Source organism: Nocardia sp. NPDC060255, assembly GCF_042727395.1.
GTDB lineage: Bacteria > Actinomycetota > Actinomycetes > Mycobacteriales > Mycobacteriaceae > Nocardia.
This window is the reverse complement of sequence record NZ_JBHXAU010000032.1, coordinates 1-110352: the sequence shown is the minus strand read 5'-3', so window position 1 is coordinate 110352 and position 110352 is coordinate 1. Positions and strand designations below refer to the sequence as shown.

Annotated in this window: 105 protein-coding genes, 2 tRNA genes and 1 pseudogene; 61 read left to right on the top strand and 47 right to left on the bottom strand. The window is 67.2% G+C overall.

Translation table 11 applies throughout. From position 1 onward, the window contains the following. Positions 1–156: 156 nt before the first annotated feature. The gene (locus tag ACFWF1_RS38775) at positions 157–1563 is read right to left on the bottom strand and encodes a peptidoglycan DD-metalloendopeptidase family protein (protein ID WP_379281041.1); all 1407 of its coding nucleotides are present in this window, start codon (positions 1561–1563) and stop codon (positions 157–159) included. Positions 1564–2041: 478 nt separating this feature from the next. Then, positions 2042–2560: a DUF3237 domain-containing protein gene (locus tag ACFWF1_RS38770; RefSeq protein WP_379281040.1), complete on the bottom strand. Its 519-nt coding sequence runs from the start codon at positions 2558–2560 to the stop codon at positions 2042–2044. A 117-nt stretch (positions 2561–2677) separates the two neighbouring features. Here ACFWF1_RS38770 and ACFWF1_RS38765 point away from each other — a divergent pair, with 117 nt between their 5' ends. Beyond that, positions 2678–3268, top strand: coding sequence for a hypothetical protein (locus ACFWF1_RS38765; RefSeq protein WP_379281039.1), 591 nt, complete (start codon positions 2678–2680; stop codon positions 3266–3268). An 85-nt stretch (positions 3269–3353) separates the two neighbouring features. Here ACFWF1_RS38765 and ACFWF1_RS38760 read toward each other — a convergent pair whose 3' ends face one another. Both ACFWF1_RS38760 and ACFWF1_RS38755 read right to left on the bottom strand, forming a co-directional pair. Beyond that, entirely contained in the window at positions 3354–3893 is a 540-nt protein-coding gene (locus ACFWF1_RS38760) for a hypothetical protein (protein WP_379281038.1), read from the bottom strand. Positions 3894–4076: 183 nt separating this feature from the next. Then, the gene (locus ACFWF1_RS38755) at positions 4077–5021 is read right to left on the bottom strand and encodes an esterase/lipase family protein (protein WP_379281037.1); all 945 of its coding nucleotides are present in this window, start codon (positions 5019–5021) and stop codon (positions 4077–4079) included. A 320-nt stretch (positions 5022–5341) separates the two neighbouring features. On the opposite strand from ACFWF1_RS38755, the gene ACFWF1_RS38750 reads away from it, so the two are divergent. After that, the gene (locus ACFWF1_RS38750) at positions 5342–5935 is read left to right on the top strand and encodes a hypothetical protein (RefSeq protein ID WP_379281036.1); all 594 of its coding nucleotides are present in this window, start codon (positions 5342–5344) and stop codon (positions 5933–5935) included. A gap of 150 nt (positions 5936–6085) precedes the next feature. Here the strand turns inward: ACFWF1_RS38750 and ACFWF1_RS38745 are convergent, their stop codons facing one another. Beyond that, positions 6086–7489 carry an FAD-binding oxidoreductase gene (locus tag ACFWF1_RS38745; RefSeq protein ID WP_379281035.1) on the bottom strand — a complete coding sequence of 468 codons (1404 nt, stop codon included), beginning with the start codon at positions 7487–7489 and terminating at the stop codon, positions 6086–6088. A gap of 259 nt (positions 7490–7748) precedes the next feature. Here ACFWF1_RS38745 and ACFWF1_RS38740 point away from each other — a divergent pair, with 259 nt between their 5' ends. Continuing rightward, positions 7749–9317 (top strand): glycoside hydrolase family 172 protein, encoded by a 1569-nt coding sequence (locus tag ACFWF1_RS38740; RefSeq protein WP_379281034.1) that lies wholly within the window; start codon positions 7749–7751, stop codon positions 9315–9317. 172 nt (positions 9318–9489) lie between these two features. Continuing rightward, a complete protein-coding gene (locus ACFWF1_RS38735) occupies positions 9490–9921 on the top strand; it encodes a hypothetical protein (RefSeq protein WP_379281033.1) in 432 nt (143 codons plus the stop codon). A 10-nt stretch (positions 9922–9931) separates the two neighbouring features. Here ACFWF1_RS38735 and ACFWF1_RS38730 read toward each other — a convergent pair whose 3' ends face one another. Both ACFWF1_RS38730 and ACFWF1_RS38725 read right to left on the bottom strand, forming a co-directional pair. Continuing rightward, the gene (locus ACFWF1_RS38730; protein ID WP_379281032.1) at positions 9932–10906 is read right to left on the bottom strand and encodes a GlxA family transcriptional regulator; all 975 of its coding nucleotides are present in this window, start codon (positions 10904–10906) and stop codon (positions 9932–9934) included. Beyond that, positions 10903–11541 (bottom strand): HD domain-containing protein, encoded by a 639-nt coding sequence (locus ACFWF1_RS38725; RefSeq protein ID WP_379281031.1) that lies wholly within the window; start codon positions 11539–11541, stop codon positions 10903–10905. The genes ACFWF1_RS38730 and ACFWF1_RS38725 overlap by 4 nt, the downstream gene beginning before the upstream one ends. Positions 11542–11744: 203 nt before the next feature. On the opposite strand from ACFWF1_RS38725, the gene ACFWF1_RS38720 reads away from it, so the two are divergent. After that, entirely contained in the window at positions 11745–12914 is a 1170-nt protein-coding gene (locus ACFWF1_RS38720) for an alpha/beta hydrolase fold domain-containing protein (protein ID WP_379281030.1), read from the top strand. Here the strand turns inward: ACFWF1_RS38720 and ACFWF1_RS38715 are convergent. Further along, positions 12864–13964: an ABC transporter permease gene (locus ACFWF1_RS38715; protein ID WP_379281029.1), complete on the bottom strand. Its 1101-nt coding sequence runs from the start codon at positions 13962–13964 to the stop codon at positions 12864–12866. The genes ACFWF1_RS38720 and ACFWF1_RS38715 overlap by 51 nt on opposite strands. A gap of 134 nt (positions 13965–14098) precedes the next feature. Between ACFWF1_RS38715 and ACFWF1_RS38710 the strand changes: the two genes are divergently transcribed. Next, entirely contained in the window at positions 14099–14272 is a 174-nt protein-coding gene (locus ACFWF1_RS38710) for a hypothetical protein (protein ID WP_379281028.1), read from the top strand. Next, the gene (locus tag ACFWF1_RS38705; protein ID WP_379281027.1) at positions 14269–15489 is read left to right on the top strand and encodes an epoxide hydrolase family protein; all 1221 of its coding nucleotides are present in this window, start codon (positions 14269–14271) and stop codon (positions 15487–15489) included. The genes ACFWF1_RS38710 and ACFWF1_RS38705 overlap by 4 nt, the downstream gene beginning before the upstream one ends. On the opposite strand, the gene ACFWF1_RS38700 is transcribed toward ACFWF1_RS38705, so the two are convergent. Both ACFWF1_RS38700 and ACFWF1_RS38695 read right to left on the bottom strand, forming a co-directional pair. Next, positions 15466–16719, bottom strand: coding sequence for a cation:proton antiporter (locus ACFWF1_RS38700; protein ID WP_379281026.1), 1254 nt, complete (start codon positions 16717–16719; stop codon positions 15466–15468). The genes ACFWF1_RS38705 and ACFWF1_RS38700 overlap by 24 nt on opposite strands. 142 nt (positions 16720–16861) lie before the next feature. Next, positions 16862–17587, bottom strand: coding sequence for a uracil-DNA glycosylase (locus ACFWF1_RS38695; RefSeq protein ID WP_379281025.1), 726 nt, complete (start codon positions 17585–17587; stop codon positions 16862–16864). Between the two features lie 209 nt (positions 17588–17796). Between ACFWF1_RS38695 and ACFWF1_RS38690 the strand changes: the two genes are divergently transcribed. From ACFWF1_RS38690 to ACFWF1_RS38665, 6 genes are all read left to right on the top strand, one after another. Then, positions 17797–18240, top strand: a complete 444-nt coding sequence (locus tag ACFWF1_RS38690; protein ID WP_357381644.1) for a GyrI-like domain-containing protein — start codon at positions 17797–17799, stop codon at positions 18238–18240. Next, a complete protein-coding gene (locus tag ACFWF1_RS38685; protein ID WP_357381642.1) occupies positions 18237–18671 on the top strand; it encodes an effector binding domain-containing protein in 435 nt (144 codons plus the stop codon). The genes ACFWF1_RS38690 and ACFWF1_RS38685 overlap by 4 nt, the downstream gene beginning before the upstream one ends. Before the next feature lie 253 nt (positions 18672–18924). Beyond that, positions 18925–19161 carry a hypothetical protein gene (locus ACFWF1_RS38680; protein ID WP_379281024.1) on the top strand — a complete coding sequence of 79 codons (237 nt, stop codon included), beginning with the start codon at positions 18925–18927 and terminating at the stop codon, positions 19159–19161. Positions 19162–19461: 300 nt separating this feature from the next. Further along, positions 19462–21279 (top strand): putative bifunctional diguanylate cyclase/phosphodiesterase, encoded by a 1818-nt coding sequence (locus tag ACFWF1_RS38675; RefSeq protein ID WP_379281217.1) that lies wholly within the window; start codon positions 19462–19464, stop codon positions 21277–21279. Between the two features lie 166 nt (positions 21280–21445). Next, positions 21446–22573 (top strand): glycosyltransferase, encoded by a 1128-nt coding sequence (locus ACFWF1_RS38670; protein ID WP_379281023.1) that lies wholly within the window; start codon positions 21446–21448, stop codon positions 22571–22573. A gap of 106 nt (positions 22574–22679) precedes the next feature. Further along, positions 22680–23504 carry an SDR family oxidoreductase gene (locus tag ACFWF1_RS38665; RefSeq protein WP_379281022.1) on the top strand — a complete coding sequence of 275 codons (825 nt, stop codon included), beginning with the start codon at positions 22680–22682 and terminating at the stop codon, positions 23502–23504. Here the strand turns inward: ACFWF1_RS38665 and soxR are convergent. After that, positions 23473–23958, bottom strand: coding sequence for a redox-sensitive transcriptional activator SoxR (soxR, locus tag ACFWF1_RS38660; protein ID WP_150402090.1), 486 nt, complete (start codon positions 23956–23958; stop codon positions 23473–23475). The genes ACFWF1_RS38665 and soxR overlap by 32 nt on opposite strands. A 173-nt stretch (positions 23959–24131) precedes the next feature. Between soxR and arcA the strand changes: the two genes are divergently transcribed. Both arcA and ACFWF1_RS38650 read left to right on the top strand, forming a co-directional pair. Beyond that, the gene (gene arcA, locus ACFWF1_RS38655) at positions 24132–25430 is read left to right on the top strand and encodes an arginine deiminase (RefSeq protein ID WP_379281021.1); all 1299 of its coding nucleotides are present in this window, start codon (positions 24132–24134) and stop codon (positions 25428–25430) included. Between the two features lie 7 nt (positions 25431–25437). Beyond that, positions 25438–25797, top strand: a complete 360-nt coding sequence (locus ACFWF1_RS38650) for a GntR family transcriptional regulator (protein ID WP_135237604.1) — start codon at positions 25438–25440, stop codon at positions 25795–25797. Here ACFWF1_RS38650 and ACFWF1_RS38645 read toward each other — a convergent pair. Beyond that, positions 25794–27416 (bottom strand): dolichyl-phosphate-mannose--protein mannosyltransferase, encoded by a 1623-nt coding sequence (locus ACFWF1_RS38645; protein ID WP_379281020.1) that lies wholly within the window; start codon positions 27414–27416, stop codon positions 25794–25796. The two genes, ACFWF1_RS38650 and ACFWF1_RS38645, sit on opposite strands and share 4 nt — an antisense overlap. Before the next feature lie 321 nt (positions 27417–27737). Here ACFWF1_RS38645 and rsmI point away from each other — a divergent pair, with 321 nt between their 5' ends. Both rsmI and ACFWF1_RS38635 read left to right on the top strand, forming a co-directional pair. Then, entirely contained in the window at positions 27738–28598 is an 861-nt protein-coding gene (gene rsmI, locus ACFWF1_RS38640; RefSeq protein ID WP_379281019.1) for a 16S rRNA (cytidine(1402)-2'-O)-methyltransferase, read from the top strand. A 63-nt stretch (positions 28599–28661) separates the two neighbouring features. Beyond that, positions 28662–29414: an isocitrate lyase/phosphoenolpyruvate mutase family protein gene (locus tag ACFWF1_RS38635; RefSeq protein ID WP_379281018.1), complete on the top strand. Its 753-nt coding sequence runs from the start codon at positions 28662–28664 to the stop codon at positions 29412–29414. Between the two features lie 29 nt (positions 29415–29443). Here ACFWF1_RS38635 and ACFWF1_RS38630 read toward each other — a convergent pair whose 3' ends face one another. Both ACFWF1_RS38630 and metG read right to left on the bottom strand, forming a co-directional pair. Continuing rightward, a complete protein-coding gene (locus tag ACFWF1_RS38630) occupies positions 29444–30112 on the bottom strand; it encodes a TetR/AcrR family transcriptional regulator (protein ID WP_379281017.1) in 669 nt (222 codons plus the stop codon). A 209-nt stretch (positions 30113–30321) separates the two neighbouring features. After that, positions 30322–31920, bottom strand: coding sequence for a methionine--tRNA ligase (gene metG / locus ACFWF1_RS38625; RefSeq protein WP_379281016.1), 1599 nt, complete (start codon positions 31918–31920; stop codon positions 30322–30324). A gap of 80 nt (positions 31921–32000) precedes the next feature. Here metG and ACFWF1_RS38620 point away from each other — a divergent pair, with 80 nt between their 5' ends. From ACFWF1_RS38620 to ACFWF1_RS38600, 5 genes are all read left to right on the top strand, one after another. After that, entirely contained in the window at positions 32001–32828 is an 828-nt protein-coding gene (locus tag ACFWF1_RS38620; RefSeq protein WP_379281015.1) for a TatD family hydrolase, read from the top strand. A gap of 191 nt (positions 32829–33019) precedes the next feature. Then, entirely contained in the window at positions 33020–34147 is a 1128-nt protein-coding gene (locus tag ACFWF1_RS38615) for a transglycosylase family protein (RefSeq protein WP_379281014.1), read from the top strand. 226 nt (positions 34148–34373) lie between these two features. Beyond that, positions 34374–35537: an alpha/beta fold hydrolase gene (locus ACFWF1_RS38610; protein WP_379281013.1), complete on the top strand. Its 1164-nt coding sequence runs from the start codon at positions 34374–34376 to the stop codon at positions 35535–35537. Between the two features lie 34 nt (positions 35538–35571). Continuing rightward, the gene (gene rsmA / locus ACFWF1_RS38605; protein ID WP_379281012.1) at positions 35572–36453 is read left to right on the top strand and encodes a 16S rRNA (adenine(1518)-N(6)/adenine(1519)-N(6))-dimethyltransferase RsmA; all 882 of its coding nucleotides are present in this window, start codon (positions 35572–35574) and stop codon (positions 36451–36453) included. 17 nt (positions 36454–36470) lie between these two features. Then, positions 36471–37307, top strand: a complete 837-nt coding sequence (locus tag ACFWF1_RS38600) for a GNAT family N-acetyltransferase (protein WP_379281011.1) — start codon at positions 36471–36473, stop codon at positions 37305–37307. Between the two features lie 57 nt (positions 37308–37364). Here ACFWF1_RS38600 and ACFWF1_RS38595 read toward each other — a convergent pair whose 3' ends face one another. The 5 genes from ACFWF1_RS38595 to ACFWF1_RS38575 form a co-directional block, all read right to left on the bottom strand. After that, positions 37365–39584: a heavy metal translocating P-type ATPase gene (locus tag ACFWF1_RS38595; protein WP_379281010.1), complete on the bottom strand. Its 2220-nt coding sequence runs from the start codon at positions 39582–39584 to the stop codon at positions 37365–37367. After that, positions 39584–40483, bottom strand: a complete 900-nt coding sequence (locus ACFWF1_RS38590) for a hypothetical protein (protein WP_379281009.1) — start codon at positions 40481–40483, stop codon at positions 39584–39586. The genes ACFWF1_RS38595 and ACFWF1_RS38590 overlap by 1 nt, the downstream gene beginning before the upstream one ends. After that, the gene (locus tag ACFWF1_RS38585; RefSeq protein WP_379281008.1) at positions 40483–40689 is read right to left on the bottom strand and encodes a heavy-metal-associated domain-containing protein; all 207 of its coding nucleotides are present in this window, start codon (positions 40687–40689) and stop codon (positions 40483–40485) included. The genes ACFWF1_RS38590 and ACFWF1_RS38585 overlap by 1 nt, the downstream gene beginning before the upstream one ends. Positions 40690–40791: 102 nt before the next feature. Beyond that, the gene (locus tag ACFWF1_RS38580; protein WP_379281007.1) at positions 40792–41601 is read right to left on the bottom strand and encodes a CPBP family intramembrane glutamic endopeptidase; all 810 of its coding nucleotides are present in this window, start codon (positions 41599–41601) and stop codon (positions 40792–40794) included. A gap of 68 nt (positions 41602–41669) precedes the next feature. Then, complete coding sequence (locus tag ACFWF1_RS38575) at positions 41670–42278, bottom strand: TetR/AcrR family transcriptional regulator (RefSeq protein ID WP_379281006.1); 609 nt, start codon at positions 42276–42278, stop codon at positions 41670–41672. Positions 42279–42358: 80 nt separating this feature from the next. Here ACFWF1_RS38575 and ACFWF1_RS38570 point away from each other — a divergent pair, with 80 nt between their 5' ends. Together ACFWF1_RS38570 and ACFWF1_RS38565 are read left to right on the top strand one after the other, a co-directional pair. Further along, positions 42359–43111, top strand: a complete 753-nt coding sequence (locus tag ACFWF1_RS38570) for an SDR family oxidoreductase (RefSeq protein WP_379281005.1) — start codon at positions 42359–42361, stop codon at positions 43109–43111. Positions 43112–43187: 76 nt separating this feature from the next. After that, complete coding sequence (locus ACFWF1_RS38565) at positions 43188–44123, top strand: 4-(cytidine 5'-diphospho)-2-C-methyl-D-erythritol kinase (RefSeq protein ID WP_379281004.1); 936 nt, start codon at positions 43188–43190, stop codon at positions 44121–44123. A gap of 22 nt (positions 44124–44145) precedes the next feature. Here the strand turns inward: ACFWF1_RS38565 and ACFWF1_RS38560 are convergent, their stop codons facing one another. Beyond that, positions 44146–44994 (bottom strand): LLM class flavin-dependent oxidoreductase, encoded by an 849-nt coding sequence (locus tag ACFWF1_RS38560; protein WP_379281003.1) that lies wholly within the window; start codon positions 44992–44994, stop codon positions 44146–44148. A gap of 275 nt (positions 44995–45269) precedes the next feature. On the opposite strand from ACFWF1_RS38560, the gene ACFWF1_RS38555 reads away from it, so the two are divergent. Continuing rightward, positions 45270–47051 carry an ABC-F family ATP-binding cassette domain-containing protein gene (locus ACFWF1_RS38555; RefSeq protein ID WP_379281002.1) on the top strand — a complete coding sequence of 594 codons (1782 nt, stop codon included), beginning with the start codon at positions 45270–45272 and terminating at the stop codon, positions 47049–47051. A gap of 8 nt (positions 47052–47059) precedes the next feature. Here ACFWF1_RS38555 and ACFWF1_RS38550 read toward each other — a convergent pair whose 3' ends face one another. Together ACFWF1_RS38550 and ACFWF1_RS38545 are read right to left on the bottom strand one after the other, a co-directional pair. Then, on the bottom strand, positions 47060–47947 hold the full coding sequence (locus tag ACFWF1_RS38550) for an Abi-alpha family protein (protein WP_379281001.1): 888 nt from the start codon (positions 47945–47947) through the stop codon (positions 47060–47062). Beyond that, a complete protein-coding gene (locus ACFWF1_RS38545; protein ID WP_379281000.1) occupies positions 47938–49410 on the bottom strand; it encodes a hypothetical protein in 1473 nt (490 codons plus the stop codon). The genes ACFWF1_RS38550 and ACFWF1_RS38545 overlap by 10 nt, the downstream gene beginning before the upstream one ends. A 114-nt stretch (positions 49411–49524) precedes the next feature. Between ACFWF1_RS38545 and ACFWF1_RS38540 the strand changes: the two genes are divergently transcribed. Beyond that, positions 49525–50418 (top strand): Abi-alpha family protein, encoded by an 894-nt coding sequence (locus tag ACFWF1_RS38540; RefSeq protein ID WP_379280999.1) that lies wholly within the window; start codon positions 49525–49527, stop codon positions 50416–50418. A gap of 280 nt (positions 50419–50698) precedes the next feature. Next, entirely contained in the window at positions 50699–51220 is a 522-nt protein-coding gene (locus tag ACFWF1_RS38535; RefSeq protein WP_379281216.1) for a nuclear transport factor 2 family protein, read from the top strand. Here the strand turns inward: ACFWF1_RS38535 and ACFWF1_RS38530 are convergent, their stop codons facing one another. Next, positions 51221–52840, bottom strand: a complete 1620-nt coding sequence (locus ACFWF1_RS38530) for a peptide chain release factor 3 (protein WP_379280998.1) — start codon at positions 52838–52840, stop codon at positions 51221–51223. It abuts the gene before it with no gap. 306 nt (positions 52841–53146) lie between these two features. Between ACFWF1_RS38530 and ACFWF1_RS38525 the strand changes: the two genes are divergently transcribed. Further along, the gene (locus ACFWF1_RS38525; RefSeq protein WP_379280997.1) at positions 53147–53761 is read left to right on the top strand and encodes a 50S ribosomal protein L25/general stress protein Ctc; all 615 of its coding nucleotides are present in this window, start codon (positions 53147–53149) and stop codon (positions 53759–53761) included. A gap of 22 nt (positions 53762–53783) precedes the next feature. Further along, entirely contained in the window at positions 53784–54365 is a 582-nt protein-coding gene (gene pth, locus ACFWF1_RS38520; protein WP_364722684.1) for an aminoacyl-tRNA hydrolase, read from the top strand. Positions 54366–54375: 10 nt separating this feature from the next. Here pth and ACFWF1_RS38515 read toward each other — a convergent pair. From ACFWF1_RS38515 to ACFWF1_RS38505, 3 genes and pseudogenes are all read right to left on the bottom strand, one after another. Beyond that, a pseudogene (locus ACFWF1_RS38515) lies at positions 54376–54453 on the bottom strand (DivIVA domain-containing protein); the annotation flags it as partial. 10 nt (positions 54454–54463) lie between these two features. Continuing rightward, positions 54464–56110: a fatty acyl-AMP ligase gene (locus ACFWF1_RS38510; RefSeq protein WP_379280996.1), complete on the bottom strand. Its 1647-nt coding sequence runs from the start codon at positions 56108–56110 to the stop codon at positions 54464–54466. A 172-nt stretch (positions 56111–56282) separates the two neighbouring features. Beyond that, positions 56283–56936, bottom strand: coding sequence for a lysophospholipid acyltransferase family protein (locus tag ACFWF1_RS38505; protein WP_379281215.1), 654 nt, complete (start codon positions 56934–56936; stop codon positions 56283–56285). A gap of 104 nt (positions 56937–57040) precedes the next feature. Between ACFWF1_RS38505 and ACFWF1_RS38500 the strand changes: the two genes are divergently transcribed. Next, positions 57041–57607 carry a TetR/AcrR family transcriptional regulator gene (locus ACFWF1_RS38500; RefSeq protein WP_379280995.1) on the top strand — a complete coding sequence of 189 codons (567 nt, stop codon included), beginning with the start codon at positions 57041–57043 and terminating at the stop codon, positions 57605–57607. A gap of 104 nt (positions 57608–57711) precedes the next feature. Here ACFWF1_RS38500 and ACFWF1_RS38495 read toward each other — a convergent pair whose 3' ends face one another. Further along, a complete protein-coding gene (locus ACFWF1_RS38495) occupies positions 57712–58896 on the bottom strand; it encodes an aminotransferase class V-fold PLP-dependent enzyme (RefSeq protein ID WP_379280994.1) in 1185 nt (394 codons plus the stop codon). Positions 58897–59099: 203 nt separating this feature from the next. Between ACFWF1_RS38495 and egtA the strand changes: the two genes are divergently transcribed. The 5 genes from egtA to ACFWF1_RS38470 all read left to right on the top strand — a co-directional run bounded on the left by egtA (position 59100) and on the right by ACFWF1_RS38470 (position 65402). Next, a complete protein-coding gene (egtA, locus tag ACFWF1_RS38490) occupies positions 59100–60458 on the top strand; it encodes an ergothioneine biosynthesis glutamate--cysteine ligase EgtA (protein ID WP_379280993.1) in 1359 nt (452 codons plus the stop codon). 127 nt (positions 60459–60585) lie between these two features. Beyond that, entirely contained in the window at positions 60586–61932 is a 1347-nt protein-coding gene (egtB, locus tag ACFWF1_RS38485; protein WP_379280992.1) for an ergothioneine biosynthesis protein EgtB, read from the top strand. A 67-nt stretch (positions 61933–61999) separates the two neighbouring features. Then, complete coding sequence (locus ACFWF1_RS38480) at positions 62000–62890, top strand: class II glutamine amidotransferase (RefSeq protein WP_379280991.1); 891 nt, start codon at positions 62000–62002, stop codon at positions 62888–62890. Next, on the top strand, positions 62887–63858 hold the full coding sequence (gene egtD / locus ACFWF1_RS38475; RefSeq protein ID WP_379280990.1) for an L-histidine N(alpha)-methyltransferase: 972 nt from the start codon (positions 62887–62889) through the stop codon (positions 63856–63858). Before ACFWF1_RS38480 ends, egtD begins: the two co-directional genes overlap by 4 nt. Positions 63859–64007: 149 nt before the next feature. Then, positions 64008–65402, top strand: coding sequence for an IS4 family transposase (locus ACFWF1_RS38470; RefSeq protein WP_379281214.1), 1395 nt, complete (start codon positions 64008–64010; stop codon positions 65400–65402). Between the two features lie 36 nt (positions 65403–65438). On the opposite strand, the gene ACFWF1_RS38465 is transcribed toward ACFWF1_RS38470, so the two are convergent. From ACFWF1_RS38465 to ACFWF1_RS38440, 6 genes are all read right to left on the bottom strand, one after another. After that, positions 65439–66101, bottom strand: a complete 663-nt coding sequence (locus ACFWF1_RS38465; protein ID WP_379280989.1) for a DUF2461 domain-containing protein — start codon at positions 66099–66101, stop codon at positions 65439–65441. A 27-nt stretch (positions 66102–66128) separates the two neighbouring features. Next, positions 66129–66980, bottom strand: coding sequence for a hypothetical protein (locus ACFWF1_RS38460; RefSeq protein WP_379280988.1), 852 nt, complete (start codon positions 66978–66980; stop codon positions 66129–66131). A gap of 165 nt (positions 66981–67145) precedes the next feature. Next, positions 67146–67406, bottom strand: a complete 261-nt coding sequence (locus ACFWF1_RS38455; RefSeq protein WP_379280987.1) for a hypothetical protein — start codon at positions 67404–67406, stop codon at positions 67146–67148. A gap of 99 nt (positions 67407–67505) precedes the next feature. Then, positions 67506–68486, bottom strand: a complete 981-nt coding sequence (locus ACFWF1_RS38450; RefSeq protein WP_357381568.1) for a ribose-phosphate diphosphokinase — start codon at positions 68484–68486, stop codon at positions 67506–67508. Then, the gene (glmU, locus tag ACFWF1_RS38445; protein ID WP_379280986.1) at positions 68483–69973 is read right to left on the bottom strand and encodes a bifunctional UDP-N-acetylglucosamine diphosphorylase/glucosamine-1-phosphate N-acetyltransferase GlmU; all 1491 of its coding nucleotides are present in this window, start codon (positions 69971–69973) and stop codon (positions 68483–68485) included. Before glmU ends, ACFWF1_RS38450 begins: the two co-directional genes overlap by 4 nt. Before the next feature lie 111 nt (positions 69974–70084). Continuing rightward, a tRNA-Gln gene (locus tag ACFWF1_RS38440) sits at positions 70085–70155 on the bottom strand. 262 nt (positions 70156–70417) lie between these two features. Between ACFWF1_RS38440 and ACFWF1_RS38435 the strand changes: the two genes are divergently transcribed. The 4 genes from ACFWF1_RS38435 (at position 70418) to ACFWF1_RS38420 (ending at position 76308) form a co-directional block, all read left to right on the top strand. Continuing rightward, positions 70418–71032, top strand: a complete 615-nt coding sequence (locus ACFWF1_RS38435; protein WP_051187212.1) for a TetR/AcrR family transcriptional regulator — start codon at positions 70418–70420, stop codon at positions 71030–71032. A 182-nt stretch (positions 71033–71214) separates the two neighbouring features. Continuing rightward, complete coding sequence (locus tag ACFWF1_RS38430; RefSeq protein ID WP_379280985.1) at positions 71215–71862, top strand: TetR family transcriptional regulator; 648 nt, start codon at positions 71215–71217, stop codon at positions 71860–71862. Positions 71863–71944: 82 nt separating this feature from the next. Then, positions 71945–75559: a transcription-repair coupling factor gene (mfd, locus tag ACFWF1_RS38425; RefSeq protein ID WP_379280984.1), complete on the top strand. Its 3615-nt coding sequence runs from the start codon at positions 71945–71947 to the stop codon at positions 75557–75559. A 116-nt stretch (positions 75560–75675) separates the two neighbouring features. Continuing rightward, positions 75676–76308: a MazG family protein gene (locus tag ACFWF1_RS38420; RefSeq protein WP_379281213.1), complete on the top strand. Its 633-nt coding sequence runs from the start codon at positions 75676–75678 to the stop codon at positions 76306–76308. Here the strand turns inward: ACFWF1_RS38420 and ACFWF1_RS38415 are convergent. The 7 genes from ACFWF1_RS38415 to ACFWF1_RS38385 form a co-directional block, all read right to left on the bottom strand. Beyond that, positions 76302–76916: a peptide deformylase gene (locus ACFWF1_RS38415; RefSeq protein WP_379280983.1), complete on the bottom strand. Its 615-nt coding sequence runs from the start codon at positions 76914–76916 to the stop codon at positions 76302–76304. The two genes, ACFWF1_RS38420 and ACFWF1_RS38415, sit on opposite strands and share 7 nt — an antisense overlap. A 95-nt stretch (positions 76917–77011) precedes the next feature. Beyond that, a complete protein-coding gene (locus ACFWF1_RS38410; RefSeq protein ID WP_379280982.1) occupies positions 77012–77779 on the bottom strand; it encodes an ESX secretion-associated protein EspG in 768 nt (255 codons plus the stop codon). A 63-nt stretch (positions 77780–77842) separates the two neighbouring features. Next, positions 77843–79078, bottom strand: coding sequence for a hypothetical protein (locus ACFWF1_RS38405; RefSeq protein ID WP_379280981.1), 1236 nt, complete (start codon positions 79076–79078; stop codon positions 77843–77845). Continuing rightward, a complete protein-coding gene (locus ACFWF1_RS38400; protein WP_379280980.1) occupies positions 79075–79551 on the bottom strand; it encodes a hypothetical protein in 477 nt (158 codons plus the stop codon). The genes ACFWF1_RS38405 and ACFWF1_RS38400 overlap by 4 nt, the downstream gene beginning before the upstream one ends. A 35-nt stretch (positions 79552–79586) precedes the next feature. Then, positions 79587–80156, bottom strand: a complete 570-nt coding sequence (locus tag ACFWF1_RS38395) for a DUF3558 domain-containing protein (RefSeq protein ID WP_379280979.1) — start codon at positions 80154–80156, stop codon at positions 79587–79589. Positions 80157–80276: 120 nt separating this feature from the next. After that, on the bottom strand, positions 80277–80792 hold the full coding sequence (locus tag ACFWF1_RS38390; RefSeq protein ID WP_379280978.1) for a DUF4254 domain-containing protein: 516 nt from the start codon (positions 80790–80792) through the stop codon (positions 80277–80279). Then, a complete protein-coding gene (locus ACFWF1_RS38385) occupies positions 80699–81157 on the bottom strand; it encodes a DNA-directed RNA polymerase subunit beta (RefSeq protein ID WP_379280977.1) in 459 nt (152 codons plus the stop codon). The genes ACFWF1_RS38390 and ACFWF1_RS38385 overlap by 94 nt, the downstream gene beginning before the upstream one ends. A gap of 215 nt (positions 81158–81372) precedes the next feature. On the opposite strand from ACFWF1_RS38385, the gene ACFWF1_RS38380 reads away from it, so the two are divergent. From ACFWF1_RS38380 to ACFWF1_RS38360, 5 genes are all read left to right on the top strand, one after another. After that, entirely contained in the window at positions 81373–82260 is an 888-nt protein-coding gene (locus ACFWF1_RS38380; protein WP_379280976.1) for a helix-turn-helix domain-containing protein, read from the top strand. Beyond that, positions 82257–82463: a DUF397 domain-containing protein gene (locus tag ACFWF1_RS38375; protein ID WP_379280975.1), complete on the top strand. Its 207-nt coding sequence runs from the start codon at positions 82257–82259 to the stop codon at positions 82461–82463. The genes ACFWF1_RS38380 and ACFWF1_RS38375 overlap by 4 nt, the downstream gene beginning before the upstream one ends. Before the next feature lie 36 nt (positions 82464–82499). After that, a complete protein-coding gene (locus ACFWF1_RS38370; protein WP_379280974.1) occupies positions 82500–82958 on the top strand; it encodes an NUDIX hydrolase in 459 nt (152 codons plus the stop codon). 90 nt (positions 82959–83048) lie between these two features. Next, positions 83049–84161, top strand: a complete 1113-nt coding sequence (locus ACFWF1_RS38365; protein WP_379280973.1) for a glycerol dehydrogenase — start codon at positions 83049–83051, stop codon at positions 84159–84161. Between the two features lie 258 nt (positions 84162–84419). Then, positions 84420–85373: a phosphodiesterase gene (locus ACFWF1_RS38360; RefSeq protein ID WP_379280972.1), complete on the top strand. Its 954-nt coding sequence runs from the start codon at positions 84420–84422 to the stop codon at positions 85371–85373. Here ACFWF1_RS38360 and ACFWF1_RS38355 read toward each other — a convergent pair. Then, the gene (locus ACFWF1_RS38355) at positions 85321–86784 is read right to left on the bottom strand and encodes a stealth family protein (protein ID WP_379281212.1); all 1464 of its coding nucleotides are present in this window, start codon (positions 86782–86784) and stop codon (positions 85321–85323) included. The genes ACFWF1_RS38360 and ACFWF1_RS38355 overlap by 53 nt on opposite strands. A gap of 658 nt (positions 86785–87442) precedes the next feature. On the opposite strand from ACFWF1_RS38355, the gene ACFWF1_RS38350 reads away from it, so the two are divergent. The 3 genes from ACFWF1_RS38350 (at position 87443) to ACFWF1_RS38340 (ending at position 89238) form a co-directional block, all read left to right on the top strand. After that, complete coding sequence (locus ACFWF1_RS38350) at positions 87443–87895, top strand: flavodoxin domain-containing protein (RefSeq protein ID WP_379280971.1); 453 nt, start codon at positions 87443–87445, stop codon at positions 87893–87895. 121 nt (positions 87896–88016) lie between these two features. Beyond that, a complete protein-coding gene (locus ACFWF1_RS38345; protein ID WP_379281211.1) occupies positions 88017–88508 on the top strand; it encodes a pyridoxamine 5'-phosphate oxidase family protein in 492 nt (163 codons plus the stop codon). A gap of 154 nt (positions 88509–88662) precedes the next feature. Next, complete coding sequence (locus ACFWF1_RS38340; protein WP_379280970.1) at positions 88663–89238, top strand: TerD family protein; 576 nt, start codon at positions 88663–88665, stop codon at positions 89236–89238. 66 nt (positions 89239–89304) lie between these two features. Here ACFWF1_RS38340 and ACFWF1_RS38335 read toward each other — a convergent pair whose 3' ends face one another. The 5 genes from ACFWF1_RS38335 to ACFWF1_RS38315 all read right to left on the bottom strand — a co-directional run bounded on the left by ACFWF1_RS38335 (position 89305) and on the right by ACFWF1_RS38315 (position 95441). After that, positions 89305–90717 carry an MATE family efflux transporter gene (locus tag ACFWF1_RS38335; RefSeq protein ID WP_379280969.1) on the bottom strand — a complete coding sequence of 471 codons (1413 nt, stop codon included), beginning with the start codon at positions 90715–90717 and terminating at the stop codon, positions 89305–89307. A gap of 121 nt (positions 90718–90838) precedes the next feature. Continuing rightward, positions 90839–91876: a PLP-dependent cysteine synthase family protein gene (locus ACFWF1_RS38330; RefSeq protein WP_379280968.1), complete on the bottom strand. Its 1038-nt coding sequence runs from the start codon at positions 91874–91876 to the stop codon at positions 90839–90841. A gap of 31 nt (positions 91877–91907) precedes the next feature. Then, positions 91908–93266: an alanine racemase gene (locus tag ACFWF1_RS38325; protein ID WP_379280967.1), complete on the bottom strand. Its 1359-nt coding sequence runs from the start codon at positions 93264–93266 to the stop codon at positions 91908–91910. Then, entirely contained in the window at positions 93257–94267 is a 1011-nt protein-coding gene (locus ACFWF1_RS38320) for an ornithine cyclodeaminase family protein (RefSeq protein WP_379280966.1), read from the bottom strand. Before ACFWF1_RS38320 ends, ACFWF1_RS38325 begins: the two co-directional genes overlap by 10 nt. Then, a complete protein-coding gene (locus ACFWF1_RS38315; RefSeq protein WP_379280965.1) occupies positions 94239–95441 on the bottom strand; it encodes a TauD/TfdA family dioxygenase in 1203 nt (400 codons plus the stop codon). The genes ACFWF1_RS38320 and ACFWF1_RS38315 overlap by 29 nt, the downstream gene beginning before the upstream one ends. 262 nt (positions 95442–95703) lie before the next feature. On the opposite strand from ACFWF1_RS38315, the gene ACFWF1_RS38310 reads away from it, so the two are divergent. The 9 genes from ACFWF1_RS38310 (at position 95704) to ACFWF1_RS38270 (ending at position 104998) form a co-directional block, all read left to right on the top strand. Next, positions 95704–97221: an ABC transporter substrate-binding protein gene (locus tag ACFWF1_RS38310; protein WP_379280964.1), complete on the top strand. Its 1518-nt coding sequence runs from the start codon at positions 95704–95706 to the stop codon at positions 97219–97221. Further along, positions 97218–98183, top strand: a complete 966-nt coding sequence (locus tag ACFWF1_RS38305) for an ABC transporter permease (protein WP_379280963.1) — start codon at positions 97218–97220, stop codon at positions 98181–98183. Before ACFWF1_RS38310 ends, ACFWF1_RS38305 begins: the two co-directional genes overlap by 4 nt. Continuing rightward, positions 98180–99019: an ABC transporter permease gene (locus ACFWF1_RS38300; protein ID WP_379280962.1), complete on the top strand. Its 840-nt coding sequence runs from the start codon at positions 98180–98182 to the stop codon at positions 99017–99019. The genes ACFWF1_RS38305 and ACFWF1_RS38300 overlap by 4 nt, the downstream gene beginning before the upstream one ends. After that, on the top strand, positions 99016–100683 hold the full coding sequence (locus ACFWF1_RS38295) for an ABC transporter ATP-binding protein (protein ID WP_379280961.1): 1668 nt from the start codon (positions 99016–99018) through the stop codon (positions 100681–100683). The genes ACFWF1_RS38300 and ACFWF1_RS38295 overlap by 4 nt, the downstream gene beginning before the upstream one ends. Before the next feature lie 28 nt (positions 100684–100711). After that, on the top strand, positions 100712–101449 hold the full coding sequence (locus ACFWF1_RS38290; protein ID WP_379280960.1) for a lytic transglycosylase domain-containing protein: 738 nt from the start codon (positions 100712–100714) through the stop codon (positions 101447–101449). Between the two features lie 112 nt (positions 101450–101561). After that, on the top strand, positions 101562–102848 hold the full coding sequence (gene eno / locus ACFWF1_RS38285) for a phosphopyruvate hydratase (protein ID WP_379280959.1): 1287 nt from the start codon (positions 101562–101564) through the stop codon (positions 102846–102848). A gap of 175 nt (positions 102849–103023) precedes the next feature. Continuing rightward, positions 103024–103527: a septum formation initiator family protein gene (locus tag ACFWF1_RS38280; RefSeq protein WP_379280958.1), complete on the top strand. Its 504-nt coding sequence runs from the start codon at positions 103024–103026 to the stop codon at positions 103525–103527. Beyond that, the gene (locus tag ACFWF1_RS38275; protein WP_379280957.1) at positions 103524–104048 is read left to right on the top strand and encodes a DUF501 domain-containing protein; all 525 of its coding nucleotides are present in this window, start codon (positions 103524–103526) and stop codon (positions 104046–104048) included. Before ACFWF1_RS38280 ends, ACFWF1_RS38275 begins: the two co-directional genes overlap by 4 nt. A 2-nt stretch (positions 104049–104050) precedes the next feature. Beyond that, positions 104051–104998: an exopolyphosphatase gene (locus tag ACFWF1_RS38270; RefSeq protein ID WP_379280956.1), complete on the top strand. Its 948-nt coding sequence runs from the start codon at positions 104051–104053 to the stop codon at positions 104996–104998. A gap of 7 nt (positions 104999–105005) precedes the next feature. Here ACFWF1_RS38270 and ACFWF1_RS38265 read toward each other — a convergent pair whose 3' ends face one another. Continuing rightward, positions 105006–105461, bottom strand: coding sequence for an SRPBCC family protein (locus ACFWF1_RS38265; protein ID WP_379280955.1), 456 nt, complete (start codon positions 105459–105461; stop codon positions 105006–105008). A gap of 204 nt (positions 105462–105665) precedes the next feature. On the opposite strand from ACFWF1_RS38265, the gene ACFWF1_RS38260 reads away from it, so the two are divergent. The 5 genes from ACFWF1_RS38260 to ACFWF1_RS38240 all read left to right on the top strand — a co-directional run. Continuing rightward, the gene (locus ACFWF1_RS38260) at positions 105666–107132 is read left to right on the top strand and encodes a peptide MFS transporter (RefSeq protein ID WP_379280954.1); all 1467 of its coding nucleotides are present in this window, start codon (positions 105666–105668) and stop codon (positions 107130–107132) included. 55 nt (positions 107133–107187) lie between these two features. Beyond that, complete coding sequence (locus tag ACFWF1_RS38255) at positions 107188–108687, top strand: amino acid permease (protein ID WP_379280953.1); 1500 nt, start codon at positions 107188–107190, stop codon at positions 108685–108687. Between the two features lie 85 nt (positions 108688–108772). After that, positions 108773–109690: a ribonuclease Z gene (locus tag ACFWF1_RS38250; RefSeq protein WP_379280952.1), complete on the top strand. Its 918-nt coding sequence runs from the start codon at positions 108773–108775 to the stop codon at positions 109688–109690. Positions 109691–109830: 140 nt separating this feature from the next. Beyond that, positions 109831–109904, top strand: a tRNA-Leu gene (locus tag ACFWF1_RS38245). 84 nt (positions 109905–109988) lie between these two features. Continuing rightward, the coding region (locus tag ACFWF1_RS38240; protein WP_379322267.1) for a Scr1 family TA system antitoxin-like transcriptional regulator at positions 109989–110352 on the top strand (364 nt) is incomplete at its 3' end.

The window sequence follows — 110352 nt, the reverse complement described above, 5'->3', positions numbered from 1 at the left end:
ACAACACCCCGCCGTTTTCTCCCAACCCCCCCCCCCCTTTTGGTGCTCTCCCCCTCCCCCGCCCCCGCGTTTTTTTTGCCACCCCCGGGGGTGGGGGGGGGCGCGGGCCCCCCCCCCCCCCCGGGCCGGATCAGCTGTTCGGCCGCGGTTCATTCGTCATTCTGTCCACCAGCTGTCCGTCCAATCGCCGTCGGCCCAATCGCCGGGCCATTCATCTTCGGTCCAACCGTCGTCAGGCATTTGTTCGTCCGTTTCTTCGTTGTTCGGCTTGCCGCGGGGCGGCTTCGGCTTTTCGTTCTGCTGGCAGTCCGGCGCCACCGGTCCATTGCTTCCGGTTTCGAGGAAGCCGTCGCTGACCCACTTGCCGTTGTCGAGTTTGTTCCACAGATCGGTGGCGCCCCACTTGCCGTTGAGCCGCTCACCGCGGGCCGTGCAGGTGATCGTCACGACATCACCGTTGCGGACCGTGCCGACGACCGAATTCCGCGTGCCGGGACCGGATCTCAGATTGACCTTCCGATTGCGGTCGGGAAAGGGACGCACGGTGCCCTTGGCCAGTGTCGGATTGGGTTTGGGGTCGGTCGGTTTCGGGTTCGTGGGAGGTTTCGGGTCGGTCGGCTTGGGAGTCGTCGGCGGCTTGGGGTCGGTCGGCTTGGGGGTTGTCGGCGGTTTCGGGTCCGTCGGGGTGGGCGTCGAGTTGTCCCCGCCGCCGAAGTTGGTCAACCTGCCGCCGGTGCGCACCTGCTGGCCCTCGTGCTCGGCGTATCCGCCGTAGGCCTCGGGTCCTTCGTGGAAGGTCCAGCCGCCGAGCGTCACGCCGTTGACGGGCACCGGCTGCGAGCCCTTGTAGAGCGACATGTGCACATGCGCCCCGCTGGCGAACCCGCCGCACGGCAGCTGAGTACCGGTGTGGCCCAGGTAAGTACCCGCCGCGATCTCGGTGCCGTCGGCGGCGCCGATGATGTCGGTCATGTGGTAATAGGAGGTGGTGTAACCGTTGTTGTGCACGATCTTCACCTCGGCGCTGCCATTGCGCACGCAGGTCTTGTAGATCCGGCCCGCCGCGGGGGCCATCACGCGGCCGTCACCGCCGTTGAAGTCCACCGAGTTGTACGGTCGGCTCTCGCCGCTGATGCCGTGCGGTCCGCCGCCCATGAACCAGGCTTGACCCTGTTTCCACGGCAGGGACAGTCCGGTGTTCGCCGAACGTGGTTGCGGCGCAGTCAAAGCCGCCTTCTCGCCGCCGCTCACCACCGATTCCGGGGCCTCGCTGACCATGCTGCCGAACTCGGGCGTGCCTTCCAGCGCGACCGACCAATCGCCTTCGTCGTCGAGTTTCGCGACATATAGCGTGGATTTCGGCGTTTCCTCGCTCTCCGTGTCCTGCGGCACGGTCGCGGCGCCGAAGACCCATTCGCCGTCGCTGCGGATGCGGTCGATGACCGGGGGCTTGTCGCTGGTCGCGGTCTTAGTGGCCGGTTGCGTCGCGAGGGTGTCGGTGATCGCGTCGTCCAATCCGTCCGCGGTGGGTTCCGCGCTGACCGGGCCGATGGTGACGGTCAAGCCGATGACGGTCGCGAGGACGAGCGTGCTGACTGCACTGGGGAATATCCAACGTCGGGCACGGCGTGGATTGATCGATCTCAAGATGAGGCAACTTTCTCCGTCGGTCGTGATAATCGTCTATCGAGGGCCGAAACGGCCACCGGGGGCGGGGCTTCGGCATATAACGTATCGGTCACGCTTGCCGGATCGGATTCCCGCTTCCCAGCCGAAAGTGTAGGCTAGGTTATTAGCGAAGGGCGGATAAGTTAGCCATTCTATAAATAGAGTTAAGCCGGGGATTCAATAATGCCGAATCCCCGGCTTTGATATCTTCTGTGCATAATCGAGAATTATGCGGAGATGCATGGATCGCACTGCGCTCGCCGGTAGGTCGAGACCGGTCCGCCGCCCCCGGGGGCTCCCCTCCTGCCTGCGCCCTCACGCTTGTCCTCGGCTGGCGTGGCCCGTGCGCGCGCCTATGAATTCAACACTTACTCTAGAGAACTTGGGAAACCTTATAAGCAACCCCGCCTTCGATCAGATATCCTGATCCAACGCACACGATATCGTTCAACCAAGCGTACTGTTTCGCCCCGGTCTCAAAAAGCGGTGCGGTTCGGAAATAATAGCGTGCAGGGTCGACTAGGCGACTTTTGACGGGATCGATAATATCGGAACTGAGCTCGGGTGGAACAATCCACCGTCCCCCGTATGACATATGGATCAATGCGTCATCGTGCGTGCGCAGCGTAAGTCGGACATCCACCGTCATCCCGCGGTCGGGTCGGAACAACGTCCAGTCGCCGCCACCCGGCACCACTTCGCCGCGCAGTCTCGGCCCCTCGAACGACCCGCTCGCCGCACCGTAAAGAATCCGCCGACCGTACGGGCCGACGCCCATGTCCAGTGGCGGGTTCAAGTCGACGACTACGTCGAAAAGATGCGTCGTCCGAACCTCGCCGACGTCTCGCACTCGTAGGTCTCTTGTCGTGTCTTGGCTTGTATCTATGGTCACCAGTTAAAAATACGGCCGTACGTATGTACAGTCAAGAGTGGAAGAGATGCCACCGAGATCACTCGAGTACGTGTTGGGCATTGGTCTTTTCATGGCCTCGCGCGATAACTTGATCAGGTGATCAGCAATTCGGTACCCACGACGGCGGGAGCATGGCGGGCGGGTGACGGCGCCGCGGTGTCGTTGCGGGAGGCGACGGTGGCCTGGGCGCTGGCCGCGCACGGGGAACTGTCCGAGATCGCCACGGGGTACGGACATTTCATCACGGTGGAAGAGCTGGCCGAGCGAGTGCAGGAGGTGTCCGGCGTGCACACCGGGGCGCCGACCCGCACCTGGATGGATGCCATCCTGCGCAAGATCGCGCGCCGCTGCCACAAGGCGGGGGAGCCGCCGCTCACCGCGCTCTCTGTGCGGCAGAACCACACGGTCGGCGACACTTACAAGTACGTGCTCGAACTCGCCGGACTGCCGATCCCGGACGACCTCGAACTGCACGCCGCCTACGCCCGCTGGCAGTGCTACGAGTTCCACGGTGCCGCAATGCCCGCCGACATGGCGGTCCCGCCGCTCACGCCCAAGGTGGCCGGGCGCCGCGCGCCGAGCATCGTCGCGCAGGTCGAAACCAAGCCGCAGCCGACCCGTCCGGCGGTGTGTTCCCAATGCTTTATTCAACTGCCCGCCAATGGAACCTGCGAATACTGCGTTTAGCGGTCGCGCATCAAAAGGCCCGCGCTCGGTACGAGCACGGGCCTTTCGTTTCCTTACCTCTCGTGGGGGCTACGTCGCCCGTGGATCACGAAACCGCCCCGATGAATCCGCCGATGGCGGCACCGATCGCGCAGCCGAAGATGGCGCCGACCAAGAAGAACCAGATGCCGATCACAATACCGACCAGGCAGCCGACGAACGCGCCCGCGAGGATCGCGCCGCCACCGCCGACGGTGTGCACGAACGGCAGGTCCTGCGAGCTGGTCGCGGCGACCGTCGGGCCACCCACCGGAGTGAGGGTGAGCGCGGTATCATTGGTCAATGCCGGTGTGACGGACATGGTTTGGCCCGTCTCGGCCCGCAGTGTCGTAGGGATCGCGCCGATGACGGCACCGTCGTCCGCGACCACCTGAACCGCATCCGGCGTCAGGACGAACCTGCCGGAGGCCAAGGTGACCAGGGCTTGTGAATGATCGGCCGCGAGCGTCGTCGTGTAGCCGACCGATCCGTCCATTCCGCTGACGCTGATATCGGCCAATTCCGCTTCGCCGTGTGCCGTCGCCATCGTGATTCCGGTGGCCGCTATGGCGAATATCGCGGTCGCCACCAACTTCTTGATAAACATGGTCTTTCCAATCCGTGCGGGTTTCCTTTGACGTTCCCCCGACAAACGGCACCGGACGTAAAGATCATGATGCGCTGGTGGTTCAGACCTGTCTATTGGGCGTTTCCCCTGCTCAAAGCATATTTTTGGTTTGGTTTAGACCCCTCGCGTTGGGGGTGGTCGCAGCGGCCGCCCACAGCACGGTCAGGGCGACTGATTCGGCTGTTCGGCGCTGGGCGCGGGGCATGGATCGCCGGCGAACGGCAGGCCGAGAGCTCGATGCACCAGGTAACCGACGGCGGGGGAATCCGGCAGGATGCCGTGGTGGAATGTGTCGGTGGGGCATAGGTCTTGCACCCATAGATTCTCGACGGTGGCATCGCGGCCCGCGCGCAGGAAGGTCGCCTCGGGTGGCGTGACGACGTGATCGACCCGGGTCGCGATCGCCGTGTAATGCACGCCGGGTTCGGTGTCCCCGCCCGCGTTGAGGGTGCGGATGAATTCGCTACCCGTCAGCTGTTGCGCCGCCGAAGTGCCGAGCACCCTGGCGATCACACCGTCCGAAATCCCGGACGCGCTCCCCGAAGGCAGGAAAAAACCGAGTCCATCGGCCGTGGTGCCGTGGTTGGTCCCGGCGATGGTGACCAGGTGATCGACCTTGTTGCGGCTCGGATCGCTGCGATCGGCACCCCCGTCGAACCGCAGATACTGCCGCGTCAGCGGCGCGCCCTGCGAATGCGCGACGATATCGACCTTCGCCGCACCGGTGACGCCGCGCACCCGCTCGATGAACGCCGCCAGTTCTTTGGCGGACGCGCGAATATCCGCAGTGCCGAACACCCCGGGAGCCGCACCGCGAACACTGAACGGCGCATGCCCGTAATTGAGCGAAAATACGCACACCCCAAGCGCTTTCAACTCCGGAGCCAACGTATCCCAGGAGTTCTGGTTGCCCCACGTCCCATGCACGAGCACCACCGGCTCCGGCCGTTTCGCATTCGGAACGCACGTCCAATCATTGGCCCCCGCGGGTGCGACGCTGCCGTCCTCGACGACCTCGGCGAAAGCGGGCGCGGCCGCAACCATTCCCGTGACCGCGAGCGCCACGGTCAGACTGATCCTCCAGCGATACCGACGTGCTCCACGCATCGAGACACAGCTCCCTTCGCCAGCAAACAGCTCTGCTCGGCAAATTGGATGCCAATCCCGTCACCAGGTGTCTCGGCCTCATGGAACCATTGGAGCGAATAAGTGGCAAACATATTGTCGGAGTGGCGGGAAAAGGTTTCGTCGGCTGAGCGCTGCCGTGAAAACATCGGCTGTCCGCTGCGTTCGCGCCGTCAAGCATGCTGGGCCCCGGTAATCGGGCAGCGCGGGTCGACACCCTGACGGCGTTGACCCGCGCTTTCCGCCCGAAGCCAGGGTTTTCCCGGAGGCCCCACGCCTTTCGCCCTGCCAGGCTGGGAACCGTGAAATCCCCTGGAGTGCTACTGATCTCCGCACCGCTGTGCTTCTCCGGATACGGAGTGATTCGGCTGTTCGGTCTGTCCGATGGCAGGTACGGGCCCGGCATCGATTGGCAGGCAGCGCATATCGTCGGACTTATCGGCATGGTGTTGTTCGTCCCCGCGGTGCTCGGCATGGAACGTCTACTGCCGCGCGGTAACTGGCGGACCGGCACGGTTATCGTGACCCTGATCGGGTTGGCGGCAACAATTGTTCAGTTCTGCGCGGATATCGTGTTCGCCGCGCTGGCCACGGACAAGGTCGATATGTCCAGGCTGAGCCACGAATTCTCGGCCATTCCCGGTGTCCGCCCGGCGTTCTACACGGTGGGGCCGCTGCTGTTCTTCCTCGGCCTGATCGTGCTGACGGTGCTGCTCGTCCGGGCCGGCCGGCTGCCGTGGTGGAGCCCGGTGGTGATGGCGATCAGCACCATGGTGCCGCTGCTCACCCTCGACCTGATTCCGATCGCGGGCGTCGGCATCCTCGCCTCGGTGGTCGGACTCGGCGGTGTCACCGAACTCGAGGCGACGTCGCCGGTGCATCAGGCCGAGGCCTGAGGCCGGAAAGGAGTGTCGCCCCCGCCGCGGCTGCGGGCTGTGACCTCGCCGTGGTCACCACCCTCCCCGGCTCGAGGTCGCAGCAGAACGTCCAGAAGCTCGGCTTCCAACTCCTCTACGCCCGCGCGATTCTCGTCCGTTCGGCTCAGCTCAGCTGACCAGCACCGTGTGTATTCGGTGCTGTGGGTCCACCTTTCGGCGGGTCTCGTCGAGCAGCGGGTAGTTGTGCGCGTAGTAGCGCTCCATCGGGTCGCCGGATTCGAGGTAATTGACGTACGCGCCCGCGGAGTACGGGGCGATCAGGTGATGGGCCTCGGCGATCCACGCGGCGACCTGTTCATGCGGGATCTGCTGGTAATTCCCCCATTCCACCAGGGCGGCGTGCTCGCGCCACGGGAAGGCGGTGTCGGCGGGGAGGGTGTCGCGGACCGCGCCGTCGAGGGTGTTGATCTGGACCCAGCCGGTGCCGCCCGCCCGGGAGTGCGCGGTGATCGCCTCGATGATCGCGGCGATGGCGTCGTCGGAGAGTTCGGTGACCACGTCGGAGCCGCAGGTGAAGGTGGCACGCGGCTGGGTGGCGTTGCCACCGGCGAGATACATGACGGTGTCCATGTGGCTCAGGCTCCGGTACTCCACGTTGATCGGTTTCGCGGTGGCGGCCATCAACTCGACCGCGGCCCTGATGCCCTCCTTGGCCGGGCAGACCAGCTGCATCCAGCATTTGAGCCCGCCCTTCCCGTCCGCGTCCACGCTGACGCAGGCCCATTCGGCGGGATCGGCGGTGCCGAGCCAGGCCGACCAGCCGGCGATCACCTGAGCCGCGAGCTCGCCGGGAAAGGCAAGTTGCACAACATCTTTCGGTGTAGCGGGGCAGGTGCGATAGGTGAGCGAGGTGACCACGCCGAGATGGGAGCCGCCACCGCGGACGGCCCAGAACAGATCCGGCCGCGAGGTCGGTGAAACCTCGGTCACCGTGCCGTCGGGCAGCACCATCGACGCGGCGGCAAGCCGGTCGCAGGTCAACCCGTAGCGGCGGGACTCGAACCCGAGGCCGCCACCGAGGGTGAGTCCGGCGATGCCGACCATCGGGCACATCCCCGTCGGCAGCGTCTGCCCGAACCGGTCGAGCTCGCGGTACACCGCGTTCAGCGTCATGCCCGGCGCGACAACAGCTTCGCCGTCGCGATAGGTCACCCCGGACAGCTTGCGCAGGTCGATGATCATCGCCCCGGTCGCCGACGAGGCGCCGACATAGGAATGGCCACCCGCGCGGGCCGACATGACCAGCTCGTGTTCGGCGGCGAAGGCGACCGCGGCGGCGACGTCGCCGACCGTGTCGGCGCGCACGACGGCGGTCGGCTTCTCGTCGTCGAACCGGGTGTTGAAGATCTGCTTCGCCGTCGGGTACTCCGCGTCGTCGGCCAGGAAGACGCGACCACGCACGCGCTGGTCGAGCTTGCTCCAATCCACGCCTGCCGCAATGCGGCTGGCCGGTAGCGGCGTCGGCTCGGCGCGCGCGACCCGAGCGCCGGACGGGCCGGGCAGACCGGCCAACGCCCAGCCGGTCAGGCCGATGCCGAGTGCGCTCCGCAGGAAGGTGCCGCGCGAGAAGTTGGTGTCGATCCCGTCAGCCTAGGGGTGTGACCACCTGAAACAGCGGCACGACACCGGCTGGCAACGCCCAGGCGCGCCCTTTGTCCTGTTCGCGGGCGCTGCGGCGAAACACCCATCCGGGACGGCCGCAGGTCCGAATACCGGGAGATAGCCATCCGATGAATGACCATCATTCCATCACTCGAAGGAGACGTCTGGCGTGCTGGTCGATCGCGGATTTCGGGCAAGGGCCTTGCTGGTCCGGGTGGCGATGACGCTCGGCGTGGCACTGCTGACGGTGCCCGCGGTGGCGGTCGCGCAGCCGGCCGCGGTGCTCGCGGACACGGCGGGCGTACCAGCGGCGGTGTATGGGTGGGACACCTATCGGCGGTTGGACGCTTTGCCGTATCTGAGTGGCGCGGTGCAGGCGCAGCAGTACTCCAGCTACGACCGCAGCGGCGGCAACAAGGACTGGACCGGTGGCTGCATCGACCACGACGGGCCCCGATGCGTAGTCGCCGAGGACGACGGCTCCGGCGAGATCGATTCGATCTGGTTCACCATCAACCGCGGCGACGTCACCGCACTCGGCAACATTCGGATCGAACTGGACGGCAAGGTCATTCTCGACGAGCCGCTGCAATCGGTGGTCGACGGCGCCTACGGCCCGCCGTTCGCATTCCCGCTGGTGGCCAACGCCAAGCAGTCGCCGGGCGGTGTGTACATCAAAGTGCCTATGCCGTACCGGAATTCGATGCGAGTCAGTGTGTCGAACCCGGTGGATTACTACCACGTCACCTTCCGGCACTTCCCGAACTCCGATGGCGTGCGGACTTTCGACCGCGGCGATCTGGCGCTCGACGTGCTGGCCACGCTCTTGGCCGCGGGAAAGCGGGATCCGAAGCCTGTGGCCCTCGGTGCGCGGACGCAGACCCGCACGGTGGCGGTTCCCGCGGACAACGCGGTAGCGATTGCCGAAGCGGCTGGGCCGGGCAGCATTTCGGCGCTGCGCTTGCGGCTGCCCGCCGGAACGGACACCACCGGTGTGCGCTTGCGGATTCGATTCGACGGTCACGATCTGGTCGATTCGCCGGTCGGCGAGTTCTTCGGCGCGGGACTGGGCCCGGTGGACGTGCGGTCGTTGCTGTTCGCATCGAACGCGGAACCGGGCGGCTGGCTCTCGTCGTGGTGGCCCATGCCGTTCGCCCACGACGCCGCGGTGACGCTGCGCAACAACACCGGCAGCCCGATCAGCGGCATCGACGCCGAGGTGGTTGTCGTCCCCGACGCGCAGTGGGGCCCGGCGCTGAGCGGCGGGCAGGCCGGGTATTTCAGTACCCGCTCGCATTCCGGCCCGACCACACCGGGTGTCGACTGGCCGTTCGCCACGGTGACCGGCACCGGCAAGTTCGTCGGCGTCAGCCATGCCATGAGCGGTCGCCACGTAGACACGGCGATGGGCAAAGACGCGGTGTTCATGGAGGGCGACGAGAAGGTCTACGTCGACGGGGCGACCATCCCGCAACTGCACGGCACCGGCACCGAGGACTTCTACGAGGGCGGCTGGTTCTTCGACTACGGCAAGCGCTACACCCTGCCGCTCACCGGCCAGCCCACCGTCCGGATGACCGACGACCGGTGCCCGGATTACTGCGCCACCGCCTACCGGCTCATGCTCGCCGACGCCGTCGGCTACCGCTCGAGCCTGCGATTCGGCATCGAGCACGGTCCCGTCAACGACGAACAAGCCGACTACAGTTCCACCGCGTTCCTCTACACCCAGCCGTAATCGGCGTATTCGAGTAAACGCGGCGATCCGGTGTCCTCCTCGAGGGGGAGAATAGCGTGCGGAAGTAGTTCCCAAGGGGGAGGCCGAACAGGGTCGGCGGAGCGATGTGCGAAACCGCTGATGGCAAGACAATTCTCGGTAGTGCTTGCCATTGAGCCGGGAGGATTTCGTGATGAAGGATATGGTGCGCCGGGCAAGCTATATCGCCGCCACCGTGGATGAACTGCGCCAGCACACCGCCGCCGACAGGGCGGACTGCATGGTCAGCCAGCGCGCGCTGTTCCCGCGGCGCGGTCGCATCGAACTCGGCGACCGGGGGCTGGTGCTGTCCGACTGGAACGGCGCCGGGGATCTGACCCTGTCCCGTGCGGCTATCGTCTCGCTGCGCCGCGAATTCACGCCGCTCTACGGCAGATTCATGGGCGGCCTGCTGAACGCGGGCAAGCCGCTGATCCTGCAGACCACCACGGTCGGCGAGATCTACATCCTGATCAACCGCCGCGAGATTTCCGAGTTCACCAACAATCGGCGCTGGGCGGCCGCGATCGCCACGTGGGCGGGAGTCGGCCGGCGCGCGAAATCAGCACCGGGACAGTTGAATTGATAGCGACACGCTAGTCGGGCGCGGGCTCGGTGGTGGTGAATCGGTGCTGATAGGTGCTCGGTGCGATGCCGAGGTGCTGATGGAAGGCGCGGCGCAGGGTGTCGTCGCTGCCGAAGCCGCTGCGGACGGCGGTCGTCGTGACGGAATGTCCTTGGTCCAGCAGCATTTGGGCTTGTTCGAGGCGGACCTGCTCGAGGTAGCGGGCCGGGGTGGTGCCCAATTCGCGCCGGAACAGCCGGGTGAGTTGGCGCGGACTGGTGTTGGCGAGCGCGGCGAGCACGGGAACGGTGTAATCCCGGGTCGGGTCGGTGTGGATGGTGTCGAGCAGTGCGCGCAGGGTGTTGTCGTGCGGTGCGGGCGTGCGAATCGGCACGGAGAACTGGGATTGGCCGCCCGGTCGCTGCAGGAAGACGACCAGTGCGCGCGCCACGTCGCGGGCGAGGGCCGGGCCGTGGTCCTGTTCCACCAGGTGCAGCGTGAGATCGATGCCTGCGGTGATCCCCGCCGAGGTCATGATCGGACCATCGGTGATGAAGATGGCGTCGGGCTCCACCTGGATGCCTGGGTTGCGCCGTTGCAAGGCGGTGGCGTGCCGCCAATGCGTGGTCGCCCTGCGGCCGTCGAGTAGACCCGCGGCGGCGAGCGCGAAAGCGCCAGTGCAGACCGACGCGATGCGCTGCGTGCGTTCGGCCAATCGCGTTACGGCGCAGACGAGTTCAGTCGGCACCGGCGCGGCGACGAGTTCCTCGGAGCCGGGCACCACGAGGGTGTCGAGCCTGCGGATGTCCCCGGCGGCGCGGTCGACGTCGAAACGCAGGCCGGTGGACGAGCGCACCGGTGCGCCGTCGGGGGAGATCAGCGTGATCCGGTAGTCGGCGCCGAGCCGGTTCGCCTCGGTGCACACCTCGCTCGGCCCGGCCACGTCGAGCAACGTGACGCCGGGAAACACGAGCACGCCGACCGCGTGCGGACGGGACACGCTCATTCGGGCCACGGACTGTCTTGGATGACCTCGACGAAATCGGTACGGACAAAGCCCGGCAGGAAGTGCGCGAGCACGTCGGCATTGACGGTGCCGAAGGTGCTGTCGGGGCGATCGGCGAACCCGTTGGTGAACGCGGCGAGGATCTGCCGCTTGAAGTCGGGGCGCGGATGCGCCGCGGTTACCGCCGCGATGTCGGCGTGGTCCAGATCGCGGTAACCGATTCCGAGGACGTCGGTTTCGACGCCGGCCGTCACCAGCGCGATCTCGGGTGCCATGTGCTCGGGAATGCCCGGCGTGGTGTGCAACGCGATGGCCGCCCACACTCGTTGCGCTGCCTCGGCATCGATGCCGTGCTCGGCGAGGAAGCGACGGGCCTCGTCGGCGCCGTCGACCTCGAACCGCTGGGTGGCCGTGCGGTAAGTGTCGGTGAGGCCGAGGTCGTGGAACATCGCGCCCACATACAGCAGCTCGGGATCGGGCTTCAGCCCGCGCAGCTGTCCCTGCAGCATCCCGAACAGATAGACGCGCCGGGAGTGATGGAACAGCAGCGGCGGCGCACTGGTGCGCACCAGCTCGGTGGCCTCGGCGACCAGGCGGCTGTCCGGAATGGCGATGCCTGCGATGTGCTCTGTCATGGGAACGCTCCTGTGATCGACGGTGGCTTACCTGTCCCAGAATGCGTGCCGCAGTAGCTCGGCCGCCGTGTCCGTTCAGACCGATATACCGCAGATTAGGACATTCTCCGCCGGTCGTCCGCACGTATCAACTGGGCTTCGGTGATCACCTGTGGTCGGCGTGCCACGGGTACCGGTACGGACGGTCGTGGGTTAATGAGCGAATGGTCATTCGTTGGCTGGTCGCGGCATCGGCGGCCGGGGTCGCCGGGCTGATGGTGCTGTTCATTTACGTGATCATCGCGGTGCGGATTCCCGCGCCCTTCGTGGTGCTGACGCATGTGGTGAGTGACTATGGGCTGTACCTGATTCCGCTCGGGCTGGCCGGATTCGTGTTGTCGCTGATCGCCTTCGGGAAGAAGGGCCGGGCCGGGGTGCGCCGGGTGGCGGCGGCGACCGGGCTGGTGTGCCTGCTCGGCGTGGTCGCCGCCGGCTTCCCGATGGCCGCGTCGTGGGGGACGGCCGTGCGGCAGGACGCGACCCTGTCGATCGGCGACTATCTGTCCGGCGGCACGAACACCGGCGCACCGGTCGAATCGTTGAGCACCGTGTACAACACCGTGGACGGTCAGGACCTGAAGCTCGATGTGAAGCTGCCCGAGGGCCCGGCGGAGCGGCCGCGACCCGCGGTGGTGTGGGTGCACGGTGGCGGCTGGCGCAACGGTGACCGCGGCGAGGCGCCGATGTGGCATAAGTGGTTGAACGACAAGGGATATGCCGTCTTCGCCATCGACTACCGGCTGACTCCGCCCGCGCGCTGGAATCAATCGCCCGCGGACGTGAAGTGTGCCGTCGGCTGGGTCAAGCAGCAGGCGGCGAAGTACGGCATCGATCCCGAGCGGGTGATGCTCGCGGGCGGTTCGGCGGGCGGCAATCTCGCGCTGATGGGGGCCTACGCCGACGAGCGGGTGGCGCCGAGCTGCGCGGTCACCGACACGGCGGTCAAGGCGGTCGCGGCGTTCTATCCGGTGCCCGACCTGGTCGAGGCGTGGCGCGACACCGGTTTGCCGGGGCGGATGCACACCTTTCTGCAGGACTACACCGGTGGCACCCCGGACCAGGTCCCCGATCGCTACAAGGCGGCCTCGCCGGTCACCTATGTCCGCCCGAACGTGCCGCCGACGCTGCTCATGCACGGCAATCGGGACCACGTCGCGCCGTACCGCGGCTCGGCCGAACTCGCCGAACGGTTGCGCCGGGTCGGCGTCGAAAACCAGTTGCTCGCAGTGCCTTACGGCGAACACATCTACGACTTCACCTGGGCGAGCTGGGGCACCCAGCTGTCACGGCAGGTCTTCGGCAAGTTTCTCGCCGACCACTTCCCGGCCGCGTGAGCGCGCCGCGTGCGCGTTGCCGGTAGGCCGGCCGCCGGGATGACGGCGGCGCCAGATCCAGAACACCGCACAGGCCACCAGTGCCCAGCCCGCGAGCACGAGGAACGGTAGAAGGTGTTGGTGCGTATGGAAATACACCGCTGTGTGCTGCGCGTTCACCGATGCGCCCGGCGGCAGCCAGCGGCCGATGTGGCCGAGCAGCGACGGCAGCAGCGGCCAGGACACCGCGCCGCCGGAGGACGGGTTGCCGAGCAGCACCATCAGACCCCAGGTCGGCAGGATCGCCCACCGCCCGAACAGGGTGTTGAACATGGTGAACACCATGCCGGAGGTGAACATCGTCAGCGACAGAATTCCCCACGACTCCAGATACGGCAGGCGGACCGCGCCGAGCACCCAATCCGCCACCGCCGCAATGGCAAAGCCACCGCTCACCGCGTACAGCGCGGTAAAGCCGATCCGCTCGAGGGGGTTCAATGCCGCGGCGTGCACGCTGAATTGGGTCGCGCCGACGAAACCGATGATCACCGCGGCCAGCGAGATATAGAAGATCGCGAGTCCGCGCGGATCGCCGCGTTGCAGTGGCACCACGTCGGTGACCTCGACCGGAACCGCCACCGCGGGTCCGGCCGTCGTGGCGACCTGGGTGATCAGCTGGGCCACCGATTGGCCGGAAGCGCTCGAGATGTCGAGGCCGACACCGGGCCGGCGCGCGGTGACGATCGCGAAGACCTTCTGGTCCTCGATCGCCGACCGCGCCGCCGCGGCACTGTCGTACGAGCGAACAGTCAGCGAATTATCCAGTGAGCGTTGCAACTCCGTCAGGAATCGCTGAACCGACGTTTCCTGCTCCGCCCCGATCACGGCAATCGGAATCTGGCGCGGCGTCGGATTCGCCAACGCGTAGGTGTACGACCCAGCGAACAACCCCGCCGCGGCGGTCACCAACAGCACCAGCACCGTCGCGGGCAGATACGGCGAAGCCCGCACCATCGCCCACCATTCGGCCCGTGTCCGTCGCCGCTCATGCTGACCGCGCAGGTTAGCCATCCCCGAACACTAGGTCCCACCAGCGAAGATACCCACTACCCGCGCGGCCTGTCGCCCGCGAGCCCGCTGTCACGGACCGCCGTGCTGCTCGAAACTGGGTGAACAGCTTAAATAGAGAGGCGGTCGCGCGGATCGTGCGGACCCGGCACCGGGAGCGGGTTCGTCGATTCACCGAGTTGGTCGAGGCGCGGACGCCCGAGGAGCGAGCGGCGATCAGCGCGGCGCTGCCCGCGCTGGATCGAATGGCCGCGCTGCTGGACACCGAGCGCTGGTCGATGGCCGCCGCTGTGCCGGAAGGACTTTCATGACATCGACGTTTCCACTCCAGGCCGCGCCCATCCACGTCGCCGACGACGTGCTGGACGATCTCAGGGCGCGGCTTCGGCTCACCAGATGGCCCGACGACGTCGGCAACGACGACTGGCACTACGGCATCGGCCGCCGCTATCTGCAGGAACTGGTCGACTACTGGCGCGACGAATACGACTGGCGCAAAGCCGAATCCGCGATCAACGCCTACGACCACTACCGCGTGAGCGTCGAGGGCGTGCCGATCCACTTCCTGCGCAAGCCGGGCGTCGGCCCCGATCCGACCCCGTTGATCCTCACGCACGGCTGGCCGTGGACCTTCTGGCACTGGTCCAAGGTGATCGACCAACTCGCCGACCCGGCGGCCTTCGGCGGCGACCCGGCCGACGCGTTCGACGTCATCGTCCCCTCGCTGCCCGGTTTCGGGTTCTCCACGCCGCTGCCGAAGAACCCCGACATGAACTTCTGGAAGGTCGCCGACCTCTGGCACACGCTGATGACCGAGGTCCTCGGCCATCCGAAGTACGCCGCCGCGGGATGCGATGTCGGTGCTCTCGTCACCGGGCAACTCGGCCACAAGTACGCGGACGAGCTGTACGGCATCCACATCGGCTCCGGCCTCAAACTCACCCTCTTCAACGGCGATCGTGCCTGGGATCTCAGTGGGGGACAACCGATTCCGTCGGGTCTATCCGAGCCCGCCTATCAGCAGTTTCTCTCCTTGGAGCACCGCTTCGCCGTCCATCTCGCCGCCCATGTGCTCGAACCGAGCACGCTCGCCTACGGTCTCACCGACTCACCCGTCGGCCTGCTCGCCTGGATCCTGCAGCGCTGGGTCACCTGGAGCGACAACCACGGCGATATCGAGACCGTCTTCACCAAGGACGACCTGCTCACCCACGCGATGATCTTCTGGGTCAACAACGCCATCGGCACCTCGATCCGCTACTACGCCAACGCGAATCGCTACCCGTGGACGCCCGTGCACGACCGTGTCCCCATTGTCGAGGCGCCCACCGGTATCACCTTCGTCGGCCACGAAAACCCGCCGGGCGTAACCACTCCCGAGCAACGCGTGCAGAGCTGGCTCGGCAGCGACCGCGCCGACTGGTACAACCACGTCAACCTCACCGCGCACGAGGCGGGCGGTCACTTCATCCCCTGGGAAGTTCCCGAGGCCTGGATCGCGGACCTACGCCGCACCTTCCGGCGTTGACGCCAGCCGGGGCTCCGCCGTCACCGGGATCGGCAGGCGGCCGAGCTCGGGCGTCACGTTGAGCAGCCGCAGCAACGGCGACGTCATGGCCGTGGTCACCAGGGCCATCACGACCAGGATCGAGTACAGCTGTACACCGATGAGTCCCGTGGTGAGCCCGATGTTCAGGATGATGAGTTCGGTGAGCCCCCTGGTGTTCATCAGGCTCGCCAGCGCACCCGCCTCGCGCGGCTGGATGCCGTTGGCACGCGCGGCGAGATAGGTGCCGCCGAGCTTTCCGGCCAGCGCGGTCAGCAGGATCGCCAGCATCTCGAGGACGCCCGCCCGGTCCAGCGAGGTGAGATCCACCTGGAGTCCCGCGATGACGAAGAAGGCGGGCAGAAAGACCGAACTCAGCAGTTGCGCACCGGTTTCCACCACCGGCCGGTGGGTGCGCGGGAAGATGACGCCGAACAGGAAGGCGCCGAAGATCAGGTGTAAGCCGATCCATTCGGTGGCCGCGCCGCAGATCAGCGCGCCGCAGACGGCGAGGAAGATCATCGTATTGTTGCTGGTCGCCGCCGTGGAGCGGGAAGCGCGGGTGAGCAGGGGGCGCACCAGCCACCACATCGCCGCGACCAGTGGCACGAAGAGCAGCAGCTTCCACTGGGTGCTCGCGCCCGGTCGGGCCAGGCCGATGACGAAGGCCAGCACGGTCCACGCCAAGATGTCGTCGATGGCCGCGCTGGCCATGCTGAGCTGCCCGATCCTGGTGCCCATCAGGTCGCGCTCGATCAGGATGCGGGCCAGCACCGGGAACGCGGTGACGGCGAGCGCGCAGCCGATGAACAGGGCGAAGGTCAGCCGGTTGCCCTGGTGGTATCTCGACAGCACGGCGAGGGCGACCCCGCAGCCGAGCGCGAACGGCACGAAGTAGGCCGACAGCGAAACACTGGCCACGGCACGGCGATTGCCGTTGAACGAGCCACGATCGATCTCCAGCCCGGCCAGGAACATGAAGATCATCACGCCGACATTCGCGAAGGCGCTCAGGTAGGAACGGACATCCTGCGGAAAGACGATGCCGGACAGATGTGCCCCGAGAATCGTGGGTCCCGCGATGATCCCGGCCGCGATTTCACCGATGACCGGCGGCTGGCCGAGCCGCCGGGCCAGCCTGCCCAGCAACCGCGCCGCCACCGCGATGAGCACGAGATCCACCAGCAGGAACACCATTTGGTTACTGGGCAACGTTCGCTCCGTTCGAAATGGGCGCGCCGAGACCCGCCCTGCTCCTCCATCGAAGCCGTGCCGCGAACATCTCCCGGCCAGGCTCCCGACTCCCCGGGACAACGATAACGTGCGCCGCTCGACCCCAGCGAGTCTCGACGAGCTAGCCGGGCCGGTGGACGTCGAGTCCCGCCGCCTGCGCCGCCGTGCTCAGCACCGCCTCGACCATCGCGGGGGTGAGCCGGCCGGTGAAGGTGTTCTGCTGGCTGACGTGGTAGCAGCCGAACAGATGCAACGGTGCGCGGTCCGCGTCGGCGGGGGAGAGCTGCACGTGCGCACCGTGCCCGAACTTCGGTCGCGGGCGTGGCATGGTCCAGCCCGCGTCCGCCAGCACGGGGAGCAGCGCCTGCCAGCCGAACCCGCCGAGCACCACCACCGCGCGGACAGTCGGTGCGAGCAACGCGAATTCGGTCGCCAGCCAGTGCCTGCACCGGTCGCGCTCGTCCGGTGTCGGCTTGTTGTCCGGCGGCGCGCAGTGCACCGGCGAGGTGACCCGGACGCCATGCAGGCGCAAGCCGTCGTCGCGGTGCGTCGCCGTCGGCTGGCTGGCCAGGCCGACCGCGTGCATGGCCGCGTAGAGCACGTCACCGCTGCGGTCGCCGGTGAACATGCGGCCGGTTCTGTTGCCGCCGTGCGCGGCCGGCGCCAGCCCGACGACCAGCAATCGCGCATCGTCCGGCCCGTACCCGGGAACCGGCCGTCCCCAATAGGTTTCGTCCCGGAACGCCGCGCGCTTCTCCCGCGCCACCTGTTCCCGCCAGGCGACGAGGCGCGGGCAGGCGAAGCAGTCGGCGACCGCGGCGTCCAGTTCGGCGATGGTGTGGCACACGAGAGTCACGGTAGGCGTGGTGCCGGCGCGCCGGTGGGGTGGTCGCCACTTTCGCTCTGGCAGGTCATTTGTCCAGTTCGGGACCGTCGCGAATGTGAGAAACAAGGCGGACATGTGATCGTGACCACGCGGTCTGTGTTGATAGCATGGCCTTTCTGACCGACCGGATGTGCGCTCAGCCCCCGGATTCATCTCGAAAGAGTCTTTCCATGCAGTTTGAAATCGTCGAGCGGGACGAGACGTGGGTTGCCGGGTTGCCGGTGCGCAGCCCTAAACGTGCGCTCGGAGAGCTGCGTGATCACGACCTGGAGGCGGCCTGGGCGACCGTGCTGCACCAGGAGCTCGGTGGCCCGCTCGCCAGTGCCTACACCGACTACACCGGCGAGCTCGGCACGTACAACACGCAGATCGTCGGCTACGAGTGCGCGTCCTTCGGCGACGTCACCCGCGGCCATCTGGTGGCCCGGCTGCCGCGCGGCACCTATGCGAGGTTCTCCTCGGTCGGTAACTTCCCGCAGGTGATGACCGACCTCTGGACCCAGATCGCGTACGCCGAGGAACACAACCAGATCAAGCGGACCTACACCGGCGACTTCGAGTGCTACCCGCACGCCTACAAGATCGAGCTCTACCTGGCGGTCGACGCCAAATGAGTTATGCGATCGCAGTGCGTGGTGAGGCGATTTACGGCGGCCTGGTGGTGCCGAGGGTGCGTCCGAGCTTCAAGGTCAGTAACAGTGACCTGATCGAGTTCCTGAAGGACCGGCTGCGCGACCGCAAGGGCGCCGACCGGCCGATGTTCACGGTGTACGTGCCGGACCCGGCGGGCAACTACAACGCGGTGGTCTGCTTCGAGTACCGCGAGCCCGAGTCGGTGCCGATCGGCGATGTCCTGGTGCGCGTGCCCAAGGGCGTCTATGCCCGCTTCGCACCGAACGGGGACTACCACGATCCGGTGGAGGACGTGTGGGCCCAGGTCGACGACGCGACCGCCTCGGCCGAGATCACCAGGGCCTATCGGGAAGAGATCGAGATCTGGCAGGGACCGGACTCGGTGGAGCTGTTCATCTCCATCCTCGTCTAGCTTGCTGATGGTTAGCTGCACTAGAACCGACCGGTCTCTCTGGTATTTTGCTCAACCGCAAGATGGGTTCTGACCAGGGGGAATTTGCGAGGGTCCATCCAGTTTTCGGAAGATTAACCAGACATCTGGTCAATTCCTGCTGGATGACGGATACTGCCCTAGGCAAACTCGTCCGGAAAGCAGGATTCGGGTGGGGATGTCGGCCCCGGTTCGACGACCGCGTGAGGATGCGGAGCAACGGAGTAGGAACAGTATGGCTGTCGAGGCGAGCACCGCCGCCGCGCCGATCCGGGTTGCTGGCGGCTTCGGTGGGACGGTAGCAGGTCATTTCCCGCCGGGCCCCGATTCGGAAGATCATCGTTCGACCGATCCGATCCGGTGGGATAATCGGTCCCATTGGGCAATTGCCGATGAATTGCAAGGCTCGCCGATTCGAATCGAACGGCACCGGCGCCGTGCGTCGGATACCGACCCCGGAACGGTGGGGTGACGATGCGTGACGACAGCAGCCGAAAAGCGCGACTCCGCCGCGCACCGGCCACGATTTTCCCGGTTTTCGTGGATAGACTGGCGTCGCTTCGTTTCTCGGACCTGCTCTCAGTACCTGAGCATGAGACCATGGCGTTGGTGCCATGCCTGAGCGATTCGGCCGCCGCCCGGGGTCGTAGCCGGCGGCTCCCGGGCCGACGGCGGCCGATGCCTGGCGTGGACACCCGTGGATAGCGTGATCGGAGACAAGGTGCCTCGGCGGACGCTCGACTCATTGGTGACCCAGGTCGCCTCCGAGCTGATGGGTGTCGACGCCACGACCATGGCCGAGGCGACCGAGCGGGTGCTGGCCCAGCTGGTCGAATACTTCGACGTCGACTTCAGCTACGTGCGCCACACCGACCGCGAGCGCAGAGCATCGGTGCTGATCGCGGAGTGGCCGCACCGCCCGCAGGTGCCCGATCCGGATCCGCTCGAGGTGGTCTACTTCGAGGGCGCCGATCCGGTGTTCCGCGCGTTCGAGCACGCGACCGAGCCGATGATCGCCCGGCCCACGCCGGAATTCGCCGACTATCAGGAAACGATGCGCCGGGCCTCCGGCATCCCCGTCGTCACCACCGCCGCGGTGCCGCTGCTCTCGCGCGGCGAGTCGACCGGCGTGCTCGGCTTCATCAAGACCGGCGATCGGGAGTGGAGCACCCGCGAGCTCAACGTGCTCAAGGCGATCGCCGCGCTGTTCGCCCAGCTGCAGGCGCGGGTCGTCGCCGAGGAACGGCTGCGCTACATCGCCTTGCACGACGACCTCACCGGACTCGCCAACCGCCGCGCGCTGCTCGAGCACATGGAGGAGCGGCTCGAGCCGGGCAGTCCCGGTCCGGTGGCGGCGTTCTTCCTCGACCTGGATCGGCTCAAGGCGCTCAACGACTTCCTCGGGCACACCGCGGGCGACAACTTCATCCGCACGCTGTCCTCGCGGCTGCGCGAGCACCTCGACCCGGACGACATGATCGCGCGCCTCGGCGGCGACGAGTTCGTCATCGTGCCCGCCAAGCCGATGGACGCGGTCGCGGCCGAGGAGGAGGGCACCCGGATCCAGCAGCTCATCGGACGCCGGGTCACCGTCGGCGGCGAATCGGTGAGCCGCGCGGCCAGCATCGGCGTCGCCGTCGGCATTCCCGGCGAGACCACCGTCGCCGATGTGCTGCGCCGGGCCGACCACGCGCTGCTCTCGGCGAAATCGGGCGGCGGCAACGGCGTTGCGGTGTTCACCGATGCCATGCGGGCCCAGTTCGAACTGCAGGACGACGTGGAGCTGAACCTGCGCGGCGCGGTGTCCGACGGGTCTCTGCTGTTGCACTATCAGCCCGAGGTCGACCTGCGGACCGGCCGGATCGTCGCGCTGGAGGCGCTGGTCCGCTGGCTGCATCCGACCAGGGGCCTGCTGCCGCCCGCGGCGTTCGTCACCGTGGCGGAGGCGACCAACCTGGCCGGCGAGCTCGGCCGCTGGGTGATCCGGTCGGCGTGCGCCCAGTTCGCCGAGTGGCGCAGGCGCGGCCTGGCCGCGAATGTGGTTATGCGGATCAATGTTTCGCCGGTGCAGCTGGTCAGCCTGGACTTCGTGGAGCGGATCGAGGACATCCTGCGGCTGTTCGGCATCGACGGCAGCTCGATCTGCCTGGAGATCACCGAGCATGTCGTGGTGCAGGATCTGGCGCGCACCCAGGTCACGTTGCGTGGGCTCAAGCGGATGGGCGTGCAGATCGCGATCGACGATTTCGGCACCGGCTACAGCTCGCTGTCGCATCTGAAGGCGCTGCCGGTCGACGCGGTGAAGATCGACCGCGGCTTCGTGCAGCGCCTCGGCGCCAGCACGGACGATCTCGCGATCGTGAAATCCATTATCGGACTTGCCGGTTCGTTCGGTCTCGGGGTGGTCGGCGAGGGCGTCGAGACCGCGGTGGCCGCGCGCACCCTGGTCGGGCTGGGTTGCTATCGGGCACAAGGCTTTTTGATCGCCAGGCCGATGCCCGCCGACGAGGTGGAGGCCCATCTCGCGGTCGGCCGCATCCCGCTGGATCTCGATCTGCCTCGGGCCAGCCGCGGTACCGCGGGAATCTGACCCGCGGCGGAGCCGTCGCCGATGTCTGCCGAAAGCGGGCACCGGCCCATCTCAGTGCGCCGGGAATACCGCTGACAAGCAGGTTCGCCGGGTCTTTCACGGGTGTTCATGCCGCGTTGGGCGCACCGGTCCCGAAGGTAACCCGACTGGCTGCACCATCGGCGATGTGCGCATAGTTCAGCTTGCGAACTTCTACGGCCCGCGTTCGGGTGGGCTGCGCACTGCCCTGCATCATCTCGGCGAGGGCTATGCCTCGGCCGGGCACGAAGTGGTGCTCATCGTGCCGGGTGCGCGCCGATCCGAGGAGATACTGCCAACCGGCGTGGTGCGAATAACCTTGCCCGCCTTGGCTATTCCGTGGACCGGTGGCTACCGGGCGGCCGACCCGCGGCGGGTGGCCGATGTGTTGAACGGGCTGCGGCCCGATGTGCTCGAGGTATCGGACCGGCTGACGCTGCGTGGCTTCGGCCGCTGGGCCAGGCGGCGCGATGTGGCGGGCGTGATGATCTCGCACGAACGACTCGACCGGCTGCTCGGACAGTTCATGCCAGGTCAGGCGGCTCGTCGCTGTGCCGACGTGGCCAACGGCCGCACCGCCGCCGATTACGACATCGTGGTCTGCACTACCGAATTCGCGCGCGAGGAGTTCCTGCGGATCGGCGCGCCGAACGTCGAACTGGTGCCGCTCGGGGTGGATCTGGAGCTGTTCAGCCCGCGCAGGCAGGACGACCGGTTGCGCGCCGATCTCGGCGCGCCGGGCCATCCGCTGCTCGTGCATTGCGGCAGGTTGTCGGTGGAGAAGCGGGTGGAGCGCAGTATCGAGGCGGTCGCCGCACTCCGCAAGGCGGGCACCGAGGTTCGGCTGGTCGTCGCCGGTGACGGCCCGCGCCGCGAGGCGCTGGAGCGCCGGGCACGCGCGCTGCCCACCTTGGCCAACGGGCTGGCCGCTGTGCACTTCACCGGCTTCATCTCCGAACGTGCGATGGTAGCGAAACTTCTTGCTACCGCGGATGTTTCGCTGGCTCCCGGTCCGCACGAGACCTTCGGCCTGGCCGCGCTGGAGGCGCTCGCGGCGGGCACGCCGGTGGTGGCGAGCCGGTCCTCGGCGCTCAAAGACATCGTGACCGCGGAGTGTGGCGCGGTCGCCGACGATCGCGGCTCGGCATTCGCGCAGGCGGTCACTGATGTGCTCGCGCTGCCCACGGTCGGCCGGCGGAAGGCGGCCCGCAGCCGGGCCGAGCAATACACCTGGCCACGGGCCGTGGCCGGAATGCTCGCCGTACTGGGCCGCTGAGCGTTCCCCAAGTACCCTGCGGTGAGCCGATTCGAGCAATTCGAGATGGGGATGCGCAGTGCGAGGTAATGGGCGACCAGGCCGCAGGACATTGCGGGATGCGAAGGTGCTGATCACGGGCGCGGCGAGCGGAATAGGCCGATCCACCGCGCTGGCGGCCGCCGCGGCGGGCGCCGAGCTGGTACTCACCGATATCAACGCAACCGGGCTGGACGCGACGGTGGCCGACATCCGGAGTGCCGGTGGCGTCGTGCTCATCGCCGAGGCGTTCGACATCACCGACTACGACGCCGTCACCGCGTTCGCCGAGAAGGTGCACGCCGAACACGGCAGCCTCGACATCGTGATGAACGTCGCGGGCACCTCGGCCTGGGGCACCGTGGAGAACCTCGAACACAAGCACTGGAAGCGCATGGTCGACGTCAACCTGATGGGCCCGATCCACGTGATCGAGAACTTCATGCCGCCCATGGTGCGGGCGGGCAAGGGCGGCGCACTGGTCAACGTGTCCTCGGCGGCCGGGCTGCTCGCGCTGCCCTGGCACGCGGCCTACAGCGCGAGCAAGTACGGCATCCGCGGCGTCTCCGAGGTGCTGCGGTTCGACCTGGACCAGCACGGCATCTCGGTGCACCTGGTGGTGCCCGGCGCGGTGGACACGCCGCTGGTGCACAGCGTCGAGCTGGTCGGCGTGGACCGGGAGTCGCCGCGGATTCAACGGCTCACCAAGTCGTTCACCAAGCACGCGGTGTCGCCGGATCATGTGGCGGCCTCGATCCTGCGCGGCGTCACCCGCAACCGGTTCCTGATCTACACGTCGTTCGACATCAGATTCGGCTACTGGTGGGCGCGAAAGTTCGCGCTGCCCTACGAGATCGTGATGCGTCGCGCCAGCGCCCGCTTCACCCGGTTGCTGGCCGCGCGGAGCAATTGAGCTGCACGTCGAGCACGCGCGCGCCGGGACCCTCGGTGCCGAGCCGGTCGTGTTCGTTGACGAGTTTGCAGCTGCCCAGCGACAGGCAGCCGCAGCCGATGCAGCCGGTGAGGTTGTCGCGCAACCGAATCAGCTGCGTGATGCGGTCGTCGAGGTCGGCGCGCCAGGTGGTGGACAGCGTCTCCCAGTCGCGCCGCGTGGGGTTGCGGCCTTCCGGCAGCTGATCGAGGGCGTCGCGAATTTCGCTGAGCGGGATGCCGACCCGCTGTGAGATACGGATGAAGGCGACCCGCCGTAATGTCTCTCGCGCATATCTGCGTTGATTCCCGCTGGTCCGGCGGCTGCTGATGAGTCCTTCGCGTTCGTAGAAGTGCAACGCGGAAACTGCTACTCCGCTACGCTCGGAAAGCTGCCCGGGGGTCAGCTCCTTTGCTCGCCAATCGGCTGTCGACATGCACGCTCCTCCATTCCCCTCAACAATACTTGAGGTTAGGGTGAGCTCGGGGAGGAATCGGCCAACGGCAAGTCGGCCCGATAATCCGAGAGCGAGCGACTTCACACGCGGCAAGACGGCAACGAAGGCCCGAATTACGTGCTCTTGTGGCCGCGGCGAACTACGGTCTGAGCATGGGAGCAGACGCTGTGCCCGCGCGGCACGGAGAGGACTCGGACTCCGACGGGCTGGACCCCGACAGTCCGGGCACGCGGTTGACGGTGACCTCCGAGGTCGGCACGCTGCGCACGGTGCTGCTGCATCGGCCGGGCGACGAACTGCGCAGGCTCACCCCGCGCAATAACGATCAGCTGCTGTTCGACGGCATTCCGTGGGTGGAGCGGGCCCAGCAGGAGCACGACGCGTTCACCGGTGTGCTGCGCGACCGCGGCGTCGAGGTGCTGTTGCTGGCCGACCTGCTCGCCGAGACCCTCGCGGTCAGCGGCGCCGCCCGCATCCAGGGCATTTCCGCCGCCGTCGACGCACGCAGGCTCGGGCACTCGCTGGCCGACCAGCTCGCCGCCTTCCTGCGCGGCGTCCGGGCCAGGGACCTGGCCAACATCCTGATGGCCGGGATGACCTTCGACGAACTGCCGTTCGGGCCCGACGCCACCTCGCTGGTGCGCCGGATGCATCACGGCGCCGACTTCGTCATCGATCCGCTGCCCAATCTGCTGTTCACCAGGGACTCCTCGTTCTGGATCGGGCCGCGCGTCGCGATCACCTCGCTGGCGCTGCCCGCTCGGATCAGGGAGACCTCGCTCACCGATCTGATCTATGCCTTTCACCCGCGCTTCCTCGGGGTGCGCCGGGCCTATGAGTCACACACCGCGCCCATCGAGGGCGGCGATGTGCTGCTGCTCGCGCCCGGCGTGGTCGCGGTCGGCGTCGGCGAACGCACCTCGCCCGCGGGCGCGGAAGCGTTGGCGCGCAGCCTGTTCGACGACGATCTCGCGCACACCGTGCTGGTCGTGCCGATCGCGCAGAACCGGGCGACCATGCATCTGGACACCGTCTGCACGATGGTGGACAGCGACGCGCTGGTGATGTATCCGGCGGTGCGTGACTCGTTGTGCGCGTTCACCATTCAACGCGAGGACGACTACAGCGCGCGCAACGGCGACGGCAAGGTGGCGATGAGCGGACCCGATCCGTTCCTGGTCGCCGCGGCCAAGGCGATGGGCATCGACAAGCTCCGGGTGATCGACACCGGGTTGGACGGCGTCACCGCCGAACGCGAACAGTGGGACGACGGCAACAACACCCTCGCGCTGGCGCCGGGCGTGGTCGCCGCCTACGAGCGCAACGAGATGACCAACGCGCGCCTGGAAGACGCGGGCATCGAGGTGCTGCGCATCCCCGGCTCCGAATTGGGTTCCGGTAGAGGCGGACCCCGCTGTCTGTCCTGTCCACTCTCCCGGGATGAGTTGTGATCCAATCATGTTCAACATCACCGTGTCGCATGAGTCGGCCGTCCCGCCCTACGAGCAGTTACGCATGGGCATCATCGCCAAGGTGCGTTCCGGCGAACTGACCGCGGGCACCAAGATCCCCACCGTGCGGGCGCTGGCCGCGCAACTCGGCCTCGCCCCCAACACGGTGGCCCGCGCCTACCGTGAGCTGGAGGCCGACGGCGTAGTCGAAACCCGGGGCAGACAAGGCTCTTTCATCGCCTCCTCAGGCGACCCGACCCGCGACGTCGCAGGCCGCGCCGCCACCGCCTACGTCGCCACCGTCCGCCGTCTCGGTCTGGACGACGCCGCCGCGTTGCGTTATGTCAAAGCGGCACTGGAGGGTTAGCGCCAGCTCGGCAGCCAGAGATGGTCGTGCCAGTTGCCGGGGGTGATGGGGAGTGCGGTGAGGATGGGCCAGAGCCAGATGAAGTTGGCGATCACCAGGCCGAGGTAGAGGCAGACGGCTAGGAGACCGAGGGCGTGTCGTTCGTCGGGGGAGACCGGTAGGTAGGTCCCGACGGGACTGCGCGGCACCGGTATTCGACGGGACGGGCCGAGGATGTCGCCGAGCACCAGGGCCAGGCCCATCACCAGGAACGGCGCGAGGGCGACGGCGTAGAAGTAGTACATCTGCCGGTCGAGGGTCAGGAACCAGGGCAGCAGCGCCGCGCCGTAGCCGACGAGCACCGCGGCGTACCGCCAATCGCGGCGAACCACACTGCGCCACACCATCCAGCCGATGACCGGGAAGGCGAGCCACCAGATCGCGGGGGTGCCGATCAGCATCACGGCCTTGACGCACTGGGTCTGCCCGCAGCCGCTGACGCCGTTGTCGGCGTAGTAGTAGAGCATCGGCCGCAGGCCCATCGGCCAGGTCCACGGCTTGGATTCCCACGGGTGGTGGTTGCCCGCCGAATTGGTCAGGCCTTCATGGAATTCCAGTGCTCTGGCGCTGAAATACCATAGCGAGCGCAACGCGTCGGGGACCCAGCTGAAGAAGCCGCCGGTGCCGATCGGTTCCGTCGGGGCGGACGGGTTGCCGACCATGTACCGATCGATACCGGTCTCGCTGGCGAACCAGGCCCAGTAGGTGCCGAGGTACACCCCGAGCGGGATCAGCACCAGCGCGTACAGCGCCGGCCCGACATCGCGGATCCCGGTGCCGAACCACGGACTGCGCACGCCGTAGGCGCGCCGCGCCGCCACATCGAAGCAGACGCTGAGCAGGCCGAAGGCGACGATGAAGTAGACGCCGGACCATTTTGTCCCGCAGGCCAATCCGAGCAGCACGCCGGCCCCGAACCGCCACCAGCGCACGCCGAGGCGCGGACCCCACGGGGTCTCGTCGATCCGGCCCTCGGCGTCGGCGCGCGCCATCCGGGCCCGCACCTCGTCGCGGTCGACGATCAGGCAGCCGAAGGCCGCGGTGGCGAAGAACGCCAGGAAGATGTCGAGCATGCCGATGCGCGAGGACACGAAGGTGGTGCCGTCGGCGATCAGCAGGATGCCCGCGAACGCGCCGATCAGGGTGGACCGCGCCATCCGCCGCACGATGCGGATCACCAGCAGGATCAGGATGGTGCCGACCATCGCGGAGGCGAAGCGCCAGCCCCAGCCGTTGTAGCCGAACATCGCCTCGCCGATCGCGATGAGCTGCTTGCCGACCGGCGGATGCACCACCAGCCCGTAGCCGGGATTGTCTTCTACCCCGCCACCATTGAGCATCTGCCAGCCCTGCGGCGCGTAATGCTTCTCGTCGAACACCGGGGTGCCCGCGTCGGTCGGATAGTTGAGCATGGTGAACCGCGTCACCGCGGCGATGGCCGTGAGGAACGCGGTGACCAGCCAGCCGCGCAGGGTATCGGTCGGCCCGAAATCGGGCGATGGCCGCCGCGGCGCGGGGCTCGACCAGGAGGGCACGGCCCCGAACGGAGCGGTCGCGCGCTGGTCGGTCACCTGTGTCACGCCCCGATCGTATGCTGTGCGCGCCCCTAGGTCCCGCAGCGGTGAGCCCGACACCGTGTGAATCTCATAGCACGCGCCCCCGCACCGCGTGGTCACGATCACATACCGAACAACACCCCGCTGCGCCCGACACGCCGCTGCTCGCGCGCGGAATCGAGCCGCCGCGCATGTCGTGTCCTGCCGCGCGCGAAATTGCTGGCGATTCCGTGCGCGTGGCGCGATTGTGCGCGCGTGGCCCAGTCGGGCTGTGCGTGCGCGCTGGGCGAGTCGATAGGCTGCGGAGGTTCGGCGGGCGCCGGGCGTGATCGAGACGGGAGTGCGGTGGCGGACGAGGCGACAGGGCCGGGCAGGCTGGTGCTCGCGGCGACACCGATGGGCGACATCGGTGACGCGTCGCAGCGGCTGCGCGATGCGCTCGGGTCGGCCGACATCGTGGCGGCGGAGGACACCCGGCGCACCAAGTCGCTCGCCAAGTCGCTGGGGGTGGAGATCACCGGGCGGGTGGTCAGCTTCTACGACCATGTGGAGATCGCGAAGATTCCCGCGCTGCTCGGCGATATCGAGGCCGGGCGCACGGTGCTGCTGGTGACCGACGCGGGGATGCCCTCGGTCAGCGACCCCGGCTATCGACTGGTCGCGGCCTGCGCGGAGCGGGACCTGCCGGTGACCTGCCTGCCCGGTCCGTCGGCGGTGACCACGGCGCTCGCGCTGTCCGCCCTGCCGGTGGAACGGTTCTGCTTCGACGGTTTCGCGCCACGCAAGGGCGGTCAGCGCCGAGAGTGGTTGCGTACCTTGGCCACCGAGTCGCGTGCCTGCGTCTTCTTCGAGGCGCCGCACCGCCTCGCCGACTGCCTGGCCGACGCAGTCACCGTGCTCGGCCCCGACCGCCGCGCCGCCGTCTGCCGCGAACTGACCAAGACCTACGAGGAGGTCATTCGCGGCACCCTCGCCGAGGTGGCCGCCTGGGCCGTCGACGGCGCCCGCGGCGAGATCACCGTCGTCCTCGAAGGGGCGCAACCCAAATCCGCCGACCCCAACGATCTGGTCGACGAGGTCGAGGCGCTGACCGCCGACGGCATCCGCCTCAAGGACGCCTGCGCGCAAATCGCGAGCGCGAACGGCGTCTCCCGCAACGAGCTCTACGACGCGGTGCTGATCGCCCGCCGCGAGGGCGCGGACTGACCGACTCGCAACGTCGGTCGACGCACCATGGTGCGCGGTGCGGGGAGGCGGCATGATCGTCCTATGACCTCTCTCGAAAGCAAGGCCAAGGCATTTCTCGCACTGCACCGTCCCGGTGATCCCGCTGTGCTGCCCACCGTGTGGGACGCGTGGTCGGCGACGGTCGCGGTGGAGGCCGGGTTCGCGGCGCTCACCGTGGGTAGTCATCCGGTCGCCGATTCGATCGGGCGGGCCGATGGTGAGGGCATGACCTTCGCCGAGTCGCTCACCCGGGTTCGGCAGATCACCGACGCCGTCGAGGTGCCGGTGTCGGTGGATATCGAATCGGGTTACGGCCTGGAACCGGCTCAGCTCATCGAGGGGCTGCTCGAGGCGGGTGCCGTCGGCCTGAACATCGAGGACACCGTGCACAGCGAGGGCAAGCGGCTGCGGGCACCACAGGAGCACGCCGATCTCGTGCACGGGCTGCGGCAGTTCGCCGACGCGGCCGGGGTGCACGTGGTGGTCAACGCCCGGACCGACCTGTTCCTGCGGCAGGACGGCGACGAGGCGGATCGGGTCGACCGCGCGATCGAGCGGCTGCAGCTGGCCACCGCGGCGGGTGCCGACGTGCTGTTCCCCGCGGGCGCACAGGCCGATGCCGATGTGCGTCGGCTGACCAGCGAGCTGACGCTGCCCATCAGCATGGTCGGCCTGCCCGACAAGTCCGACAAGGCGGTGCTGGCGGATCAGGGTGTCGCGCGCATCAGCTTCGGTCCCTTCCTGCAGCGCGCCCTTACCGCGGAAATCGAGCGCCTGCTCGCCCGCTGGAAGTAATCGGCAATAGCCAAGCGGGAGAAACGCTTTCAGGCACCCAGGCCGAGTGTCGCGCTGACGAATTGGACGAACAGCGGAATCAGGTCGGGGACGCGAGCGGGGCCGTCGGTCACGATGACTCGACGGGTCCGCTCGCCGATCGCGTCGGGGATCAGGGCGATCAGCTCGTCGGAAACCTCCGGCAGCGACGGATCCGCCTGGCGCGCTTGGTCATAGAAGAGGCGGTAGAGCGCGGCGAAGCGGTCCACGGCCAGGTCGCGGTAGTCGACGGCGGCCTGATTCACCTTGAACGATTCGACGAGGATCAGGCGGGCGAAATCCGGTTCGGTGGCGACGGTTTCGCAGAAGGTGGCGACAATCGACTCGATCCTGGCCGGCACATCGGCCGTCGGCGCGAGCTGGGCCAGCTCCTCGGTGATCCGGCCCGCCACGATATCGACGCCGGTGTGCACCGCCTCGACGAAGCACTCTTCCTTGTTCGCGAAGTGCTCGTAGAAGGTGCTGCGCGAAACCCGTGCTCGGGCAACGATATCGGTGAGGGTGGTACCGGAATATCCCCTGCTGTCGACGCATTCGACCATCGCTTCGATGAGGCGCCCGCGCTGCGAGACCAGGACGGCGTCGCGGGCCGCCCGGTGCCGGTCGGCGAAGGTGTTCTGCGGCATGGGTGTCGAGTCGGTCGCCTGTTGTCGGCGCATGGGTGCCCTCCCGGTTCGGCGAACATGAACATTCGTAACCCAGCATTATGCGACTGTGCGCCAGTGGGTTCCGCGCCGGTGCGCGACGAAGGCCGTTCCGGACCGCGATCAGGCCGGTGGGACCGCGGCACGGTCTGTCGCCGGAAACACGAACGCGGCACGGGCGCAGCCTGATTCGGCGCAGCCCGGCCGCGTACGTCGGGTAAGGATCAGTCCTTGGGCTCGATGTACTTGGGGTACACCGGTTCCGGGGCGGGCAGTACCACGCCCGGCACGATCGGCGTCGCGATATCGGCGAACGTGCGCTCCTGCTGACCGAGCTGATCGAGGATCTTGCTCGCCGAAGCGGGCACCACCGGCTGCACCAGGATCGCGACGATGCGCAGCACCTCGAGCGTCACGTACAGCACCGTCGCCTCGCGGGCCAGATCCTCGGGCGTGCCGGACTTGGCCAGCGCCCACGGGGCCTGCGCGGAAAAGTACTTGTTCGTCTCGCCGAGGGTGAGCCAGATCGCTTCCAGTGCGAGATGCATTTGCTGCGCGTCATATTCGGCGCGGCAGCGATCGAGCAGCCCGTTCGTCAGATCCAGCAGCGTGCGGTCGGCGTCGGTGAATTCGCCCGGCGTCGGCACCACGCCGCCGCAGTCGCGCGCGACCAGCTTGGTGCTGCGCTGCACCAGGTTGCCGAATTCGTTGGCCAGGTCGGAATTGATCCGGCCGACGATCGCGTCGTGGCTGTAGCTGCCGTCCTGCCCGTAGGAGATCTCGCGCAGCAGGAAGAAACGCACCGCGTCGACGCCGTAGGTCTCGACGAGTTCCAGCGGGTCGACCACATTGCCGACCGACTTGGACATCTTCTCGCCCTTGTTGTACAGAAACCCGTGCACGAAAACGCGTTTCGGCACCTCGACGCCCACCGACATCAGGAACGCCGGCCAGTACACGGTGTGGAACCTGGTGATGTCCTTGCCGATGATGTGCACGTCGGCGGGCCAGAACCGCTGGAACGCAGCGGATTCCGTGTTCGGGTAGCCGACACCGGTGATGTAGTTGGTGAGCGCGTCCACCCACACGTACATCACGTGATCGGGATGGTCCGGCACCGGCACACCCCAGTCGAAGGTGGTGCGCGAGATGGACAGGTCCTTCAGACCGGCCTTGACGTAGCTGACGATTTCATTGCGACGCGTTGCGGGCGCAATGAATTCGGGATGCTCCTCGTAGAGCGCGAGCAGCTTGTCCTGGTAAGCGGAGAGCTTGAAGAAGAAGTTCGACTCCTCGGTCCAGGTGACCGGCGTCTTCGACTCGGTGGAGATCCGGGTGCCGTCGTCCAGCAGCGTGGTCTCCTCCTCGGTGTAGAAGGCCTCGTCGCGCACCGAGTACCAGCCCGAGTAGTTGCCGAGGTAGATATCGCCGTTGGCGAGCATCCGCTCCCACAGCGCGACGCTGGACGCCTGGTGGTCCTCGTCGGTGGTCCGGATGAACCGGTCGTAGGAGATGTCCAGGGTCTTGTCCAGCGCCTCGAACACGTCCGAGTTGCGGCTCGCGAGCTCCTCCACCGGGACGCCCGCGGCCGCGGCCGCCTGCTGCATCTTCTGACCGTGCTCGTCGGTGCCCGTCATGAAGAAGACGTCGTATCCGTCGAGCCGCTTGAAGCGGGCGATGGCGTCGGCCGAGATGTACTCGTACGCATGGCCGATGTGCGGCGCACCGTTCGGGTAGGCGATGGCCGTAGTGATATAGAAGGCGGGGCGGTCAGCTTCGCTCATGGTGTGTCTACTGTAATGGCCGTGGTTTCCTACCTTCACGCGAATATCCGCCGAGCTGATTCGCTGGTCGCGGCGATCCTGCCTGCCGGTGCCGATTCCACTGTGTCCGGCGGTTTTCGATGAGTAACAGGCGTCCAGCGCCGGACTTGCCGGAGCCGCTCGCCCCGATCATCGACGCGCACACCCACCTGGATGCCTGTGGCGCCACCGACGCGGCCTCCACCGCCGTGATCGTGGACCGCGCCGCGTCGGTCGGCGTCGGCCAGGTGGTGACCGTCGCCGACGACCTCGCCGCCGCGCAGTGGGCTGTGCAGGCCGCCAACTGGGACCCACGTGTCTACGCTGCGGTCGCGCTGCACCCCACCCGCGCGAACGCCCTCGACGATGCCGCGAAGGCCGAACTCGAACGCCTTGCCGCCGATCCCCGCGTGGTCGCGATCGGCGAGACGGGCCTCGACTACTACTGGCCGGGCAAGCTCGACGGCTGCGCCGACATCGAGACCCAGGTCGAGGGCTTTCGCTGGCACATCGACCTGGCGAAGCGGCTGCGCAAACCGCTGATGATCCACAATCGCGAGGCCGACCACGATTTGCTGACGGTGCTGCTGGACGAGGGTGCCCCGGCCACCGTGATCTTCCATTGCTTCTCTTCGGATACCAACATGGCGCTGGCCTGCGTGGCCGAGGGGTATGTGCTGAGTTTCTCCGGCACGGTGAGTTTCAAGAATGCGCATGAGTTGCGCGAAGCCGCCAAAGTTGTGCCCGACGAGCTGATTCTGGTCGAAACGGACGCGCCGTATTTAACGCCACATCCATTCCGTGGTGCTCCCAACGAACCATATTGCCTGCCGTACACCGTGCGCGCGCTAGCGGAACTACGCGAAACGGACCCCGCTGAATTGGCGAAGATCACCACGGCGAACGCGCGCCGCGTCTACGGAATCTGACCATTCCGCTATTTTCCGGCAATGGGAGTACCCGCAAGGGGGCTGGATATACGTGGTGTGTCCTAGGTCACATCGATAGGCATATTTCGTGATCAACCTGCGGTAGCGATATCTGTTCGTGATATTGAAAGACCCAGCTGAAGCAAGTGAAGGTTGTCTACCCCCAAACCCCTCGTTATCGTACTGTGACCATGTCCCCATTCACGCGAATCAACCAGTCTCGCTCCCCGCTGCTATACGCAGCGGTCGGTGCGCTGTTGATGACGCTGATCGTCGGTGCAGGGCTGGCGATCGTGAATCGCAAGACCGTGACGGTCGTCGTCGACGGTGAGAAGCGCGTCGAGACAACGATGTCGCTCAACGTCCGCGGTGTGCTGCGGGCCGCAGGCTTTGCCGTGACCGAGCGCGACCGGGTGGCCCCGGCACTCGCAGCGAAGATCGGCGACGGTGCCACCATCACGCTCAACCGGGCGCGTGAGGTCAAGCTCATGGTCGACGGCCAAGCGCGCACGGTGTGGACCACCGGCCTGACCGCGGGCGAGGCGCTCGAGCAGCTGAGCATGCCCAAAGAGGTGTACGTATCGCCCGGGCGCAACGAGAAGCTGCCGCTGGAAGGCGCCGCGCTGAATGTCGCGACACCGCGATCGGTCTCGCTGCTCGACGGCATCGGCGCCCCGGTCGACGTCCGGCTCGCCGCGCCGACCGTCGGCGAATTCCTTGCGGTGGCGGGTATTCCGTTGATCGAGCAGGACACCGTCGAGCCCGCCGCGGCCACCCCGCTGACCGACGGCACCCGAATCACGGTGACCCGCAAGCGGATCGAGAACCGGACCGAGACGCTGCCGCTCGACCCGCCGGAGAACGTGATCGAAGACCCGACCATGAACATGAGCCGCTCGGTGGTGGAAACCCAGGGTGCGCCCGGCGTCCAGGACGTCACCTTCGCGGTCACCATGGTCAACGGCGCCGAGGTGGACCGCAAGCCGATCGCCTCGAACGTGACGATCACCGCGCAGCCGAAGACCATCCGCAAGGGCGCCAAGCCGGGCACCGAGGTGCCGCCGGTGCGTGACGGCTCCACCTGGGACGCGCTGGCCCGCTGCGAATCCACTGGCAACTGGGGTATCAACAACGGCAACGGTTACTACGGCGGCATCCAGTTCGACCAGGGCACCTGGGAACGCCAGGGTGGCCTGAAGTACGCGCCCCGCGCCGACCTGGCCACCCGCGAGGAGCAGATCGCCATCGCCGAGATCACCCGCGCCCGGCAGGGCTGGGGCGCGTGGCCCGCCTGCACCAGCCGCCTCGGCATCAGCTGACCATCGCCGCACGCCTTCTGATTCCCCGCACCTGAAATCGCATGTGATTCTCGGTGCCGGAAATCAGGGAGCGTGCGTCTGCGGTGGGGTGAGCGCGGTTACGGGCCGGACCCCGTGGTGTTGCTTTGGATTCGCCAGGTAGTCACGCTGAGCTGGCAGTATCTCGCTGATCTGTACACTCGTCCAGGTTTGTGGCGGTGTGGGTCGGGTCAGTGAGGTGTGGTCGATGAGGGTTGTTCAGGTGTGCAGGCGTGCGGTGGCCGTGGCCACGATGTCGGCCAGTGCCGCGTTGTTCGTGAATGTCGCTCCGGCGCAGGCGGAAACTCCCGGGTCGCTGATCTCGGTCGAGGCGCAGCCGGACGGCTGGCACGGGGTATCGGGTGGCTCGGTGCTCGAATACTGGATGCGCGGCTCGGACGGGACGCCGCGACAGGCCAGCGGCGCACTGTTCGTTCCGCAGGGCACGCCGCCCGCGTCCGGCTGGCCGGTCATCGCCTACGACCACGGCACCAGCGGTCTCGGCGCGGGCTGCGGCGGCCAATCCGATCCGGCGGGCCATCCGTATCAGCAGATTCGGTCCAAAGAGGATCAGTTGATCCAGGGCCTGCTCGGGCAGGGCTTAGCCGTGGTCGCGCCCGACTATCTCGGACTCGGCCGCTTCAACACCGGCCCGCACCCGTACCTGGAGGTCGCCAGCGAGGCGACGGCCACCATCGACCTACTGCGCGCCGCCCGCACCACCCACCCCGAGCTGTCGCGCACCTGGGCGGTCCTCGGCGTTTCGCAGGGTGGCCAAGCCGCGCTCGGCACCGGCCACCTGCAGGCCACCTACGCTCCCGATCTGGACTTCCGCGGCACCATCGCGATCGACCCCGAATCGGACGTGGAGAAGATATTGCCGCTGGCCGGCCCGATCATCCCGACCGTCCCCGGCAACGACGGCGCGATGAGCTTCTTCGTCAGCATCCTGGCCGGTCTGCGCGCGGCCCGCCCCGACGTCCACGTCGACGACTACCTCACCCCGCAGGGCCGCGCGGTCCTCGACAGCGTCGGCACCCTCTGCCTGGACGGCATCACCGACCGCGTGCACGGTCTCGGCGTCGGCGACCTGCTCGCCAGACCGCTCGCCGAAGAGCCCATCCGCTCCGCCCTCGACGCCTACCTCACCGTGCCCACTTCCGGCTACAACGCCCCGATCCTGTTGCTGCTCAACCTCACCGACACCACCGTCCCCTCCCCACTACACGCCGCCCTCGCCGCGCAACTCGCCGCCAACGGCGTCGACTTCCAGACGGTCACCGGCACCGGCAAGCACACCCAACTCAACCCCGCCATGCAGGCGGCGATCGACGCCTTCCTCAACCGCATCAAAACCACCCCGTCTCAGTAGTAAGGACAACCTCGCGGGTTGATAGGTTCTTCAGGTGTCCGAACCTGAAGTTGCTGCTCGTGGGAGTGCCGCGTTGCTCGGGCCCGCCGAAGTGCGGGTGCTGGCCGAGCGGCTCGGCGTGCGACCGACCAAGCAGCTCGGGCAGAACTTCGTGCACGACGGGAACACGGTGCGGCGGATCGTCGCGGCGGCGGGCGTCGGGCGCGACGATGTGGTGCTCGAGGTCGGGCCCGGGCTGGGTTCGCTGACGCTGGCGCTGCTCGACGTGGTCGATTCGGTGGTCGCCGTCGAGATCGATCCGGTGCTCGCCCGGCATCTTCCGGTGACCGTCGCGGACCGTGCGCCGGAGCTGGCCGACCGGCTGACCGTGGTCGAGGCGGACGCATTGCGAGTCGCCGCCGCGGACCTGCCGGTCGCGCCGACCGCGCTGGTGGCGAACCTGCCTTACAACGTGGCGGTACCGGTGCTGCTCCACCTGCTCGCCGAATTACCAAGCATCGCAGTCTCTTTGGTGATGGTGCAGGCGGAGGTCGCCGACCGCCTCGCCGCTGCCCCCGGCAGCCGCACCTACGGCATCCCCAGCGTGAAAGCCGGTTTCTTCGGCACCGTCCGCCGCGCGGGCGCCGTCGGCACCCAGGTCTTCTGGCCCGTCCCACGCGTCGACTCCGGCCTGGTCCGCGTCGACCGCTACCCCGAACCGCCCTGGCCGATCGACGACGACCATCGCCGCCGCGTCTGGGAGGTCGTCGACGCCGCTTTCGCCCAACGCCGCAAAACCCTGCGCGCCGCCCTGGCCGGCTGGGCCGGTTCCCCCGCCGAAGCCGAACGCCGCCTACTCGCCGCCGACATCGCGCCCACCGCCCGCGGCGAAACCCTCGACACGGCAGCTTTCGTCCGCCTCGCCGCCCAAGGCTGACCACATAGGCTGGTGCGGTGCCTGGGATCGTTGCGAAAGAAGTGCAGGTTCGTCGACTTGGTGTAGCGGATCTGGCGGCCTGTCTGGATCTCGCGGCGGACCGTTCGTGGCCACGCGAGGAAGCCAAGTGGCGGCTGCTGCTGGAACTCGGCGGCGGCTACGGGATCGATGACCCACATGGTGGTTTGGCGGGGACGGTCTTCCTGACCGAGGTGGCACCGGGGATCGGCGCGGTGGGCATGCTGCTGGTGGCCAGCCGGTATGGCGGCCGTGGTCTGGGCTACCGCTTGATGGACGAGGCGCTGAGCGCTGCGGATTGCGCGACAGTGTTCTTGTATGCGACTGAGGCGGGTCTGCCGCTGTATCAGAAGCTGGGATTTCGGGTCGTGGATGAAATCGCCAAGCACACTGGAGTTTTCGAACCAGCATCCGCACCGGCATCAGGCATGCGGCTGGGCGATACCGAGGACTTGCCGACGCTGGCCACGCTGGACCGGCAGGCGTTCGGAGCCGACCGGACCATGCTGCTGCGGCGCTTGCTCCCCATGGCCGAACGGGTAGTGATCGCGGACGGTGGTTATGCGGTTGCTTGGCGCAATCTCGGCACCGTGCATGTCGGCCCATTGGTCGCGAATTCGATGAGTACCGCGAGTGCATTGCTTGATGCCGCTCTCCCGGAAGAGAATTCGATGACGCGCGTCGATGTGTGCGCCAGCGCGGGCGCCGAGCTCAGCGGCTGGTTGGCCGAGCGTGGTCTGACCGCCCAGCCGTCGTGTCCGCTTATGGTGCGCGGCGCGGATCTGCCCGGAAATCGCGCGATGCTGCTGGCACCGTTCACACAGGCGCTCGGCTGATCGGCCGATACTGGTTGCAGTACAAGGACTGTCGTTGCACCGAGGCGACACTGGTGTTCAGCGGAATGAGCGCAGACGCAGACTGTTGGTGACGACGAAGATGCTGGAGAGGGCCATTGCGGCACCGGCGAGCATGGGGTTGAGCAGGCCGGCGGCGGCCAGCGGGATGGCGGCGATGTTGTAGCCGAAGGCCCAGCAGAGGTTTCCCTTGATGGTGCGCAGCGTGGCGCGGGAGAGGCGGATGGCGGCGGCGACGGTGCGCAGGTCGCCGCGGACGAGGGTGATGTCGCCGGCCTCGATGGCGACGTCGGTGCCGGTGCCCATGGCGAGGCCGAGGTCGGCTTGGACCAGGGCGGCGGCGTCGTTGACGCCGTCGCCGACCATCGCCACGACCTTGCCGTCGCGTTGCAGGGTGCGGATCGCGTCGAGTTTGCCGCTGGGCAGCACCTCGGCGACCACCTCATCGATGCCGACCTGTTCAGCGACGGTGTGCGCGGTGGCGGCATTGTCGCCAGTGAGCAGGATAGGCGTGAGTCCGAGGGCACGGAGTTCGGTAATCGCTTGTGCGCTGGATGGTTTGATCGCGTCGGCGACGACGAGGAGGCCGCGCGCGATGCCGTCCCAGGCGACCGCGATCACGGTGTTGCCCGCGTGTTCGGCGGCCGATTGAGCGGCGGTGAGTGGGCCGGGGAGCGGAATGGATCGACTGTCGAGCAGTTCGGCGCGGCCGATGACGATATCGCGGTTGTCGACGAGACCCTCGACACCTGTGCCGCTGTGACTGACGAACTGCCGCACCGGCTTCGGCGCGAGCCCGCGTTCGGCGGCACTCGCGACGATCGCCCGCGCGATCGGATGCTCGGACCCATGTTCCACCGAAGCGGCGAGCACGAGCAGTTCGCCCGCGTCTATACCGTCGGCGGGGACGATGTCGGACAACGTCATTCGTCCCGTGGTCACCGTCCCGGTCTTGTCCAGCACCACGGTGTCGATGCGCCGAGTGGATTCCAGGACCTGCGGGCCTTTGATGAGAATGCCCAGTTGCGCGCCGCGCCCGGTGCCGACGAGCAGTGCGGTCGGCGTCGCGAGTCCTAATGCGCACGGGCAGGCGATGATCAGCACGGCGACGGCGGTGCCGATGGCGACCGCGGCGGGCGCACCGGTGCCCAGCCAGAAGCCGAGCGTCATGGTGGCGATGGCGAACACGATCGGCACGAAGACCCCGGCCGCCCGGTCGGCGAGGCGCTGCACCGGTGCCTTGCCGTTCTGCGCGTCCTCGACCAGCGCGGCCATCTGTGCCAGCTGGGTGTCCGCGCCGATCCGGGTGGCGCGCACGGTCAGCAGGCCGCCCGCGTTCACGGTGGCGCCGACCACGGCAGCGCCGGGCCCGACCTCGGCGGGCAGTGCCTCGCCGGTCAGCAGGCTCTGATCGAACGCCGAATTCCCTTCGACCACAACGCCATCCGTGGCGACCTTCGCGCCGGGCCGGACCAGGAACAGCTCACCGACCCGCAAATCCGCTACCGGAACCAGGATTTCGACGCCGTCACGCAGCACCGGCACGTCCTTGGCGCCGAGTTCGAGCAAGGCCCGCAGCGCCGAACCCGCTCGTTCCTTGGCGCGCGTCTCGAAGTATCGACCGGCCAGGATGAAGACGATCAATCCGGCCGCCACCTCGAAATACACGGTGGCCGAGGCGTCCGAGCGTTGGATCGCCAAGCTGAACGAGTGCTTCATCCCGGGCATTCCGGCCTGCCCGAAGATCAGCGCATACAGCGACCAGCCGAACGCGGCCAGCGTGCCGACCGAAACCAGCGTGTCCATCGTCGAGGTGGCGTGCCGGGCATTCGTCCACGCCGCGTGGTGGAACCCGGCGCCACCCCATACCACCACCGGCGTGGTGAGCGCGAGCGAAACCCATTGCCAGTTATCGAATTGCAGCGCAGGCGCCATCGCCAACACGATCACCGGCACGGCAAGTACGAGACTGATCAGCAGTCTGCGACGCAGTGAACCGAGGTTGGCATACTGGTCGGTTTGTGTTGCGGCCGAACTGAATACGTGCGCCGCGTACCCCGCATCGACAACGTGTTCTACCAGCGAATCCGGCGAGACAGATTGTGGATAACGTACCTTTGCCTTTTCCGTGGCGAAGTTCACGGTCGCCGTGACACCGTCGATCCGGTTGAGCCGCTTCTCGATCCGCGCGGCACAGGAAGCGCAGGTCATCCCGCCGATCTCCAGCTCGATCGAGCGTAGGTCGGCGGGTGCGGACATCAGTGCCCGCCACCCTGATGCGGTGCGCCGCCGGATGTGGATGGGCCTGTGGATGATTCGACCATGGGCGTTTCCATGGTGAACTCGGCGGTGTGTACCGCGCCGCCGTGCGAGAAGTCTAGATACAGCCGATAGTCGCCCGCACTCGGGGCCTGTGCGTGGAACGCGACCTCGGGCCCGGCGGGGGTGCGGCCGACTTCGCCCTCCGGATGCACGTGCAGATAGGCGAGGTCGTTCGCGCGCAACGCGACGAGATGCGCGTAGGCGCCGAGATACGGTTCGAGATCGGTGACCGGCGTGCCGTCGCGGGTGACCGTGAACCGCAGCTCGCTGCCCGCGGTGCTGAGATCGCCGGTCGCGGTGACCTGGTAACCGTCCACTGCCGCGGTGCGCGCAGGCGGCGGAAGTGGTTGCAGTGCAACTATTCCCGCCACCGTGACGGTCCGGCTGAGCACCAGCCCGGTGCCGCCGGCCTCCGGCATGAAGTCGGCGAACACGCGATACGTGCCCGGCTGTGCCCAAGTCCAATCGATCGACCAGGTGCCTGCCGTGTCCATGGTCGGATGTACGTGCCGGTATTGCGTGGCATCGGATCGGACGACGATCAGGTGCAGCTTCTTGTCGTGCTGGGTCCGGAACCCGACGACCGGCGCGCCGTCCGGCCCGGTGATCCGAAAGTGCAGGGCACCGGCCTGATTCGGCTCCGTCGGCGCGGTGAGGTCGGCGAGGGTATAGCCGGATCTGGTCTCCGACAGTCCCGTGTCCGACCCGGCCGGGTGCGCCATGTCGTTCGATGCGGGCTCGGCCGGATCGCCCACCAGGGCGCCGATGCCGAGCGCGACACCGAACAACGCGACAAGCGCACCGCCGAAGGCGGCGAACTTCAGCCGGTCCTGCATCAGACCGCGACCTCGTAGCCTGCCTCGTCCACGGCGGCGACGATGTCCGCGTCGGCGATCGGCGCCGCGCTGGCCACGGTGACCGCGCCGCTCGCGAGATCGACCTCGACACCGGTGACGCCGTCGATCTTGCCGATCTCCGTCTGGACGGAGCTCACGCAGTGCCCGCAGGTCATCCCCGTGACGGTGTAGGTGGAACTGGGCATCTCCGACTCCTTCGCTCATTCTCCATCATACGGGCCGGGGGTACCCCGACCCGTATGAAGATACCCCCAGTGGGTACCGCGCGCAAGTGGCCGGATCGCCGCTCAGCGCGCGCGCAACGACCGTACTGCCGGCGTCACCGCAGCGACGAAAACCGCTCCGAGCGCGACGATCACGATCTGCGGCCGTACGAGCGTCGCGTCACCCGCCGTCAGATAGATCCCCACGTTGATCAACCAGTGCCCGACCGCCGCGACCAGCACCCGCTGCCAGAAACTGCCGGTGCCGAGCGTGCCGAGAAGTACGGCGAACGCCATTGTCGAGACGAAGAACGACACCGCGACCACCGGGCCCGCACCGAACGCCTGCACATGCCACAGCGCCCACGCCGCGCCGGTCACCGCGATCGCGGCGAATCGGCGCATCCGCGTTTCGAGCAGCGGTTGCAGGAAGCCGCGCCAGCCGATCTCCTCGCCGGTCGCACCCACGAACTGGACCAAGAAGAACACCACGAACGGCACCCCGCCGACCGCAACGGGACCGACCAGATCGTGACCCGTCAATGCCGTTGCCCCGGCGACCAATAGCCCGAGCAGCAGGCATGCCGCCAGGATGTAGCCGAGATTCTCGCGAACCTGTCGCGTGGGTACCGGTGCGGGAAGCAGCGGGCCGAGAACTGTGCGGCCGATAAGCCAGGTGGCCAGTGCGCCTAGCGCCGGGGCGAACTGCACCAGCGACAATGCCGCCCGATCGATGCCCGAAACCGGCTGCAGCGCAAGCATCGCGACCGAGCCGAGCAGGGTGGTGAGGACGTAGGTCCCGATGAGGGTCCAGAAGATTCGGCCGCTCGGCGCCGAAGTCGACTGCTCGGTCCGTGCGGCTGGACCGGTGGGAGTTTCAGGCTGAGCTATCACCTGAAAATCGTCACACCGCACCTACGCGGGGCGGCTCAGTCTTCAGGGCCATTTATCCCGCGGTGCTCTCATTCTTGCGGTGCCGTCCGTCCCCAGCCGTACATGGCCAATTCGGCAACCTTCGCCAGTTCCGCTCGGCTCGCGCCATCCCTGGAAGCGTGCGACATCCCCTGCAGCACCGTGCCGATATAGCGCGCCAGTGTCGGCGCATCGTCCGCGGCGACCAGGACGCCCGCGTCCATATCGGCCTGGATCCGTTCCGTGAACATCCCGAGATTCCGGCTGCGCAGTTCGTGCAGCATGTCGGCGATCTCACCGCTGTTGGTGTTGAGGCCCGCGCTGATCACCAGGCAGCCGCGCGGGCAGTCGGACCGGGTGTATTCCGCCGCCGCTTCCCGCAGGGTGCGCCGGATCGCCGCCTCGGCGGTCGGCTCCTCAGCGAATGCGCGCTCGATGAAATTGCCGTACTGCGCACCGAAGCTCTGCACTGCCTCCTTGAACAGCGTCGCCTTGTCGCCGAAGGCCGCGTAGAGACTCGGCGCGCCGATGCCCATCGCGGTGGTGAGGTCGCCGATCGAGGTGGCCTCGTAACCGCGCGCCCAGAACAGCCGCATCGCCTTGTTCAGTGCGGCGTCTCGGTCGAACGAACGCGGCCTGCCTCGGGTTGCGGTGCTCATAAAAGTCATTCTATAGCGATCGCTAGAGAATGTGTTAGTGTCCCAGTTCTGTAGTGATCGCTAGAGAAAGGAACCCCGCAATGGGCGCACTGACAGGCAAGACCGCACTGGTAACGGGAGCGAGCCGGGGCATCGGCCGCGGCATCGCCGAACGGCTCGGCCGCGACGGGGCGCGGGTCGCGGTGCACTACAACGGGAACGAGCAGGCGGCCAAGGAAACAGTCGCCGCGATCGAGGCCGAGGGTGGTTCGGCCTTCGCGATCGGCGCCGAACTCGGCGTACCCGGCGACGCCGCGGCCCTGTGGTCCGCCTTCGACGCACACGCCGACGGAGTAGACATCCTGGTCAACAACGCGGGCACCGACGGCATCCGCGAACCGATCGAAGGCACCGACGAGGCGGCCTACGACCACGTGTTCGCGGTCAACGCCAAGGCGCCGTTCTTCGTCACCAAGCTCGCCCTGGATCGGATGCGCGACGGCGGCCGCATCGTCAATATCTCCACCGGCCTCACCCATGGCGCGCGTATGCCGGAACTGATCGCCTACACGATGACCAAGGGTGCGCTCGATGCCTTCAGCAGCGTGCTGGCCAAGCAGGTCGGCGTGCGTGGCATCACGGTGAACGCGGTGGCCCCCGGCATCATCGACACCGACATGAACGCCGGGTTCTTGAACAATGCCGAGACGGTGGCGGCGGTCGCGGCGATGTCGCCGCTGAAGAAGCTCGGCCGATCCGCCGACGTGGCCGATATCGTCGGATTTCTCGCCTCCGACGACGCCCGCTGGGTTACCGGGCAGTGGATCGATGCCACCGGCGGGGGACTGCTGTGACCGAATGATTCACAGCGGGTGAAAGGCCGATATCGACTCGCGCGACCGCCGGGGGCACCCGTTAGGCTTGGGCACCGTGCTGTCAGTTGTCCCGAGCCCCATCACCGTGCGCGCGCCGTCGAAGGTGAACCTCCACCTCGGAGTCGGTGACCTGCGTGCCGATGGGTTTCATGACCTGACAACGGTGTTCCAGGCGCTGTCGCTGAGCGACGACGTGGAGATCGCCCCGGCGAGCTCGCTGGCCGTGCGGGTCTCCGGCGAGGGCGCCGCCGACGTGCCGACCGACCGCACCAACCTGGTGTGGCGGGCGGCGGTCCGGCTCGCGCATCTGGCGGGCCGGGCGCCGCTGGTGGAATTCGCTATCGCCAAGGGCATTCCGGTGGCGGGCGGGATGGCGGGCGGCAGCGCGGACGGCGCCGCGGCGCTGGTCGGTCTCAATGAACTGTGGGATCTCGGCCTCACCCGCGACGAACTCTCCGCCGTCGCCGCCGAACTCGGCAGCGACGTGCCGTTCGCGTTACACGGCGGCACCGCGCTCGGCACCGGACGCGGCGAACGACTGCTTCCGGTGTTGTCTCGCAACAGCTTTCACTGGGTACTCGCGCTGGCCAAGGGCGGCTTGTCCACTCCGGCGGTCTTCGCGGAACTCGATCGGTTGCGTGAGAACGGTTCTCCACCGCGGCTCGGTGAACCGCAACAGCTGATGCAGGCCTTGGCCTTCGGTGACCCGAAACAGCTTGCGCCGCTGCTGGGTAACGACTTACAAGCGGCCGCGCTGTCGTTGAAACCGGAATTGCGTCGTACGTTGCGCGCCGGCGTCAACGCGGGCGCGCTGGCGGGCTTGGTCTCCGGCTCCGGCCCCACCTGCGCATTCCTTTGCGAGAGCGAGGAATCCGCAGTGGCCGTGGCGGCAGAACTGGCCGGCGCAGGCGTCTGCCGCAGCATCCGCACCGCAACCGGCCCCGTCCCCGGCGCCCGCGTCCTCACCAGCGAGCCCCCCGCCAAACGCTGACGGCCGCCCGCCGGCCGGTAGTTCAGGCGATGGCGTCGGCCAGGCGGTCGACCTGGTCGGGGTCGGCGCCGTAGCAGTAGAGCATGACCTCGTCGGCGCCGAGATCGTCGAATTGCTTGATGGCGGAACGGATCGCGTCGGGGGTGGTGAGCATGCCCTCGAGCATGTAGTCGGCGCGGCCGCTGAATTCGTAGTAGCCACCCATCGAGGCGCGGGCCTCGTCGATCAGGTGCTGGTCGCCGAGGACGACGTTGACCTGGGCGACGATGCGCGGGGCGCCGGCGCGGCCGTTGTCGGTCCAGGACTTGCGCACGGTGTCGAACAGCCGGCCCGCCCAGGCGGCCGGGGCGGCGGCGAGAAAGCCGCCGCCCCAACGGCCTACGCGTTCGAGCGCGGCGGGCTGGAAGCCGCCGAACAGGATCTCGGGTCCTGCGGGTGTCAGGGGCGCCGGGCCGATCGGACCGCAGTCGGGGCCGTACGGCGCGCCGGACCAGATGCGCTGCATGATCTCCATCTGTTTGTCCAAGCGGCGACCTCGGGTCTTGAGGTCGGTGCCGGAGGCTATGTGATCGTCCTCGCGACCGCCGACGCCGAGGCCGAGCACGAAGCGCCCGCCGGACATCCGGTCCAGCGTCGCGGCCTGCTTGGCGAGCAGCGACGGCTCGCGCAGCGGCGCGATGAGCACCTCGGTCTGCAGCTTGATGCGGGAGGTGGCGCCCGCGGCGATGGCGAGGGCGACGAGCGGTTCGGGATTGTCGTAGACGAGCCGGTCGAGCAGGCCGAGGGTGGAGAACGGGCCCGCATCGGCGCGGCGGGCCCAGTCGAGCAGAACGGTGGGGTCGGAGATGGGCAGACCGAGACCGACGTGCATGGGAGAACCTCCTGGGAGAAGCGAACTGGATGGTGCCGCCCTCTCGCCTCGTCATCCGAGGTGGGCTCCCATTCTGCGGCTGTGTACTGGAGAGCGCCCAAACTTCGTTCGTAACGAACGTTGTTCGTTGAGATCAATCTAGACGAACATCGTTCGTTCCGCAAGGGGGTCTGCTGGGGGCTTGACGCGGGGAGGTGGCGGAGCGGGTTCGGGGAGCTCAGTACGCTGGCTGAGGGCACGCAACTCGCCCGCCGCTGCAAGAACCGGAAGGATTCATGTCCAACCTGATCAACCTCGAGCAGGTCTCCAAGAGCTTTGGGATCACGCCGCTACTGGACAACGTGTCGATGGGCGTCCATGCGGGCGAGCGGATCGGCGTCGTCGGTCTCAACGGCGGCGGTAAAACCACGCTGCTCGAGGTGCTCACCGGGCTGGAACCGCCGGACAGCGGACGGGTCAGCCGCGTCGGCGGGCTGCGCATCGCCACGGTGACGCAGCGCGGCGTGCTGCCCCCGGGTTCGACCGTCGGTGATGTCGTGCTGGCGGGTCTGGCCGACGACGCGATGACAGACGATGTCGCCGAACACGAGTGGGCCGCCAATCCGCGCATCCGTTCGGTGATGGAGGGCATCGGGATCGCCGGGCTCGGCCTGGAGACGTTGATCGACAATCTGTCCGGAGGTGAGCGCCGCCGCGTCGCCTTGGCCGCCGCCCTGGTCCGCGACCTTGATCTGCTCGTGCTCGACGAGCCGACCAACCACCTCGATGTCGAGGGCGTGCAGTGGCTGGCCGAGCATCTGCTGAACCGCCGCAGCTCGCTCGTCGTCGTGACGCACGATCGCTGGTTCCTCGACACCGTCGCCACCAACACCTGGGAGGTCGTCGGCGGCAAGGTCGAAACCTATGAAGGCGGTTACGGCGACTGGATCTTCGCCCGCGCCGAGCGCGCCAGGCAGGCCGACGCCTCCGAGGCCCGGCGCGCCAACCTGGCCCGCAAGGAACTGGCCTGGCTGCGCCGCGGCGCGAAGGCCCGCACCTCCAAGCCGCGCTATCGGGTGGAGGCCGCCGAGGCGCTGATCGCCGATGTGCCCGCGCCGCGCGACAGCGTCTCGCTGGCGGCGTTCGCGCGAAAGCGGCTGGGGCGCGTCGTCATCGAGCTCGAGGACACCACGCTCACCACCCCGGACGGCCGGGAGTTGGTGCGCGACTTGACCTGGCGGCTCGCGCCGGGGGAGCGGGTCGGCCTGGTCGGCGTGAACGGCTCCGGCAAGACCACCCTGCTGCGCACGCTGGCCGGCGAGACGGAACCGGCGGTGGGTAAACGCATTCAGGGCCAGACGGTGCAGATCGGCTGGCTGCGGCAGGAACTCGACGATCTGCCGACCGATATGCGGGTGCTGGAAGCGGTGCAGCAGGTCGCGCAGCGAATCATGCTCGGCGACAAGGAGATCTCGGCGGGGCAGCTCGCCGAACGGCTCGGCTTCACCCCGGCGCGGCAGCGCACCCCGGTCGGCGATCTGTCCGGTGGCGAGCGGCGCAGGCTGCAGCTGACCCGCATCCTGATGGCCGAGCCGAACGTGCTGCTGCTCGACGAGCCGACCAACGACCTGGACATCGACACCCTGCAGCAGCTCGAGGACCTGCTCGACAACTGGGCGGGCACCCTGGTCGTCATCAGCCACGACCGTTACCTGATCGAGCGCATCTGCGATTCGACCTGGGCGCTGTTCGGCGACGGCAAGCTCACCAACCTGCCCGGCGGCATCGACGAGTACCTGAAAAAGCGTGCCGCACAGGGGGATGCGGTGATTCGCTCGGGCGACGCGAAGGCCGCACCGGTGACCGACGCCGCGACCCAGCGGGCCGCGCGCAAGGAACTGTCCAAGCTGGAACGCTCGATCGAGAAGTTCGACGAACGCGAGCGGCAGCTGCACGCCGCGCTCGCCGAGGCCGCGACCGACCCGGACAAGCTGGTCAAGCTCAACGCGGAGCTCAAGCAGGTCGTCGCGGAAAAGGAAGCGGCAGAGGAACGTTGGATGGAGCTGGCGGACGGGTAACCGGCCGGTCAGTGCCCGGCGGCGCGATCGTCCTGGATCGCGACCGGCAGGCAGGTCCGCACGAAGTCGCCACCGAACCCGGTGAGCGACACGCTGCGGTAGATCACCTTCGTGCCGAAGCCGGAGCGCTTCAACAACTCCCGCACCGGCCCCTGCGCCTCCAGCAGCTGGTACCGGTGCGGGTTGCCGACCGGCTCGCGCGCGTGCTCGACCAGCCCGAGCCTGCGCAGATTGGTCAGATACTGCTGGATCCGGTTCGGAAAGCGCAGCCCGGCCTGCTCGCCGACCAGCGTCAGCATCGACCCGACGCGTTCCGCGCCGAGCGCGCGCGGGCGTCCGGTGCGGATGTCGATCGAGGGCTGCGGGCCGTCCAGGTGCAGGAAGCGCAGGATGCGCGCCTCGTCCGGGGTCAGCTCGGCCAGCATGCCCGCGAAGGCCGGATGGTTCTCCTCGTCGCCGTGCGTGCTCGCCGACAGGCGCAGCAGCGCGGCACCCTGCTCGCGCAGCGTGGGAACGGCTTGTGCGGCAGGCTCGTTCGGGGCTTCGGCGAAGCCGAGCGCCCGGCGCAGCCGGTCGCGCACCTCGGACTCGGCCTCGGCCAGCACTTCTCGCGGCGGCACGCCCTGGATGCTGCGGCGGACCACCGTCGAGGTGACGCCGACGGCGGTGCCGAGACTCCACGCGGTCATCCCGGTCGCCGCGGTCCACGCCACCCTGGCCACGCCGGTGGCCGCGCGCACGCCCGCGATGGGATAGGGCACCCGCGAAGATGATTCGTCATGGCGGACGACTTCGCGGCCAGGCCGCCGCGCGATCTCCGTCGACGGCGTAGCCGCCTCGGGGGCGTGCTCGACGTCCCCGGCAGCGTCGCCGGGGTCGGATTTCGCTACAGCCATGTGGTCGCCACTCCTGTTCCGAATATCAGAATATGAGCGTATCCGGCGAACAGGCCCAGCACGCCGCCATGGAGAAAAAGCAGCCACTCATCTTGTTTGATGGCCGATCGCAGCATGTCGACGAAGTCCGGCGGCTTCAGTGCCGCCATCTGTTTGGCGATGTAGGTGTTGATCTGGCGGCCCTGGCGGACGTTGAACTCCGGGTCGGCGAAGGCGATCGGGGCGATGGCCATGGCCTCGGCGGTGAAGGTGTCCTGCAGGGAGTCGTAATCGCGGCTACCGAGCATGAACTTGACGGCGGGCCTGGCCGGGCCGAGCGCGCGGTCGGCGGCCGGGCGCAGGGTGTCCTCGAGCATCTGGATGGTGCGGTCCGAGCGCGGCCCGTTGAGCAGCTCGTCGCCGATATTGGCGACCGTCAGCACCTGGCTGGACACCAATTCCGCGTAGCCGTCGGTGATTTCGGACTGGCGCTTGATCAGCAGCCCCTGCCGCCACGGGCACCACCACTTCGGGTAGGCGGGCGCGAAAATCATGTTGATGCCGACCCAGTTGACCACCCAGCCGATCACCACGCCGCCGATCGGCAGCACGACCAGCGTCGACCAACCGGTGAAGTGCAGGATGGCGACGAGCACGACGCCCATCGGCGCGCCGAAGTAGAAACCGAAGTTGATCATGAACCGCAGTTCTTTCGCGCCGAGCACTTGGAACAGCGTGTTGAGCAGTTGCGGCCTGCCCTGGAAGTAGCGAATCACCATCTGCTTCACATCGAGCAGTTGATCAATATTCGCGCCTAATTCATCGGTCAGCTCGCGCAGAATATCCGGCAGTTGCTGACGAACCCTGGCCTGCACCATGTCTCGAACTTGGCTCGGCAGGTTGTACCAGAGCTGCGGATGTTCGCGCTTGAGAATATCTTCGACGATGGTCTGGATCTGTTCGTCGGCGATGCTCGCGAGATGTTCGGCGAGCTTGTCCGGCTCCAGCTCCCGATAGAAATCGGCGACGCTACCCAGTTTTGCCAAGCCCTTGTCGACCGCGATGCTCGCCATCTTGTCCGCGCGCGACGGGACGATGCCCTGCCAGCCGAATCTGCCGTCGTAACTCAGTAGCGGAAGCACCTGAATTCTTTTGGGCAGGAAGGGATACAGCGCGCGAAGTCCTGGGAGGCGGAAGCCGTGGAAGGCGATGGGCTGGAACAGCATGAGCACGCCGGTCCAGTTGGTGATGTATCCGATGATTCCCGTGAAAAGTGGGATAGTCAGAAGCTCTAGCAGGATTGTTGGGTGGACACCGAACACACTCTCTAACACGACACCCTCCTGCCGACACACCGGTGACCGCCGCCTCACCGGAACATCAAAGTAGCACCATGTCGGCACCGGGACCTTATTGTGAGGGGAACAGCTGGGTCCACCTCGAGTGCGTGCTGCCACACTGGCGCACGCCGAGATATCGGTCACAGTGTTTGTGTGCAATGCCGCATCGGCCGAGACCGACGGCGAGAATGACCAGCGACACAGGGGGAAGTAATCTGTGGGGCGGGATTCGTTCACCTGGCGATATCGGAGTATGACGTGGCAGACGACAGGACCGGACAGGACATCGCTCGAGCCGGTTCTCGCGCCGTTGAGCGCAGCTCGGATGTCGAACAGCGGCAGATCAGCAACGAGGCACGGTTGATTCGCGGCGTATTCCGCGCGGCCGGACTCGCGGCGGGCAGTGTGGTGCGCGGCGGTCAGTGGGCGGTCGGCACCACCTTCGAGGTCACCAAGGAGATCACCCAGGCCGCGCTGGACGGTGAATCGTCCGCCGATATCGCCGAGCGAACCGGAAATGCGTTGCGCTCCATAGCCCGTAGCGCGCTCGGTGTCACCGAGGGGTCGGTGCGCGAGATCGTGAGCTACGTGCCGACGCCGAACGGGCCGGGCAATAACAGCGGCGCGCAGCAGCAGGCGCTCGCCGTCGGCTCCTACCTTCGTTCGGCGAGCACCGATGAGCTCCGCCGTCGCGGCGACGCGCTGCTCGCTCGTTCCGCCGACGTCTATTTCACCGAGGACGTGCACCCCGCCTACGACCGCATCCTCGACGAGCTCGCGCCCGACGAGGCCCGCATCCTGCGCTTCATGGCGCAGAACGGCCCGCAGCCCTCGGTCGATGTACGGACCAACCGGCCACTGGGCATCGGCTCCGAACTGGTGCAAGGCGACCTGACCTCGGTGCCCGAGCAGGCGGGCGTCCGCTACCCGGATCGGTCGCGCCCCTACCTGATCAACCTCAGTCGACTCGGACTGACGTCGGTCTCCGACGACCCGGTGGTGTTGAGCCGATACATGGTGCTCGAGGTGCAGCCGGTAGTCGAGGCCGCGCTCAAGAAGGCCGGTCGCGCACCGAAAATCGTGCGCAAGAGTCTGCGTCTCACCGAGTTCGGCGAGGACTTCTGCCGCACCTGCTTCACCATCGCGAACTGACCCGCAGTTGATCTTGGGCGGAATCTCCCCCGATCGGTGATAGCAATCTGGTACAAATCTCCCAATTCGTGAAGCCAATGGCCTTCGGATGGGATTGTTAAGTATGGAGCAGGGAACCGGCGGGCAAGGCCGCGGCGACCCGAGTGCGGGTGGCGGGCAGGAGCAGGGTAATCCCCGGATCGACATCGGACGGCTGGAACGTGGCGACCAAGGGGCGAACGCAGGCGAGCAAGAACGTCGCGAGGGGAAACCTCGCGTCGACGATCGCGGACTCGACGACATCACCGCTATCAGCAGATTGAAGTTCCGCTACCTACGCAGCCTCGACACGAAATCCTGGGATGAGTTCGCGGACACCATGATTCCGGACGCGACCGCCACCTACAGCGAATACCTGCAGTTCGAATCGCGCGACGCGTTCCTCGCGTTCATGCGCAACACCCTCGGCCCGCACGTCATCACCGAGCACCGCTGCGACCACCCCGAGATCGACGTCGACGGCGACGCCGCGACCGGCACCTGGTACCTCGCCGACACCGTACTCATCCCCGGCCACAACATGCTGCTGCGCGGCGCGGCCTTCTATTCCGACGAATACGTGCGCTGCGACGACGGCAGCTGGCGCATTTCGCACACCGGTTACGAACGCACCTACGAAGTCGTGCTTTCCCTGAGCGATCTGCCGAGCCTGCGCCTGACCTCGAGCCGCTGGGGCCTCATTTCCAGAGAAGACGGCGTCATCTCCTCAGTCGAACGCGACCCGGGCGCACCACCCGTCCGGCGCGAACCGGAAGCCGGGTGATCAGTCCGCCGTCGCGACCAGTGGCTCCAGGGTCAGCTTCGGAAATTCCTTCTCGATGTACTGCAGCCGCCACTTGTCGCTGAACAGCGCGAGCATCGCACCGTCGCTGCGGGTGAACACCTCGACGCCGCGTTGCTTGCCGAGTTCGTCCGCCGATCCGGCGTCGGTGCGCCTGGCCAGCGTGTAGGGCAGGTTGTCCATCTTGGTCTCGACGTTGAACTCGGTGAGCATGCGCGCGGTGACCACCTCGAACTGCATCGGGCCGACGGCCGCGAGCACGGGTGACGCGTCGCCGCGAATGTCGTTGCGCAGCACCTGCACAACGCCCTCGGAGTCCAGCTGGTCGATCGCCTTGCGGAACTGCTTGTACTTGCCCGCGCTCTCCGCGCGCAGCACCGCGAAGTGCTCCGGCGCGAACGACGGGATCGGCGGGAACTCCACCTTCTTGTCCACGAACAACGTGTGGCCCGGGGCCAATGCCGTCGCGTTCACCAGGCCGACCACGTCGCCGGGGTAGGCGGTGTCGACGGTGTTGCGTTCGCGGCCGAACACGGTCAGCGCGTATTTCGTCGCGAACGGGCGCCCGGTCTGCGCGTGGGTGACCACCATGCCGCGCTCGAATTCACCGGACACGATCCGCATGAACGCCAGCCGGTCCCGGTGCGCGGCATCCATCCCCGCCTGCACCTTGAATACGACCGCGCTGAACGGCTCGGTGATCTCGCGGGCGCCGCCGTTCACGTCGGGCCTCGGTCCCGGTGCGGGCGCCAGCGAGACCAGGGCCTCCAGCAGTTGCCGCACACCGAAGTTCAGCATCGCCGAGGCATAGATGACCGGCGAGGTCTGCCCGGCGAGGAACATTTCCTGGTCGTGATCCTGCCCGGTGGCCGAGAGCAGCTCGCTCTCCTCGACCGCGGTGGTCCACGGCTCGCCCTCGCGCGCCTCGGCCTGCGCCGGGGTCAGCGATTCTTCCGGCGCGATGGTCGCGCCGCCCGCGGTGCGGGTGAAGTGGATGTATTCGAGCGGGGCGCCCTCTTCGCCGCGGCGAAGCAGCCCGCGGAAGTCGCCCGCGATACCGACCGGGAGGAACAGCGGTGTCGGGGTGAGGCCGATCCGCTCGTTGATTTCGTCGAGCAGTTCCAGCGGCGCCTGGCCCGGCCGGTCCCACTTGTTGATCACGGTGATGACGGGGATACCGCGGTGCCGGCACACCTGGAACAGCTTGAGCGTCTGCGGCTCCAAGCCCTTCGCGGCGTCGATCAGCATCACCGCGGCGTCGACGGCGGTGAGCACCCGGTAGGTGTCCTCGGAGAAGTCGGAGTGGCCGGGCGTATCGACGAGGTTGATCACGCTGTCCACGTCGGAGCCCTCGGCGCGGTAATTGAACTGCAGCGCGGTCGAACTGACCGAGATGCCGCGCGCCTTCTCCATCTCCATCCAGTCCGAGACGGTGGAGCGGCGGCCGGCCTTGCCGTGGATCGCGCCCGCCTCGGAGATCATCCTGGCGTGCAGCGCGAGCGCTTCGGTGAGCGTCGACTTGCCGGCGTCGGGGTGCGAGATCACCGCGAACGTGCGCCGTCGGGAAACCTCGGCGGGCAGTCCCTCAGGGGAGGCGGTCAACGGAACAACCTTTCACAGACGACCGATCGGCAACCTGTCTAATCTACGCGATCCGTATGACCCCGACACGACCTGTGCCCGGCCACCCGATTCCAACTGCGCATAACCATTGCGGTATGGTGTTCGGGTTGTCTCGGCGAGGGTGACCGCAGACCTTGTTTTGCGTTCACCGTGATCGACGCGGCTCGGCTTCCGGCCGTCCCCGTTGGTTCTTTCGTCGGACGAGTAGACCAACCCAGCCAGGGCGGAAACAGACCCTGGCGCACTGTTGACAGCCCGGAACAGCCGTAGGGAGTAGATCCAGTCATGTCCGACGCCAACCTTCTCGAAGCCGCCGTACGCACCGAGTTCGGTAAGGGTGCCGCCCGCCGTACCCGTCGCGCGGGCAACGTTCCCGCCGTGCTGTACGGCCACCAGGCCGACCCGCAGCACCTCTCGCTCGACGCCCGTGCCTTCTCCGCCATTCTGCGCGAGCACGGCACCAACGCGGTGCTCAGCCTCGTCATCGACGGCAAGAAGCAGCTCGCGCTCACCAAATCCGTTGTCGTGCACCCGATTCGCCGCTACATCGAGCACGCCGACCTGCTCATCATCAAGAAGGGCGAGAAGGTCACCGCCGATGTGAACGTCATCGTCGTCGGCGACGCCGCCCCGGGCACCCTGGTCACCCAGGACGCCAACACCATCTCCATCGAGTCCGACGCGATGAGCATCCCGGAATCCATCGAGGTTTCGGTCGAGGGCATCGAAGCGGGCACCCAGATCAACGCCAGCCAGCTCACTCTGCCCAAGGGCGTCACCCTGATCGTCGATCCGGAGACCCTGATCGTCAACATCATCGCCGCCCCGCAGTCCGAGGCCGAGGCCGAGGAAGCCGCCGAGGCTGCGGAGGCCGCCGCCGACGCCGCGAGCGCCGAGTAAGTAGCACCGGAATCGGTTGTCGATGACCGAATCCACCACCGGGCCCGCGCTCGTGGTCGGACTGGGTAACCCAGGAACCGAATACGAGCGGACCCGGCACAACGTGGGGTTTTTGGTCGCCGACGTGCTCGCGGAGCGCGTCGGCGGCCGTTTTGCCGTGCACAAGAAGTCCGGCGCCGACCTGCTGCAGGCCCGCCTCGACGGCCGCCAGGTACTGATCGCCAAGCCGCGCTCGTTCATGAATCTGTCCGGCCGCCCGGTCGCCGCGCTGGCGAAGTTCTTCTCCGTGCCGCCGACCGAGGTGATCGTCGTGCACGACGAGCTCGACCTGCAGTTCGGCGAGATCCGGCTGAAGCGCGGCGGCGGCGAGGGCGGACACAACGGCCTTCGCTCCATCTCCAGCGCACTGACCACCAAGGACTACCTGCGCACCCGGATCGGCATCGGCCGTCCGCCCGGTCGGCAGGATCCCGCCGACTACGTGCTCAAGCCGTTCGCGGCACCGGAACGTAAAGAGATACCGGTGATCGTCGAGCAGGCCGCCGACGCCGTCGAGCTGTTGCTCCGGGTCGGGCTGGAAGCCGCGCAGAACCGAGTGCATTGATCGTCGCCCGGTCCTCGTCGTAGCCGCGCTTGCCGCGCTGCGGTTTCCGGAACTGGACGTTGCGGATGTCATCGGAAGCGCGCGGCAACGGGGTGCTTTCAGCGCAGGTGGACGGCGGTGGCGGCGCGGCGGAGCTTGCCGGAGGAGGTCTTCGGCAGTGCGCCGGGGCCGAGCACTGCCACGGTACGCGGGCGGGAACCGACCTCGGAGAACACCGCGTGCACGATTTCGCGCTCGATTCGCTTGACCGCCTCGGCATCCTGGTATTCGTTGCTCTCCACCACCACGGCGAAGCTCTCCCGCTTCTGCCCGGCGTCGAGGCGCACCGCCACCGCGTTGCCCGGCCGGACGCCGGTCACCCGGGTGGCGGCGCGTTCGATGTCGGTGGGGTAGATGTTGCGGCCGCCCATGATGATGACGTCCTTGATCCGGCCGCACACCACGATCAGGCCCTCGTCGGTGAAGTAGCCGATGTCGCCGGTGTCGAGCCAGCCCGCGTCGTCCTGCGCCGGGCGGAAGCCGTTCACCGTGACGTAGCCGGAAGTGACTGCCGGGCCGCGTAATTCGATGACGCCGACCGATCGGCTCGGCAGTTCTTGGCGTTCCGCGTCGACCACCCGGCCTTCCAGATGATCGACTAGGTAACCCAGCGTGGGCAGTCGGCGGATATTGCCGGGGTGTCCGTGCGGGTCGAGCACCGGCACGGCCTTGCCGAGTGCTTCCAGCAGGTCGGCGTCGATGACGTCGAGCACTTGGCCCAGGCCCGGATCCGGAATCGACACGGCCAGTGTGGTTTCCGCCATGCCGTAGACCGGGGTGAGCGCCATCGGGCTGAGCCCGAAGCGCTTTCCGGCGGCGGCCAGCGTCTCCATGGTGTCCGGGTCGACCGGCTCCGCGCCGTTCCACATGTAGCGGACGCTGCTCAGATCGAACGCGCCGTCGTCGGCCTGCTTCAGCCGGCGGGCCAGCAGTGAGTACGCGAAGTTCGGTGCGGCGGTGACGGTTCCGCGATATTTGGCGATCAGCTCGGCCCATAACAAGGGTCGCATCAGGAAGTCGATCGGCGTCACACACACCACCTCGGCGCCGATTTGCATGGGGACACTGAGGAATCCGACCATGCCCATGTCGTGGAACAGCGGCAGCCAGCTGACCATCACGTCGTCGTCGAGCTGGAACTTCACCCGGTCGAACATGGCGTAGGCGTTGACGAAGAAGTTGCCGTGGGTGATCCGTACCGCCTTGGGTGACCCGGTCGATCCAGAGGTCAACTGCTGCAAGGCGATATCGTCCTCGGCCGTCGGTACCGGGTCGGTGTCTTCGCCGTCGTGCAGTTGGTCGATCCGCACCACGGTGATGCCGCGCTCGCGGAGCAGCGGTTCGGCCGCCTCGAACGGGGCGCCGAGCACCACCGCGCGCGCCTCGATCATGGTCAGCACGGTCTCGGTATCACGCGCCCAGACGACCAGGTCGGTCCGCGGAGTCGGCTGATGCAGCATGGTGATCGACGCGCCGCGCATCCAAATGGCCTGGCAGGCCGGTGCGATATCGACCGGCATGCCCGCGAGCACGCCGACGGCGTCACCGTGTCCGATACCCGCCGCCGCGAGGCCGCCGGCCATCCGCCGGGCGATCCGATGGATCTCACCCCAGCCCTGGCGCCGGGGCGCGTTCGGCTCGCCGGTCACCAGCCCCCGGGTCGACGCCTGCGCCGTCGCATACATCTCGTCGGTGAACCTGCTCAACGTCAACTCCCTCATCACCAGCTTCGGGCCGCCTGCCGACCTGACTCAACTATCCCGCCATTCCGGCGTGGCGTTAACCCTTTTCCCGCGTGTCTGAGTTTGCTGGAGTGTCGCGGGTATCCGGCGGTCGTCGAGGGGTGACACCCGCTATGCGCTGGTAGGCCACCGGCGTTCAGCGGAACTTGGTGGCGTACTGATCGACGTAGTGGCGGCCGGAACGGGCCGCGAGCTCGCGCATCAGCTCGTCGGTGGCCGTGCGCGCGACGTGATGCTGCTCGGCGGGCAGGTAGTAACGCGGGGTGCCGAAGCTGATCCGGACCTTGCCGAACCGGGGCAGTCGACGGTTGCGGGGGTTGACGCGGTCGGTGCCCGCGAGCACGACCGGGATCACCGGGGCGCCGGTCGCCATCGCGACCCGCAGGGTGCCCGTGCGGCCGCGGTAGATCCGTCCGTCCGGTGAGCGGGTGCCCTCGGGGTGGATCGCCCAGACGCCGCCCGCCTCGAGGATGTGGCCGGCGGCGGCGAGCGCGTCGGCCGCGGCGCTGCCGCCGGTCCGGTCGACCGGCACCTGGCCCGCCGCCGAGAAGAACCAGCGCTTGAATCGGCCGCGCAGGCCGGTCCCGGTGAAGTACTCCTGCTTGGCCAGGAAGGTGACCCGGCGCGGCAGCACGAGCGCGAGGTAGAGCGAGTCGATCACCGCGAGATGATTGGCCGCGATGATCACCGGTCCGGTGCGCGGAACATGTTCGAGCCCTTCGACTTCCGGCCTACCCAGCACCCGCAGCAGTGGGCCGAGAAAGACGTACTTGAAGAGCCGATACCACACGTAGACCTCCCGAAAAGAATGTGTAGACACTGTCTACCGCATTCACGTAGACAGTGTCTACACCCCGGTGCGGAGATTCGATGGTTGCCGTAGACAATGTCTGCATGGTCGAGAGTGAACCGCTGCGGGAACGCCTGGTCGGTGCGGCCGTCGACCTGTTGGAAGAGGTCGGCGCGGCGCAATTGGGACTCCGCGCCATCACCAGGGCCGCCGGTGTCTCACATGGGGCACCGCGCAGACACTTCCCCACCCACCGCGCATTGCTGGCGGCCGTCGCGGCACGCGGCTTCGCCGACCTCATCGCCCGATTCGCCGCAGCCGATCCCGATGGCGAGTCCCCCCGAGATCGCCTGGCCCGCATGAGCGTCGAATACGTCGAATTCGCCGGAGCCCGCCCCGAAATGTTCACCCTGATGTTCCGGCACGACCTACTCGAAGGCTCCGGCGAAAACCTGCGCGCAACCACCCTCCCCCTGTTCGCGCGCTACGCGACCCTGGTAGCCGAAGCCGCACAACACGATTCAGCGCCCCCAGCGGACCGCGCGCTCGCCCTATGGACGAACCTCCACGGCATCGCAACATTGCAAGCGAACCGCAGCCTACGACTGATCGCCCCCACCGCCAACACCCGCGCCCTTGTAGACCGCGCCCTCCACCTACACCTATCCTGACCCCCTTCCCCCCTCCAGAGATGACAGGGAAATCGAGTCGAGTCAAAAGGTTGCTGTTGAAGATCTTTTGGCGACCATTCGACTCGACTCGATGGTTCGTAGCGCTACAGCGCGGTGACGGCGGCGATGAATCGGTCGAGTTCGTCGAAGGTTACGAAGCAGTGGGGGGAGGCGCGGATGACGGCGCGCAGGTTGCGGGCGGTCATGTCGAGCAGGGTGGAGCTGGCGTGGCTCACGGTTACCGTGATGTGCTGGGCGGCAAGCTGATCGCGCACTGCGAGGGGGTCTAGGCCGTCGACGGTGAAGGACACGATGCCGCTGTGTCGAATGCCGTTGTCGCGCACCGTCACTCCGGGGATTCCGGGAAGCTCCTTGCGTAGGTGCTCCGCGCGGGCGGCGATGGCGTCGTACACGTTCTCGGGGCCGAGGTCGAGCAGGTACTGCACGGCCGCGCCCAGGCCGAGGCGTCCGGCCACGTCGCATTCCCAGAATTCGAAGCGACTGGCATCCGGCGCGAGGCGGTATTCGTCCGGGCCGACCCAGGACGCGCCATGCAGGTCGAGCCGGCCCGGTTCCAGGGATCGCGCCAATTCCGGTCGGACATACAGGAATCCGGTGCCGCGCGGTCCGCGCAGCCACTTGCGGCCGGTGGCCGAGAGCGCGTCGACGTCGAGCTCGGCCACGTCGATCGCGAGCTGTCCGATCGACTGGCAGGCGTCCAGCAACACCAGCGCGCCCACCGAATGCGCGATCCGGGTGGCCTCGGCGGCCGGGTTCACCAGGCCGCCGTTGGTGGGTGCGTGTAGCAGCGAAACCAGCTTGACCCGTTCGTCGACCATCGCGGCCAGCGCATCGAGATCGAGCTGCCCCGTACCGTCGTTCGGGATCTGCTCGACCGTGGCCCCGGTGGCGCGGGCCCGCTGCAGCGCCGCGATGGCGTTGCTCGCGTAGTCCGACCCGGAGATCAGCACGCGGTCGCCCTCGGCCAGTGGAATCGAGTAGAAGAAATCGGCCCACGAACGAGTTGCGCTGTCGCTCAACGCGATGCTGGTCGGTGCCGCGTTGATGAGCCTGCCGATCGCGGTCTTCACCGACGCGAGATCGTCGAGGCGTTCGTTCGCGGCGCGGTAGCCACCGATCGCGGCCTCGCGTCGCAGATGGTCGATGGTGGTGTCGAGGACCACCTGTGGCGGGAGTGACGATCCGGCACTGTCGAGGAACACCGAACCCGGCGCGTCATCGGACGCACAACCCGGAGTGTCGGCTCGGACACGCTCTTCATCCAGCATGATTCCGACTTTAACGGGCATTGCGGGACGGAGTCCGGCCGTCCCCGGCTGGTCCCCAGTTCGGATTCTTGTCGATTTCTTGTCGGTGCCGCTCGCTACTCTGGATGGATCGCCGCGAGCGGAACACAGCACGGCCACGCGGTGGTTACAGATCAACAGCGGACACGAAACCACAGCAACTCGGACGCACAACGGAGGTTGGCATGGCGGTCACGCTGGAATCAGAGCTGGTCAGTCGGGTAATCCACGATGGAGAGCTCAACTCGCGAGCCGCCGCCGAGGCGTATATCGGGGGTGTCTGCTTCAAGCAGGGACCACCCACGCTGATCGGCGCCGAGCTCGAATGGCTCACCGTGCAGGGTGAGTGTCAGGCGTCAGGCCCCTCGGCCGCCCCGCGTCCGCAATTGACTGCTCTTGCGGATGCCCTCGGACCTTACGCACCACGGTCCATCGCCCCCGATTCTCCGGAAAAGCCGTTACCAGGGGGCAGCCGGGTCACCATCGAACCCGGCGGTCAGATCGAATTATCCAGCGCACCATTCGCTGATGCCGCGCAGCTGAGTACCTCGCTCCGCGACGATGCCCGCCTCTTGCGGGAACTTCTCGAATCCCGGTCCATCCGAACCGTTTCCGCCGCCGCCGACGCGGACCGCCGCCCCAAGCGGCTGCTCCAGTTGCCGCGCTATCGCGCCATGGAACAGACCTTCGCCGGCATCGGCCCGTTCGGCAAACTCATGATGTGCAATACCGCCGCGACCCAGGTCAGCGTCGATGCGGGCGCCGACCGCGCCGATATCGCCGCCCGCTGGACCGCGCTGTATGCCATCGGCCCGGCCATGCTCGCCGCCTTCGCCTGCTCGCCCGCCTTGCGCGGCGCGCCGGCGGGCGACTGGGCCTCCCAGCGGATGCGGGCCTGGCTGCGCCTCGACAACGCCAGGACCCGGCCGCCGCTGATGGACTGGGCGGATCCGATCGTCGGCTACAGCAGATGGGCGCTCGACGTGCCGCTGCTGTGCGTCCGAAGACCGGACGGTGACGGGCCGGGCACGAACGGTCACCACCCGGACGGTCACGGCGCGGGCTGGTCCCCGCCGCCGGGCGCGACCTTCGCCGACTGGCTCTCCGGCGCCTTGGACGACGAGGTCGGCCGCAGGCCCGATCGCAACGACCTCGACTATCACCTGACCACGCTGTTCCCGCCGGTGCGTGCGTCCGGGTATCTCGAGGTCCGCTACATCGACGCCCAGCCCGGCGACAGCTGGACCGTCCCGATCCACGTCCTGGACGCGCTCATGTCCAGCCGCATCGTGGTGGCCCAGGCGATCGCCATCGCCGCGCCATTGGCCGGGCATTGGCTCGACGCCGCGCGCTACGGCTTAGCCGATCTGGAGATCCGGGCCGTCGCGGTCGAACTGCTGAGCCTCGCCGCGGCCAACGCGGCGTCGGCCGAGGCCGCCGGGGAGATCGAATCCGCCGTCGAGCGATGTCGCCACGGCCAGGGACCCGTGGCGGAATCCGCCGCGGACGGTGCCGGGGCGGGCGGTTCCGGAGTCGTCTTGTGACCGACCTGTCGCGAGACGGGGTCGGGCACGCGCGTCCAGCCATGCCACGAGCCTGTCCGCATTGCCGATCCGGCCCGGCGTACCGAGCTGCGCCGAAGCCGACAGAAACTAGCACCGGAGACCTATCGTGACCATTCACCATCCGCCTGCCACGGACAATTCCGGCACCGAGCAATTACGCGAGCAGATCGCCGAGGTGCTCACGCGGGCCAGGCAGCGCACGCTCACCCTCACCGACTGCATCGATGAAGCCGAGCTGGTCGCGCAGCATTCGCGGCTGATGAGCCCGCTGGTGTGGGATCTCGCGCACATCGGCAATCAGGAAGAGCTGTGGCTGGTCCGCGATGTCGGCGGCCGCGAGGCGGTGCGCGCCGACATCGACGAGCTGTACGACGCGTTCAAGCACGCCCGCTCGAACCGTCCCGCGCTGCCGTTGCTAGACCCGACCCAGGCCAGGGGATACGTCGGCACCGTGCGCGACAAGGTGTGGGATGTGCTGGACCGCAGCGACTTACGCGGTTCGCCGCTGGTCGACGGCGGTTTCGCGTTCGGCATGATCGCCCAGCACGAGCAGCAGCACGACGAGACCATGCTGGCCACCCACCAGCTGCGCACTGGCGCTGCGGTATTGACGGCGCTCGCCGTCCCGACCGTGGCCGCGCCTGTCACCGGCGAAGTCGTTATCCCCGCAGGCGAATTCACCATGGGCACCTCCACCGAACCGTGGGCGCTGGACAATGAGCGGCCCGCGCACCGAGTTCGGTTGCCCGGCTTCGCGATCGACGCCGCGCCGGTGACCAACGAGCAGTACCTCGCCTTCATCGACGACCGCGGCTACGACCGCCCCGAACTGTGGTCCGATCGCGGTTGGGCGCACCGGCAGGAGGCGGGCCTGGTCGCGCCGCAATTCTGGGAGCGCGACCCCGCCGGGCACTGGTGGCGCCGCGTCTTCGGCACGCTCACCCCGCTGCGCCCGCACCAGCCGGTGGTGCACGTGTGCTGGTTCGAGGCCGAGGCGTTCGCGAACTGGGCGGGCAAGCGACTGCCCACCGAGGCCGAGTGGGAGAAGGCCGCGCGGCACGACCCGGCCACCGGCGCCGCCCGCCGATACCCGTGGGGCGACACCGAACCCGACGCCAGCACCGCGAATCTCGGCCAGCGCCACCTGGAACCGGCCGACGTCGGCGCCTATCCGGCGGGCGCGTCCCCGGCCGGTGTGCACCAGCTCATCGGCGACGTCTGGGAGTGGACCGCTTCGGGTTTCGAGCCGTACCCGGGCTTCCACGCCTTCCCGTACCAGGAGTACTCCGAGGTCTTCTTCGGCGGCGACTATCGCGTGCTGCGCGGCGGCTCCTTCGGCACCGACCCGGTCGCCTGCCGCAGCACCTTCCGCAATTGGGACCACCCGATCCGGCGGCAGATCTTCTCGGGCTTCCGGCTCGCCAGGGACCTGCGGCCGGGGGAGGGCGAGTGAACATCGCGCCGATCCACTCGGCGGGGTCTGACCGGTTCGGCATCGCGGCGGCAGGAGGCGGGCACTGATGTGCAGACATCTCGGTTACCTCGGTCCAACGGTGAGCGTCGGTGAGATGCTCACCGCCGGTACGCATTCGCTGCGGACCCAGGCCTGGGCACCGCGAGACATGCGCGGCGGCGGCACCATCAATGCCGACGGGTTCGGCGTCGCGTGGTGGCGGGCCGTTGAGCCGACCGACACTCAGCTCCCATCGGCAACCGGCGAACCGCCCGGTGGCGCTGCGACAGCGAGCACCGCGATCGCCAGCCGGTACCGCAACTCCGCCCCCATCTGGACCGACCCGGCGGTGGAAGAGGTACTGACGCAACTGCATTCGACCGCTGTGCTCGGCTCGATCCGGTCGGCCACCGTCGGCATGCCGGTGGAGCGGGCCGCGTGCGCCCCGTTCACCAGCGCACAGTGGGCCTTCAGTCACAACGGCTCGGTACCCAACTGGCGCAACGTCATCACCGCGGCGTCGTCGGACCTGGACAATGCCGCCACCCGATTCGGCGCGACCAGACTCTTCGAGACGATCCAACTACTCGAGGCCGAATCACCCACCGACGCCGCGACGCTCTGGGTGCTATTGCGGCAGTTGCTCACTGCGGTGTCGCTGGACGGTTTCGTCGATTCCCCAGGCACGGCCCTCGCCCTGCTGGCGTCCGGCGTGCTGAAACACGCACCGGCCGCACGGCTCAACTTCCTGCTCGGCGACGGCGAAACCCTCTGGGCCACCACGGTGCACCACGCCTTGTCGGCGCTGGTCACCGACACCTTCGCCGTGCTCGCCTCCGAACCCTATGACGACGACCCGAATTGGCAGTCGATCCCCGACCGCAGCCTGGTCGTCGCCCGTCCCGGCAAGCTCACCATCGATCCGCTGCCCGACAGCACGAAAGGCGCCTCACGATGACCGCACCGACGCTGGAGATCCACCTATCCGACGACGACCTCACCACGGCATTGCGCGCTGATGCCAGGCTCGGCCTCACCGCCGACCCGAAGTGGCTGCCGCCCAAGTGGTTCTACGACGCCCGCGGCAGTGAACTGTTCGAGCAGATCACCGAGCTGCCCGAGTACTACCCGACGCGCACCGAACGCGCGCTGCTGGAGCGGGTGGTCGGCGAGATCGCCCGCGTCGCGCAGGCCGAGGTGCTGGTCGAGCTCGGCGCGGGCTCGGCTGCCAAGACCAGGCTGCTGCTGTCCGCGCTGACCGCCGAGGGGCCGCTGAAGACCTATGTGCCGCAGGACGTCTCGTCCTCGGCGCTGCGTGCCGCCGCGGACGAGATCGCGACCGAGTTCCCCGGCCTCGCCGTGCACGGTGTGGTCAGCGATTTCACCGACACCCTGCACAACCTGCCCGGCGGTGGCCGCCGGATGATCGCCTTCCTCGGCGGCACCATCGGCAACCTGATTCCCGCCGAACGCGCCGAATTCCTCGCCAGCATCTACGAGGTGCTGGAACCGGGCGAGCAACTGCTGCTCGGTGCGGGCCTGGTCATCGATCCCGCCGTGCTGGTCCCCGCCTACGACGACGCGGCCGGTGTCACCGCCGAGTTCAATCGGAATGTGCTGCACGTGTTGAACTCTCGCCTCGACGCCGACTTCGCACCGGACAAGTTCGAGCACATCGCGCTCTGGGACGCCGAGCACGAGTGGATCGAAATGCGCTTGGCGGCAACCGAAGACATGACCGTCAACGTTCGCGACCTGGACCTCACCGTGCAGTTCGCCGCCGGTGAGCAGATGCGCACCGAGATCTCCGCCAAGTTCCGCGTCGACGGACTGAACGCGGAACTGTCCGCCGCCGGGTTCAGCACCGAGGAGGTGTGGACCGATCCCGACAACCGCTTCGCCCTCGTCCTCGCCGCGCGGGACTAGTCGCAATGCCGCTTAGTTAAGGCGGCGGGCGGATCGTCAAGTCGGCTGGTGTGGGGTGGGTGCCGATCGCTGGTTGGTCGGTGTGGTGATGTCGAATTGTGTTGGCTGTCAACGTGTGTCGGTGAGACGAAGACAGCGGAACTCCGGGTATTGATGGGTTTGTCCTCGCAAGACAACCTGTCGCCACCTCTGGAGTTCCGCTGTCTGTTCAGTCTGTCATCGGTCGTGTTGTTTCGGTAGCGGGGGGTGCGTTCGCGCCTGGCCATCTCGGCGAGTTGACCCAGATCGTGCCGTTCGAGATGGTCGATGCTGTTCTCGATTCGACTATGAGTACCCAGCGGCGCGTGCGGGACCTGCCCTCACGGGTAGTGGTGTATCTGCTGCTGGCTGCCGGGTTGTTCGCCGAGACCGGTTATGGGCAGGTCTGGGCGCGGTTGACCGCGGGGTTGGATAGATCGGCGAGCCCGAGCACCTCGGCGCTGGCCCAAGCCCGGCGTCGCGTCGGGGTCAAACCCCTGCGGGCGTTGTTCGAGTTGCTCGCCGGCCCTGCCGCCGGGACGCGACGGTGGCGGGGCCTGCTGGTCTGCGCAATCGACGGCACCTTGATCTCGCTACCCGACAGCGCGGCCAACCTGACCCGCTACCTGCGCCACAGCGGCAACAACGGCGGCAGTGGATACCCGCTGATGCGGCTGTTGACGGTCGTGGCTTGCGGCACCCGCACCGTGATCGATGCCGTGTTCGGCTCGGACCGGATCGGCGAAACCAGTTACGCCCCAACCCTTGTCCGCTGCCTGCGACCGGGCATGCTCCTGCTGGCCGACCGAAACTTCGCCGTCACGGCCCTGATCGCCGCGATCGCGGCCACCGATGCAGATCTGCTGATCCGATGCAAAGACAACCGGGTTCTTCCACGAATCCGAAGCTGTCCCGACGGCTCCTACCTCACGATCCTCGGCACGGTGAAACTACGGGTCATCGACGCTGAGATCGCCGTCACCGGCATCGGGAAACACCAGGCCAAGCGCCGCGTGGGACGCTACCGGCTACTCACCACCCTGACAGACCACCACACTTTCCCAGCCCGCGATCTGGTCGAGCTCTACCACCAGCGCTGGGAAATCGAGACTTCTTACCTGGAACTGAAATCCAGCATCCTCGGCGGACGTGTTCTGCGCGCCCGCACCCCGGCAGGAATCGAACAGGAGGTCTACGCCCTGCTCGTCACCTACCAAGCCCTACGGTTGGCAATCGCCGACGCCACCGCAAACCACCCCACCGCCGGACCCGACAGAGCAAGCTTCACCGTCGCGCTCCACACCGCCCGTGACCAGCTCATCCACGCCGCAGGCGTTATCGCCGACACCATCATCGACCTGGTCGGCCGAATCGGGCGCGCTGTCCTGGACAACCTACTGCCCCCACGCCGAACCAGAATCAGTCCCCGCGTCGTCAAACGCGCCAACTCCAAACATCAAGCCAGAGCAGGCACCGACCGCACCAACTACCAAGCCGAAATCAGCGTCCAAGTCCTGCCCGGTTGACAACCGGGCAGGAACCCAAACTGAGCGGCATTGGGACTAGGCGAGCAGCGGTGACCGGGTAGTCGCGCCGGTCACCACCGCGCCGAGCCAGTCGACCAGGGGCCGCATCGTCTCCCAGGCGGTGCGGATCTCCTTGGCGGCCTGTGGCTTGTCCAGCCACGGCGGTGCGCCGATTTCCTTGTTGCAGACCAGGGCCTTGTGCCGGAGCAGGTCGATGCGCGGATGGTCGGCGTCGTAACCCTTCGGCTTGGTCTTGAGCTGTTCGCCGCCGATCGTATACCCCGCCTTGCGCAGCTTCGCCAGAATCGCCGCCAGTTCCGGGCCGCGTACATCGTGATCGATGGTGGCGCGCAGCTGCGCGATCTGCTCGGACGAACCGCCGTAGAAACCGCCCGCGACATACAGTCCCGCCGCACCGACCTGCACATACCAGCCGGTGCTCGGCGCAACGGACACATACGCGCCCTGGTGATTCTTGTACGGCGTCTTGTCTTTGGAAAAACGCACGTCCCGATACGGCCGGAAGATCTTGGCCGCACCGAAATCCGGCTCCAGCTCGGCGGTCAGCGCGAGCATCGGCGCCTTCACCGCCGACTCGTACACATCCTTGTGCGCGGTCCAGAACATCTTCGAGTTGTCGGCCTCGAGATCCTCGTAGAAATCCAGCCCCGCCAGCGGAAAGCCGCTGAACTTGGTCATGATCGTGCCTCGCTCATACAGAGCAATCTACGTTCTCAGGTCTCCGTTGAAGATCAGGAACCCCACCAGGAAGCCGATGATCATGGTGACGCCCGACGCGATCGCGGCCCACTTACCGAGCGACTCGCCCTTGTTGTGGCCGACGATGCCGAGCACGATGCCCGCGGGGCCGAACAGGATGGGGCAGAACAACACCGCGATCACCGCGCAGACGAAACCGATGATCGAGAACACCTGGGTGCCGGAGGACTGCTGTGGGGTGGCGTAGGGCTCGTACGACTGTGGCGGGTAAGTGCCGTAGCCGCCGGGCGGTGGATTCTGCTGCTGGCCGTAGCCATCGGCGGGCGGATAGTTGTAGACCCCGCCCTGCGGGTACTGCGGCGTGCCGCCCGAATCCTGCGGTTGGCCGCTCCCCGGATACTGCGGGTACTGCGGCTGACCCTGCTGCGCACCCCACTGCTGCTGACCGGTCGGCGCACCCCACCCCTGCTGCGATGGATCCGCACCCCAGGACGTCTGGCCAGCGGCGGGTCCAGCAGGTCCACCGCCCGGCGCAGGCTGACTGCCAGGTGGCCCAGCGGGCCCCGAATCCCGGGGCGGTTGCCCGCTGGAAGGCCCAGCGGGTCCGCCGCCCGATGGCTGTGCTTGCCCGCCCAACGGCCCGGCGGCAGCTTCTGTCGGCTGCCACCACTCACCCGCCGGCGGCGGTGGCGCGGCGTACGGCTCACTCGAAGGTTCTGCCGCACCAACGTTTTTCGACAACGACGGGGCAGCGTCCGCCGCTGTCGCGGGATCTGCCGCCCCGGGCACGCTCGACGACGCGGACTCCGCCGGCTCCGGTGTTCCGCCGGTGGGTTTCGGATCCTGTGGCGTGCTCATCGCGCCTCCTCGTGTTGTCCGGTCGCCACCTCTGCGTACCTCCGCCGGCGCGGCCGTCCGCGCGTAGCGGACGGACTGCGTCCGGCATGTCCGTTATGCGTACCACGACGGTCGGGCCGTCATAGCCGATTGCGCTAGGTGGCGCAGTCGGACATCGACCGGGTGTCAGAGATCCTTGTCGTCCACGATGTCCATGGCCACCACCTCGGCGGGCCGCTCGTCGTCCTGGGCCTTCTCGGCGCGCTGTTCGCGCGGCGTCGACTCCTGCGCCAACTCGTCCGCGATGCCGAGCCTGCCGTCATCGTCGTTCTCGTGATAGCGAATGCGCAGGTCATCCGGCGGATCCTCGATATTGCGCTCATAGGCGCGGATCTCGTCGGCTTGGTCGTCGTCTCCCATGTCTGTGTCCAGCGATTCACGGTCCATACCCCTCAGTATCCCCGCGTATTGCCACAACTAACGGAGCGGACGCAAAAGAAATGGCGGCCCGGACCGAAGTCCGAACCGCCATCTCGTGGTGAAGATCTATGCGTTGCCGTTGAAAAGGCCGGTGACGGAGCCGTTTTCGAAGACCTCGCGGATGGTGCGGGCCAGCAGCGGCGCGATGGACAGCACCGTCAGCTGCGCGAACTTCTTCTCTTCGGTGATCGGCAGCGTGTTGGTGACCACGACTTCCTTGGCACCGCAGGCGGCCAGCCGCTCGGCGGCCGGGTCGCTCAGCACGCCGTGCGTCGCGGCGATGACCACGTCGCCCGCGCCGGCGTCCTTGAGCACCTTGACCGCGCCGGCGATGGTGCCACCGGTGTCGATCATGTCGTCGATCAGGATGCAGGTGCGGCCCTCGACATCGCCGACCACGCGGTTCGCCTTGATCTGGTTGGGCACCAGGGGATCGCGGGTCTTGTGGATGAACGCCAGCGGCGAGCCGCCGAGCGAGTCGGCCCACTTCTCGGCCACGCGCACGCGGCCCGAGTCGGGGGAGACCACGGTGATGTGGTCAAGGGTGTAGTTGGTGCGGATGTATTCGGCGAGCTGCAGCTGCGCGTGCATGTGATCGACCGGGCCGTCGAAGAAGCCCTGGATCTGATCGGTGTGCAGATCGACGGTGATGATGCGGTCCGCGCCCGCGGTCTTCAGCAGGTCGGCGACCAGGCGAGCCGAGATCGGCTCGCGGCCGCGGTGCTTCTTGTCCTGGCGGGCGTAGGGGTAGAACGGCAGCACGGCGGTGATCCGCTTGGCCGAACCGCGCTTGAGCGCGTCGATCATGATGAGCTGTTCCATCAGCCACTGGTTCAGCGGTGCGGGAAAGCTCTGCAGCACGAACGCGTCGGAGCCGCGGACCGACTCCTCGAACCGGACGAAGATCTCGCCGTTGGCGAAGTCGCGTGCGGTCTGCGGCGTGACGTGGACGTCGAGTTCCTTGGCGACCTGTTCGGCCAGCTCAGGATGAGCGCGTCCCGAGAAGAGCATCAGGTTCTTCTGGTTGTCGATCCATGACGCGGTCACTGCTGTTTGCCATCCTTTTGCTCGTGTGCCTGACCGGAGTCCTCTTTGGCGGCGTTGGCTTCTGCCGCCGCGCGCGCCGCGGCCGTTCCAGGACGGTGGCGTTGCACCCAGCCCTCGATGTTCTTCTGCGGCCCGCCGGAAACCGCGAGTGCCCCGGGCGGAACGCTTCTGCGCAGTACAGTACCCGCCGCCGTATACGCGCCGTCACCCACCGTTACCGGTGCGACAAACATCGTGTCGCTTCCCGTTCGCACATGCGAGCCGACAGTGGTGTGATGCTTGGTCACTCCGTCGTAGTTCACGAAAACACTTGAAGCGCCGATGTTGCTGTACTCGCCGATGGTGGCGTCGCCCACATAGGTCAGGTGCGGCACCTTGGAGTGCGCGCCGATCGAGGCGTTCTTGGTCTCCACGAACGCGCCGAGCTTGCCGGAATTGCCGACCACGGTGCCCGGCCGCAGGTAGCTGAACGGGCCGATGGTCGCGCCGGGGCCGATCATCGCGCCCTCGCCGTGCGTGCGGATGACCCGGGCGCCGTCGCCGACGACGACATCGGTCAGCGTGCTGTCCGGCCCGATCTCGGCGTCCTCGCCGATCACGGTGTCGCCGAGCAGTTGGACGCCGGGGCGCAGCACCGCGTCCCTGCTGATCCGCACGCTCGCGTCCACCCAGGTGGAGGCCGGGTCGATGATCGTCACGCCGGCGCGCATGTGCCGTTCCAGGATGTAGCGGTTGAGCCTGCTCGTCGCGTTGGCCAGCTGGACCCGGTCGTTCACGCCGGTGACCTTGGCCGCGTCGACCAGGCGGGCGCCGTGCACCGGATGCCCGGCCTCGCGGGCCAGCCGCAGCACGTCGGTCAGATACAGCTCGTGCTGGGCGTTCGCGGTGGACAACCGGCTGATCATGGTGCGCAGCACATTCACGTCGAACGCGTACACACCCGAGTTGACCTCGGTGATCGCCGACTGCGCCGGGGTGGCGTCGGCGTGCTCGACGATCTCGACCACCTGGCCGTCGACATCGCGGACGATGCGGCCGTAGCCGTTCGGGTCGTCGGGCACGAAGGTCAAGACCGTCACGGCGGACCGCTCGGTGTACGAACGGTGCTCGTCGAGCAGCGCGGACAGCGTGTGCCCGTCGAGCAGCGGTACGTCGGCGGAGGTGACGAGCAGGTCGCCGGTGAATCCGACGGGGAGCGCGGCGAGTGCGCACTGCACGGCGTGACCGGTGCCGAGCTGTTCTTCTTGAATGGCCGGAGTGATCTCACGGCCGAGGTCGGTGGCCACCGCGTTGACTGCGGCGCCGACCTGTTCGCGGTCGTGGCCGACCACGGTGATCAGGTATGCGGGGTCGATCTCGTTCGCCGCATGCAGCGCGTGTGCGAGCATGCTTCGACCGGCCAGCGAATGCAGCACTTTGGGGGTCTTCGACCGCATTCGCGTCCCGGCACCGGCTGCGAGAACGACGACGGCGGTCTGCTGTGGCATGGATCTCCCTCGGCTGCCTGTCATCGTGCTGCTGGGCTCTGCTCATCGTGCTGGGGTCTGCTGTGCTGGGCGCAGATGTGCGGGCCAACGATAGGTCATCGTGCTGCCGAGCTCCGCCGCCAGGACTCGAACCTGAACTATCTGAACCAAAATCAGAGGTGCTGCCATTACACCACGGCGGATTGTCACATCGGCGGATCGGGAACACCCGCCGCTGTGCCACGGCACGGGAAAGATCCTCGCATACACCCCCGCCTCTCCGCGATTCTTGCCGGTAGTTGGAGCGTTGAGAGAGTCGCAGCGGGAGTTGATCGATGGCGCGCCCGGGGTTGACGGGGCAATCTTGCGGGCTGTCTGGAACAGTTAAGGCACTGGACGGTCGTGTGGCGAAGGGAGGCGGAACTGATGTCGACTAGTGAACCGCCCAAGGTGTCGCGTCCGCGGATGACCGGTACCCAGCGGCGACAGCAGCTCATCGAGATCGGTCGCGCACTGTTCGCCGAGCGCGGATATGACGCCACCTCCATCGAGGAGATCGCGCAGCGGGCCCAAGTCTCCAAACCTGTGGTGTACGAACACTTCGGCGGCAAAGAGGGGCTGTACGCGGTCGTCGTCGATCGCGAGATGTCGATGCTGCTCGACATGATCGTGTCCTCGCTCACCCAGAACCGATCGAGGGTGCGGCTCGAACAGGTCGCGCTCGCGCTGCTGACCTACATCGAGGAACGCACCGACGGCTTCCGCATCCTGGTGCGCGATCAGCCCGCGGGCAATGCCGAGGGGCGCTACTCCAGCCTGCTCAACGAGGCCGTGAACCAGGTCGCACACATCCTCGCCGGTGATTTCGAGCGCCGCGGTTTCGACACCAGCCTGGCCACCCTCTACGCCCAGGCGTTGGTCGGGCAGGTCGCGACCGCCGCCACCTGGTGGCTGGACGAACGCAAACCCTCGAAAGAGGTTGTCGCCGTACATTTGGTGAATCTGTGCTGGAACGGGCTGAGCCATCTGGAGGCCGACCCGCATCTCAGCTCGGAGTGGCGCGCCGGTATCGAGGAGTGACTCGGGTTGTTAACCAGCGAATTGCGAAGTGGGTCCAGTCGAATGCTCGAATTGACTGCCGAGGGCCCGCCTGGTGGTACGGTTCACCCATCCTTTGGGTGCTGTTCGGGCGGTAAGTCGGTCTACTTCGTGATGTCGGTCTACTTCAGGATGGCTGGTTTTTAGGATGACAGGCGGATCTGATGGCTAGGCAAGCGCGCGCGGAGATCACCCGCGACTCCGTTCTTGCGGGCGCTGCCGATGTCTTTCTGCGCTTGGGTTACGCGAACGCGAGTCTGAGCGAGATCATCGCGCAGTCCAATGTGACCAAGGGCGCCTTGTACTTTCACTTCGGCTCGAAGGAAGAGCTGGCGCGTGCGGTGGTCGACCAGGGCAACGAGCGGCTGGTCAGCTCGTGTCAGGGTTTCTTCGATCCCCGGGTGCCCGCGCTCGAGGCGTGCATCGGCATCACCTATGTCGTGGCCGACCTATCGATGAACGATCCGATGGTCGGCGCGATGCTCAAGCTGACCCACCAGATCGGTGACTACCGCGGCGCCCAGGGCGACAACATCGCCAAGACGTGGGGCGACACCTACCGCGTGCTCTCCGAAAGGGCTATCGCCCAAGGCGATTTGCAGCCCGAGCTCGACGCCGACGTGATCGGCATGCTGCTGCAGGAGATGACCGCGGGCGTGCACATCATCGCCGTCGGCACCGAGTCGATCGATCAGATGGCGACCCGGATGGAACGCGTCTGGTACTTCCTGCTCCCGTCGATCGTGCCCAGCGAGAAGCTCGCCTACTTCCGCGAGTTCGCCGCCAGGCGCCTGCGTCGCTACGTCCCTTAGCAGCCTCAGCTCTACGTGTCGGCGGCACTGACTAGACTTTCGCCTGTTGCTCGAAATACCCGGCTTGAGCTCAGGAGTTGTGATGCCGACCCATCGTCCACCGCTTGCGGGACTCGCGGCGGTCGCCGGTGCCGATGCCGCCCTGCGGACCGTCACCGAGCTGGTCGGTAAGTCCTCGGTCGAGCTGGTCGGGCCGTCCGGTGTGCGGGCGTTCGTGGCCGCGACGATCGTGGCGCAACGGCCGCTCGTCGTGGTGACCGCGACCGGGCGCGAGGCGGACGATCTGACGGTCGAGCTGGAGGAAATGCTCGGTCCGGCGGTCGCGCAGTTCCCGTCCTGGGAAACCCTGCCGCACGAGCGGTTGTCCCCGGGCGCCGACACCGTCGGGCGCAGGCTCGAAGTGCTGCGCAGGCTGGCCCATCCGGAAGACCCGGCTTTCCCCGAACCGTTGCGCGTGGTGGTCACCACCGTGCGCTCGCTCATGCAGCCGATGGCGGCTAGCCTCGGTCACATCGAGCCGATCGTGCTGCGCGTCGGCGCCGAGCTCGACTTCGACGAATTGCTCACGCGCCTGGTCGAATTCGCCTACAGCCGGGTCGACATGGTCGGCAAGCGCGGCGAGTTCGCGGTGCGCGGCGGCATCCTCGACCTGTTCCCGCCCACCGCGGATCATCCGGTGCGGGTGGAGTTCTGGGGCGACGAGGTCACCGAACTGCGCCCGTTCGCCGTCGCCGACCAGCGCTCGCTGACCGAGGTGCCGGTCGATGTCGTTGTCGCGCCGCCCTGTCGCGAACTGCTGCTCACCGCCGATGTGCGCGAGCGCGCGGCCGAGGTCGCCGTCGACAACGCGGCCGATGCCGCGCTGGTCGAGATGCTGGAGAAGCTGGCCAATGGTGTCCCGGTGGACGGCATGGAGGCGCTGCTGCCGGTGCTGAAGCCGGGCGAACTGCGGCTGCTCACCGAGGTGCTGCCCGAGGGCACCCATCTGCTGCTGTGCGATCCGGAGAAGATCCGCACCCGCGCTGCTGATCTCGTGCGCACCGGCGAGGAGTTCCTGGAGGCGTCCTGGACGGCGGCCTCGTTCGGGGCCGACGCACCGCTCGGCGCGCACGGCCTGGACCTGGCGGCGTCCGGCTATCAGGCACTGCCCGATGTGCACGCCAGCGCGGACGAGCGCGGCCTGCCCTGGTGGACGCTGAGCCCGCTCACCTCGGGCATCCCCGCCGAGGTGGTGCTGCCGGTGCTGGCCGGGCCGACCGCCCGCGGCTCCGATGAACTCGTCGCGACCATCTTCGCCTCGCTGCGCGCGCACGTGGCCACCGGCGGCCGGGCAGTGGTCGTGGTGGCCGGACACGGTACGGCGCAACGCATTCTGGAACGACTGGCCGACGCCGACGTGCCCGCCGCGACGCTGGAACCCGGTGCCGAACCGGGCAACGGGGTCGTCGGCGTGCTGTGCGGCTCGCTGCACGACGGTCTGATCTTCGACGACGCCGGGCTGGTCGTCGTCGCCGAATCCGATCTCACCGGCAACCGGATGACCGCGCCCGGCGACGGCAAGCGGCTGCCCGCCAAGCGCCGCAACCAGGTCGATCCGCTCGCGTTGAACGCGGGCGACATGGTGGTGCACGACCAGCACGGCATCGGGCGCTTCGTCGAGATGATCGAGCGCACCATCGGCGGCGCGCGCCGCGAATACCTCGTCATCGAATACGCGCCCGGCAAGCGTGGCCAGCCGGGCGACCGGCTGTTCGTGCCGATGGAGTCGCTGGATCAGCTGTCCCGCTACGTCGGCGGCGAGCTGCCGAGCCTGTCCAAGCTCGGCGGGTCCGACTGGGCCAACACGAAACGCAAGGCACGCAAGGCCGTTCGGGAGATCGCCGGCGAGCTGGTGCAGCTGTACGCCGCGCGCCAGGCCGCGCCCGGGCACGCGTTCGGTCCGGATACCCCGTGGCAGCAGGAGATGGAGGACGCGTTCGCGTTCACCGAGACCGTCGATCAGATGACCGCCATCGCCGAGGTCAAGTCGGACATGGAGAAGCCGGTTCCGATGGACCGGGTGGTGTGTGGCGACGTCGGCTACGGCAAGACCGAGATCGCCGTGCGCGCCGCGTTCAAGGCGGTGCAGGACGGCAAACAGGTCGTCGTGCTGGTGCCGACAACCCTGCTCGCGCAACAACATCTGCAGACCTTCACCGAACGCGTCGCCGGTTTCCCGATCAACGTGAAGGGCCTGTCCCGGTTCACCGACCCGGCCGACGCCCGCGCCGTCATGGAGGGCATGGCCGACGGCAGCGTCGACATCGTGGTCGGCACACACCGTTTGCTGCAGACCGGCGTGCGCTGGAAGGACCTCGGGCTCGTCGTGGTCGACGAGGAGCAGCGCTTCGGTGTCGAACACAAGGAGCACATCAAGGCGCTGCGCACCCACGTCGACGTGCTGACCATGTCCGCGACGCCGATTCCGCGCACCCTGGAGATGAGCCTGGCCGGCATCCGCGAGATGTCGACCATCCTCACCCCGCCGGAGGAGCGGCACCCGGTGCTCACCTACGTCGGCGCCTACAACGACAAACAGGTCACCGCCGCCATCCGGCGCGAGCTGCTGCGCGACGGCCAGGTCTTCTACGTGCACAACCGGGTGTCCTCGATCGACAAGGCCGCCAAGCGGATTCGCGATCTGGTGCCCGAGGCCAGGGTCGCCGTCGCGCACGGTCAGATGAACGAGGACGCCCTCGAATCCACCGTCGAGGGCTTCTGGGAGCGCGAATTCGACGTGCTCGTCTGCACCACCATCATCGAGACCGGCCTCGACATCTCCAACGCCAACACCCTGCTCGTGGAACGCGCCGACGCCCTCGGCCTTTCGCAGCTGCACCAGCTGCGTGGCCGAGTCGGCCGCAGCCGGGAACGCGGCTACGCCTACTTCCTGTACCCGCCGGAGAAGCCGCTCACCGAGACCGCCTACGACCGTCTCGCCACCATCGCACAGAACTCCGACCTCGGCGCGGGCATGGCCGTCGCGATGAAGGACCTCGAAATCCGCGGCGCGGGCAACGTGCTCGGCGCCGAACAGTCCGGTCACGTCGCCGGTGTCGGCTTCGATCTCTACGTCCGGCTGGTCGGCGAGGCCGTCGAGGCCTACCGGGCCGCCGCCGACGGCAGGCCCATCACCACCGAGGAACCCAAGGAAATGCGCATCGACCTCCCCGTCGACGCGCACATCCCGCCCGACTACATCGGCAGCGACCGCCTGCGCCTGGAGGGATACCGCAAACTCGCCTCCGCCCAAGACGATTCGGCCCTCGCCTCCGTCGTCGAGGAACTCGTCGACCGCTACGGTCCGCTGCCGGTCGAGGTCGGCCGCCTGGTCTCCGTCGCGAAACTCCGCCTGCTGGCCCGCGAATACGAGGTCACCGAAATCGCGGTCACCGGAACAACGCTCAAGGTCTCCCCGCTGCACCTACCCGACTCGAAACAGATGCGCCTCAAACGCATCTATCCCAGTGCCAGCTACCGCGCCGCCAGCGGCGTGATCTCGCTGCCGCTGCCGCGCGTCGAAGACAGCGTCGGCGCCGAACGCGTACGCGACGTAGTGCTCCTGCAATTCGTCGCCGATCTGCTGCTCGCCCTGGACGGAAAAGCCCAGGGCGCAGTAGATCTCACCACCGCGACCGAGGTCTCGGCCGCGCGATGAGTGCTGATCGTGACGAGGCCGTATTACGTGCGGCTCGCCATGCTGCTAGCCAGCTGAACGGGACCCCGTCCGACACTGCTGTAGTGGCAGCGGGTTTGACCAAGGCCGTCGAGGTGATGGACCGCCTCTGGAATTTCGGCGGTTGGGAAGTAACCCAAACCCACGACTCGTTGCGCCCCTACCTGCTCGAGGAAACCTACGAACTCCTTGACGCCATCCAGCACAACGACGCGGAGACCATCAAGGAAGAACTGGGCGACCTCCTGCTCCAGGTCCTCTTCCACTCCCGAATCGCCCAAGCAGCAGGCGAATTCACCGTCAACGACGTAGCTGCCGCCCTGGTGGCCAAATTGGTCAACCGCAGCCCCTACCTCCGCGACACTCAATTCGCCGCCGACACCACCCTCGAAGAAAAGATCGCGGCGCAGGAAAGCGCTTGGGAAGAACGCAAATCCGCCGAAAAGTCCCGCCGTTCCTGCCTCGACGGTATCGCTATGGCCCAACCCGCCTTAGCCCTCGCCGAAAAGATCCGCGACCGCAGCAGCAAAGCGGGCCTGCCCGAAGACCTGATCCCCACCGACCTTCGCGTCGTGCACCTCGGCCTCCCCGACAGCGCCGAGGAACGCCTCCGCAAAGCCACCCGCACCTTCGCCGCCGCCATCCGCGCCACCGAGGATGCGGCGGAAGCCGATCGCGGGGAACGACTTCCGCTTGCCGGCGACGACTGGCGCAAGTACTGGGTTCACTGAGACGAGACGGGCGGCGCATCCACGATCTCGGTGAGTGTGCCGGGTTCGGCTTTGTCGACGTAGAGGACGCCGTTGAGGTGGTCTGTCTCGTGCTGCACGATGCGGGCAGGCCACCCGCTGAACTCCGCGAGCCGGGAAGTTCCGCCGAGATCGGTGAAGCGCAGCGTGACATCGGCGTGGCGGCGTACCACCGCGCGGTATCCGGCGACGCTCAGGCAGCCCTCGGGGAGATCGGCGGTGCGCAGTGACGAGGGCGAGTATGTCGGATTGGCGATCACCAGGAACTCCTGCGGATAGCGCTCGCGGGTCCTAGCGATCTCCTCGCTGACCGCAGCCGAGTCCTCGATCACCGCCAGCTGCACCGGCAGGCCGATCTGCGGAGCGGCCAATCCAACACCGGGAGCCGCATGCATCGTCCGCCGCATCAGCTCGACGAGCGCCGACAGATCCTGGTCGTCCAGCTGCCCCTCGTACCGTTGCGCGACTGTCCGCAGCCCAGGATCGTCAACCTGGACGATGGGCGCGACACCATCGCCATATCGATCCAGCAACTCCCTGACCCGACGCCGCAAGCCAGCCGCGTCGTCACCTTCTACCGGCGTTGCCATGACCTACTCCCACCTCGAACTCGCTACGACCGTCGACAATGCCACACCCGTCACAAGGCCGCCGGATGGCCAGAAGGTGAGCTCAGAGCTGGCGACTACCAGGTATCGTCTTCGTCTTCTCTGAGCCGTTGTACGGCCATATCGATCCAGGTCGTGAACTGGGTGGCGAGATCCTGTGGGGCGGTGGGGCGGATCTTGATCTGGTCTATTTTGCGGGCTTCGGTATAGCGGCCGTCGTCGGTGATGTCGTACCACTGCAAGGTTTCCCACGGCTCGGGGCGGTCGAGGATCGAGCCGGTGTAGAGGGTGGCGCTGCCGCCGCCGTCGGAGGGGCGACCGAGGAGGCGGCGGTAGCGTTCGCGGGGGCTGGTTCTGGGGTCTTCCGCGTAGTGGCCGTCGCGGGGTGGCTTGGTGTCGTCCTCATGGAAGGTGGCCGGTGGGTGGGTGCCGGGGTTGGCAGGTAAGAGCCAGTTGATGATTCGGGTGGGGAGGTGTTCGGGGCGGCACATGCGCAGGCGGATGGGGCCGTCGGTGTCGTCGATGACGGATTGGGAGAGGACGACGGCGTGGTGGGGGTTGCGGGCGCCGAGGATGCGGTACTGGCGGATCGCGGCGTTCTTTGTTCGTGTTGTGCCGCCGAGGATTTCGATGCGTATGTTCGAGGTGGTCAGAGTGTGAATGGCGAGACGGATCTGGTCCATTTCGTCGAATGAGTAGCTGTTGCAGACCTTTTCGCGATGTGCGTCGAAATCTTCGAGGTAGCGGAAACGGCTGAGGTAGTGCAATGGGCGTGGGAAGCGGTCGTTGGCGTCGCTGTACCAGAGGGCGGCGAAATCGTCTGGTTCCCAAGTCCATTCAGCCATGTGTGATCCATTCGGTAATGCGGGCAGCGCAGTAGCTTTGTTCTCGTGCGGCGGAGCGGGTAGTTATCGGTCGGCGCCGGGTGGATCTTCCGCCGGCTTCACCTGGGCCGATGCGTATCCGCCGCCGAGGACGCCCCCGGGAATTGTCCGGGGCGTTTCACCGAGGAGTTCGTTGGTGTTCTCCTCGGTCTTGAGGTAGTCGGGCGTTTGGTGCTCCGACTCGTCCTCGCCTTTGCCGCGGCCGCCACCGGGAGACATCATGCCGGGGGAGCCCGCTGCGCCGCGGGCAGCGGTGGCGCCAGCGGGAACCGTTGACCTGGTGGTTGTTCCCGGGGTGCCGGGGGCGCCGGGAATGCTGCGGCCCGGGCCTCCTGGTTGCTTCGAAGGACTTCCCGGACTGCCGGGGCTGCCAGGACTTCGCGGGGTGAGGCCTGTCGGGACGCCCGGAGTAGTGGGGTGTGTGGTGGAAGGCGTTGTCGGCGTGGTGGTGCTGGGGGACGTCGGTGTAGTCGGCGTCGTGTTGGCGGGGGTGGTGCTCGCGGCCGTCGTCTGCTGCTTTGTGGAATCGGTTGGGCTCTGGTTTTGGTTCGGCTGGTCGGAGGTGGACTTGTCCTCCGTAGTCTTGCCGGACTCGTCCTTCTTCTGGTCGTCAGGAGTCTGACCGGGCTGATTGGGTTGGCCCGAGTGGTTATTGGGGTCGTTCGGAAGGCCGCTGGTACCCGGGGTATGGGTTCCGGGGACGACGGGCGGGACGTCGGACTGTTGGACGAGGTCGACCGGTCGCGGCAAAACTGGCAGCGACTTGTCAGCCTGGGCTAGCCCGTCGACGTAGTAGGTGCGCATGATGGTTCGCGCTTGCTCTTCGGCGTCGTTGCGCTGGTTTTCGAAGCGGGAGCGGAAGGGCCCCCAATGCTTTGGGTTGTACCAACTCGGGTCGCCTTGGCGTTCGGGTACCCCGGTTTTGACGTCGACGGCAGCTTGGGCAGTATCGGTGATGACTTTGCCGACGGCGCCGAAAGTGCTGGTGAGCTGGTCGGCTTTCGTCGTGTAGTTGATGATCGCTTTTTTCGAAGCCTCCGCGGCTTGCCCTTCCCAGGACTCGGCGATGGACGACATCATGCGCTGGCGGAACGTTTGCAGTCCGTCAGTCCACTTCTGCTGCGCCTTCAGGTATTTGGTGGCGGCCTCGTTAGCGGGGGTGGTGGCGACCGGCTCGAAGGCTTTGAGGATTTCTGTGTGCCGGAAGCCCTCTGGGTTCTCGGTCCGCGGGGGAATCTGGGGCGGCTCGGTCCCGGTCATTTGTTGTCTCCAGGGATCGGGCCGGTAACGCCGGGCTGGCCGTTGGGATCGGGTAGCTGGTCGAGTCGAGCGATCTCGGCCTTGAAGCGGGCGGCGAAGTCGGCGTCTTGTGCGATGAAGCGGTCGCGGATGGTGGCGTGGAGCTGGCGGATGTCTTCGACTGCGCGCCAATGCTCGTCCAAGACGGTGTAGAAGTCATCACCGCCGGGGTGTCCGTTGGACTTCGCGCGAAAGCGATTGGCCATTGTGGGTGCTGACGTCAACATCGAACCAGGGTGATCGCCGAAACCCCAGGTGGAGATTGAGGAGATCCGCATCACGTCGGTCTGTATTTCGCGAATAACTTCCTGGAAGTTGGTGCACTCCCGGTCGAGTTTGGCGAAGTCTTCCGCGCTCATACGCACCGATAACCGACCGTCCCGCCCTTCGTCGATCAAACTCTTGAGCGGACTCTGTGCCCCTTCATCAGCCACGTACTTGCCTCCCCTTAGCTCGTCCGGTCAGAGACTCATGCATTTGCGGGAACGCTGGGAACGACCTTCCCTGCCAGCGTCCGGGCGAGTTGGCATGAGTCGATGCTGCCTGTGTCCTTGTTCGACTTCGGGTTGTCGAGCAAGAACTCGAGGCTGCCGCCATTCAGCTCCACGTTGACCCAGCAGGTCGTGTCACCCTCGGGTCGGCGTGAGGAGAGAGCATGCCTGCTGCCGATCATGAATTCCTGGGTGTCAGGGAACTGCTTGCTGCGAACCGCGTCCAGGGTGATGTTTGTGGTCGTTATCTTCACGCCGTAGCCGTTGCCGCCGCGCGTGACCCAACCGCAGCCTCTCCACTTAAACCCTCCCGGCGCGTCTGTATCGTCGCGCCCGGTGGCCTTGAGATTCTCAGAGGCCAGCACGTCTGCAGGTATTCCTGTGCAAGGGTCAAACCCATGTGGCACGTCCGCTGCCAAGGATGGCGCGGTACCGCTGGTCGTCGAGGTACTTGGCGGGCCATCCTTGCCGTCCTGGCAGCCAGCCAGGGCCAGCGTGACACCCAGAGCAAGGGTTATCGCACGCAGCTTGTTTCCCCTGCTCAACATCGGCGTCCCCTTCGCAGCCAGCTGACGACATGAGTATGGGGGCATGTTCTCCCCCTATAACTATGGGCCAGACCCTACCGCTCGGCTCGAAGTGACTGCAAGCAACGGCGTCGCTCGCGGCTAGTGGCAGCCTGGCAGTCGGCGGCGGCCTGAGTTGACGTCTGTGGCGAGGTCCTCGTAGCCGATCGCTAGTTCGGCGAGGCGCTCCCAGGCGTCCCAGAGATCCCATTCGCAGGCGCTGGTGAGAGCGGCGTACGCGGCCGCAGTCAGTTGAGCGAGGCGGTCGATTACTTCGCCGACTGTTTCTGTATGTACTGAGGCGGCGCCGTGGGAGGGCGGTAGTTGTTGGTCGAGCCAGTTGTCGATGGTGCGGACCGAGGCGGCGCGTTGCCGGTCTGTCTCCTCGTGCGCGCAGCAACTCTCGGAGAGTCTGCGTTCGTGCAGGACTGTGAGAGTGCGGGCGGTGTGGAGTACGGGGTGGTCGATCGGCAGGTCTCCTCGACATGCTTGTAGCAGTTGGTTTTTCGTTGGGAACGGGTTTTTCAACGGAGGGGCTCCCGGGATGCGCAAGCCTGCACCGCTGCGATGATCGTCAGTCCGGACGGGCGGAAGGTGTCGCGGGGTGGGATCACCCATTGCCGGTGTGCGGGGCCATCGGCGGGGGATGGCAGGGCGATTTCGCCGCCGAAGGGAACGATCGAGACGTTGAGGTGCAGTAAGGCGGGCGCGAGGCGGATGTCGTTCGGCAGATCGGGCCGGACGAGATAGGTCCAGCGACGCGAGCGGATATGCGCGATGATCGGTCCGAGGGTGAATCGCTTGTGCAGCAGGTCATCTCGTACTCGCTGGCCGAGGGCTGCTGGCATGGTGATGCCGCCGACCAGCCCCGCCTTGATGACGATACGGCCGAGGTCGGGGTGGATTCCGGCGGGTAATCCGCAAGTTCGCCGGTAATAGGCGCATCGGGTGATGGGTGTATCCGCGAACGCCGCAGTATTCATGGGAGCCTCGTATTGGAATTGGTTGTTTTGGAATTCGCCTGTCCGGAACCTTTGATTCCTGGTCTATTCCGGACTGGCGCATAACAAGAACACCATCGAACGGGCAGCCGACGAGCCCACAGCGAAAATTCTCTGGAAAGTGCTCCGAATTCCCAGATGAAGTGTCACCCTGAAACCGCTTGTTTCCCATGGCAAGACGACAGTAGGGGGTGTACATGATCGATGAAGGTGGCTCGACCCTCCCGCGACGCCAGCTCGGGCGGTATCTCCGTGACGGGCGCAATGAGTCCGGCCTGACTCTCGAGCAGGTCGGAGTAACGATGCAGTGGAGCAAGAGCAAACTCTCGCGCATCGAGAAGGCGGAAGCAGGGGGGACGCTCCGGCAGGTCGATATCCGAGAGTTGTGTCGTATCTATGAATTCGATGACGAGATGACGGCGGCGATGGTCGCCTTGGCCGAGCAATCTGATGCGAAGTGCTGGTGGCACACGTTCGATGATGTAATCCGCAATAGCTTCAACATGTACGTGGGCCTGGAGGCTGCAGCGAAGTCTCTGATCATGTTCCGACCGGATTTGGTGCCCGGCCTGCTCCAGATCCCCGACTATGCAAGGGCTCTCGATCGTGTCTACTTTCCCGCGGACTCGGCTGAGGATCTCGAACGACGAGTGCAGCTCCGAATCAAGCGGCAAGCCATCATGACTCGACGTTCGGCCCCGATCACCGTCGAAGTGGTGTTGCACGAATCCGCTATACGGTCCGTGGTCGGTGGCCCCAAGACGATGGCCGCGCAACTCAGGCATGTCGCTGACGTGAGCACCTACACCAATGTGACTGTGTGGGTGCTGCCCTTCACGGCCGGTTTCCCGGTGGGCTTGTATGTCGGACCATACGTACACCTGGACTTCGGACTGGATACCAAGGGGCAAGAGGTTGCGCCAGCTGTCGTTTTCGTCGAGGGATACGCCGGGGACATGTACCTTGAACGAGAGCAGGACACGCAGATGTACCAGCAAGCGTTCGCAGCTATGAAGCGCAGTTCGTTGGACGAAGTGGCGAGCAGGACCCTGTTGCGACAAACAGCGAAGGAGTTTGGGGCATGAACAGCGATGTATCCACCGCCAAATGGTTCAAGAGCAGCCGCAGCGCTGGTGGTTCGGAATGCGTAGAAGTCGCGTTCCTCGACAGCGACATGATCGGTGTCCGCGACTCCAAGAACCCCGCAGGCCCAGCCCTGATCTTCACTCCCACCGAGTGGGCCACCTTCACTGCCGGCGTCACCGCTGGCGAGTTCGGCTGTCCGTAACTGACTTTGGAGCCCGCAGTCGAGCAGGTCGAACCGGTGGCGCGCACCAGCGTGCGACTGCTGCTTGTCGACGACAAGGACCGGCTACTGCTGTTCGTCAGTCATGACGATTCCGACGGCCACCGATATTGGTATCCGATCGGCGGCGGGATCGAGCCGGGGGAGTCGCTGGCGGAGACGGCGGCGCGGGAGGAGACCGGGCTCAGCGAATTCCGTTTGGGCCCAGAGGTTTGGCGGCGGCGTGCGACTGCCTCGTGGGGCGGCGTCACGTACGACTGCCGCGAGCACTATTTCTTTGTCCGAGTCCCCAGCTTCGACGTCGACACCTCGGGTTTCACCGAGAACGAGCGCGAGACGGTCAAGGGCCACCACTGGTGGACGCTGGACGAGATGAGCGCGACCGATGATCGACTGGTGCCGAGGGACTTGCGGTTGCTGATGGGTGACCTGCTGGTGTCCGGACCGCCCGATGAGCTGATCTTTCTGACGACCTAGCGCGTAGCGTTGGGCGGAACGAATGGCGGCGGTTGGGCAGTGGTGTGCTCCGGAGTCGGCGCGGCTCGCCCTGGGATCGGGAGGTGTCGGATGTTGAGTGTGTTTTCCTCGCCGGGGCATTACGTGCAGGGACGAGCGGCGACCGAACAGCTCGGGGCGGAGATGGCTCGGCTGGGGATTGGCGGCCCGGTCACGATCGTGGCGGGGCGTAGTGCACAACGGTTGCTGACCGAGACGTGGGATCGGTCGTTGACGGACGCGAAAATCACTTACTCCGTGCATCTTTCGAACGGGGAGTGCACCAGGGCGGAGATCGCCAGGATCACCGCGGGCGTGCGGGAGAACGGCAGCACCGCCGTTTTGGGTGCCGGCGGTGGCAAGGTGCTCGACTCGGCGCGAGTTGTCGCCGACGATCTCGGCCTGCCGATGATCAGTTGCCCGACCACCGCGTCGAGCGATGCCCCGTGCAGCGCGCTGTCTGTGATCTACACCGACGCTGGCGAAGTCGAGACCTCGCAACTGCTCCGCCGCAACCCGGCGCTCGTCCTCGTCGACACCTCCGTCATCGCCCAGGCGCCCGCGCGGCTGCTCGCCTCCGGCATGGGTGACGCGCTCGCCACCTGGTTCGAGGCACGCACCTGCTCCGCCGCGCAGGTACGCAACCTGCGTGGCGGCGCGTCCACCCGCAGCGCTACCGCGCTCGCCGAGCTCTGCTATCGCACGCTGCTGGCGGACGGCCCGCAGGCGCTGGCCGCCGTGCGCGAGCACGCCGTCACCCCGGCCTTCGAGCGGATCGTCGAAGCCAACACCCTGCTGTCCGGTCTCGGTTTCGAATCCTCCGGTCTGGCCGCCGCGCACGCCGTCCACAACGGGCTGACCGCCGCGCCGCAAACCCATCGGTTCCTGCACGGTGAGAAGGTCGCCTTCGGCGTCATCACCCAATTGGTCCTGGAAGGCGCCCCGTCGGCGGAGATCACCGCGGTCCTCGACTTCTGCCTCGAGGTCGGCTTGCCCACCACTCTCGCCGCGATCGGCCTGGCCGACGTCACCGAGCCGACGTTGGCCGCGATCGCCACCCGAGCGACCGCACCGACCGAGTCGATCCACAACGAGCCCTTCACCGTCGACGCCACCATGACCCTCGACGCCCTCCGCGCCGCCGACGCCCTCGGCCGCGCCCACCCACACCCGCACCGTCCCTGATTCCCGCACCCGGAAATCGCATGCGATTCTCGGTGCGGGACATCGGAAGGCGTGCGGCGCAGGCGTGAACCGCGTCACTAACGAACCACAGCCCGGTTAACGTCCGAGCACTTCGGCGGGATTTCGACATAGAAACCTCACCTTCCCGCAAGCATGTCGTCACCGTCCGTCGGGAAACCTGTCAGTAGTCCTTCGCTATTGTGGCGGTGGAACCCGAAGCCAATGGCGGGCAATCCGCCGGGGAGGACGTTCGGTCCGGTGCACATCAGCAGAGTCGCGGAGCACCCGCGACCGGATCATGTGTTGTTCCACTTCAGCGACACCCATGTGATTGCCGGCGACGGCGATCTATACGGTGACGTCGACGCGGACCAGCGATTACGCCAGTTACTAGCGCAGGCCGCGGCCAGTCGGATCCAGCCGACCGCGATCGTGTTCACCGGCGACCTCACCGACAAGGGCGAGCCCGCGGCGTACGACAAGCTCAAGGCGCTGATCGAGCCGTTCGCGAGAAGTTTGCCAGCGCCCATCGTGTGGGTCGCCGGAAACCATGACGACCGCAGCCTGCTCCGCCGGAAGCTACTCGGTGAGCGTGCCTCGACCGCCCCGCTGGACCGGGTGCATCTGATCGACGGCCTGCGCATCATCGCCCTGGACACCTCGGTCCCCGGCCACCACTACGGCGAGATCTCCGACGAACAGCTGGATTGGCTGCGTTCCGTGCTCGCCGAACCGGCCCCGTTCGGCACCATCCTGGCCATGCACCATCCGCCGGTGCCCTGCGTGCTCGACCTCGCGGTCACCGTCGAACTACGGGACCAGCGCAAACTGGCCGATGTGCTCGACGGCAGCGACGTCCGCGCCATCCTGGCCGGCCACCTGCACTTCTCCACCAACGCGACCTTCGCGGGCATCCCCGTCTCGGTGGCCTCGGCGACCTGCTACAGCCAGGATCTCGGCGTCGAGCAGGGCGGCCAGCGCGGCCGCGACGGCGCGCAGGCCTTCAACTACGTGCACATCTACCCGGACACCGTGGTGCACTCGGTGGTCCCGATCGACCGCGGCGCGACGGTCGGCAAGCCGTCGACTGCGGAAGAGGCCGCCCGGACGCTCGCGGCGGAGGGGATCGTCATCCCGCCCGCCGCGCGCATCCCGCATGTCATGCGGCGCCGGGCGACGACTCCGGAAACAGATGACGAGTCGGTGCGCTGAGCTGTTCCCACGGCGCCGGATCGGGGAAGTAGCGCGACAGGAACTCCGAAACCGCAAGTACCCGATCGGTTTCGGAGATCTCGGGGAAACTTCCGTCGTTCAGGCAGAAGAAGTCGACGTTACGTTTCCGCGCGATCCCGTCCAGCAGCGCCAGACCCTTGTGGCTCGTCGTGTCGACGTAACGCACCTTCGCCGTCTCCTGCGGCACCGCACGTCCGGTCAGCATCGCGTAGTAGTGATACAGCGAGTTGGTGACGGAAATGTCGGTGGCCGAACGGAACCGGCTGGTCCTGGTCCGCGCGAAGTCGGCGGCGAACTGCTCCTCCATCTCCAGTAGCACGCTGCGGCGCAACGGAACCGGCGTGTGCTCGAGATGCCGGGAGATGATGTGCCCGAACCGCTCGGCGAGCAGTTCCCGGTTCACCCGTGCGGCGTTCTCGAATCCGCTGCGCCGCTCGTTGTTACGGCCCGGCCCGATCCTGGTGTCCGCCTCGATGAACCGGCTGATGCCCGCCGCGGTGAAGAACATCGACGGCCGCACCGGGCGGGCGAAGAACATGTCGTCGTTGGAGTACAGGAAGTGCTCGCTGAGCCCCTCGATGTGCTGCAACTGTGATTCCACCGCATGGGAATTGAAGGTCGGCAGCCCGCTGGTGTCCGAAAAGTGGTCCAGCGCACGGACAACCGTCACCCGGGGATGATCGGCGAGCCAGGCGGGCATGGTGGAGTCGGTGGCGATGAAGATCCGCCGGATCCACGGCGCGTTCTTATCCACCGACCGCAGTGCGTATTTCAGCTCATCGATCTGCCGGATGCGGGCGTCCGCGTCGTCACCTTCGCCGACCACCACCTGCGCGAGCATGCCCGCGCGGCGGGCCCGGAACTCCGGGTCCGACCCGTCCACCCAGGAAAACACCAGGTCGATGTCGAAGCTCACGTCGCTCGGCTGCGGCGCGAACATATCCACCAGGGTCGGCCAGGCCCGATCGAACAGCAGCACCTGCGTCTGCTCGACATCGGCCAGGTCGAACATGGTGCGGGTCAACGCGTTCGGGCGCGGGCACTCGACCGTGTCGCCGTGGTACTGCCACAGCTCCAGGTCGACCCGGTGGGCCGGGTCGCTGTCGCGTCCGATCCGGAAGACGTTGTGCTGCACCTCTTCACACGCGAAACCGGCCGCGATCGCACCGGCCGTCACCCGGCGCACCATCAGGTGATGCGCCGCGTCGGTGGCCAGCACCAAGCGCTGCCCGCGGTCGCGTACCAGCAGGAACGGCACTTCCGCCGCTGCCAGTTCGGAGCGCAGGTAGCCCAGATCCTCGATCATCGAGGCCGATACGACGAGGTTGCCCGCCATCGGCCGGGCCACCATTTCTACTGTTGCGGGATTTACCGCCCCCATGTCCATCATCAGCTTGTTCTCCACATTCGTTCGTGCTCCGTTGGGGCCGACTACCGAGGCACCGCGCCGGAGCCGAGCGGCCGCACCGCCGACCTCGGGTGGTCGGCCGTGCAGTGCCGCGCCCGGCGCGGTCGCATTCAGAAGTGGGGCACGATGCCGTAGCGCAGGAACGAAGTGATCACACGGTATGTAGACGACAGGTAAACCATTCGTTTTCACCTCACTCACGGCAGAACGCACAAGCGTCAAATGGGGTGTGCTGCATCCGTGCGCGCGGGCGAGAACGACCGAGCGTGCGCACGGGAGACAGCACGCTGGGCCGGACAATCATCGGCCGGCAAAGAGAAGATGTCCCAGACAACAATGGGGACTGTACGAATGATGCATCGACGGTGACATTTCGTCAATCGGGACACTCCGTCTCACCCGCTGCCGTTCCGCTGCCTCTGGCGGCCCGCAGGTGCCGCAACGTCCCCGCTTGGCCTGGTAATAGCCAGTTGACGGCCGAATTCGGGCCGTCACGCACCAGTTCAGCTGGGTGGTTGTCGTGACAGGCATCATGCCGGGCCCGCGGCCGGATGGACGAAGGGGTGGCAACGACGGGTCGATTTAATTAGGCTAGCCTCACCAACATTGTAAGGACCTGTGGAGAAGGGAGTGCACCGCTGTGCGCGTCGTCATTCTGTTCGGATCCGAGATGGGCACGGCCGAGTCCGTCGCGGACAGCGTCGCCGACGCGCTCTCGGCGCACGACGTCTCGGTCTACGACCTGGGCGATTTCGCCGTCGACGACCTCGACGTGCACGACTTCCACGTCATCGTGTGCTCCACCTACGGCGACGGCGACCTGCCGACCGGCGCGGAACCGTTCTTCGACGAGCTCACCGCGGCCGCGCCCGATCTGACCGGCCTGAACTTCGCCGTCTTCGGCCTCGGCGACAGCATCTACGGCGACACCTTCAACCGCGGCGGCGAGATCGCTGCCGAGAAGCTCATCGAGTGCGGCGCAACCCAACTCGGCGAGCACGCGCGCCACGACGCGTCGACCGAAATCCGGGCCAACGACATGGCCCGCGACTGGGCGGCGACGCTGCCCATCCCCGCGCTCGCCTCGGCCTGATAGTCGGCTGAGAGCAGTCCGGACATAGGGTGCAGCGCCAGCGGACAAGCGGCCCAGCACTTTAGACTGCTATCAAGCGTGGCACAGCCCGTCGCGCTCGACGATCCATGAGGTGACGAAGATGGTAGCCGGAGCGAGCCACGTGCAACGTCAAGACCACTCGACAGATCACGAAGATCACCCCGAGCTGGACGTGCTTCCGGAATGGCCCCAGGAAACGATCGCGGTGCTGGTGACCACCGACCCGGGGCCGCACGCGATCCCGGTGTCCTGGCCGGTGCGGGCCGGTGATCGGCACATCCTGCTCAGTCTCAAGTTCGATCGCGGGTCGTTGGCCCGGTTACGCGAACGCCCGCAGGTGGCGCTGCTGATTCTCGGCGGCGGCAACGTCGCGCTGTGCGCGCGGGGTACCGCGCGGGTCATCGCGGAGGAGATGCCCGATGCTGCCGAGTATGTCGCGGTCCGGATCGATGTCGACGCGATCGATGACCATCGGCAGTCGGCCTTCGCGGTGGCCAACGGCATTCAGCGCACCGTGCTCGACCCGGCCGAACTGCATGCGCTGGAAGGTCGCGTGAGCACGCTGCGCTCCTGGGCGAACGACCAAAACTGAACCGGCATAACAGTTTCGGGACTCACGATGATAATCGGGAATGAAGGCGGCGCGAACGGGCCGCACGAAAGGGATTCATGAGCGAACGAAGTGAGCGAATCATCTGCCAGCGCGCCTCGCGCATGACGGAGCCGAGCGTCAGCGAGGCGCAGTCATGAGCGTCACATTGGCCAAAGGCGGAAATGTTTCGCTGTCTAAGCAGGCAGCCAACCTGACCAAGGTCGCGGTAGGACTCGGCTGGGACGTGCGCACCACCACGGGCGCCGACTACGACCTGGACGCCAGCGCGCTGGCCACCGGGCCGAACCTGAAGGTGCTGTCGGACCAGCATTTCATCTTCTACAACAACCTGCGTTCGCCCGAGGGGTCGATCGAGCACACCGGCGACAACCTGACCGGCGAGGGCGAAGGCGACGACGAGACCATCAACGTCGACCTCAGCGCCACCCCGCCGACCATCACCAACATCTTCTTCCCGGTGTCCATCCACGACGCCGACGCGCGCAGCCAGTCGTTCGGGCAGATCCGCAACGCCTACATCCGGGTCACCGACGGGGCGACCGGCGTGGAACTGGCCCGCTACGACCTCACCGAGGACGCCTCGACCGAAACCGCGATGGTTTTCGGCGAGCTCTACCGGCACAACAACGAGTGGAAGTTCCGCGCCATCGGCCAGGGGTACGCCTCCGGGCTCGCGGGCATCGCCCGCGATTACGGCGTGCATATCTGACCGATCGCGGCGCGGATCTTCCGGAACCTGCCTGCTCGCAGCACATCCGGAAGATCCGCCCAGCGATCAGCTCGGGCTGCTGAGGCTTTCCGGCGCCTCCGCGATCACCTGCGGACGGTCGCGTTCCCGGCTGTCGAGCAGCGCGAAGTAGCGGCGGAGCATGAGGCAGGCCGTGGTGGCAAGGCCCGCGGTGAGACCCCACCAGACGCCCGCCGCGCCGAGGCCGACCGGGAAGGCCAGCAGCAGCGCCACCGGCAGGCCGACACACCAGTAACCGATGACCGACAGGCGGAAGCCCGCGTTGGTCTCCTTCAATCCGCGCAGCAGTCCGGTGCCGATGTTCTGCGCGGCATCGAAGAACTGCAGCACGATGCCGATCAGCAACAGGGTGTGCGCGATCTGAATGGTGTTGGTGTCGCTGGAATTCAAGAACGGGCGCAGCACGAGATCGGGCGCGATCACGTACACCGCGCCGGTGATCACGGCGACGACGGCGACATGGCGCAGCGCGAGCCAGGCCAGCGCCCTGGCGTGCTGGTACTCATCGCGGGTGACCGCGTGGCTGACCAGGATCGACGCCCCGTGCGACAGGCCGATGGCGACCTGGAACACGATGTAGATGATCTGGTAGACGATGTTGTGCGCGGCCAGCGCGGCCGGGCCGATGCTGCCCATCACGAGGGCGAGCACCGAAAACATGCCTGCCTCAGAGCCATAGGTGAGCGCGATCGGTGCGCCGAGGCGCAGTTCGGCGAGGACGGTGGAGCGCCGCACGGGCCACGGTCGCACCGGCAGCGTCGCGCCCAGTCGGGCGTCGCGCCGCACCATCGCCCAGAACACCGCGAAGGTGATCAGGAAGACCAGCGAGGTCGCCACGCCGATACCGGTGAGGCCGAGCTCGGGCAGTCCGCCACGGCCGTGGATAAAGGCAAGCGCCAGCACCAGATTCAGCGCTACCGAGCCGAGCGTGACCAGCAGCAGCGCCTGCGGGCGTTGCATGCCGACGGTGAATTGCCGCAGCACCTGGAACCACAGGCACGGCAGCAGACCCGGCGCCAGCGCCACCATCAGCGGCCGCGCGTCGGCCAGCACGCCGGCGTCCTGGCCGAGCCATTGCAGCGCCCAGCCGAGTCCGATGAGCAGTGCGCCACCCACGAGGCCGGCGAGCGTCGCGATCAGAAAACTCGACCGCAGCACATCTTTGATCTCGTCATCGGCGGACTCGCCACGTTTACCGGCCGAACTCACCGCGGTGGCGATCTGATTGCCGCTCGCGGTGATCAACCCGACGCACATGGTGCGAATCTGATTGAACAGCGCGATCGCCAGCCCGCCCGCGGCCACCTGCTGCACGCCGAGCGTGCCCATCAGCACCACGTTGGTGGTGGATACCGCGATCTGCGCCAACTGCGTCATCGCGATCGGCGTGGCAAGCGCGGTCAGCCGACCACTGTCGGCCCGGTAGCCCGACAAATTCACCGGGCCACCTCCGCACGCTCGAACCCGCCGCGCGCGTTCTCGCCGGCTGCGCACGAAACTGCCGGCAATTCCGTGCGCAGCAGGTTGATCCGTGCGCGGCATTGCGGCGCGTACCGGCGCTTCATCGCGCCTCGACGAGTTCGGCGGGGCGGCGGGCGGCGGGCGCGTAGTGCTGCAGCATTGTTCGTACCTCGGCTTCGGCGGCGGGGTCGAGCAGGTCGCGTTCGGACATCCAGGCGTCGTCGAAGACCGTGTCCAGGTACTTCTCGCCGCCGTCACAGACCAGGGTGACAATCGTTGAGCCGGGCGGGAATTCGTCGAGGCGGCGGAGCGCGGCATGCACCGAGCCGCCCGCCGAACCACCGATCATCAGGCCGAGTTCGGCGGCGACCGCGCGGGCCGTGGCGAAGGCGTCCACGTCGGTGACCTTGACGCCCTCGTCCAGCAGCGAATAGTCCACCGCGGTGCCGATGGTGGCGCCGGGCGGGGTGCCGGTGCCGGACTGCCAGTACGGGCCGCCCTCGCCGCCGAACGCGATCGAGCCGACCGGTTCGACGCCGATCACCCGTGCCGGGCGACCGAGTTGGCGCAGCCGGGTCGCGGTGCCGAACAGCGAACCGCCGGTGCCGACCGAGGAGAGCAGAATATCGACCCGCTCCACGTCCTCCAGCAATTCGTCGGCGACCGCGTAGTAGCCGACCGCGTTGGCGTCGTTGTTGTGCTGCTCGGTGAAAAACGCGTCCGGCCGGGCGGCCGCCATCGCCTCGGCCAGGTCCTCCCGGGCCGAGGTCGCCAGGTTGTCGTCGCCGTCGTCGGCGACGAACACCAATTCCGCACCCATTGCTCGCATAGCGCGCAGCTTGTCCTTACATGCGTGATGATCGACCACTGCGGTAAAGCGATACCCACGTTCGGCAGCTACTACCGCGAGACCGAGTCCGGTATTCCCGGAGGTGGACTCGATAATATGCCCGCCACTTCTCAGCAAACCGCGACGCTCCGCATCGAGAACCATCTCGCGGGCCATCCGGATCTTGGCCGCGCCGGTCGGGTTGAACTGCTCGAGCTTGAGCAGTAACCGGGTGCCGGTGGACGTCGCCGCCAGTTCGAACAGCGGCGTGCGGCCGATCAGATCCGTCACGCGCGTGACGAGCGGCATGGAGTATCTCCTCGTTCAGGTGGGGTGGGTGTCAGCGGTCGAGCGTCCAGCGGAACCGATCGCCCGGCGCGTCGTGCAGCACGACCTTCGGCGGGATCGGCAGGTCATGGAAGGCGGATTCGTTCGAATCCATTTGGTAGCCCGCGGTATTGGGATAGATCAGTAGGTCGCCGACTGCGGCGGCACGTGGCAGCGGGATGCGTCGCCAGCTGAGCATGTCGGAATCCAGGCAGGTGGCGGCACCGACGCTGGTCGGGGTCGGGGTGCCGGGTCGCGCGGGCCACAGCAGCGGGTCGGGCAGGTATTCGCTGTCGAACCACTGCTCGGACAGGCTCAAACTCGTGCCGTCGACGGTGAGCAGGCAGTACGGCGCACCGTCGGCGTGCCGGATCTTGCTGCCCTGTACCCGGAAGACGGTGAATCCGGCGTGCGCGAGCAGCGCGCGGCCCGGTTCGATCGCCAGCCGGACGGTGTTGGCGCGCAGCCGCTGTGCGAGCCCGTCGTGCGCGAGGATCGCGGCGAGCATGGCCGGGCCGGGGGCCGGAAAGTGATAGGGGTAGTACGAATCGAACGATTTGCCCGAGTGGAACCACCGCCGATCGACGTGTTCGGTGAACTCCGCCCACGCCGCGGCAGACGTGTAGTCGACGCCGAAGCCGCCGCCGATCGACAGCGTGGTGGCGGGATGGCCGAGTGCCCGCGCGTGCAGGCAGCGGTCGATGAGGTCGCGGGCCAACTCGGCCCGTGCCACGGCGTCGTAGCCGGACAGGTGAAAGCTGAAGCCCTCCAGGCGGATCGATTCGCGGTCGGTCACAGCGGTCAACGCGTGGCCGATCTCGGCCTCGGTCATCCCGAACCGGCTGGCCGACGCGGCGGGCAGCACGCGGAGCAGGACCCTGGCGGGGGTGGCCGAGGCGCCCAGTGCGGCAAGGCGTTCGAGCTCGTCGAGGTCGTCCACGGCGATAAGCGCACCGTGCCGGGTCGCCAGCCAGAGCAGGTCGTCGGACTTCGCGGGCCCGGTCACCATCAGCTCGGCACCGCGAACGCCTTGTGCGAGTGCGGCTGTCAGCTCTCCGGTACTGGAAACATCCACGCCGGCGGCGTTTTCCGCGCAGGCACGCGCTGCGGCGGCGGACTTGTTCGCCTTCTTGCCGAAGTAGATGTCGCCGTCGACCCCGGCGTGCTCGAACACCGCGCGGAAACCCTGGATATTACGGCCCACCAGCGGCGGATACATCACGTGGAACGGCCCGCCCACGGCAAAGCCGATGTCGCCCAGCAGATTCGGGTCGTCGAGCACGCGGCGTTCCCACTCGGCCAGGTGCGCCGGGACCGGGGCGGCGCTGATCGAATCGCGCGTCACCCCGATCCCGCCGATGTCTAATCCCACAGGGGCACCTCCGTGCCACGGCCCTCCGCGATCGCTCGTTCGGCGAGGGCGTGCGCGACGGCGATGTCGGTGAGCACGAGCCCGCTGTTGTAGACGAAGATGCGCTCGTCGTCCGAGCGTCGCGCGACCGCGCGACGGGTGAGGATCTGCGGCAACTCGGCGTCCACCGCGCGCAGCTTTCCGTCCGGCCCGGCCATGTCGGTACCGGTCAACGCCATTTGCTCAGCGCTGGTGGCGATTACCCGGTCCGCGTCGATCAGGGTCGAGGGCGCCAGGCCGTAACCGACCAGCACCACCGTCGAACCCGGTGCGAGATCAGCGGATTCGAGCGCCACCTCGGTGCCCGGACCGGCGGTGGCCAGCACGACGTCCGCGGTGGCCGCGGCGACCTTCGGGTCCTCGACCGTTTCGAGCAGCGCGTGCGGGTGGTACTCCGTGAGGTGCCGGTGCACCGCGTCCAATCCTTCGGGATGGGTGCCGTACAGCATCAGCTTGCGCAGCTGCGGGTTCGCGGCGAGCAAGTGCGGCAACGCGTTCCGGCCCTGGGTGCCGGTGCCGAGCAGCAGCACGCTCTCCGCGCCGCGGCGGACGGTCTCGCGCACCAGCAGCGCCGACACCGCCGGGGTGCGCAGCGCGCCGACCCTGGAGCAGTCCATCATCGCGATCGGCGCGCCCGTGCTGTCGTCGTACAGTGTGATGGTCGTGTAGTAGCGCTTGGTGCTGCGATCGTGACCGGGGTCGAACTTGTACGACGTCTTCATCGCGACCACCCGGCGGCGACCGTCGCGGCCGAGCATCGCGTACGACACCGACGAGCCGTCCGGGTTGGCCACGCTGAGTTTGCGTGGGTTGTCTGAATCACCGGCGGCGAACGCGAGATACGCGTCCTCCACCGTGCGCACGACATCGCCGGGCGTGATCGGCACGCCCGCCAAGTCGCTGCGGCTCAGCACCCGTAAGGGGGTGCTGCGGTCACGGATGTTCAAAGGGTCCTCGATCATGTGCTGCTTCCCGCTCTATCGGAACCGGAGGGTTCGCCCGGTGTTTGTCCGGACGGGCTGGTTCGCCGCTGCCGGACACGAACGCGGAATTCACTGCTGCTCGGAACGGGGCGACGATCCGTTGCCCGTATCCATTCTCGTCGGCCTCTTCGGCCCGTCGTGGTCGATCAGGCAGGTGCACGTTCACCCGCTTCAACCAGCGGTCGGTGCCGTCATAACGCGCGACGAACGGTACTCGACCGTGCACCGCGACGTCATTGTCCACCAGCAGCACCTCGCCGGGCGCGAGCGCGGCCGTCACGCAGACGCGTTCCAGTTCGGTGGTGAGCCTGGCGTAGGCGGCACGGAAATCGGCATCGGCGTCGTCGAGCGGGGTGTAGGCCGGGTCGTAGCGCAGCGTCGTCTCATCCGGGCCCGCCGCGCTCCACAGCGTCGGCAGCGGCGCGGCCGAATACCGTTCGTGCCCAGTGCCATACGACACGTCGGGCAGGATCGGCAGCGTGGGCGTGCTCAGCAGTCGCCGCTGGTCGGCGGTGAGTTCGACCCGCCGGACCGAGGACACCGTGGTGCCGACCATGTCCGGATTGCGCAGGCAGCCGAGCATCAGCAGGTTCGCCCGCTCGGGGTGGAAGGCGTCCTCGGAGTGCGGGCTGAGCAGGGTCTTGCTGCTCGCGCCGGACTGTTCGTGCTCGTGGCCGGGCGAGGGCAGGATGTTGTTGACCAGCCGTCCACCCTGCTGGCCCTGCCAGCCGAAAGGCTCACCGGTGCAACGGGCGAGCAAGAGCATGACCAGGTCGAACTCGAACGAATGCGCGCGCAGGGCGGCGGTGCCGCTCCACTGGGCGGCCTCGCGCCAGCTCGGCGGGGTCGGGCCGAATTCGGCGTCGGTGAGCGGGAGGCTGCTCACGATGGTCGCGCCTGCCGCGGTGGCGGGCGGGCGCATGGTGCGGCGGACGTCAGCGGGTAATTCGGTGACTCGGGCGTCGATCTGCGCGATCAGGGCCGGATCGGTCAGCGTGGTGGCCAGCGCGGCGGCGTCGTGCGGCGTCGAATCCAGAGTGGTGGATATCTCCCGTGCGAGCTCACGCACCGCACGCCCGGCGGCGGCGGGGAGCTCACGACGTTCGATATCCAGTGGGTGAAGCGTCTTACGTTCGGAGAGAACGCCTTTCACCGAGGGGGTCCCTTCTTCGCATCGTTCGAAAGTGCAGGAGTGACGTCGATATGCGAAGCTATCCGTTCTGGCCGCGTTAAGCAAGGCTTACCTAAGCGAGTCTGCCGAAAATAGCAGAAACGAATAAATGTAGTGAAGTGTCGCTCAACCCGCGGTGGCGTGGCGCTTAACGTTTTAGGCTAGCCTGTCCTGATCATATCGGCGGTCGCGTCAGCGGATCGTGTACCGCCCGAAGGTGTTTGTCCAGGAAGAAGGCGGCGCAATGGGTTTGAATCGGCGGCAGCTCCTGCAGTCGGGACTCGGCATCGGGGCGGTGATCTTCGTCGCCGCGTGCTCGAAGGGCACCGAGTCGACCGGGCCCGCGCAGCGCGGCGGCACCCTGCGGGTCGGCGCGCTGGGCACGTCGGCGCGGGCCGAACGCGACCCGCACGCCAACCTGAGCAACGACAGCGACTTCCTGATCACCTCGCTGGTGTACGACGCACTCACCGTCCCCGGTGGCGACCCGAATGTCGCGCCGCGCTTGGCAACTCGATGGGAGCCGGACGCGCAACGCCGGCGCTGGACCTTCACGCTCGCCGACGGTGCGACCTTCCACGATGGCAGCCCGGTCACCTCCGACGATGTCGTGTGGTCGCTGCGCAGGCTGCGCACGGTCGGCGGTGCGTCGAAAATGCCGGTCGCGGTGGAGGACATCACCGCCGACGGTCCGAATCGGGTGGTGCTCACCGTGCCCGAGCCGAATACTCAACTGCCGCTGCTGGTCCGGCTGATGACGTTCACCGTCAAGAAGGACACCACCGATTTCACCAAAGCCATTGGCACCGGGCCGTTCCGGCTCGAGTCCTACCAGGGCGGCAATGCCAGGCTGGTGCGCAACGAGCGCTGGCATGGCCCGGCGCCGCTGCTCGACGCCATCGAGGTCACCATGTTCGAGAGCGTGACCGCGCTGAGCAACGCCGTGCTCGGCGGGCAGATCGACCTCGCCTCCAATGTCGGCGCGATCGCCGGGCGGACGGCGGAGGGACGCGGCGACCTGCGGGTGGTGCGGCGGGCCGACGACACCATGCTCGGCGTCGCGATGCGCGCCTCGGATGGGCCATTCGCCGACCCCAGGGTGCGCACCGCGCTGCGCCTCGGTGTCGATCGAAACGCGCTGGTGAATCAGGTGCATTCGGGCTACGGCAAGATCGCCAACGACATTCTTGGCACCGGCGATCCACAGTACGACAAGGCCATCGCGCAGCGCGCCCGCGATATCGACCGGGCGAAAACGCTGCTGCGTGAAGCCAATTTCGACACCGGCCGCAGCTATCCGCTGGTGACCAAGGCGGAGGCGCCCGGTGAGGTCGAATCGGCCAAGGTCATCGCGACCCAGCTGGCCGATATCGGGGTCAAGCTCGACGTGGTCACGCAGGAGTCGAACGCCTTCTACGACCAGACCTGGCTGAAGGCCCCGCTGTACACCGTCTCGTGGGGCACCAACGATTCCGTGCTGTTCTATGCGGACAAGTTGATGGCCAGCGCGTCCAACCGCAACGAAACCGATTTCAAAGACGCGGCATTCGACACCGCCACCGCGAAAGCCCTGTCGGCACAGAGCGACTCGGACTACGCGCAAGCCTGCCGCGACGTGCAGCAGATCCAATACGATCGCGGCGGCTACCTGGTGTGGGGCATGGCCGACGGCATCGATATCGCCTCCGCTCGGGTGCATGACCTGCCCACCCTCGGCGGCTTCGCCAGGGTGCAGCTGGAACGGGCCTGGCTGGCCGGATGATCTCGTTCGCGCGCCTGCTGATCCGGCGCATCGCCCTGCTGATCGCCTTGCTGGCAACGGTCTTCGTGGTCGTCGACCTGTTGCCCGGCAATACGGCGCGGGCGGTGCTCGGACGGGACGCGACGCCGGACCGGATCGCGGCGAAGGAACGCGAACTCGGCCTGGATCGCCCACTGCCGGAACGCTTCTGGAACTGGATCTCCGGTGTGCTGACCGGCGACTTCGGCCACACCGCGCGCGGACGCTCGATCAACGATCTGCTCGCCGACAAGTTCCCGCCGACCCTGCTACTCGGCGGGCTCGCGTTGACACTGACCGTGGTCGCGTCGCTACTGCTGGGCATCTGGTGGGCGATGCGGCAAAGCGGGGCTTCGGATGTGCCGACCGCGAAGGTGCTTCGGCAGGGCGCGGTCAGGTTGCTCCAGCCCGCGACGACCATCGCGGCGGCGGTACCGGAATTCGTGGTCGCGACGCTGTTGATCCTGGTGTTCGCGCTCGCCGCCGGTTGGTTGCCTGCCGTCACCATCACCGGCCGCTCGGGTTTTCCGGCGAGCCCCGACATGCTGGTGCTGCCCGTGTTCGCGTTGGCGATCCCGCAGATCGGGTGGAACACCAGGGTCGTGCGTGCCGCGATGGTGGACGCGGCCCAGGCTCCGCACGTGGAAAGCGCCGTGCTGGACGGCATTTCCGCGCGCGCCGTGCTGCTCCGGCACGTATTACCCTTCGCGCTGCCGACGATCGTGGCGAGCTTCGCGACCACCGTCGGGATGGTGCTCGGCGGATCGTTGGTGGTGGAGACCATCTTCAACTACCCGGGCCTCGGTGCGGTGCTGGCCGGTTCGGTGGCGGATCGCGACGTGTCGTTGATCGCCTCGGTGGTCGCACTGTCCGGGGCGGTCATTATGGGCATGCTCGCGGTCGCCGATGGCATCCGCGCCTGGTCATTGCGAGGTCGCGGATGAGTCAGCTATCTGTTGCCTCGGCAGAGGTGCGGGCGAACCGCCGTCGGGGGCAACGCCTTCGGTTGCTGACGGTGCTGCCTGCAGTACTGGTTACTTTGCTGGCCGTGCTCGGGCCCGTACTGGCGCCGCACGCGGCCGAGACCCCCGTCGGCATCCCGTTCGGCCCTGGTAGTTCCGACGCCTGGCTCGGTACCGACCGGCTGGGCCGCGATGTGCTGAGCCAATTGCTCTACGGCGGTTGGGGTCTGCTGTTGCTGGCCGCAGTGATCGCGGTCGCGGTGACGGGGTTGTCGTGTGTGCTCGGCGCGATCGCCGGGCTGCGACCACGGGTGGGCCGGTTCATCGAGCTCGCCACCGACTTCGTCATGCTGTTGCCCGCCGTCCTCGGCATCCTGCTGGTCTTGACCTCCTGGCCGGACGCCGGTGTTTACGGTCTGCTCGTCGTCGCCTTGCTTTTCGGTATCCCGTACTGCGCCAGGGTTTTCGCCGCCGCGGCCGCGGGGGTCGCCGCCTCCGGCTACATCGAAGCCGCCCAGGCCAGCGGCGAGACCCTGCCGCACTTGGTTTTTCGTGAAGTGATCCCGAATCTGCGCGAGGTGATCACCGCCCAGCTCGGCCTTCGATTCGTGGAGGCCGTCTACCTGGTCAGCACTGCCTCGTTCCTGCAACTGCCGACCACCCTCGGTGCGAGCAACTGGGCGGTCATGGTGCGCGAGAACGCTTCCGGCATGCTGCTCAACCCCTGGGCGGTGCTCGCGCCGAGCCTGGCCATCGCCGTCGTAGCGGTGAGTGTGAACCTCGCCGTCACCGCATTCGGGAGAGGTGAGCGACGGTGAGCGAACCCGCTGTCGAGGTCGACGCACGGATCGATGCAGACTCTCTGAGCCTGCCGGAAAGTTCGTACGGCGGCGATGTCTCCCGCAGCGGTGCGGGGGAGTCCGTGCCGGTAGTGGTGGACGAGTTGTCGGTGCGCGGCTCGACGGGGCTGGAGCTATTCGGGCCCACCAGCTTCCAGATCGCGGTGGCACAGATCACCGCGCTTACCGGCCCCTCCGGCTCCGGCAAGACAACGCTGATGCGAGCGCTACTCGGTCAGTTGCCGACCGGCGGTTCTCACAGCGGCTCGGTCTCCGTCGCGGGCCACGACGTGTTCGCGCTCGATCCCGTTGCCCGGCAGCGATTCCGGCGCACGCATGTCGCTTACGTCGGGCAAGATCCGGGGTCGGCGCTCAATCCGCTGATGCGAGTACACGGACTGCTGCACGAGGTCGCCGGACACGCCTCTCGCGAGACTGTCGTAGAAACCTTGGCGCTGGTCGGCCTCTCGGCGGAACATCTGCGCCGCCGCTCCGGCGAGCTCTCCGGCGGCCAGCAACGCCGAGTCGCCTTGGCCCGCGCCCTGATCCGCCAAACCAGTGTCCTGATCCTCGACGAACCCCTCGCCGGCCTGCACGGCGCCCTGCGCACCGATATCGCTCGCCTGCTGACCGAGATCGCCGCCAAACGTTCCACCGCGATCTTGCTTTCCGGCCATGACACCGAAACCGTGCACGCGATGGCGGACAACGTGATCGAACTCGGCACCGGAGTTGCCATCCCGGAGCCCGGAGTCGATCGCCACAATGATCCGTCCGCAGCCCGACCCCTGATCGATCACTCGGCGAAATCCGATTCGCCAGCGGCCTTTCCGACCCAGCCCGCAGCGGCGAACGACGGAGCCGTAACTCCGGTCAGTGAGCAATCCGTACCTGTGCGGACCACCATCCCCCTATTGCTGCGTGCCAAAGGTATCGGTGCCTCGATCGCTGATCGGGAAGTCCTCTCCGGAATAGACCTCGAACTCACACCGTCCTCAGCGCTGGCCATCGTCGGTGTCTCCGGCGCGGGCAAGACGACGCTCGCCCGGGTGATCGCGGGCCTGCACCGCTCGGCATCGGGATCGCTCGAGCTACACGGAGCGCCGATTCCGATGGCGAACCGCGGACGAGCTGCCCATGGCAGCAACGGCATTCAGCTGGTCACCCAGAATCCGCGATCCGCGCTCAACCCGCGCCGGACCGTCGCACAGACCCTCGGCCGCCCACTGCGTCGCATCGGCGGCGTGCCGAGACGCCAACTCACACAACGGGTCAGCGAACTACTCGCCTCAGTCGAGCTCGCTCCCGAACTGGCAAGCCGCTACCCACACGAGCTGTCCGGTGGCCAACGGCAGCGAGTCGCCCTCGCCCGCGCCCTCGCCGCCGAACCTGCCGTCCTGATCTGCGACGAGATCACCTCCGCCCTGGATCACGCCACCGCCGCATCGATCATGACCCTGCTGGATCGCATCAAGGCCGACCGCGCCATGGCCCTGCTGGTGATCAGCCACGACATGGCCCTGGTCGCCGCGCACTGCCCGCGCATCGTCGTCCTCGACCACGGCCGAATCGTCGAATCCGGTGAGACGCACGCCATACTCGCTACTCCAGCGCACACCGCGACGCGCGAGCTGCTCGGCTGAGTTCCGTGAGGTACTCCGCCGCATCTGGATGATAGGTGGAGTGCTCCTCAAGAAGACCGGCGCTGTGGCCGCCGTCATGGTGACCCTCGCGCTCGCCGGTTGCGGGATCGATCGCGATCTCCCGCCGATTCCCGAGGGCATCCCGCCCGGCCCCGGCACGCCGCTGCCGGTGTTCGATCTGGACGGTCCGGGCCGGACAGCGATTCAGTTACGCGGCTGGGCCGAGGAACAGGCGGACCGGATGGCCATTCCGCCGGTCGCACTGGAGGCCTACGGTTACGCGGCGGCGGTCATGGCCAGGTCCAAGCCGGAATGCGGCATCGCATGGACCACCATCGCGGGTATCGGCAGCGTGGAGAGCAAGCACGGCTCGCACGGCAGCTCGCGGATCGACGAGGACGGCACGGTTCGCCCGCCGATCATCGGCATCCCGCTCAACGGTGCTCCCGGCGTGGCCCTCGTCAAGGACACCGACGGCGGTGCGATGGACGGCGACCCGGAGTTCGATCGCGCGATCGGCCCGCTGCAGTTCATCCCGGAGACCTGGAAGCGCTGGGGCGTCGACGCCAACGGCGACGGCGTGGCCGACCCGCAGAATATCGACGACGCGGCCCTCACCGCGGCCCGCTACCTGTGCGCGAGCGGCGGCGACCTGACCTCTGAGCAGGGCTGGCAGAAGGCGCTTCTCACTTACAACCAGTCCACCAGTTACCTGCTGACCGTGCGGGACCGCGCCGCGGCGTACAGCGTCGGCCGCCGGGTATGACCTGCTCCACCGGAGTGCCGGTTACCCGCCCAGCTCAGCGGACGCTAGGCTCGCAGCGCACGGCAATTTCCGTAATACCCACCGTGCCTGCAGCCTAAGGAGTGTCGTTTTCGTGGCCATCATCGAACAGGTCGGAGCTCGCGAGATCCTGGATTCTCGCGGCAACCCCACTGTCGAGGTCGAGATCGCCCTCGACGACGGCACCCTGACCCGGGCCGCTGTGCCCTCCGGCGCCAGCACCGGCGAGCACGAGGCCGTCGAGCTGCGTGACGGCGGCGAACGCTACGGCGGCAAGGGCGTACAGAAGGCCGTCGAGGGTGTGCTCGACGAGATCGCGCCGGCCGTCATCGGCCTGGACGCGGTCGAACAGCGCACCGTCGACCAGGTGCTGCTCGACCTGGACGGCACCCCGGACAAGTCCCGCCTCGGCGCGAACGCCCTGCTGGGTGTCTCGCTCGCGGTGGCCCGTGCCGCCGCCGAGTCCTCCGGCCTGGAGCTGTTCCGCTACCTCGGTGGCCCGAACGCACACGTGCTTCCGGTGCCGATGATGAACATCCTCAACGGTGGCGCGCACGCCGACACCAGCGTGGACGTGCAGGAATTCATGGTCGCCCCGATCGGCGCGCCCACCTTCAAGGAGGCGCTGCGCTGGGGTGCCGAGGTGTACCACGCGCTGAAGGCGGAGCTGAAGGCCAAGGGCCTGTCCACCGGTCTCGGCGACGAGGGCGGCTTCGCCCCCGACGTGGCGGGCACCCGTGAGGCCCTCGACCTGATCAGCGTCGCCATCGGCAAGACCGGCCTGAAGCTGGGCAGCGATGTCGCGCTGGCCCTCGATGTCGCGGCCACCGAGTTCTACACCACGGGCAGCGGCTACAAGTTCGAGGGCAGTGTCCGCACCGCCGCTCAGATGACCCAGTTCTACGCAGACCTGCTCGGCTCCTACCCGCTGGTCTCCATCGAAGACCCGCTGTCCGAGGACGACTGGGACGGTTGGGTCTCGCTCACCGACGAGATCGGCGAGAAGATCCAGATCGTCGGCGACGACCTGTTCGTCACCAACCCGGAGCGCCTCGAAGAGGGCATCGCCAAGGGCGCCGCGAACGCGCTGCTGGTGAAGGTCAACCAGATCGGCACGCTCACCGAGACGTTGGACGCCGTGGAGCTCGCGCACCGCAACGGCTACAAGACGATGATGAGCCACCGGTCCGGCGAGACCGAGGACACCACCATCGCCGACCTCGCGGTCGCGGTGGGCAGCGGCCAGATCAAGACCGGTGCGCCTGCGCGCAGCGAGCGGGTTGCCAAGTACAACCAGCTGCTGCGCATCGAGGACGCGCTCGGTGACTCCGCGCGGTACGCGGGCGACGTCGCGTTCCCGCGCTTCGCATTCGAGGGTTAGTAAACAAGGGATCGCTATGACGGAGCGACGTGCGCGTGGAACCAGTCCAGCCGGGCGTGGGGACCGCCGCACGTCGCGTTCGGCGAGTTCGCGGCCCAAGGCCGGATCCGATACGGAGACGGCCGCCAGGCCGGCGGCGGTAAAACGCACTGCGCGTAGGCGTTCCGACGCCAAGATGGCCGAGCCGCAGAAGGTCGGCCTGCGCAGTTCCGGCAACGACAAGCACGACCGCACCATCCTCGGCCTGTCCACCGGCAAAGCGGTGATCCTGGCCATCGTGGTGTGTGCGCTGGCGCTCACCCTGGCCGTGCCGATGCGCACCTACTTCACCCAGCGGGCCGAGGCCGCGCAGCTGCATCAGCAGCGCAAGGACCTGGAGTCGGATCTGGCGCGGCTGCGCGATCGCCGTGCGCAGCAACAGGATCCGGCCTACATCCGGTCCGAGGCGCGCGACCGGCTGCGGCTGGTGCTGCCCGGCGAGACCCCCTACATCGTGCAGGTGCCCGGCATGGAGGCCGCCGCCCCGCCGACCGCGGTGACCAGGTCCCGGGAGCCCGACCCCTGGTACACCGAGCTGTGGCGCAGCATTTCCGAACCACAACCCGCCCCGGCGGCCGACAAGGCAGCACCACCCGCACCGCCCGTCGCGCCGCCGCCAGGACCGGAAGGACCCAGGTGACACCGAACGACCAGGATCTCGCGATCATCGCCACGCAGCTCGGCCGCGAACCGCGCGGCGTGCTCGCCGTCGCCTATCGCACCCCGGACGGGATCCCGGCCGTCGTGAAAACCGCGCCGCGCCTGCCCGACGGCACGCCGTTCCCCACGCTGTACTACCTGACCGACCCGCGGCTCACCGCCGAGGCGAGCAGGCAGGAATCCGCGGGCGTGATGCGCGAGATGACCGAACGGCTCGGCAGCGACCGGGAATTGGCCGCCGCCTACCTTGCCGCGCACGAGAGCTACCTGGCCGAGCGCAACGAGATCGAGTCGCTCGGTACCGATTTCACCGGCGGCGGGATGCCGGAGCGGGTGAAGTGCCTGCACGTGCTGATCGCGCACGCGCTGGCCAAGGGGCCGGGCGTGAATCCGTTCGGCGACGAGGCGGTGGCGCTCGCCGCCGAGAACGGGTTGCGCGGCACCGCGATTCCGGCCGACTGGCCGAAGTACGAGCGGGTCGTGCCGGAAAGCGGAGCGTAAGCATGACTGATCGGGTAGCCGCCGTCGATTGCGGGACCAACTCCATCCGACTATTGATCGCCGACGTGCTCGACGACGGCACGCTGGCCGACGTGCACCGCGAGATGCGGATCGTCCGGCTCGGCAAGGGCGTCGACGCGACCGGCGCACTGCAGCCGGAGGCGATCGAACGCACCAGGGTCGCGCTGGCCGATTATGTTGCGCTGATGCGGAAGACGGGTGTCACCCGGGTACGCATGACGGCCACGTCGGCCACCCGCGACGCGTCCAATCGCGAGGACTTCTTCGCCATGGCCCGCGCCGAACTGGGCACCGTGGTGCCCGGCGCGGAGGCCGAGGTGATCTCCGGCGACGAGGAGGCGCGGCTCTCGTTCGCCGGTGCCATCGGCGAACTGTCCAGTGAGGCAGGGCCTTTCGTGGTGGTCGACCTCGGCGGCGGCTCGACCGAGCTGGTCTTCGGTGACAGCGACGGTGTGCAGGCCGCGTTCTCCGCCGACATCGGCTGCGTCCGGATCACCGAACGCTGCCTGCCCGGCGACCCGCCGACCGCCGAACAGATCAGCGCGGCAAGGGAATTCGCCGCCGAACGACTGGCCGAAGCGTTCGCCAGGGTGCCCGTCGAAGGCGCGCACACCTGGGTCGGCGTCGCGGGCACCATGACCACCCTGGCGGCCGTCGCGCTCGACCTCCCCGAATACGACTCGGAGAAGGTCCATCTCACCCGCCTCACGCTGGATCAGCTTCGCGCCGTGTGTGATCGGCTGATCGCGACGACGCACGAGGAGCGCGCCGCGCTCGGCCCGATGCATCCCGGCCGCGTCGACGTGATCGGTGGCGGTGGCGTCATCGCGGAGGTCCTTGCCGACGAATTGTCCCGTCGCGCAGGCATTTCCGAGATTGTCGTCTCCGAGCACGACATCCTCGACGGTATCGCGCTCTCCATCGCGTGACGCGCGCCTAGTCGGACTTGCCTTCGCGCGCTCGACCGGTGACCAAATCGGCCAGCCTGGACAGTGATTCTTTGTTACGCGGTGCGAGCAACTGCGTCTGAACCAGGTCGGGGACCAGCGCCGCCGGTCCGCTGATCGCGCGCTCGAACATGCTGATCCGGGTGCGATCGGGCGTGATCTCGGTCAGCTCCAACCGAATCCACGCCGAGCCGACCGGCCACAGTCGCGCCTCCAGCTCGAGCATCCGCGGCGGGTCCACCTCGCGGACCTTGGTGGTGTCGGACAGGTTCAGCGGCCACGGCCCGACACTGTGGTGGATGCGGGTGCCGACGGCGGGCCAGCCGGGATCGACATCGCGAATGTGCGAGGCGCCGACCACCCAGAGCGGGTACAACCAGCCGTCGGCCAGCACCGCGAACGTGTCCTCGACCGAGGCGGGCACCGTGATTTCTATCGGATCCATCCGTGCGTCACTTTCGTCGTCGTACCGGACTGTCGTGGCCGGGACCGCGGGTGGCGGACCGTTCCCGGGGTGCCCATCCGGGGCCTGAAGAAACGCTCCGATATGCAGTCTGGCACGATCCGCTACCGTGCGCGACGCTGCGATGATCTTCGAGATTTGGGCGTTGATGCCGAAGAATCATCGCAAACATGGGAAGGTCTGAGGATGTCGGAAGTAAAAACGGCTGATTCACCGCTTGTCGGTCGGACTATCTTCGGTCATCCGATCGGGCTGACCAACCTTTTCGGAGTAGAGCTGTGGGAACGGTTCTCGTACTACGGCATGGTCAGCATCCTCGGGTACTACCTGTACTACTCGGCGACCGAGGGCGGGCTCGGGCAGGACCAGAGCACCGCGTTCGGCATCGTCGGCGCCTACGGTGGCCTGGTCTATCTGTCCACGGTGCTCGGCGGCTGGATCGCCGACCGGCTGCTCGGCATGGAACGGACGGTGTTCTACGGCGGCGTAGTCGTGGTGGCCGGGCATATCGCGCTGGCCGTGCTGCCCGGGCTGCTCGGCGTCGGCGTCGGCCTGGTGCTGGTCGCGCTCGGTAGCGGTGCGCTCAAGGCGAACGCGTCCTCGCTGCTCGGCACCCTGTACGACAAGGGTGACGCGCGCGCCGACGGCGGGTTCACCCTCTTCTACCTCGGCATCAACCTCGGCGCGTTCAGCGGTCCGCTGCTCACCGGCCTGCTGCACGACCACCTCGGCTTCCACTACGCGTTCGGTGCCGCCGCGATCGGCATGGCACTCGGCCTCATCCAGTACGCCGTGTTCCGGCGCAACCTCGGCACGCACGGCCGCGACGTGCCGAACCCGTTGCCGCGCAGCGCGATCGGCCCGATCGTCGGCCTGCTCGCCGTCGCCGCGGTGGTGGTCGCCGCAGCCTTCCTGACCGGCCTCGTCACGCTGGACAATCTGCCCGACGTGACCACCGGCGTCATCGCCGCCGCGGCGGCCGTCTACTTCGTCGTCATGCTGACCAGCGCCAAGGTGACGCCGATCGAGCGCAGCCGGGTGCGCGCGTTCATCCCGCTGTTCATCGCCAACGCGGTGTTCTGGTCGCTGTTCCAGCAGATCTTCACGGTGCTCTCGGGTTACTCGGACAACCGGATCAACTGGAACCTCTTCGGCTGGACCGCACCGTCGAACTGGATCAGCTCGGTCGAGCCGGTCTGGATCATCACCCTGTCGCCACTGTTCGCCATCATGTGGACCAAGCTCGGCTCGCGCGCGCCGAGCACGCCGCGCAAATTCGCGCTCGGCGTGATCGGCATGGGACTGGCGTTCATGCTGTTCGTGCCGCTGTCGTTCATCAGCGGGCAGCAGGTGCCGATCCTGCTCATCGTCGCCGTCATGGCCGGGTTCGCGATATCGGAATTGCTGCTCTCACCCATCGGTCTTGCGGTCACCACCCAGCTCGCACCGGAAGCTTTCCGGGCACAGATGATGGCGCTGTACTTTTTCTCGGTTGGCATCGGCACGTCGATGTCGGGTACTTTGGCTCGGTTCTATGACCAGGACCACGAATTCGCCTACTTCGGTATCACCGGCGCCGTCGCGGTCTGTGCCGGACTGATCGTGGCCGCCATATCGCCGCGGATCAGCAAGTACATGGAGGGCGTGCATTAGCCTGCCCCCGGGCCGTAGTCAGCTCGACAGCACGACAAGAGGTAGAGGAGAAGGTGTGGCGATCCGCAAGCCGGACGACGCGACGGGACAGGACCCGGCTCGGTGGGGCGGGCTGTTCCGCACCAAATCCGTCGAGCAGTCGATCAAGGACACCGACGAGCCGGACTCCAAACTCCGCAAGGACCTGACCGCGTGGGACCTCACGGTCTTCGGCGTCGCGGTGGTGATCGGCGCGGGCATCTTCACGCTCACCGCACGCACCGCGGGCAATGTGGCCGGACCGTCGGTCTCGCTCGCGTTCGTCTTCGCCGCGATCGCCTGCGGGTTGACCGCGCTCTGCTACGCGGAGTTCGCGTCCACGGTTCCGGTGGCGGGCAGCGCGTACACGTTCTCCTACGCCACGTTCGGTGAGCTCGTCGCGTGGATCATCGGCTGGGACCTGATCCTGGAATTCGCGCTGGCCACCTCGGTGGTGGCCAAGGGCTGGTCGCAATACCTCGGCGAGGTGCTGGGCACGACGCCGATCGTGCACATCGGCTCGGTGTCCTTCGACTGGGGCGCGGTGCTGCTGATCGCCATCCTCGCCGTGCTGCTGGCGACCGGGACCAAAGTGTCCTCGCGGGTGTCGGCGGTGGCGGTCGCGATCAAGCTGGCCGTGATCGCGCTGGTGCTGATCGTCGGCATCAGGTACTTCAAGTCGGAGAACCTGACGCCCTACATTCCACCGTCGCAGCCCAGCGAATCGAGCGACGGGCTGCGCCAGTCGCTGTTCTCCTTCCTGACCGGCGCCGGGCACACCAGCTTCGGCTGGTACGGCCTGCTCGCCGCGGCCAGCCTGGTGTTCTTCGCGTTCATCGGCTTCGACGTGGTCGCGACCACCGCCGAGGAGACCAAGAACCCGCAGCAGGCGGTGCCGCGCGGCATCCTCGGCTCGCTGCTGATCGTCACCATCCTGTACGTCGCGGTGTCGCTCGTGCTCACCGGCATGGTGCCCTACACCGAGCTGTCCGGTGACAACGCCACGCTCGCAACGGCTTTCGCGATCCACGGCGACACCTGGGTGAAGAACATCATCTCGGTCGGCGCGCTCGCCGGGCTCACCACGGTGGTCATGGTGATGTTCCTCGGGCAGACCAGGGTGCTGTTCGCCATGTCGCGCGACGGGCTGATGCCGCGGAAGCTGGCGCACACCAGCAAGTTCGGCACGCCGGTGCGGATCACCGCGATCGTCGGCGTGGTCTGCGCGGTGCTGGCCGGTTTCGTCGACTTCGGCACGCTCGAGGAAATGGTCAACATCGGCACGCTGTTCGCGTTCGTGCTGGTCTCGATCGGCGTGCTCATCCTGCGCCGCACCCGCCCCGACCTGCCGCGCGGGTTCCGCGTTCCGCTGGTGCCCGTGGTGCCGATCCTCGGTGTGCTCGCCTGCTTCTGGCTGATGCTGAACCTTTCCGTCGAAACCTGGCTGCGGTTCATCATCTGGATGGCGCTCGGCTTCGTCATCTACTTCGCCTACAGTCGCCGGCACTCCGTCCTGCGCAACACTCCCGCGGAGTAGGCCATGGCTCACGCGCGCGAGGCGCGCTCTCGACGCTCTGTCGCGGGCCCGCTTCGTGCGTTGGCGCGCGGGTAGCGTGACGAACGTGTCACAGCGGGAGCTCGTCGTCCTCGGGACCGCCAGTCAGGTGCCGACCAAGCAGCGCAATCACAATGGGTATCTGCTGCGCTGGGAGGACGAGGGGGTGCTGTTCGATCCGGGGGAGGGGACGCAGCGGCAGATGACCTACGCCGGGGTTTCGGCGACCGACATCACCCGGATCGCGATCACCCACTTCCACGGCGATCACAGCCTCGGGCTGGCCGGTGTGGTCCAGCGGATCAGTCTCGACCAGGTGCCGCACCCGGTCGACGTGTGCTTTCCCGCCTCGGGCACCGAATATTACGACCGGCTCGTCAACGCCACCTCGTACTACCGGCGGGCCGAATTGCGCCCGCGCCCCATCGATCTGCCAGGTCCGGTGGACTTCCCCGGCGCGCCGTTCACCGTCACTGCGGTTCCGCTGTCACACCCCGTCGACACCTTCGGCTACCGGCTCACCGAACCACCCGGCCGCCGCATCCTGCCCGACCGCCTACGCGCCTTCGGGCTGAGCGGTCCGATCATCACGCAACTGCAGCAGCAGGGTCGCGTCGAAATATCCGGTCGCACCATCACTCTCGAAGAGGTCAGCGAACCGCGCCCCGGCCAGAGCTTCGCCTTCGTCATGGACACCCGCCTCTGCGACGGCGTCCACGAACTGGCCACCGACACCGACATGCTCGTCATCGAGGCCACCTTCCTCGACACCGACGCCCACCTGGCCGCCGAATACGGCCACCTCACCGCGGGTCAAGCCGCCCGCATCGCCGCCGACGCGCGCGCCCGCACACTAGTCCTCACTCACTTCTCCCAGCGCTACCGCGACCTCTCCGACCACCTGGCCGAAGCCCGCCAACACTTCCCCGGCACCATCCACATAGCCGCCGACCTGACCCGAATCCCCCTGCCCCCCAGGCGATAACCCCCACCCCCCAAACCCCCCGATCTCCCCTTCCCTTTTGGTCGACTGCCCAACATTTTCCAGGAGGACGCCGACACGTTGCACACCTTGAACAGTCGGAATTCCGGTACACCCGTACGACTCGGTACGCTGTCCCGGACGCCCCCATAGCCCAATTGGCAGAGGCAGTGGACTTAAAATCCATCGAGTGTCGGTTCGAGTCCGACTGGGGGCACGTACAGCATCTACAAAAGGCATGTCAGACAGGCTTTGCGGCATTTTCTCCGGTGCGGTAGCGAGGTTGAGCCTGAGATAGGGCATGCCACAAGCCATCAAGGCTCGGATGGCTCGTCAGCGACTGATGACTGCCGCGAGCCCGTTGCACCTGGAGGTCGTCGTAGAAGACGACACGCTTGGCCGGCTCGTCGGCGGACCCGAGGTGATGTTGGCGCAGCTGCGGCATCTGCTCGATCTGATGAAGCAGCCCAACGTCAAACTGCAAGTCATGCCGAAAGCCGCAGCGGTCCATGTCGGTCTCGATGGCGACTTCACGCTGCTGAGCTTCGGCGAGGCGCAGGAAGCGTTCGATGAGCCGTGCCGTGGGGCCGGGCGACAGGAGCGCGTCGCCCGCCGTCACGGTACGTATGGCGTCGAGGAGTTCGGCGGGTCTGGTGTCCTTCACC

Excerpts from the sequence above, each read along its gene's own strand:
- ACFWF1_RS38760 (WP_379281038.1), bottom strand. The coding sequence starts at position 3,893 with ATGTTTATCAAGAAGTTGGTGGCGACCGCGATATTCGCCATAGCGGCC.
- ACFWF1_RS38755 (WP_379281037.1), bottom strand. The coding sequence starts at position 5,021 with ATGCGTGGAGCACGTCGGTATCGCTGGAGGATCAGTCTGACCGTGGCG.
- ACFWF1_RS38735 (WP_379281033.1), top strand. The coding sequence starts at position 9,490 with ATGAAGGATATGGTGCGCCGGGCAAGCTATATCGCCGCCACCGTGGAT.
- ACFWF1_RS38730 (WP_379281032.1), bottom strand. The coding sequence starts at position 10,906 with ATGAGCGTGTCCCGTCCGCACGCGGTCGGCGTGCTCGTGTTTCCCGGC.
- ACFWF1_RS38725 (WP_379281031.1), bottom strand. The coding sequence starts at position 11,541 with ATGACAGAGCACATCGCAGGCATCGCCATTCCGGACAGCCGCCTGGTC.
- ACFWF1_RS38720 (WP_379281030.1), top strand. The coding sequence starts at position 11,745 with ATGGTCATTCGTTGGCTGGTCGCGGCATCGGCGGCCGGGGTCGCCGGG.
- ACFWF1_RS38715 (WP_379281029.1), bottom strand. The coding sequence starts at position 13,964 with ATGGCTAACCTGCGCGGTCAGCATGAGCGGCGACGGACACGGGCCGAA.
- ACFWF1_RS38705 (WP_379281027.1), top strand. The coding sequence starts at position 14,269 with ATGACATCGACGTTTCCACTCCAGGCCGCGCCCATCCACGTCGCCGAC.
- ACFWF1_RS38690 (WP_357381644.1), top strand. The coding sequence starts at position 17,797 with ATGCAGTTTGAAATCGTCGAGCGGGACGAGACGTGGGTTGCCGGGTTG.
- ACFWF1_RS38685 (WP_357381642.1), top strand. The coding sequence starts at position 18,237 with ATGAGTTATGCGATCGCAGTGCGTGGTGAGGCGATTTACGGCGGCCTG.
- ACFWF1_RS38680 (WP_379281024.1), top strand. The coding sequence starts at position 18,925 with ATGGCTGTCGAGGCGAGCACCGCCGCCGCGCCGATCCGGGTTGCTGGC.
- ACFWF1_RS38675 (WP_379281217.1), top strand. The coding sequence starts at position 19,462 with ATGGGTGTCGACGCCACGACCATGGCCGAGGCGACCGAGCGGGTGCTG.
- soxR (WP_150402090.1), bottom strand. The coding sequence starts at position 23,958 with ATGTCGACAGCCGATTGGCGAGCAAAGGAGCTGACCCCCGGGCAGCTT.
- arcA (WP_379281021.1), top strand. The coding sequence starts at position 24,132 with ATGGGAGCAGACGCTGTGCCCGCGCGGCACGGAGAGGACTCGGACTCC.
- ACFWF1_RS38650 (WP_135237604.1), top strand. The coding sequence starts at position 25,438 with ATGTTCAACATCACCGTGTCGCATGAGTCGGCCGTCCCGCCCTACGAG.
- ACFWF1_RS38635 (WP_379281018.1), top strand. The coding sequence starts at position 28,662 with ATGACCTCTCTCGAAAGCAAGGCCAAGGCATTTCTCGCACTGCACCGT.
- ACFWF1_RS38630 (WP_379281017.1), bottom strand. The coding sequence starts at position 30,112 with ATGCGCCGACAACAGGCGACCGACTCGACACCCATGCCGCAGAACACC.
- ACFWF1_RS38620 (WP_379281015.1), top strand. The coding sequence starts at position 32,001 with ATGAGTAACAGGCGTCCAGCGCCGGACTTGCCGGAGCCGCTCGCCCCG.
- ACFWF1_RS38615 (WP_379281014.1), top strand. The coding sequence starts at position 33,020 with ATGTCCCCATTCACGCGAATCAACCAGTCTCGCTCCCCGCTGCTATAC.
- ACFWF1_RS38610 (WP_379281013.1), top strand. The coding sequence starts at position 34,374 with ATGAGGGTTGTTCAGGTGTGCAGGCGTGCGGTGGCCGTGGCCACGATG.
- ACFWF1_RS38595 (WP_379281010.1), bottom strand. The coding sequence starts at position 39,584 with ATGTCCGCACCCGCCGACCTACGCTCGATCGAGCTGGAGATCGGCGGG.
- ACFWF1_RS38590 (WP_379281009.1), bottom strand. The coding sequence starts at position 40,483 with ATGCAGGACCGGCTGAAGTTCGCCGCCTTCGGCGGTGCGCTTGTCGCG.
- ACFWF1_RS38585 (WP_379281008.1), bottom strand. The coding sequence starts at position 40,689 with ATGCCCAGTTCCACCTACACCGTCACGGGGATGACCTGCGGGCACTGC.
- ACFWF1_RS38575 (WP_379281006.1), bottom strand. The coding sequence starts at position 42,278 with ATGAGCACCGCAACCCGAGGCAGGCCGCGTTCGTTCGACCGAGACGCC.
- ACFWF1_RS38570 (WP_379281005.1), top strand. The coding sequence starts at position 42,359 with ATGGGCGCACTGACAGGCAAGACCGCACTGGTAACGGGAGCGAGCCGG.
- ACFWF1_RS38560 (WP_379281003.1), bottom strand. The coding sequence starts at position 44,994 with ATGCACGTCGGTCTCGGTCTGCCCATCTCCGACCCCACCGTTCTGCTC.
- ACFWF1_RS38555 (WP_379281002.1), top strand. The coding sequence starts at position 45,270 with ATGTCCAACCTGATCAACCTCGAGCAGGTCTCCAAGAGCTTTGGGATC.
- ACFWF1_RS38550 (WP_379281001.1), bottom strand. The coding sequence starts at position 47,947 with ATGGCTGTAGCGAAATCCGACCCCGGCGACGCTGCCGGGGACGTCGAG.
- ACFWF1_RS38525 (WP_379280997.1), top strand. The coding sequence starts at position 53,147 with ATGTCCGACGCCAACCTTCTCGAAGCCGCCGTACGCACCGAGTTCGGT.
- pth (WP_364722684.1), top strand. The coding sequence starts at position 53,784 with ATGACCGAATCCACCACCGGGCCCGCGCTCGTGGTCGGACTGGGTAAC.
- ACFWF1_RS38500 (WP_379280995.1), top strand. The coding sequence starts at position 57,041 with ATGGTCGAGAGTGAACCGCTGCGGGAACGCCTGGTCGGTGCGGCCGTC.
- ACFWF1_RS38495 (WP_379280994.1), bottom strand. The coding sequence starts at position 58,896 with ATGCTGGATGAAGAGCGTGTCCGAGCCGACACTCCGGGTTGTGCGTCC.
- egtA (WP_379280993.1), top strand. The coding sequence starts at position 59,100 with ATGGCGGTCACGCTGGAATCAGAGCTGGTCAGTCGGGTAATCCACGAT.
- ACFWF1_RS38480 (WP_379280991.1), top strand. The coding sequence starts at position 62,000 with ATGTGCAGACATCTCGGTTACCTCGGTCCAACGGTGAGCGTCGGTGAG.
- egtD (WP_379280990.1), top strand. The coding sequence starts at position 62,887 with ATGACCGCACCGACGCTGGAGATCCACCTATCCGACGACGACCTCACC.
- ACFWF1_RS38465 (WP_379280989.1), bottom strand. The coding sequence starts at position 66,101 with ATGACCAAGTTCAGCGGCTTTCCGCTGGCGGGGCTGGATTTCTACGAG.
- ACFWF1_RS38460 (WP_379280988.1), bottom strand. The coding sequence starts at position 66,980 with ATGAGCACGCCACAGGATCCGAAACCCACCGGCGGAACACCGGAGCCG.
- ACFWF1_RS38455 (WP_379280987.1), bottom strand. The coding sequence starts at position 67,406 with ATGGACCGTGAATCGCTGGACACAGACATGGGAGACGACGACCAAGCC.
- glmU (WP_379280986.1), bottom strand. The coding sequence starts at position 69,973 with ATGCCACAGCAGACCGCCGTCGTCGTTCTCGCAGCCGGTGCCGGGACG.
- ACFWF1_RS38435 (WP_051187212.1), top strand. The coding sequence starts at position 70,418 with ATGACCGGTACCCAGCGGCGACAGCAGCTCATCGAGATCGGTCGCGCA.
- ACFWF1_RS38430 (WP_379280985.1), top strand. The coding sequence starts at position 71,215 with ATGGCTAGGCAAGCGCGCGCGGAGATCACCCGCGACTCCGTTCTTGCG.
- mfd (WP_379280984.1), top strand. The coding sequence starts at position 71,945 with ATGCCGACCCATCGTCCACCGCTTGCGGGACTCGCGGCGGTCGCCGGT.
- ACFWF1_RS38420 (WP_379281213.1), top strand. The coding sequence starts at position 75,676 with ATGGACCGCCTCTGGAATTTCGGCGGTTGGGAAGTAACCCAAACCCAC.
- ACFWF1_RS38415 (WP_379280983.1), bottom strand. The coding sequence starts at position 76,916 with ATGGCAACGCCGGTAGAAGGTGACGACGCGGCTGGCTTGCGGCGTCGG.
- ACFWF1_RS38410 (WP_379280982.1), bottom strand. The coding sequence starts at position 77,779 with ATGGCTGAATGGACTTGGGAACCAGACGATTTCGCCGCCCTCTGGTAC.
- ACFWF1_RS38405 (WP_379280981.1), bottom strand. The coding sequence starts at position 79,078 with ATGACCGGGACCGAGCCGCCCCAGATTCCCCCGCGGACCGAGAACCCA.
- ACFWF1_RS38395 (WP_379280979.1), bottom strand. The coding sequence starts at position 80,156 with ATGTTGAGCAGGGGAAACAAGCTGCGTGCGATAACCCTTGCTCTGGGT.
- ACFWF1_RS38390 (WP_379280978.1), bottom strand. The coding sequence starts at position 80,792 with ATGGGTGATCCCACCCCGCGACACCTTCCGCCCGTCCGGACTGACGAT.
- ACFWF1_RS38385 (WP_379280977.1), bottom strand. The coding sequence starts at position 81,157 with ATGAATACTGCGGCGTTCGCGGATACACCCATCACCCGATGCGCCTAT.
- ACFWF1_RS38380 (WP_379280976.1), top strand. The coding sequence starts at position 81,373 with ATGATCGATGAAGGTGGCTCGACCCTCCCGCGACGCCAGCTCGGGCGG.
- ACFWF1_RS38375 (WP_379280975.1), top strand. The coding sequence starts at position 82,257 with ATGAACAGCGATGTATCCACCGCCAAATGGTTCAAGAGCAGCCGCAGC.
- ACFWF1_RS38365 (WP_379280973.1), top strand. The coding sequence starts at position 83,049 with ATGTTGAGTGTGTTTTCCTCGCCGGGGCATTACGTGCAGGGACGAGCG.
- ACFWF1_RS38355 (WP_379281212.1), bottom strand. The coding sequence starts at position 86,784 with ATGATGGACATGGGGGCGGTAAATCCCGCAACAGTAGAAATGGTGGCC.
- ACFWF1_RS38345 (WP_379281211.1), top strand. The coding sequence starts at position 88,017 with ATGGTAGCCGGAGCGAGCCACGTGCAACGTCAAGACCACTCGACAGAT.
- ACFWF1_RS38340 (WP_379280970.1), top strand. The coding sequence starts at position 88,663 with ATGAGCGTCACATTGGCCAAAGGCGGAAATGTTTCGCTGTCTAAGCAG.
- ACFWF1_RS38330 (WP_379280968.1), bottom strand. The coding sequence starts at position 91,876 with ATGCCGCTCGTCACGCGCGTGACGGATCTGATCGGCCGCACGCCGCTG.
- ACFWF1_RS38320 (WP_379280966.1), bottom strand. The coding sequence starts at position 94,267 with ATGATCGAGGACCCTTTGAACATCCGTGACCGCAGCACCCCCTTACGG.
- ACFWF1_RS38310 (WP_379280964.1), top strand. The coding sequence starts at position 95,704 with ATGGGTTTGAATCGGCGGCAGCTCCTGCAGTCGGGACTCGGCATCGGG.
- ACFWF1_RS38305 (WP_379280963.1), top strand. The coding sequence starts at position 97,218 with ATGATCTCGTTCGCGCGCCTGCTGATCCGGCGCATCGCCCTGCTGATC.
- ACFWF1_RS38300 (WP_379280962.1), top strand. The coding sequence starts at position 98,180 with ATGAGTCAGCTATCTGTTGCCTCGGCAGAGGTGCGGGCGAACCGCCGT.
- ACFWF1_RS38290 (WP_379280960.1), top strand. The coding sequence starts at position 100,712 with ATGATAGGTGGAGTGCTCCTCAAGAAGACCGGCGCTGTGGCCGCCGTC.
- ACFWF1_RS38280 (WP_379280958.1), top strand. The coding sequence starts at position 103,024 with ATGGCCGAGCCGCAGAAGGTCGGCCTGCGCAGTTCCGGCAACGACAAG.
- ACFWF1_RS38270 (WP_379280956.1), top strand. The coding sequence starts at position 104,051 with ATGACTGATCGGGTAGCCGCCGTCGATTGCGGGACCAACTCCATCCGA.
- ACFWF1_RS38265 (WP_379280955.1), bottom strand. The coding sequence starts at position 105,461 with ATGGATCCGATAGAAATCACGGTGCCCGCCTCGGTCGAGGACACGTTC.
- ACFWF1_RS38260 (WP_379280954.1), top strand. The coding sequence starts at position 105,666 with ATGTCGGAAGTAAAAACGGCTGATTCACCGCTTGTCGGTCGGACTATC.